Here is an 87,936-nt window from a genome sequence, read left to right as displayed (position 1 = left end):
TACCATCGGCTCAAGCTCACCGCCTGAGCCACCAAACCAAGTCTCCGGACATGCCGGGGCGGTTCAGTCTCCGCAGTGGTGGACGTGGTGGCTGTGGCAGTTCCAGGACCGGCGACGAGCAGGTCCTCCAGGGCGGTCAGTCCGACCATGTTCACCGGCTTGAGCGGCACCTGGTCGAGGTGGAGTCCTGCCAGTGTCGGGGGCAGGTCGTGCAGCGCAGTCTGCTCGCGTTGCCGGATCGCCTCGTGCAGGGGGTCGCTCGTCGTCCTGTCCTCGGACAGCACGGCGTTGACGACGAGGTGGTTGGCCGGGATACCGAGTTCCGCGAGTTCGTCGCTGGTACGGGCCACCTCCCGCAGGGCGGCACCCTGGGCCCGGGTTACCAGCACCAGCCGGGTGGTGTCGGAATCCGTGAGGGCGTCCACCGCGGTGCGGTAGGTGGCGCGGTTCTTCTCCAGTCCGCTCATCGGGCCCAGGCAGGAGGCATCGCCCTTGCCGGTGTCGAGGAAGGTGGTCCAGTCGCCGGGCAGTTGGAGCAGGCGGATGGTGTGGCCGGTGGGTGCGGTGTCGAAGACCACGTGGTGGAAGCCCGCCGTCTGCTCGGGGTCGGCCAACAGCCCGGTGAACTCGTTGAAGGAGGCGATCTCGGTGGTGCAGGAGCCCGACAGCTGCTCGGTGATCGTCTCGATCTCCTGGACGGGCAGCAAGGCGCGCACGGGCCCGATGATCTTCTCGCGGTAGGCCTCGGCCGCCTGGTCGGGGTCGATCTCCAGGGCCGACAGCCCCGGCACCTGGCTGATCGGGGTGATGGTGTTGCCGATGGTGGTGGAGAACACCTGGCCGATGTTGCTCGCCGGGTCGGTGCTCACCAGCAGGACCCGCTTCCCAGCACGGGCCAGGGTGACGGCCGTGGCACAGGCGACGCTGGTTTTGCCGACGCCTCCCTTGCCGGTGAAGAACAGGTGGCGGGGCGGGTTCTCGAGGAAGTGCATGGCGTTCTCCAGTCCGTTCGGTCCGCGGTGTGTCAGCAGCAGCCCGTGCCGCCGCAGCAGTCGCCCGAGTCACCGGCCATCTGGAGGGGTGTGTGGCCCGTCGACGGGACGGGGGTGCCCATACCGGCCCAGCGCCGCAGCTCGTCACGGGTCGGGTAGCGACCGGTGAGCACGGTCACGCCGTCGACGAGGGTGAGCGGAAGCCCCTCGGAACCGACGGTCTGCACGAAGGTGACGGCCTGCGGGTTCGCGGTGAAGGCCTGCGGGTCCGTGCCCAAGTTGGTGCGGGCGATGTCGGCGCCTGCGTCCTTGAGGGCGTTCAGGTCGGCGGTGAAGTCGACCAGCGCCTGGTCGACGTCGTCGCCACACACCCCGGTGTTGCAGCACAGGGCGGGCTCGAAGACACGAATGCTGGGCACGGGAACCTCCAAGAACGAATCGATGAACATCTATACGTTGACCCTAGCAACACATCGACGCCCGTCAATACGTTGGATAGGGTGACATGCATGACCGCAACCACCACACCGATCGAACTCCATGTGGCGAACGAGTGCTGCCCTCCCTCGGCTGGCGGGCTCGGGGAGGCGACGGCACAGCAGCTCGCCGCGCTGGCGAAGGTGCTTGGCGACCCGGTGCGCCTGCGGATCTATGCGCACATCGCGGCCAGCGAGTGCTCCAGTGTGTGTGCCTGTCACCTGCCCGAGGTGTTCGGCGTCAGCCAGCCCACGCTCTCGCACCACCTCAAGAAGCTCGTCGAAGCGGGACTGGTGGACCGGGAGATGCGCGGCCGGTGGGCGCACTTCTCCATCCACCCGGGAGGCCTCGCGCTGCTGCGCGGCTTCCTCGATTCCCTGCCCGAGTGAGGATTCAGTCCATGACCAAGCCCAGCGTGCTGTTCGTCTGCGTCAAGAACGGCGGCAAGAGCCAGATGGCCGCTGCCCTCGCCCGCCTGCACGCCGGTGACAGCGTCGAGGTGCACTCCGCCGGAACCCAGCCCGGCACCAGGCTCAACGAAGAATCACGCGCCAGCGTCGAAGCCGTCGGCGGCACCTTCGACGGGGAGTTCCCCAAGCCCATCGACCCAGACCTCCTGCGTCGGGTCGACCGCGTCGTGGTCCTGGGTGACGAGGCGGCCGTCGAGCCCCTCGACGGCATGCGCGGCGCCGTCGAGACCTGGCACACCGACGAGCCGTCCCTGCGCGGCATCACCGGAGATGAACGCATGGATCTCCTGCGCGACGACATCGACGAGCGAGTGCTTCGACTCCTGAGCGGCCTGGCCGTACTGCCCGGGGACGTTGATCAATCGTGAGAAGGGCGGCTGATTGCCGCAGGCGGTGTGGGGCCGGTGCTGGTGGTAGTAGTGCCGCCAGCCCTCCAGGGCGTCGCGGCGCTCTGTCTCGGAGGCGTAGCAGCGGGCGTAGCAGCGGGCGTAGGCCCAGCCGTCGGCCAGGGTGAGGTGGAACCGCTCGCTCTTGCCGTTGGTCTGGGGACGGTAGGTGCAGGTCTTCTTCACCGTGACCCCGAGTTGATCACAGACCTGGCGCCAGACGCGTGAGCGGTAGGCGTGGCCGTCGTCGGACAGTACCCGCTCGACGACCATTCCTCGGCGACGGAACCACTCGACAGCCCGGACCAGGGCCCCGGGGTGGTCGTGTTCGTAGCGGCGGACGGGTTCGGCGGTGGCGCGATCGAGATGCGCCAGCCGGTTGAGGTGGCATGACGAAGAGGATTCGGTGGACCGTGGACGGGGCGATCACGAGCCTGGGTGCGGTCCTTCGCGGAGCCGCAGGCGCAGGCTGACGCAGCGCTTGACCACCTTGGGGTCGGTCCGGTTCGGGCTGCGGTGCGGCCGCGAGGAGCTGTCCTGCAGTGGTTCACCGGCGCGGTAGCGATCAGCCCAGCGCTTCACAGGGGGCCAGGACACCTGAAATCGGGCGGCGACCTCGCTGACAGGTCAGCCCTCATCAATGACGAGCTGCGCGACATTCAGACGGTGCCGGGGCGTGAGGGCTGCGTTCTTGTGGGCCATGGCGGCCCCCCTTCTGCATGGGCATGGCACCGCAGTCTGTCGACTGCGGTGCCATGTGGTGTGCGGGTCAGGCGTGGGTGGGGGTGGCGATGATCTCGCCGTGGGGCAGGAAGAACCAGGCGTCGGGGTGCCGACCCCACTGCCTCCACTGGTCGGCGATCGAGCGGATCTGTTCCGGCGTGAGGCCCTGTCCGGCGGCTCGGTCGGCGAAGGAGGATGCCAGAACGCGGTCGGCCTGGGAGTTGCCCCACCAGCTCGTGGCCTCGGGCGTCGCGTAGGTCCATGTCGAGGACTGGGTCACCTCGACGTCCAGGCCAGCTGCACGGGCCCAGGCGCGCAGTCTGCGGCCGGCGTAGGGTTCGCCGCCCAAGGCGCGGGCGGATGCACTGTAGATGGTGCGCCAGTGCTCGATCCCCTCCATCAGCGGGTACCAGGCCATCGCCCCGTAGTCGGCATCACGGACAGCGATGATGCCGCCGGGCTTCACGAAGTCAGCCATTGCCTTCAGGGCCGCCACCGGGTGGGCCAGGTGCTGCAGGACCTGGTGGGCGTGGACGATGTCGAACGAGCGCGGTTCCAGGTCAAGGGCGAACAGGTCGCCGACCATGAAGCGGGTGCTCTGGGCGCCTCGTTCGGATGCTGCCTGCTGGGCTGTGGCGATGGCCTCCTCGGAGAAGTCGACGCCCACGACGGGCCCTTCGGGTCCGACCAGGGTGGCCAGGTCCAGCGTGATGGACCCGGGCCCGCAGCCCAGGTCGAGGACCCTCTGGCCCGGCTCGATCCGGTCGAGGAAGTAGGCGCAGCTGTTCTGCGCCGTCCGGGTGGCATGGGAGGCGAGGACGCTGGGCTGGTGGCCGTGGGCGTAGTGGCTGGTCTGCGAGGACTGTGTCTGGGACGTCATGGCGCAACGCTAGGAGAGGGTGTCTCTAGATATGAAACATTGATCTCATTATTTGAGCCGCCCGAGCGATGCGATGCGAAGGCGGTCCAACGCTGCTGCGAAGGTGCCCATCTCCAGGGGTGCAAGTTGCTGTCGAAGATGGTCGTCGAGTTCCTGTACTCGTTCATCGGCCAGCGCCAGGCTCGACCGACCCCTCTCGGTCACCGTCAGAACCATGGCCCTGCCGCCATGAGGCGAGCGCTCGGCCGTGACGAATGATGCGTCGACAAGGCGGTTGACCGTCTGGCTCATGGCCTGCTGGCTCACTCCGCACGCCTGGGCCAGTTGAGAGGCGGTCGAACCGTTGCCGCGGGCCAGCAACAGCAGCGCGTTGTATTGGGCCTTCGTGAGGCCACTGTCCACCAGGGCCGCATCCTTGGCGGACTGGGCGGCCTCGTTCGCTTGACGAAGTTGCGACAACAGACGATCCAAGGGGTTCATTCCGCAATGTTACAAGTGATTGTGTCAAAACGAGAGGTTGTTCATCGATCAACCTGTCCGGTTGGTACAGCTAGGGGCGGGGGCCGGGAGCTGTGGGCGAGCAGCGACAGGCACCCCGTCCGATCGTCGCAATGTTGTGATCGCGGCCGTTCGTGCCGGATCGCCCCTGTTCCTGCAGGGGCGATGCGTGACCAAGTGCCGTGATGCAGCCCTTTGTGCCGTGATGTGGATCCTCAAGGGGCGATGGTCTCGCGGGGACGGGAAGTGCGACGAGCGGGATTGCCAAGGCGTCGTGGTGCAGGCATGGATGGGGCAGCCTCGCGATGCGGTCCGGCAGTGTGACGAAACGGTGAACGTTGGGTGGGGCTGCCGTTCAGGGGGTTCTCAGGAAGCGGCTGCCCGGCTAGCTTGGCAGACGGACCCACCAGCCCCCTCTATCTCCCGGAGATCCCATGTCCACAGCATTCCAGCGCACCCCCATCGGGCGGTGCGTTGCCGCGGCCCTCGGCCTCGGCGTGATGGCCACCGGCCTGGCCGCCCTGCCGGCGGCGGCGGCCGCCGACCACCTCGTCGTCAACGAGGTCTACGGCGGTGGTGGCAACAGCGGCGCCACCTACACCCACGACTTCGTCGAGCTCCACAACCCCACCGGCCAGGCCGTCGACCTGAGCGGCCACCAGCTGCTCTACTACTCGGCCTCGGGCAACCTGGGCAACACCTGCACCCTGTCCGGCAGCATCCAGCCCGGCGGCTACTACCTGGTGCAGCAGGCCAAGGGAACCGGCGGCAGCCAGCCCCTGCCCACCCCCGACGCCACCTGCACCGCTGCCATGAGCGGCACCGCCGGCAGCGTCGAGCTGAAGGCCCCCAGTGGCGCCACCGTGGACCTCGTGGGCTTCGGCACCGCCACCCGCGTGGAGAAGGCGGCCGCACCGGCGCCCTCCAACACCACCTCGGTGAGCCGCAAGGACTTCCAGGACACCGACGACAACTCCGCCGACTTCGCCACCGGCGCTCCCAGCCCGCAGAACGGGGCCACCACTCCCGCCCCGGTGGACCCCACTCCCACCCCCGACCCGAGCACCAGCCCGACGCCCACCCCGGAGCCCACGCCCACCCCGGCGCCGGAGCCCACCCCGGGCAGCCAGGTCTCGATCGCCGACATCCAGGGCACCGGCAGCACCACCCCGCTGGCCGGCCAGACCGTGACCACCACCGGCGTGGTGACCGCCACCTATCCCACCGGCGGGTTCAACGGCTTCTACGTGCAGACCCCCGGCAGTGGCGGCAGCCCGAAGGCCGCCGGCAGCGCCTCGGACGGCATCTTCGTCTACACCGGCACCGCGCCCACCGCGAAGGTGGGGGAGTGCTGGACCATCACCGGTGTGCCTGCCGAGTTCAACGGCCTCACCCAGATCACCAAGCCGCAGCTGGCCCCGGCCACCGACTGCGCCGCGGTGAAGCCCACCGAGCTGGCGAGCCTGCCCGTCACCAACGCCGACAAGGAGCCCTACGAGGGCATGCTGGTGCTGCCCCAGGGCACCTGGACCATCACCAACAACTACGACCTCAACACCTACGGCCAGATCGGCCTGGCGGTGGGCGAGAAGCCGCTGTGGCAGGCCACCGACCGGGTGCCCTACACGGAGGCGGCCGCCTACGAGGCCGAGCAGGCCAAGCGCTACATCACCCTGGACGACGGCTCCAGCTGGAACTACATGCAGAACGCCACGGCCAAGCAGTCGCCGATGCCCTGGCTGAGCCAGGACGAGCCGATGCGCACCGCCTCGCAGGTCAGCTTCACCCAGCCGGTGATCCTGGACTACCGCTTCCAGTGGAACTTCCAGCCCACCGGCCAGATCGTCGGCGCCACCGACGAGCAGGACCCGCTGGCCACCGAGAACACCCGCCCCACCGCGGCTCCGGCCGTCGGCGGTGACCTGCAGCTGGGCGCCATGAACGTGCTCAACTACTTCACCGACCTCGGCAAGGACGAGACCGGCTGCGCCTCCTACAAGGACAAGGACGGCAACCCGGTGGGCGCCAACGGCTGCACCGTGCGCGGCGCCTGGAGCGAGCAGGCCTTCCGTGGCCAGCAGGCCAAGATCGTCGCCGCGCTGGAGATGCTGGACGCCGACGTGGTGGGCCTGATGGAGATCGAGAACTCCGCCGCCTTCGGCCACGACCGTGACGCCACCTTGAAGAACCTGGTGGACGCGCTGAACGCCAAGGTCGGCGCCGGCACCTATGCCTACGTGCCCAGCCCCACCGTGGTGCCCGGCAGCGAGGACGTGATCCGGCTGGCCTTCATCTACAAGCCCGCCGAGGTCAAGCCCGTCGACGCCTCGGTCATTCTGATGGACCCGGCCTTCGCCAATGCCCGCCAGCCGCTGGCGCAGAAGTTCGAGTCGGTGGCCACCGGCCAGCAGTTCGTGATGGTGGCCAACCACTTCAAGAGCAAGGGATCGGGTGCCGACGACGGCACCGGCCAGGGACTGTCCAATCCCTCTCGCGAGGAGCAGGCCAGGGCCGTCACCGCCTGGACCGAGCAGATGTGGCCCGACGAGGCCGTCTTCATGGTGGGCGACTTCAATGCCTACACCGAGGAGACCCCGGCCCGGATCATCGAGGCCGCCGGCTTCACCGACCTGGTGCGCCAGTTCAACCCCGAGTCCACCAGCTACCAGTTCGCCGGCCGGCTCGGGTCCCTGGACCATGCCTACGCCAATGCCGAGGGCCTGGCCCTGGTGACCGGTGCCGACGACCTGGACATCAACGGCGACGAGTCCGTGGCGATGCAGTACTCGCGCCGTAACTACAACGTCACCGACTTCTACGCGCCGACGCCCTATGCCTCCAGCGACCACGACCCGGTGCTCTTCGGCATCAAGGACCAGAAGGCGGCCCTCCCGACGCCGGTGATCACCCCGAAGCAGCAGTGCACCAGCTTCGGCTTCACCGTGGCTGACGCCCAGGCCGGCGACCAGTTGCGGATCGACGGCACCTGGAACGGTCAGAAGCAGACCACCACCGTGGCGGTGAACGAGCAGGGCTGGTGGAGCGGCTCCAAGCCCACCTGGACCGAGGCCACCGCCGTCGTGGTGCGCAACGGTCAGGTGCTGGAGGAGACCCGCGTGTCCATCAGCCAGAAGCCCGAGTGCAAGCCGGTGATCAGCTCCTACCAGGACAAGCGCAGCTTCGGCTTCAAGGTCAGCCCGATCCAGCCCGGTGACCAGCTGCGTATCACCGGCACCTGGAACGGCCAGAAGCAGTTCACCACGGTCACCCTGACCGAGGCCGGCTGGTACAGCGGTGCGAAGCCGTCCTGGAGGGACGCCTCGGCCGTCGTGGTGCGCGACGGCGTGGTGCTGGAGTCCACCCGGGTGAGCATCACCAACAAGTAGTCAGCCCCACCGTGCAGCACCCCAGGGGCCCGTCGGAGCAGTTCTCCGGCGGGCCCCTGGCCGTGGCGCGAGAGCAGCGCGGCAGTCATCCTGTGGGCGCCTTGAGCGAGCCCCCTCGGCGCGCCGTGGCGGGCAGGGTGGAGCGCTAGGCTTGGAGCCATGACTGTCCAGCTCGGTATGCCCGCTCTTCCCGCGCCGGTCCTGGCGCCGCGTCGCCAGACGCGCCAGATCCACGTCGGCAAGGTGGGCGTCGGCAGCGACCACCCCATCTCGGTGCAGTCCATGACCACCACCAAGACCACCGACATCAACGGCACGCTGCAGCAGATCGCGCAGCTCACCGCCGCCGGCTGCGACATCGTGCGGGTGGCCTGCCCCAGCCAGGACGACGCCGAGGCGCTCCCGATCATCGCCAAGAAGTCGGCCATCCCGGTGATCGCCGACATCCACTTCCAGCCGAAGTACGTCTTCGCGGCCATCGACGCCGGCTGCGCGGCGGTGCGCGTGAACCCGGGCAACATCAAGAAGTTCGACGACAAGATCGCCGAGATCGCCAAGGCCGCCACCGATGCCGGCGTCAGCCTGCGGATCGGCGTCAACGCCGGCTCTCTGGACCCCCGCCTGCTCAAGAAGTACGGCTCGGCCACCCCCGAGGCCCTGGTGGAGTCGGCGCTGTGGGAGGCCAGCCTGTTCGAGGAGGTCGGCTTCCGCGACTACAAGATCTCGGTCAAGCACAACGACCCGATCACCATGGTGCAGACCTACCGCCTGCTGGCCGCCCAGACCGACGTCCCGCTGCACCTGGGCGTCACCGAGGCCGGTCCCGCCTTCCAGGGCACCATCAAGTCCACCGCCGCCTTCTCCGTCCTGCTGGCCGAGGGCATCGGGGACACCATCCGCGTCTCGCTGTCCGCCGACCCGGTGGAGGAGGTGAAGGTGGGCACCAAGCTGCTGGAGGTGCTCAACCTGCGCCCGCGCAAGCTCGACGTGGTCAGCTGCCCCGGTTGCGGCCGGGCCCAGGTGGACATCTGGGGCCTGGCCGACAAGGTGAGTGAGGGTCTGGAGGGCATGGAGGCCCCGCTGCGCGTCGCCGTGATGGGCTGCGTCGTGAATGGCCCGGGTGAGGCCCGTGAGGCAGACCTGGGCGTGGCCGCCGGCAACGGCAAGGGCCAGATCTTCATCCGTGGCGAGGTCATCAAGACCGTGCCCGAGGACCAGATCGTCGCCACCCTGATCGAGGAGGCCAACCGCCTTGCCGCCGAGACTTCCGAAGTGGGCGCGCCCGCGGTCCAGGTCGTCTGAGGTGTCGCTGGGCGCCGCCCCCGGCACGTCGCAGGCCGGCGGGGTGCTGCGCATCCTCGGCAACGACGACCTCGACGAGGTGATGGGGCTGCTGCTGGGCAGTCCGCTGGAGAACCTGTTCGTCGCCTCCCGGGTGGAGGCCGGCGGTCTCGACCCCTTCATGCTGGGCTGCCAGGTGGTCGGCTGGGAGGAGGGCGGCCGGCTCACCAGCCTGTGCCATGCCGGCTCCAACCTGGTCCCGGTGGCCGCGGACGAGGCGGCCGTCGAGGCCTATGTACGCTACCTGGGCCCGCGTCGCCGGGCCGCCTCCGTGATGGGGGTGGCCGGTCCCACCCTCGCGCTCTGGGAGGCGCTGAGCCAGCGATGGGGCGGTGCCTGGTCGCAGGTGCGCGACCTGCGCCCGGAACAGCCGCTGATGAGCATCAGCTCTGAGCCCACCGCGGATGGTGACGCGCGGGTGCGGCCCATCACCATGGCCGACTTCGAGGCCTACTTCGACGCCGCGGTGAAGATGTACACCGAGGAGGTCGGGGTCAGTCCGCTGGAGGCCACGGGCAGCTACCGCAACCACGTGCGCCGCACCATTGAGCAGGGCAGGGCCTTCGGGATCGTCGAGGACGGTCGGGTGCTGTTCAAGTCGGACGTGGGCTGCGCCTCGGGCATGTTCTGCCAGGTGCAGGGCGTCTGGTTGCATCCTGAGCTGCGCGGACGCGGCCTGTCCGCCCCGGCGATGGTGCAGGTGGTGCGGCTCTGCCAGGAGCGCTGGCCGGTGGTCAGCCTGTACGTCAATGACTTCAACACCCCCGCGGTGAAACTGTATGAACACGTCGGTTTCACCCGCGTCGGAACCTTCGCCACCGTCCTGTACTGACGTGTGGCAAGGAAAGGCGACGCGCACGTGGCCTCGGGGGTTGCCACGTGCGCGTCTGGAAACATCTTGCACGACCTGGCGTAGTAAGGGCTACCTGAAACGGTAATTTTCTGGTCGGCCGTCTTTAACTTCTCAACTCCGGGCGGTCCACTAGGCTGTGGGGGCATCGCGACGCCAGGCTGAAGGGCAGCCGAGGGCGTTCCGCACAGGTGGCCACGGGCCAGGGATGCAGGAAGGCCACGATGATCACCCGCATGAGCCAGCTCTTCGTCCGCACGCTGCGTGACGACCCGGCCGATGCCGAGGTCCCCAGCCACCGCTGGCTGGTCCGGGCCGGCTACATCCGTCGGGTGGCTCCCGGCATCTACTCCTGGCTGCCGCTGGGGCTGAAGGTGCTGCACAAGGTGGAGACCGTGGTCCGCGAGGAGATGGAGGCCATCGGCGCGCAGGAGGTGCACTTCCCGGCACTGCTGCCGCGTGAGCCCTACGAGGCCACCAACCGCTGGACCGAGTACGGCCCCAACCTGTTCCGCCTGAAGGACCGCAAGGGCGCCGACCTGCTGCTGGGCCCCACCCATGAGGAGATGTTCACCCTCATGGTCAAGGACCTCTACAGCTCCTACAAGGACCTGCCGCTCTCGCTCTTCCAGGTGCAGACCAAGTACCGCGACGAGGCGCGTCCCCGCGCGGGCATCCTGCGCGGGCGCGAGTTCGTGATGAAGGACTCCTACTCCTTCGACGTGGACGAGGCGGGCCTGGAGGCCAGCTACCAGAAGCACCGCGAGGCCTACATCCGCATCTTCGACCGGCTCGGCTTCGACTACGTGATCGTGCAGGCCATGGCCGGTGCCATGGGCGGCTCGAAGTCCGAGGAGTTCCTGGCCGTGGCCGAGAACGGCGAGGACACCTTCGTGCGCTCGCCCGGTGGCTATGCCGCCAACGTGGAGGCGGTGCGCGTGGCCGCTCCGGAACCGCAGGACTTCTCCGACGTGCCGGCTGCGCACGTCGAGGACACCCCGGGCAGTGAGACCATCGAGACCCTGGTGGCCCTGCTCAACGAGCGCTTCCCGCGTGAGGACCGCGCCTGGAGTGGTGCCGACACCCTCAAGAACGTGCTCTTCAAGGTGGTCCATCCCGACGGCAGCACCGAGCTGCTGGCGGTGGGCCTGCCCGGTGACCGTGCCGTGGACGAGAAGCGACTCGAAGCGGCGCTGGAGCCCGCCGAGGTGCTGCCCTTCGGCGACGAGGACTTCGCCGCCAACCCGCTGCTCAAGAAGGGCTACATCGGCCCGGAGGTGCTGGGGGAGAAGGCGCCCGCCAAGGTGCGCTACCTGTGTGACCCGCGCGTCGTGGCGGGCACCCGCTGGGTGACCGGCGCCAACCAGCCCGGCCACCACGTCATCGACCTGGTCTGCGGTCGTGACTTCACCCCCGACGGCGTCCTGGACGTCGCCGAGGTCCGCGAGGGCGACCCGGCACCCGACGGTTCCGGCCCGCTGAGCCTGGCCCGAGGCATCGAGATGGGCCACATCTTCCAGCTCGGCCGCAAGTACGCCGAGGCGCTGGGGCTGAAGGTGCTGGACCAGAACGGCAAGCTGGTCACCGTCACCATGGGCTCCTACGGCATCGGCGTCTCGCGCGCCGTGGCCGCCGTGGCCGAGGGCACCAGCGACGAGAAGGGCCTGTGCTGGCCGCGGGGTCTCGCGCCCTTCGACGTCCAGCTGCTGGCCACCGGCAAGGGCGAGGAGGTCTTCGGCTTCGCCGAGAAGCTGGCCACCGAACTCGACGAGGCCGGCGTCACGGTGCTCTACGACGACCGCAAGGCCAGTCCCGGCGTGAAGTTCGCCGACTCCGAGATCCTGGGCATGCCCACCACCGTCGTGGTGGGCCGTGGCCTGGCCGACGGCGTGGTGGAGGTGCGCGACCGCCGCACCGGCGCCAAGCGCGAAGTCTCCACCGACGACGCCCTCGCCGAGATCCTCAAGGAGGTCCACGGCCACTGAGCCGTCGACTCCCGGCACGGCCCGGCACCCCTGGTGGGTGCCGGGCCGTGCTGCGTCGCGAGGAAGTTCCGGGGCCAGACCTTGACACGGTTTGCAAGATTGCTAGCATTCTTGCATGAGCGAAGCCAAGGACAAGAAGGTGCAGTTCAACGTCTACCTGCCGCCAGAGCTGGTGAAGCAGGTCAAGCACCGGGCCATCGACGAGGGGCAGAGCCTGTCGGCCCTGGTCGAGAAGGTCCTCACCGACTACCTGGAAGGACAGCAGTGATGAACCAGATCAAGGCATCCATCGAGTGCTACCGCTTCACCGAGGACCCGCAGGCCATGGTCGGCTTCCTGGAGGCGCTGGGCATGGCCCGCCAGGTCAGCACCTCCGACGGCGGCTTCGCCGTGCTGCGCGCCGCCGGGGGCAGCGTCGGGGTGCACCGGGCCTCCGGTTCCCAGACCGGCGCGGTCCCCGGCCAGACCCAGCTCTGCCTGGCCGTGGCCAGCGTCGACGAGGTGGTAGGCATCGACGGCGTGGTCACCTGGGACGAGGCCTACGGCCGCCATGCCGGCATCACCGATCCCTTCGGCGGTGGCATCTGGATCGACGAGGTGCAGACCGACCTCTACGGCGCCTACCAGCAGCACCAGGCCGAACCACGCCCGGACCTCTACCTGACCGCCGTGCGCTACAGCCCCGACTTCGCCGCAGACCAGGCCTTCTTCGCCCGTTTCGGGCTGGAAGCCAAGGCCGGCGACGAGTGGTGGCTCCCGCTGCGAGCCGCCGACGGATCCACCCTGGGCCTGCACAGGCCGCAGGGTGAGCCGATCACCGAACCGGCCACCGACAACCCGGTGGGGGAGAACTCGGTCTGTGACCTGGGCTTCGAGACCACAGAGCCGCTGGAGGCGGTCCGTGACCGACTGCTGGCCGCCGGCTTCGAGGCTCAGATCGTCGAGCAGGACCAGCTGCGCACCCTGCGTGTCATCGATTCCGACGGGCGCGAGGTGCAGGTGCACCAGCGCGGTTGAGCGCAGCGGACGTCCACGCACCCCTCGCCCATCAGCCGTTAGGCTCCCCGGGAGGCTCACGGCGGGCCGGGAAGCAGAGGTGGTGCGTGGACGTCGCGGCGAGCGTGCTGGCCGGGATGGTCCTCGCGGCCTTCCTGGCCGGCTGGGTGGACGCAGTGGTGGGTGGCGGTGGCCTGATCCAGCTGCCGAGCCTGCTGATCGGCCTGCCGAATGAGGAGGTGGCGAGCATCTCCGGCACCAACAAGCTCTCCTCCGCCGCGGGCACCGGCACCGCCACCCTCACCTACCTGCGCAAGGTCAGCGTCGAGTGGCGCAGCGCCCTGCCGCTGATGGCCTGCGCCTGGCTCGGCTCCACGCTCGGCGCGCAGCTGGTGCAGCTGATGCCCCGGGCCCTGTTCACCCCTGTCGTGCTGGTGGTGCTGCTGGTGGTGGGCACCTACACGGTGCGACGCCCGCAGCTGGGCCTGCACCACGAGCTGAAGCACAGCGGCACCGCGCACCTGCTGAGGCTGGCGGTGATCGGGCTGGTGATCGGCGTCTACGACGGCTTCCTCGGCCCCGGTACCGGAACCTTCTTCGTGATCAGCCTGGTGGCCCTGCTGGGCTACGGCTTCCTGCAGGCCAGCGTGCTGACCAAGCTGGCCAACCTGACCACCAATGTGGCCGCGCTGACCGTGCTCGGGCTGAGTGGCCACGTGCTGTGGGGGCTGGGCGGTGCGATGGCGCTGGCCAACCTGACCGGCGGCTTCCTGGGGGCGCGGATGGCGATCCGTCACGGCAATGCCTTCGTGCGCAAGGTCTTCCTGGTGGTGGTCGGTCTGCTGGCGCTCAAGCTCGCCTGGGACAGCCTGGCGCTGCTGCGCTGAGACCGTCTGGCTCAGACCCAGCCCGGCCACCAGCCCAGGGCGCCGCCGTCGGCGCGCACCTGTGCGGTCTGGGCCAGCACCTGGCTCAGCGCCTGGCTGCGGTCGGTGCCGGTGGTGGCCGCGCAGACCCGGGCCCATCCGGCCAGCACGCCGTTCTCCAGCGCCGCCCAGGTCCTGCGGACGGCGGCCGGGCTGGCGAAGTCACCGGGCATGGCATAGCTGAGCTCTGCGGGCGGCACGGTGGTGCCGTCCGCGGCCAGGCGTCGGATGAGCGCATCGCGCGCCTGCCAGACCTGGGCCAGCCGTGCCTTGCCGCGCTCGTACTCCGGGCTCTGCGGGTCCACCTGGCCGGCGCCCACCTCCAGCCCCTCGGCCAGCGCCCGCAGCTGCGAGAGCAGGGCCAGCCGGGCCTGCTCGGGGCTGCCCACCTCCACCATCGCCGGGCGCAGCCTGCCCTCGGCGGGAGCGGAGCCCGGGCTGCGATGCCCGGCCGCGAAGGCGGCCAGCGAGCAGAGCAGCAGGGCCTGGGAGGCATCCTCGGCCCGGGCCAGCAGCTCGCTGTGCTGCTTTACCAGCGCGTCCTCGCGGGCCGCCAGCTGGGGTGCCAGCGCCTTCCACGCCGTGCGCACCGCCGTGGGGCGCGCCGTGGGCGCGGGCGTGGTGGTGGCAGGGGAGAGGGGTTCAGGGCGGGCGAGCAGCTGGGCATGGGCCGCGTGCGACGTGGCCATCGCCGTGAGCACCGGTGCCGGCGCCCCGTTGCCGGGGGCTCCTGCGGCCACGCCGGCCAGCCAGTCGGCCATCTGCTGCTCGGCGCGGGAGGCCGCCAGTAGCGCGGCCTGCGGCATCGCGGCGGCGGGGGCGGGGCCCGCCTGGCTGTGCCGTCGGCCGACCGTGGGGTCGGGTGCGCAGCCCGCCAGGCCGGCGGCCAGGCTGAGCCCCAGCAGGGCACGACGAGAGGTTGGCACGGGCCGATGCTAGCGAGCCGGCGGTCAGCGGGACCCTCGCCACGCGGTCACCCGGCCGAGGTGGACCGAGGCCCCACCGCCAGCCGATAGGCTGGCCCCACCCCGGTGGCGCAGGCCGTCGGGGCACAACCGAAAGCACAACTGGACACACAACTGAAAGGTGGTCGCCAGCGTGAACGAGCGCACCGTGACGCCCATCGTGCAACCCATCCTCGAGGCCCATGGCCTCGAGCTCGACTCCCTCGACGTGATCCCCGCCGGCAAGCGCAAGGTGCTGCGGATCACCGTCGACGGCGACGGCCCCAAGGGCCGCGGCCCCCTGCTGGACGACATCGCGTCGGCCACCCGTGACATCTCCGACGCCCTCGACGAGGCCCCCGAGATCGGCAACCAGCCCTTCACCCTGGAGGTCAGCTCCCGCGGCGTCGGCAAGCCGCTCACCGAGGCCAAGCACTTCCGTCGCAACCGCGACCGTCTGGTGCAGGCCAGCCTGGTGGACGGCAGCGTTCTGCGCGCCCGCATCCAGTCCGCCGACGAGGCGCACGTGGTCCTGGTGGAGGAGCCGGAGCCGGGCAAGAAGCTGCCCGCCGACCTCGACCCCCGCCACGAGCTGGGCTACGACGAGATCACCAAGGCCACCATCCAGGTGGAGATGAACCGCAAGCACGATCCCGACCTCGATGACCTGGGCGACGAGTCCGAGGACGAGGACGACGACTTCACCGAGGAGAACTGATGGACATCGACATGGCTGCGCTGCGCTCCATCGAGCGCGAGAAGGACATCCCCCTGGACTACCTGGTCCAGGCGCTCGAGGACGCGATGCTCAATGCCTACGACAAGACCGAGCACCCGGTCCGCGGCGCCCGCGTCGAGCTGGACCGCAAGTCCGGCCGCTTCGCCGTGATGGTGCCCGAGCGTGACGAGGAGGGCGAGGTCGTCGGTTGGTACGACGACACCCCCGCCGACTTCGGCCGCGTGGCCGCCTCCACCGCTCGCCAGGTGATCTTCCAGCGGCTGCGCGAGGCCGAGGACGAGCAGAAGTACGGCCACTTCGCCGCCAGCGAGGGCGACATCATCCTGGGCACCGTCCAGCAGGACCGCGACTCCAAGACCATCCGGCTCGACATCGGCAACAAGATGGAGGCCATCATGCCGCTGGCGGAGCAGGCCCCGGGGGAGCAGTACACCCACGGCAAGCGGCTGCGCGTCTTCGTGGTGAGCGTGCGCCGCGAGGCCAAGGGTCCCCAGGTGGTCGTCTCGCGCACCCACCCGGGCCTGGTCAAGAAGCTCTTCGCGCTGGAGGTCCCCGAGATCGAGCAGGGGGTCGTGGAGATCAAGGAGATCGCCCGCGAGGCCGGTCACCGCACCAAGATCGCCATCGTCAGCCAAAACTCCGACGTCTCCGCCAAGGGCGCCTGCATCGGCCCGATGGGCCAGCGGGTGCGCGCGGTGATGCACGAGCTGAACGAGGAGAAGATCGACATCATCGACTGGTCCGAGGACCCCGCCGAGTTCGTCGCCCAGGCCCTCAGCCCGGCCAAGGTCAGCAAGGTCACCGTGGTGGACGCCGCCGCCCGCGCCGCCCGCGTCGTGGTGCCCGACTACCAGCTCAGCCTGGCCATCGGCCGTGAGGGGCAGAACGCCCGGCTGGCCGCCCGGCTGACCGGCTGGCGGATCGACATCCGCTCCGACGCCGCGCTGCAGGCCTGAGCCAGGCCCGGTACCGAGGACGGCCGGCGCTCCCCACCAGGGAGCGCCGGCCGTTCGTCGTGCGGCACTAGGCTGGGACGGTGAGCACACCACGACGCACCTGCCTGGGCTGTCGCCAGGACGACGAGCAGTCCGCCCTGGAGCGCTTCGTGCTGGTGGACGGCGTGGTGGTGGCCGATCCGGCCCGTCGGCTGCCCGGCAGGGGAGCCTGGCTGCACCCCGACGACCGGTGCCGCGAGGCGGCCCTGCGACGCGGCGGCTTCGCGCGCGGATTCCGTCGCCGGGTGGAGGTTCCCGAGGACCTGTTCGAGGCATGCCGGCCGGCCGGCCCCGCAGCAACCGGTTCGACCGCCGGGGTGGCTTCGCGGTAGCATGGTGGGTGCGCGTCCGCCCGGAACCCCGGGCGGATCTACCAAGAGCCCGCGTCGCACGACGCAGGGCTGTCCAGAAAGTGGGCTGACGCTCATGACCACTCGATGAGTAATCACCAATGAGCATGAACACCAACTAACTGGTCCGCGCCAACGGGGCACGGGCCTGAAGGAGAGTAGTGGCAAAGGTCCGTGTCTACGAGCTCGCGAAGGAGCTCGGACTCGAAAGCAAAGACGTCCTGAAGACGCTGAAGGACATGGGCGAATTCGTTCGCTCCGCGTCCTCCACCATCGAAGCGCCGGTGGTCCGCCGCCTGCGTGACACCCTCGAGAGCAATGCCGGTGGCAGTGCGCCGCAGGCTGCTGCGCCCTCGAGCCAGGCCCCCCGCAAGGGTGCCGAGGCCAAGCCGGCCGCACGCCCCGAGGCCAAGCCGGCCGAGGCCGCTGCCCCGGCGGCTCCTGCCGAACAGACCGCCCCGAGCGTCCCCGCGGCGCGCCCCGGAGCGCCGAAGCCCGGCCAGGCGGCCCCGCGTCCCGGTGGCGCCCCCAAGCCCGGTGGCCCCCGCCCGTCGAACAACCCGTTCGCCCCCTCGGGTCCCACCACGAGCACCACCCCGCCCGTGCGCACCCCGGCCCCGCGTCCCGCGGAGCAGGAGGCCCCGGCCGCCCCGCAGGCTCCCGTGGAGCAGGCACCTGCCGAGCAGGCTCCGGCCCCGCAGCAGCAGCGTCCGGCCGCCCAGGCCCCGCGTCCCGGCCAGGCGGCTCCCCGCCCGGGCCAGGCCGCCCCGCGCCCCGGCCAGAGCGCTCGTCCCGGCGCCCCGCGTCCCGGTTCCTCGGGTGGTCTGCCCACCCCCGGTGCCGCCCCGCGTCCCGGCGCCCGTCCCGGTAGCGCCCCGCGCCCCGGCAACAACCCCTTCGCTCCCTCCCAGGGCATGGGCGCTCGTCGCCAGCGCCCCGAGGGTGGTGCGGGTCGTCCCGGCGCTCCCGCCGGTGCCCGTCCCGGTGCTCCCCGTCCGGGTGCCCCGGCCGGCGGTGACAACCGCATGCCGCGTCCCGGTGGTTCCGGCGGCCTGCCCGGCATGCCGCGCCCCAACCCGGCGATGATGCCCAAGCAGCAGAGCGCCCAGGTGGGCGCCCCCGCTCGCGGTGGTCGTCCCGGCGGTGGCCCCGGTCGTGGTCGTCCCGGTGGTGGCCCCGGCGGTGCCAGCGGTCGTCCCGGCATGGGCGGTGGCCCGCCCACCGGTGGCGGCGGTCGCGGTCGCGGTCGCAGCGGTGGCACCCAGGGTGCCTTCGGTCGTGGCGGCCAGGGCGGTCGTCGCGGACGCAAGAGCAAGAAGCAGCGCAGGCAAGAGTTCAACGAGATGGAGGCACCGTCGATCGGCGGTGTGCGCATCCGGCAGGGCGACGGCCAGACCGTCCGCCTGCGCCGCGGTGCCTCGCTGACCGACCTCGCCGAGAAGATCAACGTCGAGCCGGCGCAGCTGGTGCAGGTGCTGTTCAACCTCGGTGAGATGGTCACCGCCACCCAGTCGGTGGCCGATGACACCCTCGAGGTGCTGGGTGCCGAGCTCAACTACAAGATCGAGGTCGTCTCCCCGGAGGACGAGGACCGCGAGCTGCTGGAGAGCTTCGACCTGGACTTCGGTGAGGACCTGGGCGACGACGAGGACCTGGAGCCCCGTCCGCCGGCCGTCACCGTCATGGGCCACGTCGACCACGGCAAGACCAAGCTGCTGGACGCGCTGCGTCATGCCAACGTGCAGGGCGGCGAGGCGGGCGGCATCACCCAGGCCATCGGTGCCTACCAGGTGGAGACCGAGGTCGACGGCGAGGGTCGCAAGATCACCTTCATCGACACCCCCGGTCACGAGGCCTTCACGGCCATGCGTGCCCGTGGCGCCAAGGCCACCGACATCGCGGTGCTCGTGGTGGCGGCCGATGACGGCGTCATGCCGCAGACCATCGAGGCGCTGAACCACGCCAAGGCGGCCGAGCTGCCCGTCGTGGTGGCGGTCAACAAGGTGGACAAGCCGGACTCGGATCCCACCAAGGTCCGTGGCCAGCTCACCGAGTACGGCCTGGTGCCCGAGGAGTACGGCGGCGACACCATGTTCGTCGACGTCTCCGCCACCGCGAAGACCGGCCTGGACGAGCTGCTCGAGGCGATCGTGCTGACCGCCGACGCCGAGCTGGACCTGCGCGCCAACCCGGACATGCCCGCCCAGGGCGTGGCCATCGAGGCGCACCTGGACCAGGGTCGTGGCCCCGTCGCCACCGTCCTGATCCAGCGCGGCACCCTGCGCAAGGGCGACTCGATCGTCGCCGGCTCGGCCCACGGCCGTGTCCGCGCCATGATCAACGACAAGGGCGAGAACGTCACCGAGGCTCCGCCCTCGATGCCGGTCCAGGTCCTGGGTCTCACCTCGGTGCCCGGTGCTGGTGACAACTTCCTGGTCGTTGAGGACGACCGGATGGCTCGCCAGATCGCCGACAAGCGTGAGGCGCGCATGCGTGCCGCTGCGCAGGCCAAGGGCTCGCGTCGCAAGACGCTGGACCAGCTGTTCGAGCAGCTCGAGAAGGGCGAGACGCAGGAGCTGCTGCTCATCCTCAAGGGCGACGGCGCTGGTTCGGTCGAGGCCCTGGAGGACGCCCTGTCGAAGATCGACGTCGGCGACGAGGTGGATCTGCGCGTCATCGACCGCGGTGTCGGTGCCATCACCGAGACCAATGTCACGCTGGCCGCCGCCTCGAAGGCAGTCATCATCGGCTTCAACGTGCGGCCCACGCCGCACGCCGCCAAGATGGCTGACAACGAGAACGTCGACGTGCGTTACTACTCGGTCATCTACGACGCGATCGACGAGATCGAGGCTGCGCTCAAGGGCATGCTCAAGCCGATCTACGAGGAGCAGGCGCTGGGTACCGCGGAGATCCGCGAGATCTTCCGCTCCTCCAAGTTCGGCAACATCGCGGGCTGCATGATCCACAACGGAACGGTCAAGCGCAATGCCAAGGCGCGCCTGGTCCGTGACGGCGTGGTCATCCGCGAGACGAGCATCGCCTCGCTGCGGCGTGAGAAGGACGACGTGACCGAGGTCCGCGAGGGCTTCGAGTGCGGTCTGACGCTCGCGAACTACAACGACATCCAGGTCGGCGACATGGTCGAGACCTACGAGATGGTCGAGAAGCCGCGGGACTGATTCGTCAGCAAGGGGGACGACCCCCTTGGACCCCCGTTCTCGGCCGGCGCATCGCTCGCAAGCTCGCTGCCGGCCGAGTTCGGAAGGTTCGGGGATGACTCCCTTGACCCTCGTCTTCGGCCGGCGCATCGCTCGCAAGCTCGCTGCCGGCCGAGTTCGGAAGGGTCATGAACCACCACGGTCTGGGCGGTGGTCCTTCGGGACCGCCGCCCGCACCAGTTCCCAAGACCAGTAGCGTGGGGGAGTCCCCACCAGCCTGCCCAGGAGGCAACCATGACCAATCCCCGCGTCGCCAAGCTGGCCGACCAGATCAAGATGATCACCGCGGAGATGCTGGAGCGCAGGATCAAGGATCCGCGCCTGGGCTTCGTCACCGTCACCGACGTGCGTCTGACCGGTGACTCCCGTGAGGCCACCGTCTTCTACACCGTGCTCTCCGAGGAGGCGCAGGGCGACACCGCCGCGGCGCTGGAGAGCGCCAAGGGGCTGATCCGTTCCACGATCGGCAAGAAGCTGGGCCTGCGCTTCGCCCCCAGCATCGCCTTCATCCCCGACGCCACCCCGGAGGCGGCCGCCGCCATCGACGACCTGCTCGCCCGGGCCCAGGCCGGCGACGCCGAGCTGGCCCGCCAGCGCGAGAACGCCCAGTACGCCGGCGAGGCCGACCCGTACAAGAAGGACGACGACGAGCAGGAGTGATCCTGCCCAGCACGCCAGCAGGCCCTGTCCCCTCGTGGGGGACAGGGCCTGCCGCTTCCTGCCGATCGGGGCGTCCGGAGCCGTGGACGTTGCTCCCCGGTTGTCCTTGTGTTGCGAGTGGTCGGGGGTTCGGGTGGTGACTCGCTCCAGAGTCGCTCGAAGCGGGTCGCCCCCCTTGCCCTCCTTCCTGTCACGAGCGCAGCTGCGAGCCTGTGAGCAGCGGTGCGCGCGAGTGGTCGGGGGTTCGGGTGGTGACTCGCTCCAGAGTCGCTCGAAGCGGGTCGCCCCCCTTGCCCTCCTTCCTGTCACGAGCGCAGCTGCGAGCCTGCGAGCAGCGGTGCGCGCGAGTACTTGGGGGTTCAAGGGGGTCGCCCCCCTTGCCCTACAACTAGTGCGCGATGGCCCCCTCGGCGCCGATGCCGGTCATGGAACGGACCTCCATCTCGGCCTGCAGTTCGGCGTCGGCGGGCTCGCGCGAGGTGAGGGTGCCCACCAGGCCCGCGAGGAAGGCCAGCGGGAGGCTGATGATCGTCGGGTTGGTGAGCGGGAAGAAGGCGAAGTCCGCGCCGGGGAAGAAGGCCTTCGGGTCGCCCGAGATGGCCGGCGAGAAGACGATCAGCAGGACGGCGGAGACCAGGCCGGCGTAGATGGACCAGACGGCGCCGCGGGTGTTGAAGCGGCTCCAGTACATCGTGTAGAGGATGGCCGGCAGGTTGGCCGAGGCCGCCACGCCGAAGGCCAACGAGATCAGGAAGGCGATGTTCTGGCCGTTGGCGAAGATGCCGCCCACCACGGCGAGGATGCCGATGGTGATGGAGGTGATCCGCGCCACCCGCACCTCGTCGGCCGGGTCCACCTGGCCGTCCTTGAGCACGTTGTTGTAGATGTCGTGGGCGAAGGAGGCCGAGGCGGTGATGGTCAAGCCGGCGACCACCGCCAGGATCGTGGCGAAGGCGACGCCGGAGATGATGGCCATGAAGACCGAGCCACCCAGGTGGTGGGCCAGCAGGGGAGCGGCGGCATTGGCGCCACCGGGGGCCTTGCTGATCTTCTCGGCGCCCACCAGGGCTGCGGCGCCGTAGCCGAGCACCAGGGTGAAGATGAAGAAGATGCCCACCAGGGCGATGGTCCACACCGCCGACTTGCGGGCGTCCTTGGCCGTCGGGACGGTGTAGAAGCGCATCAGCACGTGGGGCAGGCCGGAGGGGCCGGCCACCAGGGCCAGGGCCAGCGAGACGAAGGAGAGCTTGGTCCACTCGGTGGCGCCGTACTGCAGCATCGGCTGCATGATCAGGTCCCCCTTGGGGTGGATGGCCACCGCGTCGCCGAAGAGTCGCGAGAGGTTGAAGCCCTTCTGCGCCATCACCCAGCAGAACATGATGGCGGCGCCGCTGACCAGCAGGACGGCCTTGATCATCTGCACCCAGGTGGTGCCCTTCATGCCGCCGATCAGGACGTAGACGATCATGATGATGCCCACCAGGGCGATCACCAGGCTCTGCCCGTTCTTCGACGAGATGCCCAGCAGCAGGGCCACCAGGCCGCCGGCACCGGCCATCTGGGCAAGCAGGTAGACGAAGGAGATGGTCAGGGTGCTCGCCGCGGCCGCGGTGCGCACCGGCTTCTGGTTCATCCGGAAGCTCATCACGTCGGCCATCGTGTACTTGCCGGTGTTGCGAAGCGGCTCGGCCACCAGCAGCAGGGCGATGATCCAGGCGACGAAGAAGCCCACCGAGTAGAGGAAGCCGTCGAAGCCGTTGAGGGCGATGGCCCCGGTGACGCCCAGGAAGGCGGCCGCCGAGAGGTAGTCACCGGTGATGGCCAGGCCGTTCTGGCGGCCGGAGAAGGCGGCGCCGCCGGTGTAGAAGTCGGTGGACTTCTTGGCGGAGTCGCGGGTCACCTTGATGACGACGGCCATGGTGGCCACGACGAACAGGGCGAAGATCGAGATGTTCAGGACGGGATTGCCGACGGTCTCCAGGATCCTCATCGGACGGCCTCCTTCTCCAGCCGGTCGCGCAGCGCCGACGAACGGGGGTCGAGGTTGTTGTTGGCGTGACGGACATAGGCCCAGGTCACGAAGTAGGTGGTGAGGAAGTTGAGCAGGCCGAACAGGATGCCGATGTTCACGAAGCCGACGACGCGTCGTGCCATCAGGGTGGGGGCATAGACGGCCATCAGGACGAAGACGAAGTAGAGGCCCACGAAGGTGGCCACCATCGGGAAGGCGAAGCTGGTGAAGGAGGTGCGCAGCTCGCGGTACTCGTCGGAGGCCTTGGCGGCGGTGAAGTCGATGCCGTCGGCCGGGTGCTCGGGGCCCACCTGGCTCAGTTCGGGCAGCGGCCAGTGCTCCTTGGGCAGGTGCGCCTCCACCTCCTCGTCGGTGTGGCGGTGGGCCGCGTCGTGCGGCTCGTGGTGGTGTGACATGGCGGTGCTCCTGGATCAGGGTGTGCGCCAGCATCCGGCTGGCGTAGTCGGCTGGTGGAGGGGCAGGGACGTGGCGCGGTCGCAGGGCGACGTGGCCGCGGGCTCGGACCCGGACGGGTCGTGGTGGTCGGGCGCTCTCGAGGGTCGTGGGCTGCGCTGCCCGAACCTCTCGATGTCAAGAGAGTGACATGTTGTGAATCCATGCACAAGCCCTTTGGGGAAAAATCCCGAAAGCCGTGAGGACTGTCCTCAACCGGCATGGCGCGGCCCCGGTCGATCCGACCGGGGCCGTGGCACGGCATGCTGTCCTGAGGGGCTGCTCAGCTCCACAGGCCGCCGGGGGCGAAGGTCTCGGCCACCAGCTCGTCGTACCAGCCCGCCTCCCGCGCCACGTCGAGCACGGTGTAGCGGGAGCGGTAGTACATCGCCTTCGGGAAGGTGGCGCGCACCGCCTCGGCGTCCAGGCCGATGTCCTCGGGGCGGCTCGGGGCGCCGGCCTGGCGCAGCATGGCCGCGAACTCGCGGGCGTCCACCAGCTGGTCCGCCAGGCGTCGCCGGGTCTCGGGCCAGGACGCGACCAGGCGCTGCAGCCGCTCGCGCAGCTTGTCGGGCTCGACGTACTTGACCTTGGTCTCGGCCACGGCGTGCTCGGCCAGGGCGCCGGAGAAGGTGCGACGGATGTCGGCCTCGACGTCGCTCCAGGCAGGCCAGGCGGCCACGGCCGCCTCGATGTCGAGCGAGGCCAGGTCGCGGGCCATGAAGCGCTCGTAGAAGGCGAGCATGGCCAGGGTGCCGATGGCCACCTTGAAGCCATGGCTGAGCGGGGGAGTGCGGTCCGCGCCCAGGTGCTCCAGCTCCCAGATGTGGCTGAAGTAGTGCTCGGCGCCCGAGGCGGGGCGGGTGCCGCCATAGGCCTGCATCGCCAGCCCGGAGAGCACCAGGCCCTGCACCAGTCCCTCGTAGGCCTCGGCCTGTCCGGCCGCGAGCGCCGCCGGCTGTGCCAGCGCCTCGCGCACCCCTGACTGCACCAGCTCCCAGACGTCCTCGTCGACGGCCTCGACGCCCGCGGCGTCGGCCAGGATCCAGTCGGCGCCGCCCGGGATCTTCGCGGACAGGTCGCCATAGCCGCCGGCCACCATCTCGGCCGGGGCCTGGGCCGCGACGTCCAGGTCGAAGACCACCACCTGCGGTGCGGTGCAGTTGATGGTGACCTTCACGCCGTCGTCGCTGATCGGCGCGCCCGCGCCGGTGTAGCCGTCCATCGAGGCGGCTGTGCCCACCACGGCATAGCGGCGGTCGAGGTCGTGGGCGGCGAGCTTGACCAGGTCGTTGAGGGTTCCGGCACCGATGCAGACCGGCACCACCGGGGAGCTGGTGGCCACGTCCTGGCTGCGCAGGTGGTCCGCGATCGAGCGGGCATTGTCCAGGCTGGCATAGGGGGCCGGGCGGCCCGGGAAGACCATCGGCTCGGCCAGCGGCACGCCGGCCCGCTGCAGGCTGTCGCGCACCTCCTCGCCGCAGGCGGACCAGGTGTTGTCGTCGGCCACCAGGACCACCGCGCGCGGCTCGGTCGGGCCGCACAGCGTCTCGCGCAGCAGCCGGCCGCTGTCGGCCAGCACCCCTCGTCCCACGCTCACGGCATCGGTCTGATCGGCCGCGGCCAGTGCCTGTTCGACGATTCCCATCGTGACCTCCTCGCCCCGGCGGGGCTGTGGTGTGCGAGCCCGTCGGGCCCCTGCTCCTCCGACCCTATGACCCCTGCCGTGCGCGATGACAGGGCCCCCGGGGGTGATCTGGGACGATGGGTGCATGACTGCCTCCACCGACTCCGGCCTGCTGATCTGCGACAAGCCCCAGGGCTGGACCTCGCACCAGGTGGTGGGCCGGGTGCGCCGCCTGATGGGCACCCGCAAGGTGGGCCATGCCGGCACCCTGGACCCGATGGCCACCGGCGTGCTGCTGGTGGGGGTGAACCGTGCCACCCGGCTGCTGGGGCACCTGGCGCTGCACGACAAGCGCTACGAGGCCACCATCCGGCTGGGCGGCTCCACCACCACCGACGACGCGGAGGGCGAGCCCACCGGGGGCGCGGACGCCTCGGCGCTCACCCGCGAGCTGGTGGAGCAGCAGCTCCCGGCCTTCCGCGGCACCATCCAGCAGCGGCCGAGCCAGGTCAGCGCCATCAAGGTCAACGGCCAGCGCGCCTACAAGCTGGTCCGCGAGGGCGAGCAGGTGGAGCTGAAGAGCCGCGAGGTGACCGTCAGCCACTACGAGGTGCTGGCGGTGCGCCAGGCCGACGGCTTCTGCGACGTCGACGTGGAGGTGGAGTGCTCCTCGGGCACCTACATCCGCGCCCTGGCGCGCGACCTGGGCGAGGTGCTGGGGGTCGGTGGCCATCTCACGGCGCTGCGCCGCACCCGGATCGGCGGCTACAACCTCACCGACCTGCCCGTGGTGGACCTGGAGTCCGACGAGCGGCCCGAACTGCTCCCCATGGCCGAGGCGGCCCGGCTCAGCTTCCCGGTGGTCCAGCTCGACGAGGAGCAGGCCGGCCACGTCGCCTTCGGACGCAGCCTGCGTGGGGTGACGGTGCCGTCCAATCCCACCGGGGTGCTCTCGCCGGCCGGCGAGCTGCTCGCCCTCTACCGTCCCGACAACGAGGTGCCCGACCTGGCGCGCCCGGTGGCCGTGCTCGCCTGAGGGGTCCTGGGCCCGTCGGTTTTGCAGCCGAGCCACCCGGCACCTGGGCAGACCGGCACCACGAGCCAGCCCCCGCGTTCCCCGGGCTCGACTCACATCACGGCCCGGAGTGCGGAATCGCCCCTGTTCCAACAGGGGCGATGCGGTGTTACCGGCCGTGACGTGAAGGTTTCCGCCGCGATGCGACGTCGGCGGCCGTGGCGCGGCGGTGGCGGCCGTGAGGCAGGATCCACCCGGCGACGCGAACGACGCGCGTTCCCCCAGGGCCGGCTCGCATCGCGGCCCGGAGTGCGTCATCGCCCCTGTTCCAGCGGCATCGCCCCTGTTCCAACAGGGGCGATGCGGTGCTACCGGCCGCGACGTGAGGTTTCGGCCGTGATGTGACATCGGCGGCCGTGACGGGAGGCAGCTGGCGACGAGGCCCCGCGGGCGCACCGGCGAGGCACACCTGGCAGGCAAGGCCCGCAAGCACGTTCCGGTCAGGGCATCCCGGCCAGGCGGGCCAGGGCCGCGGCAGCCGCACCCAGCAGCACCACGCCCAGGAAGGGCACGCGCCGCCACAGGGCCACCGCCGCCACCACCAGGGCCACCAGCCGGGCGTCGAGCACCAGCCGCTGTCCCTCGCCGACCGCGTTGAGCATCACCAGCGAGCTGAGCAGGCCGATCGTCATGGCCGAGGTGATGGTCACCACGCGCGGGTTCTCCAGGAGGCGGGTGGGTACCAGGTAGCCCGCCAGCTTGGTCAGGTAGGCCAGCAGGCAGGCCGCCAGCAGCCACGGCCAGATGCCACTCATCGGGCATCCTCGATGCCCCGCCGGCCCAGCACCAGGGCCACGACCGCGGCCACCACGGCCGCCACCAGCAAGGGGATCCCCTGGGGCAGTGCGGGCACCAGGGCCAGCGTGACGAAGGCGGCGGCGACGCCGATGGCCAGCGTCTCGCGGTTGTGCAGCCGGGGCCACAACAGCCCGAGGAAGGCCGCCGCCGCGGCGCCGTCCAGCCCCCAGACCTTCGGGTCGCCCAGGGCGGTGCCCAGCAGGGCACCCACCAGGGTCATCAGGTTCCAGCAGGTGAAGACCCCCAACCCTGCGCCCCAGAAGCCGCGCGCCTGCTCCGCAGGCTCGGACTGGCCCACCGCGGTGGCCACCGACTCGTCGACGGTCACGTGCGCCTGCAGGAAGCGGCGCGCCCCCCGTGGCGCGAACATGGCATTCATCTGCGCGCCGTAGACCATGTTGCGGATGCCCAGCAGACTGGCGGAGACCAGCGCCGCGGCCCCGCCGCCGCCCAGCGCGCCGACGAAGGCGAACTGGGAGCCGCCGGTGAACATCAGCAGGCTGAGCAGGTGGGTCTGCAGCACGCTCAGCCCCGCGGCCGTGCCCAGCGCCCCGAAGGAGATGCCGTACAGGCCGGTGGCCACCGAGACGCCCAGCGCCATCCGCAGGGCCGGGGAGGCCTGGGCCGTCGGGACCGAGGTGGGGGTGTCGCTCATGGTGCACGCCAGCCTAGGGCGGCTCCGGCGGCCGTCCCGGCAGGGTCCAGCTGGCGAATCCGACGGTGGCGCATAGAGTGTCCCTCGCGCCCGATGGGGGAGCAGGAAGGCAGGACGTGGTGGACGAGTCCGTGGTGGTGATCGGCAACTTCGACGGGGTGCACACCGGGCACGCCGAGGTGCTGGCCCACGCCCAGTCGCTGGCGCCCGAGCTGCCGCTGGTGGTGGTGACCTTCTGGCCCCACCCGATGCGCGTGCTGCGCCCGGAGCAGGCGCCGCGCCTGCTGACCGGCCTCAATGACCGGATCCGGCTCCTCAAGGCCGCTGGTGCCGCGGAGGTGCGCGTGGTGCAGTTCACCCGCGACACCTCCACCTGGAGCCCGGCCGAGTTCGTGGAGCGCATCCTGCTGCCGCTGCGCCCCGCCCACGTCGTGGTGGGGGAGAACTTCCGCTTCGGCTACCGCGCCACCGGCACCGTCGAGACCCTGCGCGAGCTGGGGCAGGGCCGCTTCCAGGTGGAGGCCATGGGCCTGGTCGCAGTGGAGGGCGAGAAGACCTGCTCCACGCTGATCCGCACCGCCCTGGACAGCGGCGAGGTGGAACTGGCCGCCCGCCACCTGGGCCGTACCTTCCGGGTGCGCGGCGTCGTCGTGGTGGGTGACCAGCGCGGCCGCGAACTGGGCTTCCCGACCGCCAATCTGCCCGTCCCGCCCGACATGGCCGTGCCCGCCGACGGGGTCTACGCCGGCTGGCTGACCGTGCTCGACGAGCCGGGCGCCGGCCCGATGCCCGCCGCCATCAGCGTGGGCAGCAATCCCACCTTCCAGGGCCTGGAGCGCCGGGTGGAGAGCTATGTGCTCGACCGCACCGACCTGGAGCTCTACGGCCACCAGATCGCGGTGGACTTCGTGGCCCGGCTGCGCGGCCAGATCACCTTCACCGGCATCGACGCGCTGGTGGAGCAGATGGAGGCCGACGTCGCCCGCACCCGTGAGCTGCTCGCCTGAGTCGCGCCCCCGGCGCCACGACGCTCCCGCAACGAACAGTGCCCGGCACCCCACATGGGGTCCGGGCACTGCTGCGCACTCTGCGAGGTCAGTTCATGGTGAGGCTCTTGCGGTAGATCGCGTAGTGGTTGCTCACCTGCTCGGGATCCACCACCTGGTGGGTGTCGGGGTCGTCCACCATCAGGTGGTCGCCGGTGGCGGAGTAGCCCAGGTTGACGAACAGCGGCAGTGCCTTGGAGTTGTTGGGGTCCACCGCCAGGAAGACCTCGGTGTGGCCGGCCTCGCGGGCCTGCTCCTCGAGCCAGGTCCACAGCGCCTGGCCGGCGCCCTGCCGGCGGAAGGCGGGGTAGACCCACAGGTTCTTCACCTCGGGCTGCAGTTCGGCGTCGACGAAGTCCAGGTAACCGCTGCCGGCGAGCTGCCCGTCCACCTCGGCGACGGCGAGGATGCCGGTACCTGCGGTCATCTCCTCGAAGCGCTTGTCGGCCAGCTTCTGCTCGGGGCGCGGCTCATTGCTGCGCAGGTTCTCCAGGTCTGCCTGCTCCGCCCGACGGACGGTGACATTGCTGCTCATGTAGTGCTCCTTCAGCGTGAGGTCGACGGCCCGTGCGGGATTCGGTGACACACAGTGCTGGCGTCGACGGGCCTCAGTCAAGCACCACAGGGGAAACAGCGGGTGAACCGATCTTTCGCTGAGACGCCGTCGGGGGCTGCGCGACGGTCGCGGTGGGACCGGCTCGATTGGGCCGGGGTGCGGCCGGACTGCTAGGGTGGGGCGTTGCCGTTAGATCGGCCGCGGCTCCCAAAGAGCCCCCATGCACCGGACGTGCAGGCCTCAGGCCGGGGGCGCCGCGCAACGGGAAACCGGAAGGAGCATCGTCATGGACGCTGCCGAGAAGAAGAAGATCATCGAAGAGTACGCGACCGCTCCTGGCGACACCGGCTCTCCCGACGTGCAGATCGCGCTGCTCAGCAAGCGCATCTCGCACCTCACCGAGCACCTGAAGCAGCACAAGGGTGACCACCACAGCCGTCGCGGCCTGATGCTGATGGTCGGCCAGCGCCGCCGTCTGCTCAACTACGTCGCCAAGAACGACATCGAGCACTACCGCGAGCTCATCGCCCGCCTGGGCCTGCGTCGCTGATCGCAGCCCGGCGCGCCTGGCGGCTCGTCGCGGGACAGAGGGGGAGTGGCCTTCGGGTCGCTCCCCCTCTGCCGTCCCCGCCTGCCCCTCCCACGCCCGAGCACCGGTTCGTCACCTTTGTCGGCTGTGGCAGGTATGGTGGAGGTGGCCCGCAGCCGTGGGCCGACAACAGAATCTTCCGTACCACGCAGGCACCACCCAGACCGCGACCATGCTCGTCTGGTCCTCGGTAGTGGTTCTCGGGTCGTGCGTCACCGACGCAGCCGCCCCGTGAGCCTCGATCGAAGACCGGCAGATGGCCGGCCGACAGCAGGGCCATCGGGCCCTTGTCCCGGGACGAGAGCGTCCCGGACCCGTCCGCGCCCCGCAGGGGCAGACACTGTCGATGGGTGTGGGTGTTGCCCGCACAAGAGAAAGGAGTCCCCGTGGAGGGACCCGACCTGAAGTTCGCCGAAGCCGTCATCGACAATGGCTCCTTCGGCAAGCACACCGTCCGTTTCGAGGCCGGCGTGCTGGCCCAGCAGGCCGACGGCTCCGCCGCCGTCTACCTGGACGGCGACACCATGCTGCTGAGCGCCACCACCGCCCAGAAGACCCCGCGCGAGTCCATCGACTTCTTCCCGCTGACGGTGGACGTCGAGGAGCGCATGTACGCCGCGGGCCGCATCCCCGGCTCCTTCTTCCGCCGCGAGGGCCGCCCCAGCGAGGGCGCCATCCTGGCCTGCCGCCTGATCGACCGTCCGCTGCGTCCGTCCTTCGTCAAGGGCCTGCGCAACGAGGTCCAGGTGGTCGTCACCGTCATGGCCCTCAACCCCGAGGTCTACTACGACGTCGTGGCCATCAACGCCGCCTCCATGTCCACCCAGATCGCCGGCCTGCCCTTCAGCGGCCCGATCGGTGGCGTGCGCGTCGCGCTGATCGACAAGCAGTGGGTCTGCTTCCCCACCGTGGAGCAGCTCAAGGACGCCACCTTCGCCATGGTGGTGGCCGGCCGCGTGCTGAGCGACGGCGACGTCGCCATCATGATGGTCGAGGCCGAGTCCACCGAGGCCACCTGGGAGCTGGTGCGCTCCGGTCGCACCGCCCCCACCGAGGAGGTCGTGGCCCAGGGCCTCGAGGCCTCCAAGCCCTTCATCAAGGCGCTGTGCGATGCGCAGGTGGAGCTGGCCAGCCAGATGCCCAAGGAGACCTACGACTTCCCGGTCTTCAAGGAGTACGAGGATGACGCCTGGGAGGCCGTGCAGTCGGTCTCCGACGAGCTGGCCAAGGCCATGCAGATCGCCGGCAAGCAGGAGCGCGACGACGCCACCCACGCCCTGCGCCAGCGCCTCACCGAGGACAATGCCGAGGCCTTCGCCGGCCGTGAGGGCCAGCTCAGCGCTGCCTTCAAGGCACTGACCAAGAAGATCGTGCGTCACCGCACCCTCACCGAGCAGGTCCGCATCGACGGCCGCGGCGTGCGCGACATCCGCACCCTGTCCGCCGAGGTCGGCGTCCTGCCCCGCGTGCACGGCTCGGCCCTGTTCCAGCGTGGCGAGACCCAGATCCTGGGCGTCTCCACCCTGAACATGCTGGGCATGGAGCAGAAGCTGGACACCCTCAACCCCGAGACGTCCAAGCGCTACATGCACAACTACAACTTCCCGCCGTACTCCACCGGTGAGACCGGCCGCGTGGGTTCGCCCAAGCGCCGTGAGATCGGCCACGGCGCGCTCGCCGAGCGCGCCCTGGTGCCCGTGCTGCCCACCCACGAGGAGTTCCCCTACGCGATCCGCCAGGTCTCCGAGGCGCTGGGCTCCAATGGCTCCACCTCGATGGGCTCGGTCTGCGCCTCCACCATGAGCCTGCTGAACGCCGGTGTGCCGCTCAAGGCCCCCGTCGCCGGCATCGCCATGGGCCTGATGAGCGAGGAGATCGACGGAGAGGTCCGCTACGTGGCCCTCACCGACATCCTCGGCGCGGAGGACGCCCTGGGTGACATGGACTTCAAGGTGGCCGGCACCAGCGAGTTCGTCACCGCCCTGCAGCTCGACACCAAGCTCAACGGCATCCCCGCCGACGTGCTGGCCGGTGCGCTGCTGCAGGCCCGCGAGGCCCGCCACACCCTCCTCGAGGTCATGGGCGAGGCCATCGACGGCCCGGACGAGATGAGCCAGTACGCTCCCCGGATCATCACGGTGAAGATCCCCGTCGACAAGATCGGCGAGGTCATCGGCCCGAAGGGCAAGATGATCCACCAGATCCAGGACGAGACCGGTGCGGACATCTCGATCGAGGACGACGGCACCATCTACATCGGCGCCGACAACGGCACCTCCGCCGAGGCTGCTCGCTCGATGATCAACGGCATCGCCAACCCGACCATGCCGGAGAAGGGGGAGCGCTACCTGGGCACGGTCGTCAAGCTGACCGCCTTCGGTGCCTTCATCTCCCTGCTGCCCGGCAAGGACGGCCTGCTGCACATCAGCAAGATGAAGCCGCTGAACAACAACCAGCGCGTCGAGGCCGTCGAGGACGTGCTGAGCGTCGGCCAGAAGCTGCAGGTGGAGATCAACGAGGTGGACGAGCGCGGCAAGCTCTCGCTCATCCCCGTCACCGAGGAGGCCAAGGCCGACGAGGCTGAGGCCCCCGCGGCCGAGTGATCACGCTCGCCTGAGACACCCTCACGGCCACGCCACCCCCGGGTGGCGTGGCCGTGGCCATTCCCGAAGGATTCCATGAACCCCACCCGACGAAGCACCCTGCCCCACGGGGTGCGCGTGGTCACCGAGCACGTCCCCGGTGCCCGCGCCTTCAACGTCGGCATCTTCGTCGGCGTCGGCTCCCGCGACGAGGGCCCCGGCGAGCACGGTGCCAGCCACTTCCTGGAGCACGTGCTCTTCAAGGGCACCCCCAGCCGTACCGCGGAGGAGATCTCCGCGGTCGTCGAGCGCTTCGGCGGGGACCTGAATGCCTACACCACCCGCGAGTACACCTGCTTCCATGCCCGGGTGCTCGCGGACCAGTCCGGCACCGCGCTCGACGTGCTGACCGACATGCTCTCCCGCTCACTGGTGAGGTCGGCAGACCTGGGAATCGAGCGCGAGGTGATCCTGGACGAGATCGCCATGCACGACGACGACCCCTCCGAGGTGGCCATCGAGGGGGCCATCGCCGCCCTCTTCGACGGCACCACGTTGGCGCCGACGGTGATCGGCTCGTCCACCTCGATCCGCCGGATGAGCACCCAGCGCGTGCGTGACTACTGGCGACGCAGTTACGCCAGCGGCCGGATCGTGGTGGCCGCGGTGGGCGAGGTGGACCACGACAAGCTGTGCGCCGAGCTGGCCGGCTTCGACGCGGCGCTGGCCGGTGACTCCCCGGCACCACGGGAGCCGGCGCGTCCTGCGGTCCGGCGGCCGGTGCGGTTGCGGAGCAATGACCTCTCCCAGACCTCCGTGGTGCTGGGCTTCGAGACCTTCGGCACCCTGGACCCGCGTCGCGAGGCGCTGGCGCTGCTGGCCGTCGCGCTGGGCGGTGGGATGAGCTCACGGCTCTTCCTGGAGGTGCGCGAGCGACGGGCGCTGGCCTACACCATCGACTGCTCCGAGTCGGCCTGGAGCGATGCCGGGCTGCTGACCATCGACTGGCAGGCCCTGCCCGAGCGGACGGCCGAGATCATGGACGTGGTGGTCCGCATCGTCGGCGAGGTCCGCGACCAGGGCATCACCGCCGACGAGCTGGAGGCCGCCAAGGGCCAGCTGGTGGGGCAGAGCATCCTGCACTACGAGAACCCCGGTTCCCGGATGAGCCGGCTGGGCGCGGCGGAACTGGCGGGGGAGACCCGCAGCCTCGACGAGATGCTCGACGCCTTCCGTGCCGTCACCCTGGACCAGGTCAACGCCCTGGCCCGCGAGGTGCTGGCCCAGCCGCCCGTGGTCAGCATGGCGGGGGCGGCCGCCCCGCGTGGCGCGGCGCACCGGCTCCGGGAGCACTGGAATTCCGTCGGCTGAGGGCACGGCGCCGGGAATGATCCGTGGCCCCGGCATGCGACATCGCGTCCGGAATGTGCCCTCGCGCCCGACGCGTGACGTCGCGCCCGGCCTGTCACCTCGCCCCGGCTGGCATCCCGCGCCCATGGGTGACGTTGCGCTCCGTATGTCACGTCGCGCCCGGAATGCAACGTTGCGCGCGTAATGCAGGGCGCAAGGTTGCTCTTCAGGCGCGAGGTGGTCTCTTGTGGCGCGTGGTGGATTTCAGCAGCGCGAGGTGGTCTCTTGTGGCGCGACGTGGGTTCTGCAGCGCGACGTGGCGAGCGGTCCCGCAGCCAGAGCCCACTACCCGAGCGAGGAGGGGAGCTCCAGCCCCGGCGAATGACCAGGCGCGGGTCGGCTGAGCACCGCGTCCGATTCCTGACATGGTGGGGAAGCACGCCGGCCAGCCACCTAGTCTTCGCGCATGACGCAGACCCCACCCCCTGCCGGGTCGAGGAGCCGCGCACGGGCGGCCTGGGCGGCACTGCTGGCCCTGGTGACCCTGGTGCTGGCCCTGCCCGGCGCGGGCGGCGCCGCCCTGGCCGCACCGCCGCCCGCCCCACGCCCGGCCGAGCTGCCCAGCACCCTGCGGGTGGGCACCGAGGGCGTCTACCCGCCCTTCAGCTTCCACCAGGGCAGCAAGCTCACCGGCTACGACATCGACTACTTCGACGAGGTGGCCCGACGCCTCGGCGTGGAGGTGGAGTACGTCGAGACCCCGTGGGACTCGATGTTCGCCGCCCTGGACTCCGGCCGGATCGACATCATCGCCAACCAGGTCACCAAGAACCCGGAGCGCGCCGCCCGGTACGACCTGACCAGGCCCTATGTCACCACCCGCGGCGTCGTCGTGGTCAAGGATGACGACTCGCGCATCACGAAGCTGGAGGACCTCAAGGGACGCTCCTCGGCGCAGAACATCACCTCCAGCTGGGCCGCGGTGGCCAAGCGCTACGGTGCCCAGGTGGTGGCCGTCGACGCCATGGACAAGGCGGCCGACCTGGTCACCCAGGGCCGCGTCGACGCCCTGGTCAATGACGAGCTGGCGGTGCGCAACTTCCTGAGCACCCACCCTGACTCGGGGCTCAAGATCGTCGCGGAGACCCCCGACGTCTCCGAGAGCGTCTTCGCCACCAAGAAGGGCGCCGGGATCACGGGTCCGGTGGACGAGATCATCTCCACGATGGAGTCCGACGGCACCGCCAAGACCATCTACGACCGCTACTTCGGCGTCGAGGCCACCGCACCGTCCACCTGGACCGTGATCGGGCAGAACATCGGCCCGATGCTCAAGGCCGTGGTCACCGCCACCATCCCGCTGGCTGCCATCAGCTTCCTGCTGGGCCTGGTGCTCGCCCTGCTGGTGGCCCTGGCGCGGCTCTCGGCCAACCGGCTGCTGGAATGGCCGGCGCGCGCCTTCGTCAGCCTCTTCCGGGGCACGCCGCTGCTGGTGCAGCTCTTCCTGATCTTCTTCGGCCTGCCCCAGCTCGGGCTGCGGCTGAGCCCCTGGCCCGCCGCCGTGATCGCCTTCAGCCTGAACGTGGCGGCCTATGCCGCCGAGATCATCCGCTCCGCGATCCTCTCGGTGCCGCAGGGCCAGTGGGAGGCGGCCAGCACCATCGGCATGGACCGCGCCACCGCCCTGCGTCGCGTGATCCTGCCGCAGGCCGGCCGGGTGGCCGTGCCGCCGCTGTCGAACACCCTGATCTCGCTGGTCAAGGACACCTCGCTGGCCTCCAGCATCCTGGTGACCGAGATGTTCCGTCGGGCCCAGATCGCGGCCGCCCCCAGCGGCGCCTTCCTGGAGCTCTACGGCGTCGCCGCCCTCATCTACTGGGGCATCTGCCTGGTGCTGAGCACCATCCAGACCAGCCTCGAGAACCGACTCGGAAGGCATGTGGCCCGATGACCGAATCCACGACCACCGCCCGAGCGCTCGTGGAGGTGCACGAGCTACGCAAGTCCTTCGGCGACCTCCAGGTGCTCCAGGGCATCGACCTGGCCATCCAGCCAGGCACCGTCACCGTCCTGCTCGGCCCCTCCGGCTCGGGCAAGACCACCATCCTGCGTTCGCTCAATGCGCTCGACCTGCCCGACTCCGGCAGGGTGCGGATCTCCGACGTGGAGGTGGACTTCGCCGGCCTGCGCCGCGGCCGCCACGGCCATGCGGTGGGAGAGTCCAGCCGCCAGGTGACCGCCCTGCGCGCCCGCAGCGGCATGGTCTTCCAGCAGCACAACCTGTTCCCCCACCGCACCGCCCTGCAGAACGTCACCGAGGGACTGGTGGTGGTGCAGGGCGTCGACGCGGCCACCGCCGAGGCCACCGGTCGTGACCTGCTCGCCAAGGTGGGGCTGGCCGACCAGGCGCACAAGTACCCCAACCAGCTCTCGGGAGGCCAGCAGCAGCGCGTCGGCATCGCGCGGGCGCTGGCCCTGCGCCCCGACCTGCTGCTCTTCGACGAGCCCACAAGCGCGCTCGATCCGGAGCTGGTGGGCGAGGTGCTGGGCGTGATGCGCGCCCTGGCCGCCGAGGGCCGCACCATGCTGGTGGTCACCCACGAGGTGCGCTTCGCGCGCGACGTGGCCGACCGGGTGGTCTTCATGGATGGCGGCGTGGTGGTGGAGCAGGGCGACCCGGCCGAGGTGCTGGACCATCCCCGCGAACCGCGCACCCAGGCCTTCCTGCGGCGCATCCTCGACCCGCTGGCCTGAGCCGGCCCGAGCGGCCCGGACGGTGTCATCTCGGCCGTTGGCCTGTCGTGGCGGATTGTTCACCTGAGCAGGGCATACTCCGGCAGGTGATTCCCGCAGAACCTCCCTCGTCGACCGTCGCCGACCCGCTGCTGGCGGGTCGGCGCGCGCCGTCCCCGCGCACCCTGGTGGAGGTCTTCGACGAGGTCTGCGAGCGCTGCGGCGACCAGCCGGCACTGGACGCCGGCGGGCAGGTGCTCACCTATGACGAGTTCGCCGAGGCCGCCGGGGAGGTGGCCGCCGAGCTGGCAGCGCTGGGCATCGGCCGCGGGGACAAGGTCGGCGTGCGGGTCCCCTCGGGCACCGCGGACCTCTACGTCGCCATCATGGGCATCCTGCTGGCGGGAGCCGCCTACGTGCCGGTGGACGCCGACGATCCCGACGAGCGGGCCCGCACCGTCTTCGAGGAGTCCGCGGCCGCCGCCGTCATCGGCACCGACCTGGTCCTCACCAGCCGGCTGGCCTCCCCGCGCGCCCCGCAACAGGTCACCGAACCCGGACTGACCGACGACTGCTGGGTGATCTTCACCTCCGGCTCCACCGGCAAGCCCAAGGGCGTGGCCGTCAGCCACCGCAGCGCCGCCGCCTTCGTCGACGCCGAGTCCCGGCTCTTCCTGCAGGCCTCGCCCCTGGGTCCCGGCGACCGGGTGATGGCCGGGCTCAGCGTCGCCTTCGACGCCAGCTGCGAGGAGATGTGGCTGGCCTGGGCGCACGGCGCCTGCCTGGTGCCCGCACCCCGCAGCCTGGTGAAGTCCGGCGTGGACCTGGGGCCGTGGCTGGTGGCCAACCGGATCACGATCGTCTCCACCGTCCCCACCCTGGTCAGCCTGTGGCCCACCGAGGCGATGGACCGGGTGCGGCTGCTGATCGTCGGCGGCGAGGCCTGCCCACCGGAGCTGGGCGCCCGCTTCGCCACCGCCACCCGCGAGGTGTGGAACACCTACGGGCCCACCGAGGCCACCGTCGTCGCCTGTGCCGCGCAGCTCGACGGCACCGCGCCGGTGCGGATCGGCCTGCCGCTCGACGGCTGGGACCTGGCCGTCGTCGACGCCGAGGGTCGCCCCGTCGCGGAAGGGGAACAGGGCGAGCTGATCATCGGCGGCGTCGGCCTGGCCCGCTACCTGGACCCGGACAAGGACGCCGAGAAGTACGCCCCGATGCCCAGCCTGGGCTGGGAACGCGCCTACCGCTCCGGCGACGTCGTCGTGAACGACCCCGCCGGCCTGCTCTTCCGCGGCCGCGCCGACGACCAGGTCAAGGTGGGCGGACGCCGCATCGAGCTGGGCGAGATCGACTCCGCCCTGCTCCAGCTGCCCGGTGTCCAGGGCGCCGCCGCCGCGGTCCGCAGGACGGCGAGCGGCAATGCGCTGATCGTCGGCTACCTCACCGTCGACGAGAGCTTCGACAGGGCCGCCGGCCTGGCACGGCTGCGCGCCGACATGCCCGCCGCGCTGGTGCCGCGGCTGGCCGTCGTCGACGACCTGCCCACCCGCACCAGCGGCAAGATCGACCGTGACGCCCTGCCCTGGCCGCTGCCCGATGCCGAGGGTGGCGACTCCGACCTCACCGAGACCGGCCGCTGGGTGGCCGGCATCTGGCGCGACGTGCTGGGCAGCCGGCCCACCATGCCCGACGAGGACTTCTTCACCCTGGGCGGCGGCTCGCTGACCGCGGCACAGATCGTCGCCCGGGTGCGCGAGCGCAATCCCAGCGTGACCGTCGCCGACGTCTACGAGCATCCCGCCATCGGTGACTTCGCCGGATGGTTCGACGCACAGACCTCTCCCTCGGGTCGGCTGAACGAGACGGTCCACCCCGTGCCCCACAAGACCCAGGCCGGTCAGCTCGCCGCCCTGCTGGGCCTGCGGACCATCAGCGGACTGCGCTGGCTCTTCTGGCTGGCGCTGGGCTGCCGGCTCGCGGCGGAGCTGGGCTGGTCGCTCCCGGTGACCGCCCTGCCCGTCGCGCCGTGGTGGATGCTGGCCCTGGCCTGGGCCCTGCTGGTGCTGCCGCCCGGCCGGCTGGCGCTCAGTGCGCTGGCCGCCCGGATCATCCTGCGCGGCATCGAGCCGGGGGAGTACCCCCGCGGCGGCAAGGTGCACCTGCGGGTCTGGCTGGCCGAACGGGTCGCCGACGAGCTGGGTGCCGGCCTGATCTCCGGCGCCGGACTGGTGCGCTGGTATGCCCGCCTGCTCGGCTGCGACGTGGGTCGCGGCATCGACCTGCACGCCATGCCGCCGATCACCGGCCACCTGGCACTGGGCGACGGCTGCTCCATCGAGTCCGAGGTGGACCTGTCCGGCCACTGGATCGACGGCGCCACCCTCCACCTGGGTCACGTCACGGTGGGACGCGAGGCCCGGATCGGTGCCCGCTCCACCCTGGTGGGCGGCGCCCGGGTGGGTGCCGGGGCGGAGATCTCCCCGGGCTCGGCCGTCTTCGGCAAGGTGCCGGCTGGCGAGCACTGGTCCGGTTCCCCGGCGGTACGGATCGGGCAGGCCCGCGGCCCCTGGGAGGCGCGGCCACCGGCCCGCCAGCACTGGACCTGGCTCTACGGCCTCACCGGCACCGGGATCTCGCTGCTGCCGGTGCTGGCGGTCCTGGTCGGTGCCGCCGTCGCCTGGCCGGCGCTCTCAGCCAGCACCACCCTGGCCGCCGCGCTGCGCACCGCCGCACTGTGGCTGCCGCTGGCCGGCCTGGTCGGCTATGCCGCCCTGGTGGTGATGGTCTGGGCCTGGATCCGGCTGCTCGGCCTGGGGCTTCGTCCCGGCCACCACCCGGTGCAGGGCCGCCAGGCGCTGCAGGCCTGGGCCACGATGCGCCTGATGGACGAGGCCCGCACCTGGCTCTTCCCGCTCTACGCCGGGGCTGCCACCACCGGCTGGCTGCGCGCCCTGGGCGCGGACATGGGCAAGGACGCCGAGGCCTCCACCGTGCTGATGATCCCCTCCATGACCACCGTGGGGGCCGGCGCCTTCCTGGCCGACGACACCCTGATCGGAGGCTACGAGCTGGGCGGTGGCTGGCTGCGCATCGAGCGGGTGAAGATCGGCAAGGGTGCCTTCGTCGGCAACTCCGGCATGGCGGCCCCCGGACGCAAGGTCCCCAAGCGCTCCCTGGTGGCGGTGCTCTCGGCCGCCCCACGGCGCGCGAAGGCCAAGGCGGGCGCCTCCTGGGTGGGCTCCCCGCCGGAGAAGCTGCGCCGCGTCGAGAACGCCGGCGACGCCGAGCGCACCTACGCCCCGCCCCGCAGGCTGCGCATCGCCCGTGGCATCGTCGAGAGCTGTCGCGTGCTGGCCCTGCTGACCCATCTGGCCATCCACCTGGTCGGCGCTGCCGCCCTGCTCTGGCTGGCCCACCGGATCGGCTGGTGGGCCGCCGCGCTGGCCGGCGGTGCGGTGCTGCTGGCCTGTGGTGCCGTGGCGGTCGGCTTCGCGGTGGCCGCCAAGTGGCTGCTGGTGGGCCGCTGGAGGCCCTCGGAGCACCCGCTGTGGTCGAGCTTCGTCTGGCGCGGGGAACTGGCCGACACCTTCGTCGAATCCGTCGCCGTGCCCTGGCTGCTGCGATGGATCCCCGGCACCCCGCTGCTCAACCTCTACTTCCGCAGCATGGGCGCCAGGATCGGGCGCGGTGTGTGGTGCGAGACCTACTGGCTTCCCGAGCACGACCTGATCCACCTGGCGCAGGGTGCGACGGTCAACAAGGGGTGTGTGGTGCAGACCCACCTCTTCCACGACCGGGTGCTGTCCATGGACACCGTCACCCTGGGTCGCGGCGCCACGCTGGGCCCCAATTCGGTGATCCTGCCCGCCTCCACCCTGGGCGAGCACGCCACCGTCGGGCCGGTCTCGCTGGTGATGCGCGGCGAGTCGGTCCCGGACAAGACCCGCTGGATCGGCAATCCCATTGGTCCGTGGGAGGACTGAGGGGGCCTAGGCTGTTGGCCCGCCCACCACACGAGCACGAGGAGACCCAGATGGCCGCGCCGGATCCGTACCTACCCGGACATGGCGACGACCGCTACCGCGTGCGCCACTACGACCTGCGGCTGGGCTACAAGGTCACCACGAACCGCCTCGACGAGGTGGCCGTGCTCGACGTCGAGCTGTTGACCGACCTCAAGCAGCTCGAGCTGGACCTCTACCGGCTGCAGGTCTCCAAGGTGCTCGTCGACGGCTCGGCGGCCCGCTTCCGCACCCGCAACCACAAGCTGCAGGTGGAGCTGCGCTCCCGCAGGGCGGGGGAGCGGATCGAGGTCACCGTGCACTGCTCCGGCAAGCCGCGTCCGGTGCCCGGCGTCCACGGCGCCGCCGGCTGGGAGGAGCTCACCGACGGCGTGCTGGTGGGCTCGCAGCCCCAAGGAGCCCCCGGCTGGTTCCCCTGCAATGACGACCCCGCGGACAAGGCGAGCTATCGGATCCAGCTGGACGTGGCGGCGGGCTACCACGTCGTCGCCAATGGCAGCCTGACCTCGAAGCAGCGTCACGGCGGCACCACCCGTTGGGTCTACGAGATGGACGCCCCGATGGCGCCCTACCTGGCCACCGTCCAGGTGGGCCACTACGTCACCACCGACCTGCCCGGCCCGGTCCCGGTACAGATCGTCCACCCCTCCGCGGTGGCGGTCGGCGCCGGCACCGCCTTCGAGCACCAGGCGGAGATGGTGCGCCACTTCGTCGACCTCTTCGGCCTCTACCCCTTCGGCGAGTACCGCGCCGTGGTGGCCGACGACGTGCTGGAGATCCCGCTGGAGGCCCAGGGCCTCAGCTCCTTCGGCCGCAACTTCGCCCAGCCCACCTGGGACAACGAGCGCCTGGTGGCCCACGAGCTGGCACACCAGTGGTTCGGCAACAGCGTCACCGCGAACCAGCTGGCCGACATCTGGCTCCACGAGGGCTTCGCCTGCTACGCCGAATGGCTGTGGGCCGACCACCGCGCCGCCACCGACCCCCATGTGCTCGACGTGCAGGCCCAGGCCGCGCGCCACCACACGGGGCTGGCGCAGCAGAAGCAGGACCTGGTGCTCACCGCCCCCGGGATGCCCGACATGTTCGACGACCGCGTCTACAAGCGCGGGGCCCTCACCCTGCACGCCGTGCGCGCGATCCTGGGCGACGAGTCCTTCTTCCGGATGCTGCAGGCCTGGGCCACCGACCATGCCGGGGGTGTGGTCACCACCGAGATGTTCGTGGAGCACTGCCTCGGCTTCGCCACCGATGACCCCGCGCCGCTGGCCGAGGCCCTGGACGCCTGGCTCAACCGAGGACGACTTCCGGCGCTCCCGGTCCTGTCCCGCTGAGCCCCTCACCGACGGCCACCGCACAGCTCCAGCCGGGCCCCAGGTCCACGTCCACCAGCCAGCCCAGCTCCTGCTGCACCGCCAGGCTGCGTGGATCGAGGGCCAGACCCGTCCCGCGGGCCTTGAGCGCCGCCTCCTTGCGCACCCACAGCCGGGTCCGCTCGGCCACCTCATCGGCCTGCTCCGAGGGGTGCAGCGCCACCTGTGCGAAGCCGGGGAAGTCCGCCGCACCCGTCGCCTCCACGTCGACGCCCACCGCGGCGGTGAGGCTGACCGCCACCACTGCGATCTCCTGGTCCCGGTCCCGGGCCAGGCTGACGCGGGCTGGGCGCTCCGTGCCGAGCAGGACGGGGCGGCCGTGGGCATCGCTGCCGCAGCGGGGGCAGGCGTGCACCAGCCGTGGCCGGCCACCGGCCAGTTCGCCGGCCAGCTGCAGCAGCATCCGGTGCGCCTCGTCCGCCGGGCCGGTGCGCAGCCAGACGCGGGTCCGGCTCATGCGGGCAGGTGGTTGAAGACCACCACCGTGCGCGCCGGCACCATGAGCAGGCCGTTGTCGTGGCGGGCCTGGCGGACCAGCTCGTCGTCGCCCCTGGCCTGCACCGGGTTCAGCACCAACCGTTCTCCGGCCAGCGCCGGCAGCGGCTGGGCCACCGCCTGGCCGGTGGCATTGAAGACCGCCACCACCCCCAACAGGTCGGGGTCGAGCCGGTGCCCGCGCCGGTCGTCGACGTGCATCACGATCACACCCGGGCGGGCGTGCTCGGTGCCGGAGACCGGGAAGTTGAGCTTGGTGCGGATCCGCTCGGCGGTGCCCAGTCGGAAGAGCACCGTCGACCGACGCAGCCGCAGCAGGTCACGGGCCCGGTCACGGGCCTCGGCCACGTCCTCGGGCGACGGCTTGAGCTCTGCTCGTCGCAGCAGCGGACGCAGCCAGGGCCAACGGGTCATGTTGTCCGGCGCCGGGGGAAGACCCCGACCGAAACCGTTGTCCGCCCCGGTCCAGTCCAGCCGGTTGAACCAGTCCCCGGAGTCGTAGGAGTTGCGGTCCAGCGACTTGGAGCGCAGCAGGTCCGCGCCGGCATGCCACAGGAAGGGTGACTGGCCGAGCGTCACGCAGGCCAGGCACAGGCTGTTCATCCGGATCCGCTCGCTCATCGGCAGGTCTGGCGGCAGCTTCAGGGTGAGCGCATCCCACAGCGTCTCGTTGTCGTGGGCGTCGACATAGTTCAGCGCGTCCACCGGCTCGCTGGCATAGCCGGCGTTCCTGCCGAAGTAGTCCACCCGGTCACCGCGACGCCGCTGACCGTCGCTGCAGGCCAGCTCGTAGTCGGCCAGGTTGCCCGCCAGGCCCAGCATCACCAGGTCGGTCACGCCGCCCAGCTGGGCCCCACGGTTCACCCGGGCGCCGTTGGGGTCACCCGCCAGCCCGGTGCCGAAGCCCTGGCGCCGTGGGTCCTCGTCGAAGGGACGCCCGCCGCGCACCGCGTCGCGGATCCGGTCGTTGAAGGTGGCGATCCGGGTGTGGGCGAGCTGGCCCTGGGTGGCCTGCACGAACAGAGCGTTGTCGGCCACCTCGCCGAAGTTCCAGCCCTCGCCGTAGAGGTAGATGCCGCGCCCGTCGACGCCGTCGCGCTCCATGGTGAGCGCGTCCAGGGCGTCGCGCAGGTTGGCCATGTTCTCGGCGCTGGAGTGGCCCATCAGGTCGAAGCGGAAGCCGTCGACGTGGTAGTCGCGGACCCAGCGCAGCACCATGTCGATCATCAGCTTCTCCGCCATCACCCGCTCCGTGGCCACATTGTTCATGCAGGTGGAGGCCTGCGGCAGGCCGCGCTCGTCGAGCCGGTGGTAGTAGCCGGGCACGATCCTGTCCAGCACGCTGAAGCGGCTCTGGCCGGAGGCTCCGGTGTGGGTGAAGACCTGGTCCATCACCACCCGCAGGCCCAGGCCGTGCAGAGCGTGCACCATCGCCCGGAACTCGTCCACCCGCCCCAGGCCGTCGGCGGCCTCGGCGCTGGAGGCATAGGAGCCCTCCGGGACGCCCCAGTGGTAGGGGTCGTAGCCCCAGTTGTAACGGTCCTCGGAACTGGCCTGCATCACCAGGCGCTGCTGCGCGTGGCTGTCCGGTGGCAGAGCGGACAGCTGCTGCTCGTCGGGGCCGGGCAGGGCGTGGGTCTCCGGGATGCTGCACACGTCGAAGCAGGGCAGCAGGTGCACCGTGTTGAGCCCGGCGCGGGCCAGCGAGCGCAGGTGGCGCGCTCCGCGACCGTCATGGGTGAAGGCCAGGTAGCTGCCGCGGTGCTCGGCGGGCACCAGGTCGTCGGCCATGGAGAAGTCGCGTACGTGCAGCTCGTAGACCGCGGCATCCACCAGCCGCTCCAGGTGCGGGCCCCAGGAGGAGGCCCAGTCCGGGGGCATGGCTGCGGGGTCGGTCAGGTCCACCAGCACCGAACGGCGCGAGTCCAGGGTCAGGGCGGCCGAGCAGGGATCGGTCACCCGGTTGGTCTCGATCCGTCGGGTCAACGGCGAGTAGACCTGCACCTCGAACTGGTAGCGGGCGCCCAGGTGCTCGCGGCCCAGCTTGAGCCGCCAGGTGCCGTGGCGCTCCCGCATCATCATCCGACGCCGGGCCGTCTCCGGCGGCGGTGCCTGGCCGGCGTCGGCCGGCCAGAGCAGCAAGGTGACGCGCTGGGCGGTCGGCGCCCAGAGGGCCACCTCGATCGACTCGCCCACGCACCGCGCGCCCAGCTCGTCGTCGCGCGCCACCCCGGCGTGCACCACGTCCAGCACCGGGCCCAGCTGTACGCCGGTGAGCTGCTTGAGCACCCCGTCCTCGCAGCGCGCCAGCAGCAGCTGGCCGGTCAGCATCTCCGGCACGCTGCGCCGCCACTGCTGCGGCAGGCGCAGCACCGCCATGTCCACCAGGTCGGGGTGCAGCTGGCGCTGCTGGGCGTCCAGGCCGGTGGTGGCCGGGGCGAGCTCGACGCTCTGCAGGTCCTCGGCGACCACCTGGCCACCCTCGACGCGGCAGCTCGCCGTGGCCGACCAGTGCAGCAGCCAACTGGTCCGCACCGTACGCCTTCGTGGTGGGGGAGCCGGTGCCACCAGGGTGCGGGTGTCCACGAAGACCGCGCGGGCCTGGTCGATGGCGGACGGGTGCTCGGGGGCGTCGTTGGTGGCGGGCACGACGGCAAGGATAGTGGCCGTCCCAGCGCGGCGCGCTCAGGCCCCGGGCCCACCGCGGGTTTGGTTCAATGGCCGTGGACCCAGGCGCCCGCGACGTGCGGGGGCCGACCGCAGGAATGGAGCAGACGTGATCCGAGTCGGAGTGTTCGGTGCCAATGGCCGCATGGGTGCCGAGGTGTGTCGCGCGGTGCAGCGTGTCGACGGGCTGCAGCTGGTGGCCGCCGTCGACGCGGGCGACCCGCACGACGAGGCGGAGGGCTGCGACGTCATCGTCGACTTCACCCATCCCGATGCGGTGATGGAGAACATCAAGTGGTGCATCGACCGCGGCATCCACACCGTGGTGGGCACCACCGGCTTCACCGAACAGCGGCTGGAGCAGGTGCGCGCCTGGCTCGCCGACAAGCCCGAGGTGGGCTGCCTGATCGCCTCCAACTTCTCGATCGGCGCGGTGCTGATGATGCACATCGCCGAGATGGCCGCGGCCTACTACCCGAGCGTCGAGGTGATCGAGCTGCACCACCCGCAGAAGGCCGACGCTCCCTCCGGCACCGCCGGCAGCACCGTGGAGCTGATCGCCGCCGCCCGCGAGAAGGCCGGGCTGGGCGAGGTCCCCGATGCCACCATGCACGATCCCGACGGTGCCCGGGGCGCCGTGGTGCAGGGCGTCCACGTGCACTCGGTACGGCTGCAGGGCCTGGTGGCCCACCAGGAGGTCCTCTTCGGCGGTCCCGGGGAGACGCTCACCATCCGTCATGACTCGCTGGACCGGGCCTCCTTCATGCCCGGCGTGGTCAAGGCCGTGCAGGACGTGCCCAGCCATCCCGGCCTGACGCTCGGCATCGAGCGGCTGCTGGGCATCGAATGAGGCGGCTCGGCTGTCTGGTGCTGGTCCTGCTGGTACTGCTGGCGGGCGCGGCCGGGCTGGACTGGTGGGCTCGTGGGCAGGCGGAGAGCCGCGCCGCGACGCTGCTGGCGCAACGGCTCGGCACCAGGCCCGAGGTGACGGCGCACGGCTGGCCCTACCTGCGCTCCCTGCTCGACGGCACCGTCGAGCAGGTGGACGTGCGTGCGCCCCGGGCCGACCTCAGCCTGCAGGGTCACGAGGTGCAGGTCAGCGAGCTCGACGTGGTGGCCCGCCAGGTGGGTCCGGTCCAGGACCCCTCGGCCGCGAAGGCCGGCACGCTCAGGGGCAGTGCCCTGGTCGGTTACGAGCAGATGTCTCGGGCCATGGACGCCACGATCGTCTCCGGCGGAGGGGAGAAGGTGAAGCTCTCCCGGCGCGCGCAGCTGCTCGGTACCGAGGTGGACGTCGTCGTGGTGGCGGTCCCCTCCGTGGCGGAGGGTCGGCTGCAGCTGGACGACGCCCAGGTGAGCCTGGACGGCACCGAGCTGGACGAGGCGCAGGCGCAGGCCGTCGTGGACACCGTGGAGCAGTCCGCAGAACTGCCGCGGCTGTCCAACCTGTCGGTGAACTCCCTGCAGGCCAGCCCACAGGGCCTTCGGCTGGGCTTCACCGGCGAGGACGTGCAGCTCTCCGAGCTCGGCTGATCCCGCGGGGCTCCCCGGCGGGCCGGCTCAGTCCTGGCGGATGTCGGTGTGCAGGCGCACCTGCTTGACGCGCAGCACGCCGTCCTCGGTGCCCACCTCGCGGTGCGCGCCGTCCGGGGCCCATCCGGTGCCCTCCAGCCAGCCGCGGCGCTCGTCGTCGGTGCTGCGCAGCCACCAGGTGGCGCGCTCGTAACCGTCGGCGCGCATGGTGTCCACCAGGGCGTGCAGCAGGCGGTCCTCGTGGCCCTGCCCGGCGAGCAGCGGGTCGACGAGGAATTCCACCACCTCCGAGTCGGTGGCCACGGCGTCGGGATCCTCGCTGGGACCGATGGCGGCGAAGCCGCAGACCCGGGTGCGGTGGCGGGTGGTGCCCGGCTCGGCACCGGGCTCCGCGTCGCCGAAGGCCTGGGTGGCCACCAGCACACGGTGGTGGGCCAGCGGGGGACGGGTGATGGCGTGGTGCCAGACCTGGGCCATCTCGTCGACGCCGACCTCGTCCAGGGTGCGTCGCTCCAGCTCGTCGTCGGCCCAGCAGCGACGTTGCAGCTCGGCGATCTGGACGGCCTCGGCAGGCATGGCGAGGCGAACGCTCGGGGCGATCGGGGTGGAGGGCTGGTTCTGCGGCATGGCTGCATCCTATGGTGGCTGCGCGCGACGGACGAACGGCTCCGGGCGAGCCGGGCCAGGTGGGGGGAGTGCCGTCGGCCGGTCAGCGGTTTCATGCTGATAACTCATTAACTTGCGGGGGGTATGCAATACTGATCGCAGGTTCGAGTTGTCTGACCCCCCGAGCAGACAACTCGAACCCTTTTCGTCCCCGGGTTCCGGGCCTCGGGGGTGCCGAACGGGGCCGGGTGCGCGAGAGGGCGGTGGCAAGGGCGCTCTCCGGTAGTGTGTAGGGGTGTCGACCCAACTCCAGACCCCCTCCCGCCTCGCTCCCGGAACGCTGCGGATCATCCCGCTCGGCGGCCTGGGTGATGTCGGGCGCAACATGACCTGCTTCGAGATCGACGGCCAGATCCTGCTGGTGGACTGCGGGGTGCTCTTCCCCGAGGACGACCACCCCGGCGTCGACCTCATCCTGCCCGGCCTGGACTACCTGTCCGACCGGCTCGACGACATCATCGGCATGGTGCTGACCCACGGCCACGAGGACCACATCGGTGCCGTGCCCTATCTGCTGCGCCGCCGCAGCGACATCCCGATCTGGGGCTCCAAGCTCACCCTCGCCCTGGTGGAGGGCAAGCTGCGCGAGCACCGGATCCGCAACACCGACCTGCAGGAGGTCCGCGAGGGCGACCGCGCCCGGGTGGGCAACTACGACCTGGAGTTCTTCGCGGTCAACCACTCCATCCCCGACGCCCTGGCGGTCTGCATCCGCACCGAGGGTGGCACCGTGCTGCACACCGGTGACTTCAAGATGGACCAGCTCCCGCTGGACGGCCGGATCACCGACCTGCGCGGCTTCGCCCGGCTCGGGGAGGAGGGGGTCGACCTGTTCATGGCCGACTCCACCAATGCCGAGGTGCCCGGCTTCACCACCCCGGAGAAGGACCTCGTGCCCGCCCTGGAGCGCACCTTCGAGCGCTCCCGCAAGAAGCTGATCGTGGCCTGCTTCGCCTCCCACGTGCACCGCGTCCAGCAGATCCTGAACCTGGCCGTGAAGTACGACCGCAAGGTGGTCTACGTGGGCCGCTCCATGGTCCGCAACATGTCGGTGGCGCGTGACCTGGGCTACCTGACGGTGCCCGGCAACACGCTGATCGAGCTCAAGGACATCGACAAGTACGCCGACGACAAGGTGGTCATCGTCTCCACCGGTTCGCAGGGCGAGCCGCTGTCGGCGCTGAGCCGGATCGCCAACAAGGAGCACCCGGTGATCGAGGTGGGCCAGGGCGACACCGTGCTGCTGGCCTCCAGCCTGATCCCCGGCAACGAGAACGCCGTCTACCGCGTCATCAACGGCCTGTCCCGGCTGGGCGCCAACGTGGTGCACAAGGGCAATGCCCTGGTCCACGTCTCCGGCCATGCCAGCGCCGGCGAGCTGCTCTACTGCTACAACGTGATCCGGCCGCGCAATGCCATGCCTGTGCACGGCGAGATCCGCCACCTGATCGCCAATGCGGACCTGGCCAGGGCCACCGGCCTGGCCGACGAGAACGTCGCGGTGGTGGAGGACGGCGCCGTGGTGGACCTGGCCAAGGGCCGGATCCGGGTGGCCGGCAAGATCGACGCCTCCTACATCTTCGTGGACGGCTCGACGGTGGGCGACATCACCGAGAGCGAGCTCACCGACCGCAAGATCCTGGGCGAGGAGGGATTCATCTCCGTCGTGGCGGCGGTGAACCTGCACACCCGCACCCTGGTCAGCGGCCCCGACATCCACGCCCGTGGCTTCGCCGAGACCGACGACACCTTCACCCAGATCCGCCAGCAGCTCACCCAGGAGCTGGAGAAGGCGCTGGCCGACGGCGTCGACGACACCCACCGGCTGCAGCAGACCATCCGCCGCACCATCGGGCGCTGGGTCTCGCAGACCTACCGCCGTCGTCCGATGATTGTGCCGGTGGTGGTCTCCACCTAGGCCTCCGGCGGCAGGCGGTCCACCATCACGGTGGGCCGTCGCCGTTTTGGCCAGAAGGGTGGCGAGGGTCTATCCTTCTTGGGTTGCCCGTTTCGGGCTGATCCACTCTGTGCCACCTCCCGGGTGCTGCAGGGAACCGATTCCATGAACTGAGGAGTTACCAATGGCTGCCGTGTGCGACGTCTGCGCCAAGGGCCCGGGCTTCGGCCACAACGTGCCGTGGTCGAAGAAGAAGACCAACCGTCGGTGGAACCCGAACATCCAGCGCGTGCGTGCCACCATCAACGGCACCCCCAAGCGCGTCAACGTGTGCACCTCCTGCCTGAAGGCCGGCAAGGTCTCCCGCTGACCCTGCGGCCCCCGCGGCCGTCCGTCCCCATGGGGACACCCTGAACATGGCACTGGCCACCGGACCCGGTCCGGTGGCCTTGTCGTGTCCCGGGCCTGTCAGGGGTGGCTTGTAGGCTGCTCGACGTGCCCAAGAAGACTTCTGCCCCCGCCCCGGCCTGGCAGCCCCAGTGGCGCACCGAGACCTTCGCCGAGCTGAACCGGCCGCTGGCCAAGGTGGTGGGCGACAAGACCGCCAAGGCGCTGGAGTCGCTGCGGCTGCACACCGTGGGGGACCTGGTGCGCCACCTGCCGCGCCGCTATCTCTCGGGCACCGAGAACAGCTCCCTGGCGGACCTGCCGATCGGCGAGGACGTCGCGGTGATGGCCGTGGTGGGCCGCACCCGGCAGGCCGGAGCCCCGCCGCGGATGCGGCTGGAGGTCACCCTCACCGACGGCCAGGGCACCCTGGGCTGCACCTTCTTCGGCAAGCCCCACCTGGTGAAGTACTGGGAGTCGGTGCTGCCGGTGGGGGCCCGCGGCATCTTCGTCGGCAAGGTGGGCACCTTCCAGGACCGTCCCCAGCTCACCCACCCCAACTTCGTCATCCTCGACGCCTCCGGCACGGTGATCGGCAAGGCCAACCAGAACGCCATGGTGCAGCAGGTCTCCCGCTCCGGCCTGGTGGGCATCTATCCCGCGACCGCCAAGATGCCCACCTGGGAGGTGGGCGAGACCATCCAGCTGGTGCTGGAGCAGATGGGCCCGCTGGCCGAGCCGCTGCCCGACTGGCTGGTGCGCGAGGAGGGCCTGCTGGGCCTCGACGAGGCGCTCACCCTGGCCCACCAGCCGGACAGCCGGGACCAGGCCGAGGCTGCCGCCGACCGGCTGCTCTTCGACGAGGCGCTGCAGATGCAGCTCACCATGGCCTACCGGCGCCACGACAATGCCCACTTCACCGCTGCGCCGCTCACCGGGGGCGGGGGACTGCTGGCCGCCTTCGACCAGCGGCTGCCCTTCACGCTGACCGCCGGGCAGCAGCGGGTGGGCGAGGAGGTCTTCGAGGCCATCGCCGGCACCGCGCCGATGCAGCGGCTGCTGCAGGGCGAGGTCGGCTCCGGCAAGACCCTGGTGGCGCTGCGCGCCATGCTGCGCGCCGTCGACTCCGGCAAGCAGGCCGTGATGCTGGCCCCCACCGAGGTGCTCGCCACCCAGCACTTCGAGTCGATGCGCCGCCAGCTCGGGGACCTGGCCGCCGGCCAGACCCTGGGCGCCCCGGAGGAGGCCACCGAGATCGTCCTGCTCACCGGCTCCATGTCGGCGGTGGCGAAGAAGAATGCCCTGCTCAAGGTGGCCTCCGGCCAGGCCGGCCTGGTGGTGGGCACGCATGCCCTGCTGGCCGACCGGGTGCAGTTCGCGGACCTCGGCCTGGTGGTCGTCGACGAGCAGCACCGCTTCGGCGTCGAGCAGCGCGCCGTGCTCAACGACAAGGCCGAGCTGCGGCCCCACGTGCTGGTGATGACCGCCACCCCGATCCCGCGCTCGGTGGCGATGACCGTCTTCGGTGACCTGGAGGTCTCCACCCTCGACGAGCTGCCTGCCGGCCGCCAGGAGGTGCAGACCAGCCTGGTGCACGTCCCCAGCCATCCCACCTGGGTGGAGCGGGCCTGGCAGCGGATCCGTGAGGAGGTGGCGGCGGGGCGCCAGGCCTTCGTGGTCTGTCCCCGCATCGAGCCCACCGATGCCGACGAGCTGCCCAGCGCCGAGGACCAGGCGCCGCCCAGCGCCACCGTCGTCGAGCTGGCCGAGCAGCTGCGCTCCGGGCCGCTGCAGGGCCTGCGCCTGGAGGTGCTGCACGGCAGGATGCCCGCCGAGGAGAAGGATGCGGTGATGCAGCGGATGGCCGCCGGCGAGGCGGACGTGCTGGTGGCCACCACCGTGATCGAGGTGGGTGTCGACGTGCCCAATGCCACCGTGATGGTGGTGATGGACGCCGATCGCTTCGGCATCTCGCAGCTGCACCAGCTGCGCGGCCGGATCGGCCGGGGCGAGCACCCCGGCCTGTGCCTGCTGATCAGCCAGGCGCCGGCGGACTCCAGCGCCCTGGAGCGGCTGCGTGCCGTCGAGGCCACCCGCGACGGCTTCCAGCTCGCCGAGCTCGACCTGGCCCAGCGTCGGGAGGGCAATGTGCTGGGCGCCAACCAGTCGGGCGGGCGCTCCAGCCTCAAGCTGCTGCGCGTCATCGAGCACGCCGACCTGATCGCCCACTGCCGCGACCTGGCCGAGCGGCTCGTCGCCGACGACCCGGACCGGGTCAACCCCTACCTGGCCGACATGGTCACCCAGACCGAGCTGCTGGCTGCAGGGGAGTGGCTCGAGAAGAGCTGATCCGCTCCCTGCTGGCTCAGGCCTTCGGCTCGGGGCCGAAGGTGAAGCCGCGGCCGGTGATCTCGTCGGGGGTGATGCGCACGTAGTGGCGCTTCACGGTGGGCACCCAGGGGCGCAGCGGCATCTTGTCCGCCAGGGCCAGCTCGCGCTCGTCGGTGATCTCGGCGGCATTGCCCTTGATCACGACGCTCCAGCCGCCCTCCTCGTCCCAGCCGTCCACCTCGAAGGCGACGTGCTCGTTGTCGGTGAGCTCCTGCAGCTTGGAGCCCGAGGCGGTGCGGAAGACCACGGACTGCCCGTCGACGCAGTAGTTGATGGGGAAGATCTCGGGCTGGCCCTCCTTCGCGGTGGCGAGCCGGCCCACCTCCTGGCTGGCGAGGTAGCCCCAGCAGGTGTCTTCTTCGATGGTGGTGATCGGGTTCGTGTCGGCCATGACCCAATTCTTGCCCATCACCCGCCGCCGTGACCGGGCGGGGCGGCACTTTCGGGCATGGGCCGGACGGTGGAGACGTGAGCAGCCCCGTCGCAGTCAATGTCACGGTTTGGTGGGGGTAGACGCCCACTAAAGTGTGACAGTGTCGGGCGAGAGGAGTTCTGGGCACTCCGGCCATCGCCACGGGCGACCTGCCCTCAGTCGGCGCAGTAGGGTTGCCCACCATGAGCAGGATCATCGCCGGCAGCGCTGGAGGCGCCAGGCTGCAGACCCCGCCGGGGGAGCGGACCAGGCCCACCACCGATCGAGTGCGCGAGGCCTTGTTCAGCTCGCTGGCCACCTGGAACGGCACCGCCGACGCGGGCGCGGACGCCCAGCTCGACCAGATCGCCTTCCTGGACCTCTACGCCGGTTCCGGTGGGGTGGGCCTGGAGGCCGCGAGCCGCGGGGCCGGGCCGGTGGTGCTGGTGGAGCACGACCAGGGCACGGCCCGGCTGGTCCGCGCCAACCTGGCCCACACCCGGCTGCAGGCGCGCGTCGAGGTGGCCGCCGTGGACGGCTGGCTGCAGCGCGAGGACTCCCGCTTCGACGTGATCTGGCTGGACCCGCCCTATCCCTTCACCAACGAGCAGGTCTCCCGGACCCTGGAGCTGGCGCTGGCCCGCCTGGTGCACAACGGGATCATCGTGCTGGAGCGCTCCTCGCGCAGCGGCGAACCGGACTTCCCGCCCGGCACCGAGCACTGGTCCAAGGGCTATGGCGAGACCGTGCTGCACTACTGCACACCCCTGCCCCAGGACGAAGAAGTCCCAACCCCGGCCGACGATCCCCAGCAGAGCGACGATCCCCAGCACCACGACGAGGAGGAGACGGCATGAAGGCCATCATCCCCGGGTCCTTCGACCCCATCACCCGCGGCCACCTCGACGTGGTCGAGCGTGCCCACAAGGTCTTCGGCCAGGTGCTGGTGGCCGTCGGGCGCAATTCCACCAAGAACCACCTGTTCGACGTCGAGGAGCGCGTGGCCCTGGCCCGCGATGCGGTGTCCGGCTGGGAGGGCGTCGAGGTGGGCGTGATCGAGGGCCTGCTGGTGGACTATGCCAGGGCCCAGGGCTGCACCGTGATCGTCAAGGGCCTGCGCTTCGCCGGCGACTTCGACTACGAGCTGCAGATGGCCAACCTGAACCACCACGTCTCCGGGCTGGAGACCGTCTTCCTGCCCGCTGAGGGCCCCTATGCCACCGTCTCGTCGAGCATGATGCGTGAGGTGGCCTCCTTCGGCGGCGACATCTCCGCCTTCGTGACGCCGGCAGTCAACGAGGCCATCGTCCGTCGGGTCGCCGAGCGCCGCCAGGCCTGAGCCCCCGGCCCGGGCAGCTGCCCGCTGCACCGCAGCAGCTCGCGGTTTGGTTCCGGGGGAGGGCTGCGGGTAGAGTTGGCCCTCGGTCATGACGCTGTCGTGCCACCGTGCTGAAGGGATCGTGATGAACCAGCATCGCCACCTCGATGGCCGCTCGCCTCTCGTACTCGAGATCCACGAGCTCGCCCGTCGTGCCGGGACGATGAAGGAACTGCATCGCGATGTCCCCGCGCCGGCGGAACTCGGCATCGAGATGATCAAGGTGCCTGAGGGCTCCGACATCGCGCTGGACCTCCGTCTGGAGTCCGTGGTGGAGGGCGTCCTGGTCACCGGCACCGCCGAGGTCGAGCTCGTCGGGGAGTGTGCGCGCTGCCTGGAGACGTTCGAGGACGAGTCCTCCTACGACATCCAGGAGCTGTACTTCTACCCGGAGCGCGAGGCCGAGGAGGATGCCAGCTACATCCAGGACGACATGATCAACCTGGACCCGGCACTCCGCGACGCGGTGGTGCTGGACCTGCCGTTCACGCCCCTGTGTCGGGATGACTGTTTGGGACTGTGCGTCACCTGTGGCGCCAACCTGAACGATGATCCGGACCACAGCCACGGCGAGGAGATCGACGCCCGCTGGGCGGCGCTCACCGAGCTGGACGTTGACGGCGAGCAGAACTGAGAAGGGCCCGGACCTGGTTCGGGCACCACAGACGAGAGAGCCACCACCCGGTGGCCACCACTCAAGGAGAAGATCGTGGCAGTCCCGAAGCGGAAGATGTCCCGCAGCAACACCCGCAGCCGTCGCGCCCAGTGGAAGGCGACCGCCGCCAACCTGGTGACCTGCGTGAACCCCGCGTGCCGCGAGGCCCACCTGCAGCACACCGCGTGCCCCGCCTGCGGCCAGTACGGCCCCCGCGCCTCGCGTCGCCAGGTCCTCGACGCCTGACATGGCGGCTCAGCAGAGCCGTTTCCAGCAGCTTCTCGACGAGCTGGGTGTCCCGATGGACGCCCAGCTCTTCGAGCTTGCCCTGACGCACCGCTCCTATGCCTACGAGAACGGCGGCATCCCCACCAACGAGCGCCTGGAGTTCCTGGGCGACTCGGTGCTGGGCATCGTCGTCACCGAGCACCTCTACCTGACCTTCCCGGACTACCCCGAGGGGCGTCTGGCGAAGCTGCGCGCCGCCGTGGTCAATGCGGTGACGCTGGCCGAGGTGGCCCGGGGCCTGGAGCTGGGGCCGATGGTGCGGCTGGGACGCGGCGAGGTGACCACCGGCGGCAGCGACAAGACCTCGATCCTGGCCGACACCACGGAGGCCCTGATCGGTGCGATCTTCCTGACCGGCGGCATGGAGAAGGCCGAGGTCTTCGTGCACCACATCTTCGACCCGCTGGTGGACGAGGCCGACCAGATGGGTGCGGGCCTTGACTGGAAGACCTCCCTGCAGGAGGTCTGCGCCAATGCCGGCCACCCGATGCCCACCTACCTGATCGAGGAGTCCGGCCCGGACCACGACAAGCGCTTCGTGGCGCGTGCCGTGGTCAACGGCGTCGAGTACGGCAGCGGCTCGGGACGCAACAAGAAGCAGGCCGAGCAGGAGGCGGCCGGCAAGGCCTTCACCGCCATCCAGGCCGCGGCCCAGGCAGCCGAGCAGGCCTCGCGCGACGAGGACCCGCTGACCGATCCCGGCGCCGCCGCGGCGGCCACCGCCTGATCCCGTGCCCGAGCTGCCCGAGGTCGAGACCGTCCGCGCCGGGCTCGAGCCGTTGGTGACCGGACGCACCATCAGGCGGGTGCAGGTACTGCACCCGCGCCCGGTGCGCCGTCACCAGCTCGGCCCGCGCGACTTCGAGACCACCCTGTCCGGGCGTCGCTTCGAGGTGCCGCGACGCCGCGGCAAGTTCCTGTGGTTCCCGCTGGTCGACGGCGACGCCGTGCTGACCCACCTGGGCATGAGCGGACAGTTCCGCGTCGACACCCCCGAGACCGCCCTGCTGCGCAACACCCGGGTGCTCTTCGACCTGGACGACGGCTCCCAGCTGCGCTTCGTGGACCAGCGGATGTTCGGTGGCCTGCAGCTGAGCACCGGGGGAGCGGAACTGCCCACCGAGATGGCCCACATCGCCCCCGACCCCTTCGAGCCGGCCTTCGACCTGGAGCAGGTGGCGGCCCGGATGCGCCGCAAGCGCACCACCGTGAAGCGTGCCCTGCTGGACCAGACACTGGTCAGCGGCATCGGCAACATCTATGCCGACGAGGCGCTCTGGCTGGCCGGGCTGCACCCCGAGCGGCCCACCGACCGGCTCACCCGCCCCCAGGCCGTCGGCGTGCTGGAGGCGGCACGCACCGTGATGGCCGAGGCCCTGGAGCAGGGCGGCACCAGCTTCGACGAGCTCTACGTCAAGGTGAACGGCGAGTCCGGATACTTCGACCGCTCCCTCAATGCCTATGGCCGCGACGGCCTGCCCTGCTCGCGCTGCGGCACCACCATGGTGCGCAGCCAGTTCACCAACCGCTCCAGCCACTTCTGCCCGAGCTGCCAGAAGCCACCGCGGGCCGTCCGCCCCGGCGGCGCCACCGCCACCGCGCGCCGCACCGGGGTGCGCGCCACCGGCGGCGGTAGGCTCCCATGACTGTGAGCGAAGCCCCCGTCACCACCGAACCCGTCGTCGAGTCCCGACGCGCGCGGAGCAAGCGTCACCTGCGCCAGTTCGTGAAGTTCGGCATCGTGGGCGGCTCGGGCGTGGTCGTGAACATGGTGGTCGCCTTCATCATGACCAAGCTGCACGGCGGCACCAGCAGGGACAATGCGCCCCTGTGGTACATCACCAAGCAGCACGCCTTCCGGTACACCCACCTGGTCTGGATCGGCGCCTTCCTGGTGGCGAACCTGTGGAACTTCGAGCTGAACCGTCGCTGGACCTTCAAGCGCGAGCACAGCCGCAGCTGGTCCCGGGAGTTCTGGCCCTTCTTCGCCGTCGGCGCAGTGGCGGCGGGTGCCGGCCTGTTCATCAAGACGGCGCTCACCAATCCCACTTCGCCCTTCTACCTGCCGGGCTCGGTCTTCAACGACGACCAGGGCCTGCGGGCACGCGCCTACTGGTCCCAGCTGATCACCATCGTGCTGACGCTCCCGATCAACTTCATCGTGAACAAGCTGTGGACCTTCCGTGCCGTCAAGCACCCGGAGACCGGCGAGGACGTGCCCTTGGTGGCGCCCGTCGTCTCCCCGGAGCTGGTCGACGAGCAGGGCGAGCCCACGGTCGCCGCGCTCGGCGTGCAGACCTCGGGCCAGCTCTCGGAGCGGCTGCGTCGTGACCGGGCGCTGGACGAGGCCGAACAGGTCTAGGCCGTGTACCTCAAGAGCCTCACGCTGCGTGGCTTCAAGTCCTTCGCCTCGGCCACCACGCTCAACTTCGAGCCGGGCATCACCTGCGTGGTGGGCCCCAACGGCTCCGGCAAGTCCAATGTGGTCGACGCGCTGAGCTGGGTGATGGGCGAGCAGGGGGCCAAGAGCCTGCGCGGCGGCAAGATGGAGGACGTCATCTTCGCCGGCACCTCCGGCCGTGCCCCACTGGGCCGCGCCGAGGTGGTGCTCACCATCGACAACACCGACGGCGCGCTGCCGATCGAGTACACCGAGGTGACGATCAGCCGCACCATGTTTCGCAACGGTGGCAGCGAGTACGCCATCAACGGCCACTCCGCCCGGCTGCTCGACGTGCAGGAACTGCTCAGCGACTCCGGCATCGGCCGCGAGATGCACGTCATCGTCGGCCAGGGCCAGCTCGACACCATCCTGCAGGCCACCCCCGAGATCCGCCGCGGCTTCATCGAGGAGGCCGCAGGTGTCCTGAAGCACCGCAAGCGCAAGGAGAAGGCGCTGCGCAAGCTGGAGTCCACCCAGGGCAACCTGGACCGGCTCAACGACCTGGTGGCCGAGATCCGTCGCCAGCTCAAGCCGCTGGGGCGCCAGGCGGAGGTGGCCCGCAAGGCCGCCGTGATCCAGGCCGAGCTGCGCGACGCCAAGGCCCGCCTGCTGGGCGACGACCTCACACAGGCCACCCTCGCCCTGGAGACCGACCTGGCCGACGAGGCCGCCCTGTCCCAGGCCCGTGCCCGCGCCGAGGCCGCCCTGGATTCTGCCCGCAACGACGAGCAGGCCGCCGAGCAGGCGGTCGCCGAGGCCCAGCCGCGCCTGGCCCGGGCCCAGGAGACCTGGTACGCGCTGGCCGCCCTGCGCGAGCGGGTCACCACCACCCAGCAGATCGCCGCCGAGCGGATGCGTCATGCCGACGCCCAGCCCGAGCTCGGGCGCCAGGGCCGAGACCCGGAACAGCTGGACCAGGAGGCCGCGGAGGCGCGCGAGGCCGAGAACGACCTGCGCGAGCAGGTCAAGGCGCTGCAGGACAAGCTGGCCGACGCCCAGCAGCGACGCTCCACCGCCGAGGCGGCCCACGCCGAGGCCGACCGGGCCCATGCCGCGGCACTGCGCGCCATCGCCGACCGTCGCGAGGGGCTGGCCCGCCTCACCGGTCAGGTGAACTCGCTGCGCTCCCGGCTGGACGCCTCCGCGGAGGAGACCGACCGGCTCGCCGCCCAGCGCGACGAGGCCCTGGCCCGCGCCGACCAGGCCGCCGCCCAGGTGGCCGAGGCACGCAGCGCCGTCGAGAACCACCAGGGTGCCGGCGACGAACTCGTCGCCGCCCAGACCGAGGCCACGGCCCGCGTCGACGAGCTGGGACGAGCGCTGCAGGAGCTGCGTCGCAGCGAGCAGCAGGTGCGCCAGCGCCACGCCGGCCTGGCCGCCCGGATCGATGCCTTGGAGATGGGCCTGGACCGCACCGACGCCCCCGCCGCCCTGCTGGCGGCGCGCGACCGGCTGGGCGGCCTGCTGGGCCAGGTGGCCGAGCTGGTCAGCGTCGAGCCCGGCTGGGAGACCGCCCTGTCCGCCGCCCTGGGCAGCGCCACCGAGGCCATCGCCTTCGACTCGCTGGAGGCCGCAACCCAGGCCCTGGAACACCTGCGTTCCGGCGAGCTGGGCCGCGCCGGGCTGCTGCTGGCCGGTGCCAGCCGCTCCGGTCTGGTGGAGGTGCCCGAGGGCCTGCGCCCGGCCCTCGACGCCGTCAGCGTCACTGAGCCGCTGCAGCCCGCGCTGGAGCGGGTGCTGGGCCACGTCGTGTTGGCCGAGGACGAGGCCGAGGCCACCCGGATCGCCCGCGAGCATCCCGACCTGGCGGCGGTCACCCGTCAGGGCGACATCATCTCCAGCTGGTTCGTCACCGGCGGCTCCACCTCGAAGTCCTCGCTGATCGAGATCCAGGCCGCCGTGGACCAGGCCCGCGCCGACGAGGAGGACGCGCTCGCCGAGATCGGCAGCCTGGAGCAGCGGATCGAGGCTGCCACCGCCGAGCTGGAGCAGGTCAATGCCCAGCGCACCGCCGCCCGCGCCGCCGTCAAGGCCTCCGAGCAGGAGCACGCCGAGCTGAGTCGACGGCTCAGCGTGCTGGCCCAGGCCGAGACCTCTGCCCGCGCCGAGGCCGACCGCCTGGAGCAGGCGATCGGCAAGGCGGCCGCCACCCGCGCGCAGCACGAGGCCGGCCTGGCCGACCTGGAGCAGCGCCTGGCGAACGCCTCCGCCGAGGGCGAGGTCGACGAGCCCGATGCCACCGAGCGCGACCAGCACGCCGAACAGGCGCGGCTGGCGCGCACCGAGGAGATGGACTCCCGGCTGGCCCTGCGCACCGCCGAGGAGCGGGTGCGCGGCCTGGCCGGACGCGCCGATTCGCTGCGCCGGGCGGCCGTCGCAGAGCGCCAGGCCCGCGAGAAGGCCGCCGCCCGAGCCGCACAGCTGCGCCGCGAGGCGCAGGCCGCCACCGCCGTGCACGCCGCCGCCGGCTGGCTGCTGGGCCGGGTGGACGCCTCGCGGGTGCTGGCCACCACCGAGCGCGACGAGGCCGAGGCTGCGCGCGTCGAGGCGGAGGCACGGCTGGGCGTGGCACGTCGCGAGAGCCGCGAGCGCGCCCGCGAGCTGGAGAAGATCGTCGAGGGCGCCCACAAGGATGAGATGGCGCGCATCGAGATGCGGATGCGCATCGAGTCGCTCGCCGAGCGGGCCATGGCCGAGCTGGGCCTCGAGGCCCAGGTGCTGATGGACGAGTACGGCCCCGACCAGTTCGTCCCGGTGCTCACCCGACCCGACGGCTCCGCCCTGACCGAGGACGACGAGCAGCCCGAGCCGGTGCCCTTCGTCCGCGAGGAGCAGGCCAAGCGGCTGCGCACCGCCGAGCGCAACCTGCAGGTGCTGGGACGGGTGAACCCGCTGGCGCTGGAGGAGTTCGACGCCATGCAGGAGCGCCACGCCTTCCTGGCCGAGCAGCTCGAGGACCTGCGCCAGACCCGCAAGGACCTGATGGACATCGTCGAGGAGGTGGACAAGCGCGTCGAGGAGGTCTTCGCCGCCGCCTATGCCGACGTGGAGCGCACCTTCAACGACGTCTTCCCGCGCCTCTTCCCCGGGGGAGAGGGGCGGCTGGTGCTCACCGAGCCCGGCAGCTGGCTCACCACCGGCGTCGACGTGGAGGCGCGCCCGGCGGGCAAGAAGGTCAAGCGTCTCTCGCTGCTCTCCGGCGGCGAGCGATCCCTGGTCGCCGTCGCCTTCCTGGTCAGCCTGTTCATCGCCCGGCCCAGCCCCTTCTACATCCTCGACGAGGTGGAGGCCGCCCTCGACGACGCCAACCTCGGCCGCCTGCTGGGCATCTACGAGCAGCTGCGCGAGAGCTCCCAGCTGCTGGTGATCACCCACCAGAAGCGCACCATGGAGATCGCCGACGCCCTCTACGGCGTCACGATGCGCGGCGACGGCGTCTCCACCGTGATCAGCCAGCGCCTGGGCCACGACGAGGACTGAGCGGGGTTCGCTGAGCGTCCGGTGAGGCTGCGCTGATTCTTTGCTGTGCGTTCACCCCGTCGCTGGCGATTCGAGGCCCATGACGAGCGTCATGGGCCCCACAATGGAGTCATCCACCCACGAGTAGTGAAGGCTCCACCTGTGACTGCGGTCTACATCTCCATGTTCCTCATCATCCTCGTGGCCCTCGCCGTCTGGGGCGTCGTCGCCGTCGGCATGCACGGCGCCGGCAAGGAGCGGGCCCCGAAGCTCGCGAACCAGCTGGCCGAGGCCGCCCGCCACATGAATGGCGACGCCGAGCCCCCGCAGGCCCTGGTGGACCTGATGCCCAAGCAGCTGGCCGACAGCCAGCGCTGACACCCTCCTGCGCACGGCCCCGGTCATCTGACCGGGGCCGTGCTGCGTCTTCGATAGGGTGAGCGCGTGGACCAATTCTTCTGGTGGATCATCGGTGGCGTCATCGCCTGCCTCGTGCTGGCCAGCATCGTCATCTTCGTCGGCAATCGGCGTGGCGTCGAGGGCTCGCAGACCCGCCCCGAGGTGCCCCGCGAACCCACCTCGACCGAGGTGGACACCCTCGAACCAGAGATCGGCGTCGAGGTCCCGGAGTCTGCCGGCTCCCGCCTGGCCCGGCTGCGTCGTCGGTTGTCCGGCAGCAACAATGCTCTGGCTCGCGGCCTGGCCGACCTGCTGGCGCGTGACCGGCTCGACGAGGAGACCTGGGACGACTTCGAGGCCACGCTGATCAGCTCCGACCTCGGCGTCGGCCCCACCACCGAGCTGGTGGGCAACCTGCGCAAGAAGCTGGCGATCGACGGCGTGCAGGACCCGAACCTGGCCGCCGGCGTGCTGCGCACCGAGCTGGTCAACCTGGTGGATCCCACCATGGACCGCTCGCTCAACCTGGCCCGTACCGACGGCAAGCCCGCGGTCGTGATGGTGGTGGGTGTCAACGGCACCGGCAAGACCACCACCTGCGGCAAGCTGGGCCGTGTCCTGGTGGCCGAGAACAAGTCGGTGCTGCTGGGCGCGGCCGACACCTTCCGTGCCGCCGCCGCCGAGCAGCTGTCCACCTGGGGCGAGCGGGTCGGCGTGCAGACCGTGCGCGGCGAGGAGGGGGCCGATCCCGCCTCCGTCGCCTACCGTGCCGTGGAGGAGGGCATCGCCCAGGGCGTCGACGTGGTGCTGATCGACACCGCCGGCCGGCTGCACACCAAGACCGGGCTGATGGACCAGCTGGGCAAGGTGAAGCGCGTGGTGGAGAAGATCGCGCCGGTCAGCGAGGTGCTGCTGGTGCTGGACGCCACCACCGGTCAGAACGGCCTGGTCCAGGCCCGGATCTTCCGCGAGGTGGTGGACGTCTCCGGTCTGGTGCTGACCAAGCTGGACGGCTCGGCCAAGGGCGGCATCGTGGTGCAGGTGCAGCGCGAGCTGGGCGTCCCGGTGAAGCTGATCGGGCTGGGCGAGGGCGTGGACGACCTGGCCCCCTTCGAGGCCGAGGGCTTCGTCAACGGTCTGATGGGGCAGTAGCTTTATCACATTTTGTGTGAATTTTTCCTCGAACCCTGTGCAAGCGGGGTCGTCGAGGACCAGAATGTGGCCATGACCTCCCAACTGATCCAGCGGGCGCTCGAGACCGCCACCGACACCAAGGCCATCGTCGCGGGACGCGGCGTGGTCGACCAGACCGGGCAGGTGTTCACCGACTGCTTCGGCGACGCGCACGTCATCATCGTCGCCGACGAGAACACCTGGGCCGCCGCCGGCGAGGCCGTGCAGGCCTCCTTGGAGGCAGCCGGTGTCACCCTCGAGCCTGCCCACGTCTTCCCGGGCACCCCCACCCTCTACGCCGGTTACGAGAACGTGGAGATCCTGCGCGAGCACCTCAAGGGCGTCGACGCCGTCGCCGTGAGCATCGCCTCGGGAACCCTGAACGACCTCACCAAGCTGGCCTCCGGCGAGCTGGGTCGGCCCTACATGAATGTCTGCACCGCCGCCTCCATGGACGGCTACGCGGCCTTCGGCGCCTCCATCACCAAGGACGGCTTCAAGATCACCCGCAACTGTCCGGCCCCCACCGCCCTGGTCGCGGACCTGGACATCATGGGCAAGGCGCCCCAGCGACTGACCGCCACCGGTTTCGGCGACCTGATCGAGAAGATCCCCGGTGGCGCCGACTGGCTGCTCTCCGACGAGCTGGGCATCGAGGCCGTCGATTCCTATGTCTGGGGCCTGGTGCAAGACACCCTGCGCGACGCCCTGTCCGATCCCACCGGCTGCGCCGAGGGCAGGCCGGAGGCCATCGAGGGGCTGGCCGAGGGCCTGCTGATGAGTGGCTTGGCGATGCAGGCGCACCAGTCGTCGCGTCCGGCCTCCGGCGCCGGCCACAACTTCTCCCACCAGTGGGAGATGGAGGGCCACGGCCTGGACTGGGAGCCCCCGCTGAGCCATGGCAACAAGGTGGGCCTGGGCACCGTGGCCGTCTGCGCGCTCTACGAGAAGGTGCTCGAGCTGGATGTGAAGGGCCTGGACGTGGACGCCGCCGTCGCCGCCTGGCCCGACGAGAAGGCCAATGACGAGCGGGTGGCCGCCCTGCAGCCCATCGAGGCGATCCGTGAGGCCGCCCTGGGCCAGTCGCGTGCCAAGTACGTGCAGCCCGACCAGATCCGTGAGCGCATCGAGCTGGTCCAGCAGCACTGGGACGCCATCCTGGAGCGGGTGCGCCCGCAGCTGGTGAGCGCGCGCGAGGCCGCCGAGATGCTGAAGGCCGTGGGTGGCCCCTACCACCCGCAGATGATCGACATCGACATGGACAAGATGAAGCTGACCTACTACCAGGCCCAGACCATCCGTTCCCGCTACACCATCCTCGACACCCTGCAGGAGCTGGGCCTGCTGGGCCAGGTGATCGACTCCCTCTTCGAGGGCGACGGCTACTGGGCCCAGAACCCCACGGCGGACTGAGGCGATCCACACCGCCGACGAGCCGGACGGCGCCGCACCTCGGGGGTTGCGGCGCCGTCCCCTGTCCGGGCCACCCCGGCGCCCTGCCCGACGGCGACGGGATCAGCGCAGGCTGGTGGGCAGCAGCTCGTCGGGGGAGTGCAGATCCAGGGCCTCGACCCGTTCGCCGGCCAGCGCAGCCTCCATCGCCTGCCAGGCCGCGTCGCGGGGCTCGTCGATGGTCAGCTGGTGCCAGAAGCGGCGCACCGGACCCGACGCCACCCACGGGCCGGGCATCTCGCCGTCGTCGCGCAGCACGGTGAGCATCATGTCCGCCACCCGCGGCTGGTCGGGTGAGACCGAGGGCTGGAAGTAGGGAAGCGCCAGGGCCCGGGCTCCGCAGCGTCGGTAGAAGCGCACCCGGGCGCGTGGGTCGCCGTGCTGCTCGCTGGCCCGGTGCCGCGAGGGGTTCTCCACCTCGCCCAGGATCATGCGCGGCTGCCAGCGCAGCTGCCACTGCACCAGGGCCTGGTCCAGCAGCAGCGATCCGACACCGGTGCCCCGGGCTGCCGCCGTGGTGGCCAGCCAGGTCAGCAGCACCACCCCGCTCGACGGGTCGTGCTCGCCCACGGCGCAGCCCATAATCCGGTCCCCGTCGAGCGCAGCGAGGACGTGCAGCTCCTCGCGCGCCAGCTCGGCGACGAAGCTCTCTTCGGCCAGCAGCTCGCTGTCGGGGAAGGCCGGGCGGAGCACCTCGCGCCAGACCCGTCGGCCCTGCTCGGGAGAGGAGATGGTGGTCAGGTCCATGGCTCCAGCCAACCACGGCCGGCAGCACGACGGCGCCGTCCCAAGGGGGACGACGCCGTCGGGACGGGCTCAGGCCGGATGCCGCTCGGCGAAGGCAGCCTGTGCCTCGAAGGCCTCCTTCAGCGCGGGGTAGAGCCGGGCCTGGACCTCGGAGAGCTCCTGGTAGACCGCGTGGGCGGCCATGTCGGGCTCGGTGACGTCACCCAGCTTCGCCATCGCACGGGAGGTGGCGGCGATGTCGCCGTGCACCCCGGTGTGCGCCATGGCCAGCACGGCGGCCCCCATTGCGGAGACCTCCTCCGCCTCGCAGGCCGTCAGCGGCAGGCCCACGGCGTCGGTCATGATGCGACGCCACAGCGGGGAGCGCTGTCCGCCGCCCATCACGCGGACGCTGGTCAGCGGCGTGCCGGTGTCGCGCTGCAGTCCGGCCAGGTTGCGGGCCATCTCGAGACTGAGGGCCTCCAGGATGGAGCGGTAGATCTGCGCTCGGCCGTGGGCCCCGGCCAGACCCACGATGGCGCCCTTGGCCAGCGGATCCCAGTACGGGCTCTGCACCGCATTCCAGTAGGGCAGCGTCACCAGGCCGCCGCAGCCGATCGCCACCGCGGCAGCCGCCTCGTCGAGCGCCGGGTCGGGCCGCCCGGCCAGCGCCGGATCGCCCAGTTCGCTGCGGAACCAGCCGGCCAGGTAGGAGCCGGAGTTCTGCACGATCTCGAGCACGTACTGGCCGGGCAGGCCGGCGGCATCGGTGCGGTAGACGTCCCCCACCTCGTAGCCGGGGGAGTGCACGCCGGCCACCAGCGCCGTGCCCATGTTCAGGTAGGCCTCGTCGGGTCCGGTGGCGCCGCAGCCCAGGCCTGCGGCCTGACCGTCGCCGCAGCAGGCGATCACCGGGATGGGGCCGGGCAGGCCCCAGTCGGAGGCGACGGCGGGCAGCAGCTCGGCCACCACACTGCCCGGCGGCACCAGGCGCGGCAGCTGCTCGGGCTGCAGACCCACCAGCGAGACCAGTTCCTCGCTGAACTCGAGCCGGGCCATGTCCAGCAGGCCCAGCGAGTCCGCGGTGGCGGCGGAGTCGATCCACTCGCCGGTCATCTCGTGCACCAGGTAGCCGTGCACGCCGGCGATCCGGTCGGCCTGCTCGAGGCTTGCGGGCTCGTGCTCGGCCAGCCAGGCGATTTTGTAGATCGACGGCGTGACGTCGGGCTGGAAGCCGGACAGCCGGTGCACCTGCTCGCTGCCGATCCGGGCCACCTGGGCCGCGGCGCGACCGTCCAGCCACAGGATGCCGGGGCGCACCGGGGTGCCGTCGTCGCGGAAGAGCGAGAAGCTCTGCCGCTGCGGGGTCACCGAGATGGCCGCGATGCGCTCCCGGTCCGCGGTCGACAGGGCGGCCAGCGCGCTGCCCACCGCCTCGCGGGTGCTGGTCCACCAGTCCCGTGGGTCGTGCTCGTAACGGTCGATGCCCGGCGTGTGCAGGGCGATCTCGGCGCGGGCCTCGGCCAGCACCTGGCCGGCCGGGTCCACCACGATCGCCTTCGTGGAGGTGGTGGAGGAGTCCACCGCGATGACGAGGGGTTCGGTTGCCATGTCTCTCCTGTGAGAAGGCCCAGCTGCTTAGGTCGGCCCCAGCCTAGGCCCAGCATTCTGGGCACGAGTCGGCAGGGCAGTATCCTTGGCACTCGACCGCCACCGCTCCGGCCGGTGACCCGCTGACGCGAAGGACAAACAGTGTTCGACACCCTCTCCGATCGCCTTGCCGCAACCTTCAAGGGGCTGCGCGGCAAGGGCCGGCTGACCGAGGCCGACATCGACGCGACCGCGCGGGAGATCCGCATCGCGCTGCTCGAGGCCGACGTCAACCTCTCCGTGGTCAAGGAGTTCGTCGCGAACCTCAAGGAGCGCTGCCGCGCCGAGGAGGTCTCGGCGGCGCTCAACCCGACGCAGCAGATCATCAAGATCGTCAACGAGGAACTGGTCAACATCCTCGGCGGTGAGGACCGCACCATCCGCTTCGCCAAGACCCCGCCGACCGTGATCATGCTGGCCGGCCTGCAGGGTGCCGGCAAGACCACGCTGGCCGGCAAGCTGGCGCTCTGGCTCAAGGGCGAGGGCCACTCGCCGCTGCTGGTGGCTGCGGACCTGCAGCGGCCCAATGCCGTCAACCAGCTGCAGATCGTGGGCCAGCGCGCCGGCGTGCACGTCTTCGCGCCGGAGCCCGGCAACGGCATCGGTGACCCGGTGGCCGTCGCCCGCGCCTCCATCCTCGAGGCCCAGCGCAAGCTCTACGACGTCGTGATCGTGGACACCGCCGGCCGCCTGGGCATCGACGCGGAGCTGATGCAGCAGGCCGCCGACATCAAGGCCGCCGTCACCCCCGACGAGACCCTGTTCGTGGTGGACGCCATGATCGGCCAGGACGCGGTGAACACCGCCCTGGCCTTCAGCGAGGGCGTCGGCTTCGACGGCGTCGTGCTCACCAAGCTCGACGGCGACGCCCGTGGTGGTGCGGCGCTGTCCATCGCCCGGGTGATCGGCAAGCCGATCATGTTCGCCTCCAACGGCGAGGGGCTGAAGGACTTCGACGTCTTCCACCCCGACCGGATGGCCAGCCGCATCCTGGACATGGGCGACATGCTCACCCTGATCGAGCAGGCCGAGAAGCACTTCGACGCCGAGCAGTCGCGCAAGGCCGCCGAGAAGCTGGTCTCCGGCAAGGGCGAGTTCGGCCTGGGCGACTTCCTGGCCCAGATGCAGCAGCTGCGCAAGATGGGCCCGATGAGCAAGATCTTCGGGATGCTGCCCGGCATGGGCCAGATGAAGGACCAGCTGGCCGCCATCGACGAGAAGGAGATCGACCGCATCGAGGCGATCATCTACTCGATGACCCCGGCCGAGCGCGACGACGTCGCCATCCTCAACGGCTCGCGTCGCGCCCGCATCGCCAAGGGCGCCGGTGTCCAGGTGAGCGATGTGAACAACCTCGTGAACCGCTTCGTCGAGGCCCGCAAGATGATGCAGCAGATGGCCGGCGGCGGCATGCCCGGCATGCCGGGCATGCCCGGCATGGGTGGTGGCGCCCGCAAGGGCAAGCAGGCCGCCAAGAAGCCCAAGAAGGGCCAGAAGGTCTCCGGCAACCCGGCCAAGCGTGCGGCCGCCCAGCAGGGCCGCCCCACCGCCGGCGAGATCGTCGACGCGGGCGCCGCCTTCGGCGTCGGTGCCGGGGCCCAGCCCTCCGAGGCGGACCTGGCCAAGGCGATGGAGAACTTCTCGCTGCCGCCCGAGATGCAGAAGATGTTCAAGAACCAGGGACGCTGACCCTTCCCGCACGCCTGTCCCGGGCAGGCGTGCGGCAGGATGGGCGCATGAGCGGCCATTCCCACGGCGAGTTGCCGGAGCTGGTGCACACCCACACGCACGACGGGCACACCCACACCCACATCGGTGAGCTGGTGGTGCCCGACGGGCCCGAGGTCCGGCTCCACCTGCGCGGCACGCTGCTGCCCCAGGGGGAGGTTCGCGACCTGTGGATCCACGACGGCATCGTCACCTACGAACGCATCGACGACGCACTCACCCTCGCCACCGACTGCTGGATCATGCCCGGCCTGGTCGACGCCCACTGCCACATCGGCCTGGACCAGAACGGGGCCGTGCCACCGGAGACCGCAGAGCAGCAGGCCCTGGCCGACCGCAATGCAGGGACGCTGCTGCTGCGCGACGCCGGCAGCCCGGCCGACACCCGCTGGATCGACGAGCGCGAGGACCTGCCGAAGCTGATCCGTGCCGGACGCCACATCGCCCGCCCCAAGCGCTACCTGCGCAACTATGCCGAGGAGGTGGAGCCGGCCGAGCTGGTGGCCACCGTCGAGCAGCAGGCCGCGGCGGGTGACGGCTGGGTCAAGCTGGTGGGGGACTGGATCGACCGGGACGAGGGGGACCTCGCGCCGCTGTGGCCGGTCGAGGTGGCCCAGCAGGCGATCGAGCGGGCGCACCAGCTGGGCGCACGGGTGACGGCCCACTGCTTCGGCGAGCAGTCCGCCGCCGAGCTGGTGGCGGCCGGGATCGACGGCATCGAGCACGGCACCGGGATCACGCCAGAGGTGGTGGAGCAGATGGCCGAACGGCAGGTCTCGCTGGTGCCCACCCTGGTCAACCTGGAGAACTTCCCCGACATCGCCGCCAGCGGCCAGGCCAAGTTCCCGCGCTATGCCGCCCACATGCGCGAGCTCTACCGCACCCGGATCGACGTGCTGCGCTCCGCCCGGGAGGCCGGGGTGCCGATCTTCGCGGGCACCGACGCGGGTGGGGTCATGCCCCACGGAATCCTGGGCCAGGAGGTGGAACTGCTCGGCCAGCTGGGCGATGCCGACTTCGCCCTGGGCGCCGCCTCCTGGCGTGCCCGCGACTGGCTGGGCCGGCCCTGCCTGGAGGAGGGGGCCCCGGCCGACCTGGTGGTCTTCGCCGAGGATCCCCGGAAGAACCTGGGCCTCGCCCGTCACCCCTTGGCGGTGGTGCTGCGCGGCCGGGTGGTGCGCGCGGCCCGGCCGTGACTGCCTCGCGGTAAAGATCACACAACAAGTGGTGGGATTCACGAGACACTGACCGGTCGGTCAGTGTGTAATGGGTCAGCGGCTCCAGCGTGGGGGCCACGAACGTCTGCAGGAGTCATCGATGACCATCACACCCGATCCCACGATCGACCGGCAGGGCAGCCCGAACCTGATCGGGCCCAAGCTCAACGTTCCGCTGCTGGGCCAGAAGCCCACCGAGAGCAAGCCGGCCTGGTTCGTGGCCTCCCTGGTCTTTGCCCAGTTCGCCCTCTTCGTCGGCCTGCTGGGGCCGGTGGTGGTCACCATGGCCCTCAAGGTGAACACCTTGACCAGCGATCCCGCCGAGCAGGTCAAGTGGGTGGGTGGGGTGCTGGCGCCCGGCGCCCTGGCCGCCGTCTTCGCCAATGCCTTCTTCGGTCGCCTCTCGGACCGCACCACCTCGCGCTGGGGGCGCCGACGCCCATGGATGATCGGGGGCGTCCTGGTGATGGTGCTGGCCCTGGTGATCATCGCCCTGGCCACGGGCAAGGGGATGCTGACCCTGGGCTGGTTCCTGGCCCAGATGGGCGCCAATGCCGCCCTCAGCCCCTACGTCGCCACGATGGCCGACCAACTGCCCGACAACCAGTACGGCAAGGTCTCCGGCCTGGTGGGCATGGCCCAGAACATCGGCATCTTCGGTGCCACCGCCATCGGCAGCGCGCTGGCCACCAACACCCTGATGATGTTCCTGGTGCCCGGCATCATCGCGGCCATCGGCGTGATCATCTACGCCCTCTGCCTGCCCGAACCCGTGCTGAAGCAGAATGCCTACCCCTTCGACGCCAAGACCTTCTTCGGCTCCTTCTGGACCAGCCCCTTCAAGTTCCCGGACTTCGGCATGGTCTGGTGGGGACGCTTCTTCATCACTCTGGCCTCCTTCCTGTTCACCACCTTCCGCCTGGCCTACATGAAGCAGCACCTGGGCTTCGGGGCCGACGACGCGGCTGCCGCCGCGGCGGTGACCACCGGTGTGGGCATCTACACCGTGGTGCTGATCTTCAGCTCGGTCACCGCGGGCTGGCTGAGTGACAGGACCGGCAAGCGCAAGATGCTCGTGGCCTTCTCCACCGCCCTGTTCGCACTCGGCACGTACCTGCTGCTGCATGCCGGGTCGGTCACGCACTTCTACCTGATCGAGGCGCTGATGGGCTTCGCCTTCGGCATCTACGCCGCCGTGGACTTCGCCCTGGTGCTCGACGTGCTGCCCAATGCGGAGGATGCCGGCAAGGACCTAGGCGTCTTCAACATGGCCAACGCCCTGCCGCAGTCGCTGGCTCCCTACCTCGGTGGCTATCTGCTCGGCACGCTGGGCGGCGGAACCAACTTCACCTGGCTGTTCACCGTGGCGGGCGTCGTCGGCCTGCTGGGGGCCGTGATCGTCCTGCCCATCAAGGGCGCCAAGTAGCGCCCTCATCACCGCCACCACAGGGCCGTCGAGCACGAGCTCGGCGGCCCTGCGTCGCTCCCGGGATCGTGCCGCGGCCCTGACTGGCTTCGCGGGGTCGGATCTGGCAAAATGGCAAGAGCGTCTGTGCCCGCTGGCGCCCTCTAACTCCGGCGGCGCGGATTCATCCGATGCCAGGACCCGTGCCCCACACTCGTCCGAAGCATCACCCGCCTGGTCACGGGGCTGTCCCGGGCCATTCCACACAGGAGAACCACACACGTGGCAACCAAGATTCGTCTGAAGCGTCTCGGCAAGATCCGCGACCCGCACTACCGCATCGTCGTCATGGACTCGCGCACCAAGCGCGACGGCCGTGCGATCGAGGAGGTGGGTCAGTACCACCCCAAGAACGATCCGTCGATCATCAAGGTGGACTCCGAGCGCGTGCAGTACTGGCTCGGCGTGGGCGCCCAGCCCACCGAGGCCGTCGTCGCCATCCTGAAGCGCTCCGGTGACTGGCAGAAGTTCTCCGGTGACAAGACCCCCGAGGGTGTCGACGTCGCTCCGGAGAAGGAGGAGAAGCTCGCCCGCTTCAACGCCGCCCTCGCCGAGGCCGACGACGCCCCGAAGTCCGAGGCCATCAGCAAGAAGAAGGCCAAGGCCGACGAGGCCCCCGCCGACGAGGCCGCCGCTGAGGAGGCTCCCGCCGAGCGGGCCGAGGCCACCGAGGACCCGCAGGCCGACGCCGCCACCCCGGCCGAGGAGGCCGGCGAGAAGGTCGACGAGGTCGCTCCGGCCGAAGGCGCCTGATCGTGCTGGCCGACGCCCTGGAGCACCTGGTTCGCGGCATCGTCACGAATCCTGACGACGTCGTCGTCAAGGACAAGGACCTGCGCCGTGGCCGGATGCTGGAGGTCAGGGTCAATCCCGAGGACATCGGCAAGGTCATCGGTCGGCAGGGACGCACCGCGTCGGCCCTGCGCACCGTGGTGGCCGCGCTGGCCGGTCGCGAGCAGGTCCGGGTCGACTTCGTCGACGTGGACCGTCGCGGCGGCGGCCGTCGCCACTGAGCTGAGAACCATCGACGAGCGCCTCGCACCCCCGGGTGCGAGGCGCTCGTCGCGTCACGACATGTGATCGCCCCACCCGGGGCAGGATGTAGCAGTACCGAGCAGGAGGCAGCACGTGGAGACAGTCGAGGTGGTGGTGGGCCGGATCGGTCGCGCCCACGGGATCAAGGGCGACGTGGCCGTCGACCTGCACACCGACGAGCCGGAGCGGCGCTTCGAGCCCGGCGCGGTGCTCCGCGTCGAGGGTACCCGGCGCGAGCTCACCGTCGCCTCCGCGCGCTGGCACTCCGGGCGCCTGCTGGTGAAGTTCGAGCAGCTGGCGGACCGCACCGCCGTGGAGCAGGCGCGGGGCAGCGTCCTGGTGGTCGACGTCGACCCCGACGAGCTGCCCGAGGAGGAGGACGAGTACTACGACCGCCAGCTGGTCGGTCTGGAGGCGGTACTGCCCGACGGCACCGTGGTGGGCAGGGTCAGTCAGGTGGTGCACATGCCCGCCCAGGACCTGCTGGCCATCACCACGGAGACCGGCGAGCGCCTGGTGCCCTTCGTCACCGAGCTGGTGCCCTCGGTGGACCTGGCCGCCGGCCGCGTCGAGCTCACCGACCTGCCCGGTCTGCTCGACGACGAGGGCGCCGACGTGGTGGATCCGCAGGCGACGGGGGAGCGCGCCTGATGCGCATCGACGTCGTCTCGATCTTCCCGGACTACTTCGCCCCGCTCAGCCTGTCGCTGGTCGGCAAGGCGATCGACAAGGGGCTGCTGCAGGTGGGCGTGCACGACCTGCGCCAGTGGACCCACGACCGGCACAACACCGTCGACGACACCCCCTACGGCGGAGGCGCCGGCATGGTGATGAAGCCCGAGCCCTGGGGGGAGTGCCTCGACGAGCTGACCGACGGCCTGGACGAGCCGCCCGTGCTCGTGGTGCCCACGCCCAGCGGCGTGCCCTTCAGTCAGCCCATCGCCTACGAGCTGAGCGAGCGCAGTCACCTGCTCTTCGCCTGTGGACGCTACGAGGGCATCGACCACCGCGTCTTCGAGCACGCCGAGCAGCGCATGGAGGTGCGTGAGCTGAGCCTGGGCGACTACGTGCTGAACGGGGGAGAGGTGGCCACCCTGGCCATGGTCGAGGCCGTCGTGCGGCTGATCCCCGGGGTGATCGGCAATCCCGCCTCCCTGGAGGAGGAGAGCCACTCCGCGGGCCAGGACAACCTGCTGGAGTACCCCGTCTACACCAAGCCGCCGAGCTGGCGCGGACTGGACGTGCCGGAGGTGCTCTTCAGCGGCCACCACGCCCGGATCGCGGCCTGGCGACGGCAGCAGTCCGAGGCCCTGACGAGACGCCGCCGCCCGGACCTGCTGGACTGAATTAAGTGCCGCAAGCGTGACTTAATTCCACCTGAAATTGTGGCAACTGCCCAAGTCAGAGTGCGATTCATAACATTTCGGCCGGAACCGTCCCAAACACGGCTCAGCGAATTCACACCCCGGGTGGAAGTTGTCTAGGGTGGGCCCGTGGCGACAACTCTTACCAACCATCAGAGGGCAACCCGGTCCACAGTGGCGATGAAGGCCATCATGGCCGTCACCGGCCTGTGTCTGATCGGCTTCCTGCTCATGCACATGTTCGGCAACACCAAGTTGCTGCTTCCCGACAACGGCGCCGAGTTCAACGAGTACTCGCACTACCTGCGCCGTTTCCTCTACCCGATCGTGCCCCCGATGTGGTTCCTGTGGGCCTTCCGGATCTTCCTGCTGGCCTGCATCGTCCTCCACATGTGGAGCGCGGCGAAGCTCACCGGGCGCAACCACCGCAATGCCGGCGGTGCGCGCTATGCCAACAAGAAGAACGTGGAGAGCTCCTTCGCGGCGCGGACCATGATCTGGAGCGGCATCATCCTGCTGCTCGGCCTGGTCATGCACCTGCTGCACTACACCGCGCAGGTGCTGCGCCCGGGCTACCCCGACGGTGCGACCGACCTGGATCCCTTCCACCGTGTGCTCGCCGGCTTCGGTGAGTGGTGGGTCGTGCTGGCCTACCTGGTCTTCATGGTCGCGGTCTGCCTGCACATCTACCACGGCTGCGCCAGTGCCTTCACCACGCTGGGCGCCAATGTGAGCGCGGGGTCGCGCAAGCTGCTGAAGACGCTCTCGGCGATCATCGCCGTGCTGCTCTTCATCGGCTTCATGACGCCTCCCGTGATGATCCTGACTGGAGTGATTGCACAATGAGCAGCGTTTACCGTCCCGACGACGTCCCCCGCACCGACGCCCAGAGCGAGGTCCAGGCCGACGCGGAGTTCATGACTCCCGCCGCGGCCCCCTCGGTCGAGTCCGGCGCCCCCGCCCCCGCCGCCGTGGCCGAGGGTGAGTACTGGAACGTCGGGGAGGACTTCGGCGACACCAAGGCGCCCACCAATGTCCCGATCGACAAGGTCTGGAGCGAGCGCAAGTTCACCGCCAAGCTGGTGAACCCCGCCAACCGCCGCAAGCTGAAGGTGATCATCGTGGGCACCGGCCTGGCCGGTGGCGCCGCCGCCGCCACTCTGGGCGAGGCCGGCTACCACGTCGAGAACTTCTGCTACCAGGACAGCCCGCGTCGTGCGCACTCGATCGCCGCGCAGGGTGGCATCAACGCTGCGAAGAACTACCGCAACGACAACGACTCCACCCACCGCCTGTTCTACGACACGGTCAAGGGCGGCGACTACCGCTCCCGCGAGACCAATGTCTACCGACTGGCCGAGGTCAGCGCGAACATCATCGACCAGTGCGTCGCCCAGGGCGTTCCCTTCGCCCGTGAGTACGGCGGCCTGCTGGACACCCGCTCCTTCGGCGGCGTGCAGGTGCAGCGCACCTTCTACGCCCGTGGCCAGACCGGTCAGCAGCTGCTGATCGGTGCCTACCAGGCCCTGGAGCGCCAGGTGGCGGCCGGCACCGTGCACATGCACACCCGCCACGAGATGATCGAGCTGATCACCGTCGACGGCATGGCCCGCGGCATCGTCACCCGTGACATGGTCACCGGCAAGATCGAGGCCTGGACCGCCGACGCGGTGGTGCTCGCCACCGGCGGCTACGGCAACGTCTTCTTCCTGTCCACCAATGCGATGGGCTGCAACGTGACCGCCTCCTGGCGGGCGCACCGCAAGGGCGCGTACTTCGCGAACCCCTGCTACACGCAGATCCACCCCACCTGCATCCCGGTGCACGGCGAGACCCAGTCAAAGCTGACCCTGATGTCCGAGTCGCTGCGCAATGACGGCCGGATCTGGGTGCCCAAGCGCGCCGAGGACTGCGACAAGGATCCCCGCCAGATTCCCGAGGAGGATCGCGACTACTACCTGGAGCGCATCTACCCGGCCTTCGGCAACCTGGTGCCGCGTGACATCGCCTCGCGACAGGCCAAGAACATGTGCGACGAGGGTCGTGGCGTCGGCCCGGCCGTGCGCGAGATCGATCCCGACACGGGCCAGGAGCGCATGGTCCGCCGTGGCGTCTACCTGGACTTCTCCGATGCGATCAACCGTCTCGGCCAGAAGGCCGTGGAGGCCAAGTACGGCAACCTGTTCGACATGTACAAGCAGATCACCGCTGACGACCCCTACCAGGTCCCGATGCGGATCTACCCCGCGGTGCACTACACCATGGGCGGTCTGTGGGTCGACTACGACCTGATGAGCACCATCACCGGTCTGTACGTGACGGGCGAGGCCAACTTCTCCGACCACGGCGCCAACCGCCTCGGTGCCTCGGCACTGATGCAGGGCCTGGCGGACGGCTACTTCGTGCTGCCGAACACCATCAACGACTACCTGGCCGACGCCGCCAAGCGTCCCCAGGTGGGTCTTGACCATCCGGCCGTGGTGGAGGCCGTCGACGCCGCCACCAACCGCATCAACACCCTGCTGAGCATCAACGGCTCCCGCACGGTCGACTCCTTCCACAAGGAGCTCGGCAACATCATGTGGGAGTACTGCGGCATGGATCGTCGGGAGGAGGGCCTCAAGACCGCGATCGAGAAGATCCGCGCCCTGCGGGCCGAGTTCTGGCGTGACGTCAAGGTCACCGGCGTGAACGAGGACTTCAACCAGACCCTCGAGCGAGCCGGCCGACTGGCCGACTTCCTGGAGCTGGGCGAGCTGATGTGCGTGGACGCGCTGCATCGTCGCGAGTCCTGCGGTGGTCACTTCCGCGGCGAGAGCCAGACGGAGGAGGGCGAGGCGCTGCGTCACGACGACGAGTTCGCCTACGTCGGTGCATGGGAGTGGACGGGCGAGGGCAACAAGCCCACCCTGCACAAGGAACCCCTGGTCTACAAGGCCATCGAGCTCAAGCAACGGAGTTACAAGTGAAGGTCACACTGCGTATCTGGCGTCAGGCGAATGCCCAGGCGAAGGGCCAGATGGTCACCTACCCGCTCGACGGGGTCAGCGAGGACATGTCCTTCCTCGAGATGCTGGACCTCCTCAACGAGCAGCTGACCGTCCAGGGCGAGGAGCCCGTGGCCTTCGACCACGACTGCCGTGAGGGCATCTGCGGCATGTGTGGTGTCGTCATCAACGGCATCGCCCACGGCGGCCAGCACACCACCACCTGCCAGCTGCACATGCGTTCGTTCGCGGACGGCGCGGTCATCGACATCGAGCCCTGGAAGGCCGGGGCCTTCCCGGTCATCAAGGACCTCGTGGTCGACCGCGGTGCCTTCGACCGGATCATCCAGGCCGGCGGCTACATCTCGGTGAACACCGGTTCGGCTCCGGACGCCCACGCCACCCCCGCGCCCAAGCGCGAGGCTGACAAGGCCTTCGACAACGCCACCTGCATCGGTTGCGGCGCCTGCGTCGCGGCCTGCCCGAACGGCTCGGCGATGCTGTTCACCGCGGCGAAGATCACCCACCTGGCCATGCTCCCGCAGGGCCAGCCCGAGCGGTACAGCCGCGTCAAGGGCATGGTGGCGCAGCACGACGAAGAGGGCTTCGGCGGCTGCACCAACATCGGTGAGTGCGCCCAGGTCTGCCCCAAGGGCATCCCGCTGGAGAGCATCTCCCAGCTGAACCGCGACCTGATCAAGTCGCTGTTCAAGGGCGACGGCAAGTAGGTCGCACCGCCGCCACGCACCGGGGCCGGTCAGGAGAGATCCTGACCGGCCCTGTGTCGTGCTCGGGGACTGTTGCTGGACGGGGAGCCATGAGGCCCGTAGGCCCCGGTGCTGGGTGGCGTCGCCGTTCAGCCGGCCAGCTGGTCGCTGATCGCCGCGGCCCGGCGACGCACCGGCGAGTCCATGGGGGAGGGGGCGCCCTCGGCGGGCGCCACGAAGGTGATCCACTCCAGGCGGTTGCCCACCTGGATGATGCTGGCCTGCTCCACCATCGCGGTGCGCGTGGCGGCGGTGTAGGTCACCTGGCGGAAGGTGGACTGGGTGGTGCCCGAGGCCTGCCGCGCGCGCTCGCCCAGCGGCAGGTCGACCGGTTCTCCCAGTGTCACCTGCTGGTTCCCGAAGGCGGTCGCGGTGGCAGGGCAGTCGTGGTACCAGGAGCGCAGCGCGGAGCGTGCCTGACTGGCCTGCTCGACCGAGGTGAAGCTGTAGACCATGACATGGGCCTGCGCCTGACCGTCGCCCAGGTGGCGGTTCAGGTCGGAGGACTGCCCCAGGCCCTGGCGTCCCCGGTCGCACAGGCTCACCGAGCGCTGGGGCTTCGCGTCGTTCTCCAGGCGTGACTCCTCGGCGAGGTCGCCGGGGGACGTGAGGTAGATGCTCGAGGCGTCGGCCACCTGCCCCCAGCCTGCCGGGGATGCTGCCGCGGTGCTGCGGCTCGGCGTCGCCTCCGGTGTGCCACTGGGCTCAGGACTGGCGGTGATGCTGTCGGAGGGGGAGGGGGACGCGCTGGCCGCCTCGCTGCTGGGGGCGGGCTCGGGGACGGGCTGCTGGCTCTTCGGCGGCGAGGATGGTGTGAAGACCGGCAGTGGGCTGCCGGTGGGCCCTGCGGGGGCGGTGGTGACCTGGCTGGGCGAGGGATTGCTGGCCGTGTCGACCCGGGCGCGCTGACTGGGCAGGATGCCTCCCAACCCGAGGGCGGAACCGGCTGCCACGGCGGCCAGGGCCAGCGTGCCCGCGGCGATCCCGGTGCGGCGGCGGGTGCGTCGGCGATCGCCGAGCTGCCGGATGGCACTGGGCGGCAGCGGCTCGAGGACGTCGTCGGTCTCGGCCTCGAAGCGGCGGAAGAGCGCCTCCGTGCGACGGTCGAGCTCGGGGTCGAAGCGATCGATGTCAGGCACTGGCGCACCTCCTGTCTGTGTCCAAGGGATCCTGGGCGGGGCCCTGCTCATGATGTCTACGCACGGGCGAGGCATCCGGTTGCACGGACTTGCGAAAACTTCTGCCTCATCCCAGCCGGGTCCCCTCAGGATCACCGAGGATCTTCGCCAGGGCGGCCCGGCCCCGCGAGAGCCGGGCCTTCACCGTCCCGGCCGGGGCCCCGATCTCCGCGGCGATGTCGTTGACGCCCATGTCGCACAGGTGGTGCAGCACGATCACGCGGCGCTGCTCCTCGGGGAGCTGGGCCAGGGCCCGCTGCAGGGCCACCCGGGTGGGCGAGGGCTGCTCGCCCTCCCGATCCTCGAGGGCACGGTCCGCCTGCCGGAAGCCGCGACGGGTCCTGCGCCAGCGGCTCACCGCGAGCCGGTAGGCGACGGTACGCACCCAGGCCTCGGGGGCCTCGCTCTCGTCGAGCTGGCGGCGCTTGTCCCAGGCTCGCACGAAGGCCTCCTGGGTGCAGTCCTGGGCCTCCGCCAGGTTGCCGCACATGGCATAGATCTGGCTGACCACCTTGGAGAAGGAGGCCGCGTAGAAGGCGTCGAACGCCTCTTCGGTCATCTCTTCTCCTGGGCTGGTGCGACGGCACGGCAGCACACAGTCTGGCCCAGCACGGGCTCACCGGCTGTGCGCCACCCCGGGCCTGGACGCCACGTGGTCGACCTGCGGCCCGATTTCCTGGTGCGCGCCCTCCTGTGGAAGAATGACGAGCTGTTGCTCTGCGCTGTCCGGCTCCTGCCACAGGGGGATCGTCCGGAACGTGGGGACCAATTGACCCATACCAGCATGGTGACCTGTGGCACTGGCGAGGAAACAGACATGAACAAGCTCATCGAGGCGATCGACCAGGCCTCCCTGCGTACCGACCACCCCGACTTCCGCGCGGGCGACTCCGTCAAGGTCCACGTGCGCGTGGTCGAGGGCAACCGCTCCCGTATCCAGGTCTTCGCCGGCGTCGTGATCGCCCGCAATGCCGGTGGTATCCAGGAGGCCTTCACCGTCCGCAAGGTCAGCTTCGGCACCGGTGTGGAGCGCACCTTCCCGCTGCACTCCCCGATCATCGAGAAGATCGAGGTCGAGCGTCGCGGTGACGTGCGTCGCGCCAAGCTCTACTACCTGCGCGAGCTGCGCGGCAAGGCTGCCAAGATCAAGGAGAAGCGTTCCTGAGACGCCTCCCCGGACAGGGCCCATCGCTTCGGCGATGGGCCCTTCGTCGTCCTCCGGACCGCAAGCGCCACGCCATCGCGTCGGCCGGGCTCGCCTACACTGGGCCGGGCATCGCGTGCGGTACGCGGTCGGAGTGCGGAGGAGTGCAGTGAGCAAGTCAGACCAGGCCGGCGCCACGCGGGCTGAGCAGACCCGGTCGCGCTCCGCTGGAGGAAAGGCGCTCGGCGCACTGGGCGAACTGGTCATCGTCGTGATCGGTGCCCTGCTGATCTCCGCGGTGCTGCGGGCCTTCGTCGGCCAGATGTTCATCATCCCGTCCGGCTCGATGGAGAACACCCTGCAGGTGAACGACCGGGTGGTGGTGAGCAAGCTGGGCAGCTTCCACCGGGGCGATGTCGTGGTCTTCGAGGACTCCGCCGGCTGGATCCTGGAACGGCCCCAGGAGCGCAGCGCCATCGGCAAGGTCGGCGAGACCATCGGCGTGCTGCCCTCCACCGCCTCCAACCACCTGATCAAGCGGGTCATCGGCATGCCGGGTGACACGGTGAGCTGCTGCGACGACAAGGGCCGGCTGATGGTCAACGGCGTGCCCATCGACGAGTCCGCCTACCTCTACTCCGATGCGGACGGGCAGGTGGCCGCGAGTGCCTTCGACTTCACCGTCACCGTCCCCAAGGGCCGCATCTTCGTGATGGGCGACCATCGCAACGCCTCCGGCGACTCGCGCTGCCACCTGTCCGACGGCAGCCCGGCGGGGATGTCCGCCTTCGTGCCCGAGGAGACCGTCGTGGGTCGGGCCGTGGCGATCGCCGCGCCGCTGGACCGGCTGGGAACGCTGCGCAATCCCGGCACCTTCGCGGCCGTTCCCGAACCGGTCTCAGGGGCGCCCGACAGCCCCAGCATCTCGCCGAAGGACGTCACCTGTTGAGCCAGATCCGTCCGGGGCGGGGGATCTACGGCTACGAACGGGCCCTGGCCCGCGCCGGCCTGGCGCCGGTGGCCGGTGCCGACGAGGCCGGACGCGGCGCCTGTGCCGGGCCACTGGTGGCGGCGGCCGTCGTGCTGGCCGACAGCCCGTTGCGGCGCATCACCGGCCTGGCCGACTCCAAGCTGCTCACCGCCAAGGCGCGCGAACGGGTCTACCAGGAGGTGATGGACAAGGCCGTCTGTGTGGCCTGCGTCCGCGTCGAGGCCCCCGAGTGCGACCAGCTCGGGATGCACGAGGCAGACATCCAGGGGCTGCGCCGCGCGCTGTTGCGCCTGGACGTGCAGCCTGCCTATGTGCTGACCGACGGCTTCCCGGTGGACGGGCTGGGCGTGCCCGGGCTGGCCGTCTGGAAGGGGGACCGGGTGGCGGCCTGTGTCGCTGCGGCCTCGGTGGTGGCCAAGGTCACCCGTGACCGCATCATGACCGGCTACGCCGAGCAGTACCCGGACTACGGCTTCGAGGTGCACAAGGGCTATGTCACCCGGCTGCACCAGCAGCGGCTGCAGGAGCACGGTCCCTGCCCCATCCATCGCTTCCGCTACGAGAACGTGGCGCGCGCTAGAGTTGGCACACCATGAGCGCCGAAGACCTTGAGCAGTACGAGAGCAAGCTCGAACTCGACCTGTACCGCGAGTACAAGGACGTGGTGGGGATCTTCACCTATGCCGTCGAGACCGAGCGCCGCTTCTACCTGTGCAATGCCGTGGACCTCAAGGTCCGCACGGAGGGCGGCGACGTCTACTACGAGGTGAGCATGGGCGACGCCTGGGTCTGGGACATGTACCGCCCCGCGCGCTTCGTGAAGTCGGCCAAGGTGCTCACCTTCCGCGACGTCTCCATCGAGGAGATCGCGCACTCCGACCTCCAGGTTCCCGACGACCAGGCCTGAGGCTGCGCCGAGCGGGTTGTCCACAGCATGACCGGATCGCTTGCGTCCTGACGCAAGACCTGGGGAAGCGAGGCTTGCACCACCTCGACGTCCACACTCCTCCCACGAGGAGGAGTCATGGACCCACGAACACCCACCACCAGCCACGACCAGCAGGTCGGTCGGCTCGGTGAGGACCTGGCCGATGCGCACCTGCGGGGCCTGGGCTGGCAGGTCATCGAGCGCAACTGGCGATGCCCCGAGGGGGAGCTGGACATCATCGCTCGCGAGCCGCTGGACAGCGGCGGAACGGCCCTGGTCTTCGTCGAGGTGAAGTATCGCTCCGGCCGGGGGTGGGGCGATCCGCTCGAGGCTGTGACGCGGGCGAAGGTCAAGCGGCTGGCGGCCCTGGCCCAGCTCTGGCTGCGCGAGCACCCCCAGCACGCCGAACAGATCCGCATCGACGCGATCGGCGTGCTGCGCGTCCCCGGCCAGCGGCACCGGATCAGCCACGCCCGTGGAATCACCCGATGAGCGCCTCCGCCGCCTGGTCGGTCTGCCTGGTGGGCATGGAGGGCACCATGGTGGAGGTGGAGGCCGCCATCGGGGGCGGGCTGCCCAAGACGGTCCTGGTCGGTCTGCCTGACACGGCGCTCTACGAGGCCCGGGACCGCTGCCATGCCGCGGTGGCCTCCAGCGGGCTGTGCTGGCCCAGCCAGCTGGTCACCATCAACCTCACCCCGGCGACGCTGCCCAAGGCTGGTTCCCACTACGACCTGGCCATCGTGACCGCCGTGCTCGCAGCTGCCGAGGTGGTGCCGGCGCGGATGGCCGAGCGGGTCGTGATGATGGGGGAGCTCGGGCTGGACGGCCGGGTGCGGCCGGTGCGCGGGGTGCTGCCCGGTGTGCTGGCGGCCCAGGATGCCGGTTTCGAGGTCGCCGTGGTGCCCGCCGGTCAGGTGGCGGAGGCCCAGCTGGCGGAGGGCATGACGGTCTGGGGTGTGCGCACCCTGGCCGACGTGGTCGAGGTGCTGCACGGTCGTCCGGTCCTGCTGCCCACGCAGGTGGTGGTCGAACCGGAGGAGGAGTGCCCGGCGCACCAGCCCGACCTGGCCGATGTCGTCGGTCAGGAGGAGGCCCGCTTCGCCCTGGAGGTGGCGGCCGCCGGCCGCCACCACCTGTTCATGACCGGGCCCCCTGGCGTCGGCAAGACCATGCTCGCGGAGCGCCTGCCCGGCCTGCTTCCGGACCTGACGCGCCCGGAGTCTCTGGAGGTCTCCGCGGTGCACTCGCTGGCCGGCCGGGACCTGAGCGACGGGTTGGTGGTGCGCCCACCCTTCGCCGACCCGCACCACAATGCCTCGATGGCCTCGCTGGTGGGTTCGGGGAACCGCGTGGCGCGGCCGGGGTCGATCTCGCTGGCCCACCGCGGGGTGCTCTTCCTCGATGAGGCCCCGGAGTTCGGCATGGCAACGCTGGACGCCCTGCGCACCCCGCTGGAGTCTGGCTGGGTGAGCATCGGCAGGGCCCAGGTACAGGCACGCTTCCCGGCGCGCTTCCAGCTGGTCCTCGCCTCGAATCCCTGTCCCTGTGGAAATCACGGCACCCGCGGCGCGGACTGTCGATGCACCCCGATGATGGTGCGGCGCTATGCCGACAAGCTGAGCGGCCCGATCCTGGACCGGGTGGACCTCACGGTCCAGCTGGCGCCGGTGAGCCGGGAGTACCTGGCGGCGGCCCGGCTCCGCCAGGAGGGCACGGCCCAGGTGGCCGCCCGAGTGGCCGAGGCCCGGGCACGACAGGCGAGGCGGCTGCGCGGAACACCCTGGCTCACCAATGGAGAGGTGCCCGGGCCCTACCTGCGCAACAGCCTCCCGGTGCCCGAGGGCATCGAGCTGATCGACGATGCGCTGATCCGCCACCAGCTCAGCTCCCGCGGTGTGGACAAGGTGCTGCGCACCGCCTGGACGCTGGCGGACCTGGCCGGTCGTGGTCGGGTGCTGCGCGAGGACGTCCAGGCGGCCATCACACTGCGCCGGGGCGAGCGGCAGGCGGCGGCATGAGCTGGGACGAGGAGCGGCTTGCCCGGGCAGGTCTCAGCGCCAGCTGCGAGGCCGGGGCGCCGCGGCTGGCCGCCCTGGTGGCTGCCGAGGGTGCCCAGGCCGTCTGGCAGGCGCTGCGACGAGGACCGGAGGAGAGCACGTGGGCGCGACGGGCCCGCCTGGTGGACCTCGACCGGCTGGTGGAGCGCTCCGAGTCACTGGGGGTGGCCTTCCTGGTGCCGGGCGACGAGCAGTGGCCCGAGCAGCTGAATGCGCTCGAGGGCGCGCAGGTGGGCGGCATGGGCGGCCCGCCGGTGGGGCTGTGGGCACGGGGACCGGGACGGTTGTCGGCGGGCTGCACGTCGGGCCTGGCCGTGGTGGGGGCCAGGAGCAGCACACCCTACGGCGAATCCGTGGCCGCGGACCTGGCGGCCGGTCTCGCGCGGGGTGCGGGACGGAAGCCGGGCGCCGGTCATCGGTGGACGATCTTCTCTGGCGGTGCCTACGGCATCGACGCCTGCGCCCACCGGGCGGCGCTGTCGGCCGGCGGCACCACGGTCGCGGTGCTGGCCGGCGGGCTGGACGAACCCTATCCGCGGGGCAACCATTCGCTCTTCGAGCGGCTCGCGGCCGAGCAACTGCTGGTGAGCGAGGTGCCGGTGGGTCTGCGCCCCACCCGCGCCGGCTTCCTGGCGCGCAATCGTCTGATCGCCGCACTGACCCAGGGCACCGTGCTGGTGGAGGCAGGGGCCCGCTCCGGAGCCATCAACACCGCCTCCTGGGCTGCCGAGTGCGGGCGCCACGTGATGGCCGTGCCCGGCCCGGTGCACTCGGCGATGAGCGAGGGCTGCCACCGGTTGGTGCGCGACGGCCGGGCCAGCCTGGTCAGCTGTGTCGACGACGTGCAGGTGCTGGTGCAGCCGCTGGGCCAGGCGCCTCTCGCCGACATCGGCGGGCCGAGCCGCGAGCTGGACGGCGTCGAGCCCGGGCTGCTGGCGGTGCGCGAGGTGCTCCCGGGCCGAGGGGCGATGCCGGTGGGGGAAGTTGCCGCGCGCGCCGGGCTGGCCATTCCCGCCACGCTGGCATCATTGGGCGCACTGGAGCAGCTGGGTCTCGCCGGCTGCGACGAGGCGGGGCAGTGGCGGATCCTGCGGCCCCGCCCGGCCCGAACCGATGTCCCCGCCCGTCGGACAGGGACGGCCTAGGAGGATGGATGCGCGTCTACGCACGACCGGGCTGGCGCATGGCCCGCCAGCTGCTCGCCGACCTCGCCGTGGTGGCCTGGCTGGTGGGCTGGGCCCTGGTGGGCCGGTGGCTCTGCCGTCTGCTCCAGACGATGGAGCAGCCTGCCCGCCGCTCGGCCGAGACGGCCCAGCAGATGGCCGAGCAGATGGAACAGGCGCGCGGTCGGGTGGCCGGAGTCCCCGGCATCGGCGACGAGCTGGCCAGCCCCTTCGGGTCGCTGGTGGGCGGTCTGGACCAGATGGTGACCCAGGCCCAGGACCAGGTGGACCTGATCCACAGGATGTCGCTGGTGGCCGGCTGGCTGGTCTTCCTGCTGCCCGCCCTGTCCGCCCTGGCCTGGTGGCTCCCGCGCCGGGCCCGCTTCGTGCGCCGGGCCGCGGCAGCGCGGGCGTTCATCGACGCCGACGCGGACCTGGAGCTCTTCGCGCTGCGGGCCATGGCCAACCTGCCGATGGACCAGATCGCCCAGATCAGCCCCGACCCGGTGGGTCAGTGGCGGGCCGGCAACAGCGACGTGATCCGGGCCCTGGCGGCCCGGGAACTGGAACGCACCGGGCTGGCCATGCCAGCACCGGTGCGTCCGGAGGGTGGTCGGATCAGCCGATGATCGACTGCTGGGGGAGGGCCGCCATCAGCGCCGTGCGGGTGCTCCAGGTGGTGGCCCCGGTGTTGAGGTAGCGGTAGACGGGGCCGGTGGTGCCGTGGCCCACCAGGTCCCAGCGGCCGTCACCGTTCAGGTCGCCGAGGGAACGGACATCGGAGAAGCTGCCCCAGCCGTAGCCGATCTGCACCTTGTTGCCGGACAGCGCCCCGGCGGTGGTGCCGTGGTAGTCCAGCAGGGCGCCGGAGGCGTCGACCGCGAGCAGGTCGACGACCCCCACCTTGCGGATGTCGCCCACCGTGGCGATCTGCTTGATCCCGCCCCATCCGTGGCCGATCTGGGTGGTGGACACGAACTTCAGGTCGCGGTTGAGGGAGTAGCGCTTGAGGGTTCCGTCGGTCGAGGAGATGGCCACGATCTCGGGCAGCCCGTCGCGGGTCATGTCGGGCATCAAGGTCAGCTCGCGCATCGAGTTCCAGCCGTTGCCGATCTGGCGAGCAGTGGTCCAACGGCCGTTGCCCTGGCCGTTCCAGGCCCACAGCGTGCCGTCCTTGCGGCGAGCGATCAGCTCCCCGGCACCGTCACCGTTCACGTCGGCCACCTGGCTCGCCCAGGTGAACGGGGCGCCGGTGAGGGTGGTGCCGGGCTGCACCGCACCGGAGACGGCGCTGGTGGTGGTCGGGTACCAACCGGTGGCGCCGGTGGCGTTCAGCTCCACGACGTCGGCGCGACCGTCGGCATTCTGGTCGCCCTGGGCGCCGCCCTTGACCTGCATCGTGACGGTGCTGCCGTTGTAGCTGAGCCGCCCGTTCGCGAACAGCTGGTAGCCGGTGGTGCTGGAGGTGGCCACCACCTCGCCCGTGGGATAGCCGAGGCTGGTCAGCCGGCTGCCGTTGCTGCGCAGCCAGGTGTTGATGGCGCCGGTGGTGATCCGCGCGCCGGTGCTGGGGGAGTAGTAGATGCTGCCCTTGGCGAAGCGGGTGATGGTCTGTCCGCTGGCGGCCCCGGCAGCCTGGTCGGTGGTGGGCCAGCCCAGCTTGGTGAAGCCGTCGGAGGCCAGGTAGCGCCGGTTGGTGGCCGCCCCCATCCAGAAGGTCGCGCCGGCCGAGGTCTGGTAGACCCCGCCCTGGGTGAAGGTGGTGGTGCGCCCGCCGTTCCACGGTCGCTCCAGGATGTGGGGCGAGCCCAGCTTGCCGGACTCGCCGCCCTGCGAGACCCACTCGGTGTAGATCGGCGTCTTCCAGTTGCCCATCATGGTGGCCACCTGGCTGCGCAGGGTGGGCATGTAGGCGGTGATGTTGGTGCCGGGGCAGGAGGTGGACATCACGTCGCCGTGGCGGGCGATCCGGTTGATGTACTTGCCGGCCAGGGTGAGCTTGGCCTGCGGGTCGCGGTAGTTGCCGGCCAGCTTCCAGGCCAGGACGCGCGAGACCGAGGTCATCGCGGCCGAGCTCTGCTTGGCGGTGGAGGAGTTCATCATCACGCTGATGCCCACGGTGTCGGTGTTCCAGCTGGTCGCGTGGGCTCCGTGCACCGGGTTGTCAGTACCGCCGTGGCGCCCCTCGAAGACGGTGCCGTACTTGTCCACCAGGAAGTTGTAGCCGACGTCGCACCAGCCCAGGCTCTTGGTGTGGTAGCTCAGGATACCGCGCACGATGGAGGGCGACTGCTCGGCGGTGTAGCTGTTGGTGCCGGCCGTGTGGTGCACGATGGCGGCCTTGATCGTGGTGTCCAGGTTGGCGGGGACGCAGTCGGCGCCGTTCAGACGCACCAGGCTCTCGTCGGCGCCCCACTTGGCACGGCTGACGATCGCGGGCTTGGCGACCCCGGTGGTCGTGGCCGTGGCGGCCACCCGCATCGTGGCCAGGCCTCCACCGGAGACCTCGCTGTCGCCGCTCTGCGCCTGCGAGTCGATCAGCGCCAGACGCGCTCCCGACAGGGTGGCGGGGGCGGTGGGGCTCGTGAGCACACGGGCCTCCACGGCGATGGCCTCGCCCACGAAGCTGGGCTCGGTGCCACGTCGGGCAGCCGCCTCGTCGCCCGAGACGGCCTCGGGCTGGTACTCCAGGTCCTGCCAGGGCTGCTGGCCCGCTGCGGTGGTGACCCGCACCTGGAAGCGGGCGGTGCCCTGCAGGTCTGCGAAGGTGATGCCGGCCATGGTGAAGCCGCGCCGGGTGGCCGGGAGCTGGGCGATCACCTTCTGGGTGACCCCGTCCACCTCGACGGTCTGGCCGGCCGGGCTGAGGGACAGTTCGTTGCTGGGGATGGACTCTGCCGGGAGCGGTGCGGCCGGTGCCGCCTGGGCCGTCACGGGGAGGCTGGTCTGCAGGGAACCCACCACCGCCAGGGCGGCCACCGGAGCGAGGATCTTGCGCAGGGTGTGACGTCGCACGTCTGTTCTCCAAAGTGTTGTAACGCGTCAAGGAAAAACGGTCCCCCGACCCGTCCAAGACTTCTGAACAGCGCCCAGTTAACCCCACAAGTCGGCGGCCCCGGCAATCGTCCAGGCGCCGATGCTGAACGTCCGGATGAGGCTTTCTCAGCCTCGGTCCTCTCGCGTCGCGGACATTTCCCCTTGTGACAGCGCATTCGTCAGGACGGGATCCACCTACCTGCAGGTTTGCTGGGGCAGGATGGGTGGCAGCGGCGGAACCGAGCAGGAGGATGCATGGACCTGGAGGACCTGGAATGGGGCGACGTGCTGGCCGACACCGGTGAGGTACTGGTCTGTGAGGCGCTGTTCGGCGAGGACCGGGTGGTGGTCAAGCGGTGGCGCGGCACGGCGCTGGCCGCCGAGCTGCAGGCCCGACGCCTGGTGGGCGCGGCCGGTCCGGCCCAGCCCGACCTGCTGGGCGGTGGCGAGGGCTGGCTGGTGCTGGAGGACCTCTCGGAGAGCATGTGGCGCCCGGCCACGGGCAGTGACCTTGCGGACCCGAGCACCCTGCGCGCCCTCGCGCGCTGGTACGTGAGCATCCATGAGCTTGCCCCCGCGGGACTGCCCGACCCGGTCACGGACCTGTCGGGGCTGGGCGAGGTGCTCGACGGCCTGCTGCCGCCCGATCTGGCCGCGCCGCTCGCCGACCGGCTGGGGCAGTGGTCCATGCTGGTGGCGCACCAGCCACGCAGCCTGGTCGTGGGCAGCTTCGACCTGCCCGCCGTGCAGGTGGTCGGTGCCGGGATGGATGCGATGCTCACCGACCTCTCGGTGGCCCATGCCGGCATCCGGGAGGAGGACCTGGTCCTGGTCCGGGCCGAGCTCGACGACGCCGGCTGGCAGCACTTCCACCAGGAGTACGCCGAGGTCAGCAGCCGTCCGCTCGACGAGCAGGTCTGGCTGGCCCAGCGGGGGATCGGCGAGGTCTTCGGGCTGCTCGCCAGTGTGTTGCAAGGCCGCCGGCCCGACGAGGCCCGGGTGGCCCGGCTGCAGCAGCTGTTGGCCTGAGCACGGGCCGGCACGGTCAAGTCCAGGCAAGTGGTGTAACGGCTGGTGATCCTGCAGGGCGGGGTCAGCTGGCGAGTGCGG

78 protein-coding genes and 1 pseudogene are annotated in these 87,936 nt (G+C 70.6%); 58 read left to right on the top strand and 21 right to left on the bottom strand.

Annotated features, from left to right (window positions below):
* On the bottom strand, window positions 1-992 hold a 992-nt coding region (locus ABD073_RS13080; RefSeq protein WP_343875286.1), incomplete at its 3' end, for a TRC40/GET3/ArsA family transport-energizing ATPase.
* Window positions 993-1,024: 32 nt separating this feature from the next.
* Window positions 1,025-1,411, bottom strand: a complete 387-nt coding sequence (arsD, locus tag ABD073_RS13075; protein WP_343875285.1) for an arsenite efflux transporter metallochaperone ArsD — start codon at window positions 1,409-1,411, stop codon at window positions 1,025-1,027.
* 90 nt (window positions 1,412-1,501) lie between these two features.
* Here arsD and ABD073_RS13070 point away from each other — a divergent pair, with 90 nt between their 5' ends.
* Both ABD073_RS13070 and ABD073_RS15575 read left to right on the top strand, forming a co-directional pair.
* The gene (locus tag ABD073_RS13070; RefSeq protein WP_343875284.1) at window positions 1,502-1,858 is read left to right on the top strand and encodes an ArsR/SmtB family transcription factor; all 357 of its coding nucleotides are present in this window, start codon (window positions 1,502-1,504) and stop codon (window positions 1,856-1,858) included.
* Window positions 1,859-1,869: 11 nt separating this feature from the next.
* A complete protein-coding gene (locus ABD073_RS15575; RefSeq protein ID WP_386751333.1) occupies window positions 1,870-2,307 on the top strand; it encodes an arsenate-mycothiol transferase ArsC in 438 nt (145 codons plus the stop codon).
* Here the strand turns inward: ABD073_RS15575 and ABD073_RS13065 are convergent.
* The 3 genes and pseudogenes from ABD073_RS13065 to ABD073_RS13055 form a co-directional block, all read right to left on the bottom strand.
* Window positions 2,278-3,027, bottom strand: a pseudogene (locus tag ABD073_RS13065) (integrase core domain-containing protein); the annotation flags it as partial. The gene ABD073_RS15575 and the pseudogene ABD073_RS13065 sit on opposite strands and share 30 nt — an antisense overlap.
* A 67-nt stretch (window positions 3,028-3,094) precedes the next feature.
* A complete protein-coding gene (locus ABD073_RS13060) occupies window positions 3,095-3,928 on the bottom strand; it encodes a class I SAM-dependent methyltransferase (RefSeq protein ID WP_343875282.1) in 834 nt (277 codons plus the stop codon).
* 48 nt (window positions 3,929-3,976) lie between these two features.
* Window positions 3,977-4,408, bottom strand: a complete 432-nt coding sequence (locus ABD073_RS13055; RefSeq protein WP_343875280.1) for a MarR family winged helix-turn-helix transcriptional regulator — start codon at window positions 4,406-4,408, stop codon at window positions 3,977-3,979.
* A gap of 452 nt (window positions 4,409-4,860) precedes the next feature.
* Between ABD073_RS13055 and ABD073_RS13050 the strand changes: the two genes are divergently transcribed.
* The 7 genes from ABD073_RS13050 to ABD073_RS13020 all read left to right on the top strand — a co-directional run bounded on the left by ABD073_RS13050 (window position 4,861) and on the right by ABD073_RS13020 (window position 13,871).
* Window positions 4,861-7,812 carry an ExeM/NucH family extracellular endonuclease gene (locus ABD073_RS13050; RefSeq protein ID WP_343875278.1) on the top strand — a complete coding sequence of 984 codons (2,952 nt, stop codon included), beginning with the start codon at window positions 4,861-4,863 and terminating at the stop codon, window positions 7,810-7,812.
* Window positions 7,813-7,971: 159 nt separating this feature from the next.
* Window positions 7,972-9,114, top strand: a complete 1,143-nt coding sequence (ispG, locus tag ABD073_RS13045) for a flavodoxin-dependent (E)-4-hydroxy-3-methylbut-2-enyl-diphosphate synthase (protein ID WP_343875277.1) — start codon at window positions 7,972-7,974, stop codon at window positions 9,112-9,114.
* Window position 9,115: 1 nt separating this feature from the next.
* A complete protein-coding gene (locus tag ABD073_RS13040; RefSeq protein WP_343875276.1) occupies window positions 9,116-9,985 on the top strand; it encodes a GNAT family N-acetyltransferase in 870 nt (289 codons plus the stop codon).
* A 254-nt stretch (window positions 9,986-10,239) separates the two neighbouring features.
* The gene (locus ABD073_RS13035; protein ID WP_343875294.1) at window positions 10,240-11,988 is read left to right on the top strand and encodes a proline--tRNA ligase; all 1,749 of its coding nucleotides are present in this window, start codon (window positions 10,240-10,242) and stop codon (window positions 11,986-11,988) included.
* A gap of 115 nt (window positions 11,989-12,103) precedes the next feature.
* Complete coding sequence (locus ABD073_RS13030; RefSeq protein ID WP_343875274.1) at window positions 12,104-12,256, top strand: ribbon-helix-helix domain-containing protein; 153 nt, start codon at window positions 12,104-12,106, stop codon at window positions 12,254-12,256.
* Window positions 12,256-13,005: a hypothetical protein gene (locus ABD073_RS13025; protein WP_343875272.1), complete on the top strand. Its 750-nt coding sequence runs from the start codon at window positions 12,256-12,258 to the stop codon at window positions 13,003-13,005. The genes ABD073_RS13030 and ABD073_RS13025 overlap by 1 nt, the downstream gene beginning before the upstream one ends.
* A 116-nt stretch (window positions 13,006-13,121) precedes the next feature.
* Window positions 13,122-13,871, top strand: coding sequence for a sulfite exporter TauE/SafE family protein (locus tag ABD073_RS13020; protein WP_343875293.1), 750 nt, complete (start codon window positions 13,122-13,124; stop codon window positions 13,869-13,871).
* Window positions 13,872-13,882: 11 nt separating this feature from the next.
* Here the strand turns inward: ABD073_RS13020 and ABD073_RS13015 are convergent, their stop codons facing one another.
* Window positions 13,883-14,836, bottom strand: coding sequence for a DUF4439 domain-containing protein (locus ABD073_RS13015; protein ID WP_343875271.1), 954 nt, complete (start codon window positions 14,834-14,836; stop codon window positions 13,883-13,885).
* A gap of 172 nt (window positions 14,837-15,008) precedes the next feature.
* Here ABD073_RS13015 and rimP point away from each other — a divergent pair, with 172 nt between their 5' ends.
* The 5 genes from rimP to rbfA all read left to right on the top strand — a co-directional run bounded on the left by rimP (window position 15,009) and on the right by rbfA (window position 20,819).
* Window positions 15,009-15,572, top strand: a complete 564-nt coding sequence (rimP, locus tag ABD073_RS13010) for a ribosome maturation factor RimP (protein WP_343875270.1) — start codon at window positions 15,009-15,011, stop codon at window positions 15,570-15,572.
* Window positions 15,572-16,549 (top strand): transcription termination factor NusA, encoded by a 978-nt coding sequence (gene nusA, locus ABD073_RS13005; RefSeq protein ID WP_343875269.1) that lies wholly within the window; start codon window positions 15,572-15,574, stop codon window positions 16,547-16,549. Before rimP ends, nusA begins: the two co-directional genes overlap by 1 nt.
* Before the next feature lie 80 nt (window positions 16,550-16,629).
* Entirely contained in the window at window positions 16,630-16,920 is a 291-nt protein-coding gene (locus ABD073_RS13000) for a YlxR family protein (RefSeq protein ID WP_343875268.1), read from the top strand.
* Between the two features lie 179 nt (window positions 16,921-17,099).
* Entirely contained in the window at window positions 17,100-20,120 is a 3,021-nt protein-coding gene (infB, locus tag ABD073_RS12995) for a translation initiation factor IF-2 (RefSeq protein WP_343875266.1), read from the top strand.
* Between the two features lie 273 nt (window positions 20,121-20,393).
* A complete protein-coding gene (rbfA, locus tag ABD073_RS12990) occupies window positions 20,394-20,819 on the top strand; it encodes a 30S ribosome-binding factor RbfA (protein ID WP_343875264.1) in 426 nt (141 codons plus the stop codon).
* A gap of 388 nt (window positions 20,820-21,207) precedes the next feature.
* Here the strand turns inward: rbfA and ABD073_RS12985 are convergent, their stop codons facing one another.
* From ABD073_RS12985 to ABD073_RS12975, 3 genes are all read right to left on the bottom strand, one after another.
* Complete coding sequence (locus ABD073_RS12985; protein WP_343875262.1) at window positions 21,208-22,809, bottom strand: solute symporter family protein; 1,602 nt, start codon at window positions 22,807-22,809, stop codon at window positions 21,208-21,210.
* Window positions 22,806-23,246 carry a DUF485 domain-containing protein gene (locus ABD073_RS12980; protein WP_343875260.1) on the bottom strand — a complete coding sequence of 147 codons (441 nt, stop codon included), beginning with the start codon at window positions 23,244-23,246 and terminating at the stop codon, window positions 22,806-22,808. The genes ABD073_RS12985 and ABD073_RS12980 overlap by 4 nt, the downstream gene beginning before the upstream one ends.
* Window positions 23,247-23,566: 320 nt before the next feature.
* Window positions 23,567-24,931 carry a sn-glycerol-1-phosphate dehydrogenase gene (locus ABD073_RS12975; protein WP_343875259.1) on the bottom strand — a complete coding sequence of 455 codons (1,365 nt, stop codon included), beginning with the start codon at window positions 24,929-24,931 and terminating at the stop codon, window positions 23,567-23,569.
* A gap of 124 nt (window positions 24,932-25,055) precedes the next feature.
* On the opposite strand from ABD073_RS12975, the gene truB reads away from it, so the two are divergent.
* Window positions 25,056-25,946: a tRNA pseudouridine(55) synthase TruB gene (truB, locus tag ABD073_RS12970; protein WP_343875257.1), complete on the top strand. Its 891-nt coding sequence runs from the start codon at window positions 25,056-25,058 to the stop codon at window positions 25,944-25,946.
* Window positions 25,947-26,425: 479 nt separating this feature from the next.
* Here the strand turns inward: truB and ABD073_RS12965 are convergent, their stop codons facing one another.
* Together ABD073_RS12965 and ABD073_RS12960 are read right to left on the bottom strand one after the other, a co-directional pair.
* Entirely contained in the window at window positions 26,426-26,740 is a 315-nt protein-coding gene (locus ABD073_RS12965; protein ID WP_343875254.1) for an AzlD domain-containing protein, read from the bottom strand.
* The gene (locus ABD073_RS12960; protein ID WP_343875252.1) at window positions 26,737-27,438 is read right to left on the bottom strand and encodes an AzlC family ABC transporter permease; all 702 of its coding nucleotides are present in this window, start codon (window positions 27,436-27,438) and stop codon (window positions 26,737-26,739) included. The genes ABD073_RS12965 and ABD073_RS12960 overlap by 4 nt, the downstream gene beginning before the upstream one ends.
* A 119-nt stretch (window positions 27,439-27,557) precedes the next feature.
* On the opposite strand from ABD073_RS12960, the gene ABD073_RS12955 reads away from it, so the two are divergent.
* Window positions 27,558-28,445 carry a bifunctional riboflavin kinase/FAD synthetase gene (locus tag ABD073_RS12955; RefSeq protein WP_343875250.1) on the top strand — a complete coding sequence of 296 codons (888 nt, stop codon included), beginning with the start codon at window positions 27,558-27,560 and terminating at the stop codon, window positions 28,443-28,445.
* 88 nt (window positions 28,446-28,533) lie between these two features.
* Here the strand turns inward: ABD073_RS12955 and ABD073_RS12950 are convergent, their stop codons facing one another.
* Window positions 28,534-29,019 (bottom strand): GNAT family N-acetyltransferase, encoded by a 486-nt coding sequence (locus tag ABD073_RS12950; protein ID WP_343875248.1) that lies wholly within the window; start codon window positions 29,017-29,019, stop codon window positions 28,534-28,536.
* Between the two features lie 307 nt (window positions 29,020-29,326).
* On the opposite strand from ABD073_RS12950, the gene rpsO reads away from it, so the two are divergent.
* The 7 genes from rpsO to ABD073_RS12915 all read left to right on the top strand — a co-directional run bounded on the left by rpsO (window position 29,327) and on the right by ABD073_RS12915 (window position 41,653).
* A complete protein-coding gene (rpsO, locus tag ABD073_RS12945) occupies window positions 29,327-29,590 on the top strand; it encodes a 30S ribosomal protein S15 (protein WP_386751327.1) in 264 nt (87 codons plus the stop codon).
* Between the two features lie 425 nt (window positions 29,591-30,015).
* On the top strand, window positions 30,016-32,232 hold the full coding sequence (locus tag ABD073_RS12940) for a polyribonucleotide nucleotidyltransferase (RefSeq protein WP_343875246.1): 2,217 nt from the start codon (window positions 30,016-30,018) through the stop codon (window positions 32,230-32,232).
* A gap of 75 nt (window positions 32,233-32,307) precedes the next feature.
* Entirely contained in the window at window positions 32,308-33,582 is a 1,275-nt protein-coding gene (locus ABD073_RS12935; protein ID WP_343875245.1) for a M16 family metallopeptidase, read from the top strand.
* A gap of 445 nt (window positions 33,583-34,027) precedes the next feature.
* A complete protein-coding gene (locus ABD073_RS12930) occupies window positions 34,028-35,512 on the top strand; it encodes an ABC transporter substrate-binding protein/permease (protein WP_343875244.1) in 1,485 nt (494 codons plus the stop codon).
* Window positions 35,509-36,315: an amino acid ABC transporter ATP-binding protein gene (locus ABD073_RS12925; RefSeq protein WP_343875243.1), complete on the top strand. Its 807-nt coding sequence runs from the start codon at window positions 35,509-35,511 to the stop codon at window positions 36,313-36,315. The genes ABD073_RS12930 and ABD073_RS12925 overlap by 4 nt, the downstream gene beginning before the upstream one ends.
* A gap of 86 nt (window positions 36,316-36,401) precedes the next feature.
* Window positions 36,402-40,280: a Pls/PosA family non-ribosomal peptide synthetase gene (locus tag ABD073_RS12920; RefSeq protein WP_343875241.1), complete on the top strand. Its 3,879-nt coding sequence runs from the start codon at window positions 36,402-36,404 to the stop codon at window positions 40,278-40,280.
* Between the two features lie 50 nt (window positions 40,281-40,330).
* Window positions 40,331-41,653 carry a M1 family metallopeptidase gene (locus tag ABD073_RS12915; RefSeq protein WP_343875238.1) on the top strand — a complete coding sequence of 441 codons (1,323 nt, stop codon included), beginning with the start codon at window positions 40,331-40,333 and terminating at the stop codon, window positions 41,651-41,653.
* On the opposite strand, the gene ABD073_RS12910 is transcribed toward ABD073_RS12915, so the two are convergent.
* Together ABD073_RS12910 and pulA are read right to left on the bottom strand one after the other, a co-directional pair.
* Window positions 41,610-42,149, bottom strand: a complete 540-nt coding sequence (locus tag ABD073_RS12910; protein WP_343875235.1) for a 4'-phosphopantetheinyl transferase family protein — start codon at window positions 42,147-42,149, stop codon at window positions 41,610-41,612. The genes ABD073_RS12915 and ABD073_RS12910 overlap by 44 nt on opposite strands.
* Window positions 42,146-44,836: a pullulanase-type alpha-1,6-glucosidase gene (gene pulA / locus ABD073_RS12905; protein ID WP_343875232.1), complete on the bottom strand. Its 2,691-nt coding sequence runs from the start codon at window positions 44,834-44,836 to the stop codon at window positions 42,146-42,148. Before pulA ends, ABD073_RS12910 begins: the two co-directional genes overlap by 4 nt.
* Window positions 44,837-44,963: 127 nt before the next feature.
* On the opposite strand from pulA, the gene dapB reads away from it, so the two are divergent.
* Together dapB and ABD073_RS12895 are read left to right on the top strand one after the other, a co-directional pair.
* Window positions 44,964-45,704 carry a 4-hydroxy-tetrahydrodipicolinate reductase gene (dapB, locus tag ABD073_RS12900; RefSeq protein WP_343875230.1) on the top strand — a complete coding sequence of 247 codons (741 nt, stop codon included), beginning with the start codon at window positions 44,964-44,966 and terminating at the stop codon, window positions 45,702-45,704.
* A gap of 17 nt (window positions 45,705-45,721) precedes the next feature.
* Window positions 45,722-46,387, top strand: a complete 666-nt coding sequence (locus tag ABD073_RS12895; protein ID WP_343875228.1) for an LmeA family phospholipid-binding protein — start codon at window positions 45,722-45,724, stop codon at window positions 46,385-46,387.
* Window positions 46,388-46,414: 27 nt separating this feature from the next.
* Here ABD073_RS12895 and ABD073_RS12890 read toward each other — a convergent pair whose 3' ends face one another.
* Complete coding sequence (locus ABD073_RS12890) at window positions 46,415-47,014, bottom strand: GNAT family N-acetyltransferase (RefSeq protein WP_343875225.1); 600 nt, start codon at window positions 47,012-47,014, stop codon at window positions 46,415-46,417.
* A 274-nt stretch (window positions 47,015-47,288) separates the two neighbouring features.
* On the opposite strand from ABD073_RS12890, the gene ABD073_RS12885 reads away from it, so the two are divergent.
* The 3 genes from ABD073_RS12885 (at window position 47,289) to ABD073_RS12875 (ending at window position 51,686) form a co-directional block, all read left to right on the top strand.
* A complete protein-coding gene (locus tag ABD073_RS12885; RefSeq protein WP_343875224.1) occupies window positions 47,289-48,971 on the top strand; it encodes a ribonuclease J in 1,683 nt (560 codons plus the stop codon).
* A gap of 163 nt (window positions 48,972-49,134) precedes the next feature.
* On the top strand, window positions 49,135-49,320 hold the full coding sequence (gene rpmB, locus ABD073_RS12880; RefSeq protein WP_343875222.1) for a 50S ribosomal protein L28: 186 nt from the start codon (window positions 49,135-49,137) through the stop codon (window positions 49,318-49,320).
* Between the two features lie 125 nt (window positions 49,321-49,445).
* Window positions 49,446-51,686, top strand: coding sequence for an ATP-dependent DNA helicase RecG (locus ABD073_RS12875; RefSeq protein WP_343875219.1), 2,241 nt, complete (start codon window positions 49,446-49,448; stop codon window positions 51,684-51,686).
* A 16-nt stretch (window positions 51,687-51,702) separates the two neighbouring features.
* On the opposite strand, the gene ABD073_RS12870 is transcribed toward ABD073_RS12875, so the two are convergent.
* Complete coding sequence (locus tag ABD073_RS12870) at window positions 51,703-52,119, bottom strand: pyridoxamine 5'-phosphate oxidase family protein (RefSeq protein WP_386751320.1); 417 nt, start codon at window positions 52,117-52,119, stop codon at window positions 51,703-51,705.
* Window positions 52,120-52,343: 224 nt separating this feature from the next.
* Here ABD073_RS12870 and ABD073_RS12865 point away from each other — a divergent pair, with 224 nt between their 5' ends.
* The 11 genes from ABD073_RS12865 (at window position 52,344) to ABD073_RS12815 (ending at window position 63,348) form a co-directional block, all read left to right on the top strand.
* Window positions 52,344-52,997 (top strand): RsmD family RNA methyltransferase, encoded by a 654-nt coding sequence (locus tag ABD073_RS12865; protein WP_343875216.1) that lies wholly within the window; start codon window positions 52,344-52,346, stop codon window positions 52,995-52,997.
* Window positions 52,994-53,479: a pantetheine-phosphate adenylyltransferase gene (gene coaD / locus ABD073_RS12860; protein WP_343875214.1), complete on the top strand. Its 486-nt coding sequence runs from the start codon at window positions 52,994-52,996 to the stop codon at window positions 53,477-53,479. The genes ABD073_RS12865 and coaD overlap by 4 nt, the downstream gene beginning before the upstream one ends.
* 88 nt (window positions 53,480-53,567) lie before the next feature.
* Complete coding sequence (locus tag ABD073_RS12855) at window positions 53,568-54,152, top strand: YceD family protein (RefSeq protein WP_386751317.1); 585 nt, start codon at window positions 53,568-53,570, stop codon at window positions 54,150-54,152.
* 75 nt (window positions 54,153-54,227) lie between these two features.
* Window positions 54,228-54,419, top strand: a complete 192-nt coding sequence (gene rpmF, locus ABD073_RS12850; protein ID WP_343875213.1) for a 50S ribosomal protein L32 — start codon at window positions 54,228-54,230, stop codon at window positions 54,417-54,419.
* A 1-nt stretch (window position 54,420) separates the two neighbouring features.
* On the top strand, window positions 54,421-55,188 hold the full coding sequence (gene rnc / locus ABD073_RS12845) for a ribonuclease III (protein WP_343875212.1): 768 nt from the start codon (window positions 54,421-54,423) through the stop codon (window positions 55,186-55,188).
* A gap of 4 nt (window positions 55,189-55,192) precedes the next feature.
* Window positions 55,193-56,107, top strand: a complete 915-nt coding sequence (mutM, locus tag ABD073_RS12840; RefSeq protein ID WP_343875210.1) for a bifunctional DNA-formamidopyrimidine glycosylase/DNA-(apurinic or apyrimidinic site) lyase — start codon at window positions 55,193-55,195, stop codon at window positions 56,105-56,107.
* Window positions 56,108-56,109: 2 nt separating this feature from the next.
* Window positions 56,110-56,823, top strand: a complete 714-nt coding sequence (locus tag ABD073_RS12835; protein WP_343875207.1) for a GtrA family protein — start codon at window positions 56,110-56,112, stop codon at window positions 56,821-56,823.
* Window positions 56,824-56,826: 3 nt separating this feature from the next.
* The gene (smc, locus tag ABD073_RS12830) at window positions 56,827-60,384 is read left to right on the top strand and encodes a chromosome segregation protein SMC (protein WP_343875204.1); all 3,558 of its coding nucleotides are present in this window, start codon (window positions 56,827-56,829) and stop codon (window positions 60,382-60,384) included.
* A gap of 141 nt (window positions 60,385-60,525) precedes the next feature.
* Window positions 60,526-60,741, top strand: coding sequence for a hypothetical protein (locus ABD073_RS12825; protein ID WP_343875202.1), 216 nt, complete (start codon window positions 60,526-60,528; stop codon window positions 60,739-60,741).
* A 66-nt stretch (window positions 60,742-60,807) separates the two neighbouring features.
* On the top strand, window positions 60,808-61,914 hold the full coding sequence (gene ftsY, locus ABD073_RS12820; protein ID WP_343875201.1) for a signal recognition particle-docking protein FtsY: 1,107 nt from the start codon (window positions 60,808-60,810) through the stop codon (window positions 61,912-61,914).
* Window positions 61,915-61,986: 72 nt separating this feature from the next.
* Window positions 61,987-63,348, top strand: a complete 1,362-nt coding sequence (locus tag ABD073_RS12815) for a sn-glycerol-1-phosphate dehydrogenase (protein ID WP_343875199.1) — start codon at window positions 61,987-61,989, stop codon at window positions 63,346-63,348.
* Window positions 63,349-63,450: 102 nt separating this feature from the next.
* Here ABD073_RS12815 and ABD073_RS12810 read toward each other — a convergent pair whose 3' ends face one another.
* Together ABD073_RS12810 and ABD073_RS12805 are read right to left on the bottom strand one after the other, a co-directional pair.
* Window positions 63,451-64,134 (bottom strand): GNAT family N-acetyltransferase, encoded by a 684-nt coding sequence (locus ABD073_RS12810; protein ID WP_343875197.1) that lies wholly within the window; start codon window positions 64,132-64,134, stop codon window positions 63,451-63,453.
* Window positions 64,135-64,203: 69 nt separating this feature from the next.
* Complete coding sequence (locus tag ABD073_RS12805) at window positions 64,204-65,724, bottom strand: xylulokinase (RefSeq protein WP_343875195.1); 1,521 nt, start codon at window positions 65,722-65,724, stop codon at window positions 64,204-64,206.
* 141 nt (window positions 65,725-65,865) lie between these two features.
* Here ABD073_RS12805 and ffh point away from each other — a divergent pair, with 141 nt between their 5' ends.
* The 10 genes from ffh (at window position 65,866) to ABD073_RS12755 (ending at window position 76,287) form a co-directional block, all read left to right on the top strand.
* On the top strand, window positions 65,866-67,452 hold the full coding sequence (ffh, locus tag ABD073_RS12800) for a signal recognition particle protein (protein ID WP_343875193.1): 1,587 nt from the start codon (window positions 65,866-65,868) through the stop codon (window positions 67,450-67,452).
* Between the two features lie 47 nt (window positions 67,453-67,499).
* Window positions 67,500-68,687 (top strand): amidohydrolase family protein, encoded by a 1,188-nt coding sequence (locus ABD073_RS12795; protein WP_343875191.1) that lies wholly within the window; start codon window positions 67,500-67,502, stop codon window positions 68,685-68,687.
* A 121-nt stretch (window positions 68,688-68,808) separates the two neighbouring features.
* Window positions 68,809-70,134 (top strand): MFS transporter, encoded by a 1,326-nt coding sequence (locus tag ABD073_RS12790; protein ID WP_343875189.1) that lies wholly within the window; start codon window positions 68,809-68,811, stop codon window positions 70,132-70,134.
* A 261-nt stretch (window positions 70,135-70,395) separates the two neighbouring features.
* On the top strand, window positions 70,396-70,926 hold the full coding sequence (gene rpsP, locus ABD073_RS12785; RefSeq protein WP_343875188.1) for a 30S ribosomal protein S16: 531 nt from the start codon (window positions 70,396-70,398) through the stop codon (window positions 70,924-70,926).
* A 2-nt stretch (window positions 70,927-70,928) separates the two neighbouring features.
* Window positions 70,929-71,186: an RNA-binding protein gene (locus ABD073_RS12780; RefSeq protein ID WP_343875187.1), complete on the top strand. Its 258-nt coding sequence runs from the start codon at window positions 70,929-70,931 to the stop codon at window positions 71,184-71,186.
* Window positions 71,187-71,301: 115 nt separating this feature from the next.
* Window positions 71,302-71,859 (top strand): ribosome maturation factor RimM, encoded by a 558-nt coding sequence (gene rimM / locus ABD073_RS12775; protein ID WP_343875185.1) that lies wholly within the window; start codon window positions 71,302-71,304, stop codon window positions 71,857-71,859.
* Entirely contained in the window at window positions 71,859-72,554 is a 696-nt protein-coding gene (gene trmD, locus ABD073_RS12770; protein WP_343875184.1) for a tRNA (guanosine(37)-N1)-methyltransferase TrmD, read from the top strand. Before rimM ends, trmD begins: the two co-directional genes overlap by 1 nt.
* 198 nt (window positions 72,555-72,752) lie before the next feature.
* On the top strand, window positions 72,753-73,418 hold the full coding sequence (locus ABD073_RS12765) for a succinate dehydrogenase cytochrome b subunit (protein WP_343875181.1): 666 nt from the start codon (window positions 72,753-72,755) through the stop codon (window positions 73,416-73,418).
* A 71-nt stretch (window positions 73,419-73,489) separates the two neighbouring features.
* Entirely contained in the window at window positions 73,490-75,541 is a 2,052-nt protein-coding gene (locus tag ABD073_RS12760) for a fumarate reductase/succinate dehydrogenase flavoprotein subunit (protein WP_343875290.1), read from the top strand.
* A complete protein-coding gene (locus ABD073_RS12755; RefSeq protein ID WP_343875179.1) occupies window positions 75,538-76,287 on the top strand; it encodes a succinate dehydrogenase/fumarate reductase iron-sulfur subunit in 750 nt (249 codons plus the stop codon). Before ABD073_RS12760 ends, ABD073_RS12755 begins: the two co-directional genes overlap by 4 nt.
* A gap of 128 nt (window positions 76,288-76,415) precedes the next feature.
* On the opposite strand, the gene ABD073_RS12750 is transcribed toward ABD073_RS12755, so the two are convergent.
* Together ABD073_RS12750 and ABD073_RS12745 are read right to left on the bottom strand one after the other, a co-directional pair.
* Complete coding sequence (locus tag ABD073_RS12750; RefSeq protein ID WP_343875177.1) at window positions 76,416-77,465, bottom strand: hypothetical protein; 1,050 nt, start codon at window positions 77,463-77,465, stop codon at window positions 76,416-76,418.
* A gap of 106 nt (window positions 77,466-77,571) precedes the next feature.
* On the bottom strand, window positions 77,572-78,063 hold the full coding sequence (locus tag ABD073_RS12745) for an RNA polymerase sigma factor (protein WP_343875175.1): 492 nt from the start codon (window positions 78,061-78,063) through the stop codon (window positions 77,572-77,574).
* 258 nt (window positions 78,064-78,321) lie between these two features.
* Here ABD073_RS12745 and rplS point away from each other — a divergent pair, with 258 nt between their 5' ends.
* From rplS to ABD073_RS12705, 8 genes are all read left to right on the top strand, one after another.
* Window positions 78,322-78,669 (top strand): 50S ribosomal protein L19, encoded by a 348-nt coding sequence (gene rplS, locus ABD073_RS12740; protein ID WP_343875173.1) that lies wholly within the window; start codon window positions 78,322-78,324, stop codon window positions 78,667-78,669.
* 148 nt (window positions 78,670-78,817) lie between these two features.
* Window positions 78,818-79,597, top strand: a complete 780-nt coding sequence (gene lepB / locus ABD073_RS12735; RefSeq protein ID WP_343875171.1) for a signal peptidase I — start codon at window positions 78,818-78,820, stop codon at window positions 79,595-79,597.
* Entirely contained in the window at window positions 79,591-80,235 is a 645-nt protein-coding gene (locus ABD073_RS12730) for a ribonuclease HII (RefSeq protein WP_343875288.1), read from the top strand. The genes lepB and ABD073_RS12730 overlap by 7 nt, the downstream gene beginning before the upstream one ends.
* Window positions 80,232-80,546, top strand: coding sequence for a DUF2469 domain-containing protein (locus ABD073_RS12725; RefSeq protein WP_343875169.1), 315 nt, complete (start codon window positions 80,232-80,234; stop codon window positions 80,544-80,546). The genes ABD073_RS12730 and ABD073_RS12725 overlap by 4 nt, the downstream gene beginning before the upstream one ends.
* 117 nt (window positions 80,547-80,663) lie before the next feature.
* Window positions 80,664-81,059 (top strand): YraN family protein, encoded by a 396-nt coding sequence (locus ABD073_RS12720; RefSeq protein WP_343875167.1) that lies wholly within the window; start codon window positions 80,664-80,666, stop codon window positions 81,057-81,059.
* On the top strand, window positions 81,056-82,588 hold the full coding sequence (locus ABD073_RS12715) for a YifB family Mg chelatase-like AAA ATPase (protein WP_343875166.1): 1,533 nt from the start codon (window positions 81,056-81,058) through the stop codon (window positions 82,586-82,588). Before ABD073_RS12720 ends, ABD073_RS12715 begins: the two co-directional genes overlap by 4 nt.
* The gene (dprA, locus tag ABD073_RS12710; RefSeq protein ID WP_343875165.1) at window positions 82,585-83,772 is read left to right on the top strand and encodes a DNA-processing protein DprA; all 1,188 of its coding nucleotides are present in this window, start codon (window positions 82,585-82,587) and stop codon (window positions 83,770-83,772) included. The genes ABD073_RS12715 and dprA overlap by 4 nt, the downstream gene beginning before the upstream one ends.
* A gap of 8 nt (window positions 83,773-83,780) precedes the next feature.
* Complete coding sequence (locus ABD073_RS12705) at window positions 83,781-84,419, top strand: hypothetical protein (protein ID WP_343875163.1); 639 nt, start codon at window positions 83,781-83,783, stop codon at window positions 84,417-84,419.
* On the opposite strand, the gene ABD073_RS12700 is transcribed toward ABD073_RS12705, so the two are convergent.
* Window positions 84,409-86,805, bottom strand: a complete 2,397-nt coding sequence (locus ABD073_RS12700) for an N-acetylmuramoyl-L-alanine amidase (protein WP_343875161.1) — start codon at window positions 86,803-86,805, stop codon at window positions 84,409-84,411. The genes ABD073_RS12705 and ABD073_RS12700 overlap by 11 nt on opposite strands.
* 276 nt (window positions 86,806-87,081) lie before the next feature.
* Between ABD073_RS12700 and ABD073_RS12695 the strand changes: the two genes are divergently transcribed.
* Window positions 87,082-87,855 carry a hypothetical protein gene (locus tag ABD073_RS12695; RefSeq protein WP_343875159.1) on the top strand — a complete coding sequence of 258 codons (774 nt, stop codon included), beginning with the start codon at window positions 87,082-87,084 and terminating at the stop codon, window positions 87,853-87,855.
* Window positions 87,856-87,936 lie beyond the last annotated feature (81 nt).

The organism is Luteococcus peritonei (assembly GCF_039526385.1).
Lineage (GTDB): Bacteria > Actinomycetota > Actinomycetes > Propionibacteriales > Propionibacteriaceae > Luteococcus > Luteococcus peritonei.
The sequence above is the reverse complement of the archived record's forward strand: the minus strand, read 5'-3'. Positions and strand labels throughout refer to the sequence as shown.

Excerpts from the sequence above, each read along its gene's own strand:
- ABD073_RS13070 (WP_343875284.1), top strand. The coding sequence starts at position 1,502 with ATGACCGCAACCACCACACCGATCGAACTCCATGTGGCGAACGAGTGC.
- ABD073_RS15575 (WP_386751333.1), top strand. The coding sequence starts at position 1,870 with ATGACCAAGCCCAGCGTGCTGTTCGTCTGCGTCAAGAACGGCGGCAAG.
- ABD073_RS13060 (WP_343875282.1), bottom strand. The coding sequence starts at position 3,928 with ATGACGTCCCAGACACAGTCCTCGCAGACCAGCCACTACGCCCACGGC.
- ABD073_RS13055 (WP_343875280.1), bottom strand. The coding sequence starts at position 4,408 with ATGAACCCCTTGGATCGTCTGTTGTCGCAACTTCGTCAAGCGAACGAG.
- ABD073_RS13050 (WP_343875278.1), top strand. The coding sequence starts at position 4,861 with ATGTCCACAGCATTCCAGCGCACCCCCATCGGGCGGTGCGTTGCCGCG.
- ispG (WP_343875277.1), top strand. The coding sequence starts at position 7,972 with ATGACTGTCCAGCTCGGTATGCCCGCTCTTCCCGCGCCGGTCCTGGCG.
- ABD073_RS13035 (WP_343875294.1), top strand. The coding sequence starts at position 10,240 with ATGAGCCAGCTCTTCGTCCGCACGCTGCGTGACGACCCGGCCGATGCC.
- ABD073_RS13030 (WP_343875274.1), top strand. The coding sequence starts at position 12,104 with ATGAGCGAAGCCAAGGACAAGAAGGTGCAGTTCAACGTCTACCTGCCG.
- ABD073_RS13025 (WP_343875272.1), top strand. The coding sequence starts at position 12,256 with ATGAACCAGATCAAGGCATCCATCGAGTGCTACCGCTTCACCGAGGAC.
- ABD073_RS13020 (WP_343875293.1), top strand. The coding sequence starts at position 13,122 with ATGGTCCTCGCGGCCTTCCTGGCCGGCTGGGTGGACGCAGTGGTGGGT.
- nusA (WP_343875269.1), top strand. The coding sequence starts at position 15,572 with ATGGACATCGACATGGCTGCGCTGCGCTCCATCGAGCGCGAGAAGGAC.
- rbfA (WP_343875264.1), top strand. The coding sequence starts at position 20,394 with ATGACCAATCCCCGCGTCGCCAAGCTGGCCGACCAGATCAAGATGATC.
- ABD073_RS12985 (WP_343875262.1), bottom strand. The coding sequence starts at position 22,809 with ATGAGGATCCTGGAGACCGTCGGCAATCCCGTCCTGAACATCTCGATC.
- ABD073_RS12980 (WP_343875260.1), bottom strand. The coding sequence starts at position 23,246 with ATGTCACACCACCACGAGCCGCACGACGCGGCCCACCGCCACACCGAC.
- ABD073_RS12975 (WP_343875259.1), bottom strand. The coding sequence starts at position 24,931 with ATGGGAATCGTCGAACAGGCACTGGCCGCGGCCGATCAGACCGATGCC.
- truB (WP_343875257.1), top strand. The coding sequence starts at position 25,056 with ATGACTGCCTCCACCGACTCCGGCCTGCTGATCTGCGACAAGCCCCAG.
- ABD073_RS12965 (WP_343875254.1), bottom strand. The coding sequence starts at position 26,740 with ATGAGTGGCATCTGGCCGTGGCTGCTGGCGGCCTGCCTGCTGGCCTAC.
- ABD073_RS12960 (WP_343875252.1), bottom strand. The coding sequence starts at position 27,438 with ATGAGCGACACCCCCACCTCGGTCCCGACGGCCCAGGCCTCCCCGGCC.
- ABD073_RS12950 (WP_343875248.1), bottom strand. The coding sequence starts at position 29,019 with ATGAGCAGCAATGTCACCGTCCGTCGGGCGGAGCAGGCAGACCTGGAG.
- rpsO (WP_386751327.1), top strand. The coding sequence starts at position 29,327 with ATGGACGCTGCCGAGAAGAAGAAGATCATCGAAGAGTACGCGACCGCT.
- ABD073_RS12935 (WP_343875245.1), top strand. The coding sequence starts at position 32,308 with ATGAACCCCACCCGACGAAGCACCCTGCCCCACGGGGTGCGCGTGGTC.
- ABD073_RS12930 (WP_343875244.1), top strand. The coding sequence starts at position 34,028 with ATGACGCAGACCCCACCCCCTGCCGGGTCGAGGAGCCGCGCACGGGCG.
- ABD073_RS12925 (WP_343875243.1), top strand. The coding sequence starts at position 35,509 with ATGACCGAATCCACGACCACCGCCCGAGCGCTCGTGGAGGTGCACGAG.
- ABD073_RS12915 (WP_343875238.1), top strand. The coding sequence starts at position 40,331 with ATGGCCGCGCCGGATCCGTACCTACCCGGACATGGCGACGACCGCTAC.
- ABD073_RS12910 (WP_343875235.1), bottom strand. The coding sequence starts at position 42,149 with ATGAGCCGGACCCGCGTCTGGCTGCGCACCGGCCCGGCGGACGAGGCG.
- ABD073_RS12890 (WP_343875225.1), bottom strand. The coding sequence starts at position 47,014 with ATGCCGCAGAACCAGCCCTCCACCCCGATCGCCCCGAGCGTTCGCCTC.
- rpmB (WP_343875222.1), top strand. The coding sequence starts at position 49,135 with ATGGCTGCCGTGTGCGACGTCTGCGCCAAGGGCCCGGGCTTCGGCCAC.
- ABD073_RS12870 (WP_386751320.1), bottom strand. The coding sequence starts at position 52,119 with ATGGCCGACACGAACCCGATCACCACCATCGAAGAAGACACCTGCTGG.
- ABD073_RS12865 (WP_343875216.1), top strand. The coding sequence starts at position 52,344 with ATGAGCAGGATCATCGCCGGCAGCGCTGGAGGCGCCAGGCTGCAGACC.
- coaD (WP_343875214.1), top strand. The coding sequence starts at position 52,994 with ATGAAGGCCATCATCCCCGGGTCCTTCGACCCCATCACCCGCGGCCAC.
- ABD073_RS12855 (WP_386751317.1), top strand. The coding sequence starts at position 53,568 with ATGACGCTGTCGTGCCACCGTGCTGAAGGGATCGTGATGAACCAGCAT.
- rnc (WP_343875212.1), top strand. The coding sequence starts at position 54,421 with ATGGCGGCTCAGCAGAGCCGTTTCCAGCAGCTTCTCGACGAGCTGGGT.
- ABD073_RS12815 (WP_343875199.1), top strand. The coding sequence starts at position 61,987 with ATGACCTCCCAACTGATCCAGCGGGCGCTCGAGACCGCCACCGACACC.
- ABD073_RS12810 (WP_343875197.1), bottom strand. The coding sequence starts at position 64,134 with ATGGACCTGACCACCATCTCCTCTCCCGAGCAGGGCCGACGGGTCTGG.
- ABD073_RS12805 (WP_343875195.1), bottom strand. The coding sequence starts at position 65,724 with ATGGCAACCGAACCCCTCGTCATCGCGGTGGACTCCTCCACCACCTCC.
- ABD073_RS12795 (WP_343875191.1), top strand. The coding sequence starts at position 67,500 with ATGAGCGGCCATTCCCACGGCGAGTTGCCGGAGCTGGTGCACACCCAC.
- ABD073_RS12790 (WP_343875189.1), top strand. The coding sequence starts at position 68,809 with ATGACCATCACACCCGATCCCACGATCGACCGGCAGGGCAGCCCGAAC.
- trmD (WP_343875184.1), top strand. The coding sequence starts at position 71,859 with ATGCGCATCGACGTCGTCTCGATCTTCCCGGACTACTTCGCCCCGCTC.
- ABD073_RS12765 (WP_343875181.1), top strand. The coding sequence starts at position 72,753 with ATGAAGGCCATCATGGCCGTCACCGGCCTGTGTCTGATCGGCTTCCTG.
- ABD073_RS12760 (WP_343875290.1), top strand. The coding sequence starts at position 73,490 with ATGACTCCCGCCGCGGCCCCCTCGGTCGAGTCCGGCGCCCCCGCCCCC.
- ABD073_RS12745 (WP_343875175.1), bottom strand. The coding sequence starts at position 78,063 with ATGACCGAAGAGGCGTTCGACGCCTTCTACGCGGCCTCCTTCTCCAAG.
- rplS (WP_343875173.1), top strand. The coding sequence starts at position 78,322 with ATGAACAAGCTCATCGAGGCGATCGACCAGGCCTCCCTGCGTACCGAC.
- ABD073_RS12725 (WP_343875169.1), top strand. The coding sequence starts at position 80,232 with ATGAGCGCCGAAGACCTTGAGCAGTACGAGAGCAAGCTCGAACTCGAC.
- ABD073_RS12720 (WP_343875167.1), top strand. The coding sequence starts at position 80,664 with ATGGACCCACGAACACCCACCACCAGCCACGACCAGCAGGTCGGTCGG.
- ABD073_RS12715 (WP_343875166.1), top strand. The coding sequence starts at position 81,056 with ATGAGCGCCTCCGCCGCCTGGTCGGTCTGCCTGGTGGGCATGGAGGGC.
- dprA (WP_343875165.1), top strand. The coding sequence starts at position 82,585 with ATGAGCTGGGACGAGGAGCGGCTTGCCCGGGCAGGTCTCAGCGCCAGC.
- ABD073_RS12705 (WP_343875163.1), top strand. The coding sequence starts at position 83,781 with ATGCGCGTCTACGCACGACCGGGCTGGCGCATGGCCCGCCAGCTGCTC.
- ABD073_RS12695 (WP_343875159.1), top strand. The coding sequence starts at position 87,082 with ATGGACCTGGAGGACCTGGAATGGGGCGACGTGCTGGCCGACACCGGT.